Origin of the sequence: Leifsonia tongyongensis, from assembly GCF_010686705.1 — a bacterium.
GTDB lineage: Bacteria > Actinomycetota > Actinomycetes > Actinomycetales > Microbacteriaceae > Diaminobutyricibacter > Diaminobutyricibacter tongyongensis.
Window position 1 is genome coordinate 113,546 of the sequence record NZ_JAAGWY010000005.1, and the last position, 111,754, is coordinate 225,299.

120 protein-coding genes (2 of these 120 cut by a window edge) are annotated in these 111,754 nt (G+C 61.7%); 67 read left to right on the plus strand and 53 right to left on the minus strand.

All coding sequences use genetic code 11. The annotated features are described in order from the left end of the window. From G3T36_RS17925 to G3T36_RS17940, 4 genes are all read right to left on the minus strand, one after another. Window positions 1–81, minus strand: partial view of a hypothetical protein gene (locus G3T36_RS17925; RefSeq protein ID WP_163291229.1) — the 5' end (the start) only. The gene continues 219 nt to the left of window position 1, outside the view; 81 of the gene's 300 nt are visible here — the first part of the coding sequence; it begins with the start codon at window positions 79–81; the stop codon falls past the left edge of the window. Between the two features lie 90 nt (window positions 82–171). Then, window positions 172–531 carry a YciI family protein gene (locus G3T36_RS17930; RefSeq protein WP_163291230.1) on the minus strand — a complete coding sequence of 120 codons (360 nt, stop codon included), beginning with the start codon at window positions 529–531 and terminating at the stop codon, window positions 172–174. A 198-nt stretch (window positions 532–729) separates the two neighbouring features. Then, a complete protein-coding gene (locus tag G3T36_RS17935; RefSeq protein ID WP_163291231.1) occupies window positions 730–1,653 on the minus strand; it encodes an aldose 1-epimerase family protein in 924 nt (307 codons plus the stop codon). Window positions 1,654–1,792: 139 nt separating this feature from the next. Further along, the gene (locus tag G3T36_RS17940) at window positions 1,793–3,328 is read right to left on the minus strand and encodes a PucR family transcriptional regulator (RefSeq protein WP_163291232.1); all 1,536 of its coding nucleotides are present in this window, start codon (window positions 3,326–3,328) and stop codon (window positions 1,793–1,795) included. A gap of 167 nt (window positions 3,329–3,495) precedes the next feature. Here G3T36_RS17940 and gabT point away from each other — a divergent pair, with 167 nt between their 5' ends. From gabT to G3T36_RS17955, 3 genes are read left to right on the plus strand one after another with little or no spacing between them, the layout of a single operon-like run. Continuing rightward, complete coding sequence (gene gabT / locus G3T36_RS17945) at window positions 3,496–4,872, plus strand: 4-aminobutyrate--2-oxoglutarate transaminase (protein WP_163291233.1); 1,377 nt, start codon at window positions 3,496–3,498, stop codon at window positions 4,870–4,872. Then, window positions 4,869–6,377 carry an NAD-dependent succinate-semialdehyde dehydrogenase gene (locus G3T36_RS17950; RefSeq protein WP_163291234.1) on the plus strand — a complete coding sequence of 503 codons (1,509 nt, stop codon included), beginning with the start codon at window positions 4,869–4,871 and terminating at the stop codon, window positions 6,375–6,377. Before gabT ends, G3T36_RS17950 begins: the two co-directional genes overlap by 4 nt. Window positions 6,378–6,406: 29 nt before the next feature. Further along, the gene (locus tag G3T36_RS17955) at window positions 6,407–7,765 is read left to right on the plus strand and encodes a flavin monoamine oxidase family protein (RefSeq protein ID WP_163291235.1); all 1,359 of its coding nucleotides are present in this window, start codon (window positions 6,407–6,409) and stop codon (window positions 7,763–7,765) included. 130 nt (window positions 7,766–7,895) lie between these two features. Here G3T36_RS17955 and G3T36_RS17960 read toward each other — a convergent pair whose 3' ends face one another. From G3T36_RS17960 to G3T36_RS17975, 4 genes are all read right to left on the minus strand, one after another. Beyond that, the gene (locus G3T36_RS17960) at window positions 7,896–8,801 is read right to left on the minus strand and encodes a Vgb family protein (protein ID WP_163291236.1); all 906 of its coding nucleotides are present in this window, start codon (window positions 8,799–8,801) and stop codon (window positions 7,896–7,898) included. Further along, on the minus strand, window positions 8,798–9,493 hold the full coding sequence (locus tag G3T36_RS17965; RefSeq protein WP_163291237.1) for a PhzF family phenazine biosynthesis protein: 696 nt from the start codon (window positions 9,491–9,493) through the stop codon (window positions 8,798–8,800). Before G3T36_RS17965 ends, G3T36_RS17960 begins: the two co-directional genes overlap by 4 nt. Window positions 9,494–9,554: 61 nt before the next feature. Continuing rightward, a complete protein-coding gene (locus G3T36_RS17970; protein WP_163291238.1) occupies window positions 9,555–9,764 on the minus strand; it encodes a virulence RhuM family protein in 210 nt (69 codons plus the stop codon). 40 nt (window positions 9,765–9,804) lie between these two features. Next, window positions 9,805–10,521 (minus strand): TetR/AcrR family transcriptional regulator, encoded by a 717-nt coding sequence (locus tag G3T36_RS17975; protein WP_163291239.1) that lies wholly within the window; start codon window positions 10,519–10,521, stop codon window positions 9,805–9,807. A gap of 142 nt (window positions 10,522–10,663) precedes the next feature. Between G3T36_RS17975 and G3T36_RS17980 the strand changes: the two genes are divergently transcribed. The 3 genes from G3T36_RS17980 (at window position 10,664) to G3T36_RS17990 (ending at window position 13,737) form a co-directional block, all read left to right on the plus strand. Next, window positions 10,664–11,641 carry an NAD(P)-dependent alcohol dehydrogenase gene (locus tag G3T36_RS17980; protein WP_163291240.1) on the plus strand — a complete coding sequence of 326 codons (978 nt, stop codon included), beginning with the start codon at window positions 10,664–10,666 and terminating at the stop codon, window positions 11,639–11,641. A gap of 612 nt (window positions 11,642–12,253) precedes the next feature. Further along, a complete protein-coding gene (locus G3T36_RS17985; protein ID WP_163291241.1) occupies window positions 12,254–12,772 on the plus strand; it encodes a SurA N-terminal domain-containing protein in 519 nt (172 codons plus the stop codon). A 104-nt stretch (window positions 12,773–12,876) separates the two neighbouring features. Further along, window positions 12,877–13,737 (plus strand): hypothetical protein, encoded by an 861-nt coding sequence (locus tag G3T36_RS17990; protein ID WP_163291242.1) that lies wholly within the window; start codon window positions 12,877–12,879, stop codon window positions 13,735–13,737. Window positions 13,738–14,122: 385 nt separating this feature from the next. Here the strand turns inward: G3T36_RS17990 and G3T36_RS17995 are convergent, their stop codons facing one another. Beyond that, window positions 14,123–14,719 carry a hypothetical protein gene (locus tag G3T36_RS17995; protein WP_163291243.1) on the minus strand — a complete coding sequence of 199 codons (597 nt, stop codon included), beginning with the start codon at window positions 14,717–14,719 and terminating at the stop codon, window positions 14,123–14,125. Between the two features lie 764 nt (window positions 14,720–15,483). Here G3T36_RS17995 and G3T36_RS18000 point away from each other — a divergent pair. Next, window positions 15,484–16,128 (plus strand): hypothetical protein, encoded by a 645-nt coding sequence (locus G3T36_RS18000; protein ID WP_163291244.1) that lies wholly within the window; start codon window positions 15,484–15,486, stop codon window positions 16,126–16,128. A 219-nt stretch (window positions 16,129–16,347) separates the two neighbouring features. Here the strand turns inward: G3T36_RS18000 and G3T36_RS20260 are convergent, their stop codons facing one another. The 6 genes from G3T36_RS20260 to G3T36_RS18025 all read right to left on the minus strand — a co-directional run bounded on the left by G3T36_RS20260 (window position 16,348) and on the right by G3T36_RS18025 (window position 23,550). Further along, window positions 16,348–16,521 carry a 4-fold beta flower protein gene (locus G3T36_RS20260; RefSeq protein WP_420811057.1) on the minus strand — a complete coding sequence of 58 codons (174 nt, stop codon included), beginning with the start codon at window positions 16,519–16,521 and terminating at the stop codon, window positions 16,348–16,350. Window positions 16,522–16,718: 197 nt separating this feature from the next. After that, entirely contained in the window at window positions 16,719–18,689 is a 1,971-nt protein-coding gene (locus G3T36_RS18005) for a zinc-ribbon domain-containing protein (RefSeq protein ID WP_163291245.1), read from the minus strand. A gap of 4 nt (window positions 18,690–18,693) precedes the next feature. Further along, a complete protein-coding gene (locus G3T36_RS18010) occupies window positions 18,694–19,788 on the minus strand; it encodes a TniB family NTP-binding protein (protein ID WP_163291246.1) in 1,095 nt (364 codons plus the stop codon). Then, window positions 19,785–21,794 carry a Mu transposase C-terminal domain-containing protein gene (locus G3T36_RS18015; RefSeq protein ID WP_163291247.1) on the minus strand — a complete coding sequence of 670 codons (2,010 nt, stop codon included), beginning with the start codon at window positions 21,792–21,794 and terminating at the stop codon, window positions 19,785–19,787. The genes G3T36_RS18010 and G3T36_RS18015 overlap by 4 nt, the downstream gene beginning before the upstream one ends. Before the next feature lie 10 nt (window positions 21,795–21,804). Then, window positions 21,805–22,377: a TnsA-like heteromeric transposase endonuclease subunit gene (locus tag G3T36_RS18020; protein WP_163291248.1), complete on the minus strand. Its 573-nt coding sequence runs from the start codon at window positions 22,375–22,377 to the stop codon at window positions 21,805–21,807. A gap of 828 nt (window positions 22,378–23,205) precedes the next feature. Further along, entirely contained in the window at window positions 23,206–23,550 is a 345-nt protein-coding gene (locus tag G3T36_RS18025) for a hypothetical protein (protein ID WP_163291249.1), read from the minus strand. A 372-nt stretch (window positions 23,551–23,922) separates the two neighbouring features. Between G3T36_RS18025 and G3T36_RS18030 the strand changes: the two genes are divergently transcribed. The 3 genes from G3T36_RS18030 to G3T36_RS18040 all read left to right on the plus strand — a co-directional run bounded on the left by G3T36_RS18030 (window position 23,923) and on the right by G3T36_RS18040 (window position 27,202). Beyond that, window positions 23,923–24,300, plus strand: coding sequence for a hypothetical protein (locus G3T36_RS18030; protein ID WP_163291250.1), 378 nt, complete (start codon window positions 23,923–23,925; stop codon window positions 24,298–24,300). Between the two features lie 900 nt (window positions 24,301–25,200). Continuing rightward, complete coding sequence (locus tag G3T36_RS18035; protein ID WP_240148644.1) at window positions 25,201–25,923, plus strand: hypothetical protein; 723 nt, start codon at window positions 25,201–25,203, stop codon at window positions 25,921–25,923. Window positions 25,924–26,104: 181 nt separating this feature from the next. After that, the gene (locus G3T36_RS18040) at window positions 26,105–27,202 is read left to right on the plus strand and encodes a hypothetical protein (protein ID WP_163291252.1); all 1,098 of its coding nucleotides are present in this window, start codon (window positions 26,105–26,107) and stop codon (window positions 27,200–27,202) included. Window positions 27,203–27,637: 435 nt separating this feature from the next. Here the strand turns inward: G3T36_RS18040 and G3T36_RS18045 are convergent, their stop codons facing one another. Further along, window positions 27,638–29,089, minus strand: coding sequence for a recombinase family protein (locus G3T36_RS18045; protein WP_163291253.1), 1,452 nt, complete (start codon window positions 29,087–29,089; stop codon window positions 27,638–27,640). 1,388 nt (window positions 29,090–30,477) lie between these two features. Between G3T36_RS18045 and G3T36_RS18050 the strand changes: the two genes are divergently transcribed. After that, on the plus strand, window positions 30,478–31,077 hold the full coding sequence (locus tag G3T36_RS18050; RefSeq protein ID WP_163291254.1) for a hypothetical protein: 600 nt from the start codon (window positions 30,478–30,480) through the stop codon (window positions 31,075–31,077). A 569-nt stretch (window positions 31,078–31,646) separates the two neighbouring features. Here the strand turns inward: G3T36_RS18050 and G3T36_RS18055 are convergent. The 3 genes from G3T36_RS18055 to G3T36_RS18065 all read right to left on the minus strand — a co-directional run bounded on the left by G3T36_RS18055 (window position 31,647) and on the right by G3T36_RS18065 (window position 34,633). After that, window positions 31,647–32,351, minus strand: coding sequence for a GntR family transcriptional regulator (locus G3T36_RS18055; protein WP_338031628.1), 705 nt, complete (start codon window positions 32,349–32,351; stop codon window positions 31,647–31,649). A 472-nt stretch (window positions 32,352–32,823) separates the two neighbouring features. Next, complete coding sequence (locus tag G3T36_RS18060) at window positions 32,824–33,741, minus strand: NADP-dependent oxidoreductase (protein ID WP_163291256.1); 918 nt, start codon at window positions 33,739–33,741, stop codon at window positions 32,824–32,826. A gap of 313 nt (window positions 33,742–34,054) precedes the next feature. Further along, window positions 34,055–34,633, minus strand: coding sequence for a uracil-DNA glycosylase family protein (locus G3T36_RS18065; RefSeq protein ID WP_338031629.1), 579 nt, complete (start codon window positions 34,631–34,633; stop codon window positions 34,055–34,057). Between the two features lie 708 nt (window positions 34,634–35,341). On the opposite strand from G3T36_RS18065, the gene G3T36_RS18070 reads away from it, so the two are divergent. After that, the gene (locus G3T36_RS18070; RefSeq protein ID WP_163291443.1) at window positions 35,342–35,968 is read left to right on the plus strand and encodes a TetR/AcrR family transcriptional regulator; all 627 of its coding nucleotides are present in this window, start codon (window positions 35,342–35,344) and stop codon (window positions 35,966–35,968) included. Between the two features lie 311 nt (window positions 35,969–36,279). Next, the gene (locus G3T36_RS18075) at window positions 36,280–36,669 is read left to right on the plus strand and encodes a GNAT family N-acetyltransferase (RefSeq protein ID WP_163291258.1); all 390 of its coding nucleotides are present in this window, start codon (window positions 36,280–36,282) and stop codon (window positions 36,667–36,669) included. Between the two features lie 357 nt (window positions 36,670–37,026). Here G3T36_RS18075 and G3T36_RS18080 read toward each other — a convergent pair whose 3' ends face one another. Together G3T36_RS18080 and G3T36_RS18085 are read right to left on the minus strand one after the other, a co-directional pair. Then, on the minus strand, window positions 37,027–37,455 hold the full coding sequence (locus tag G3T36_RS18080) for a GNAT family N-acetyltransferase (RefSeq protein WP_163291259.1): 429 nt from the start codon (window positions 37,453–37,455) through the stop codon (window positions 37,027–37,029). A gap of 44 nt (window positions 37,456–37,499) precedes the next feature. Continuing rightward, complete coding sequence (locus G3T36_RS18085) at window positions 37,500–37,925, minus strand: GNAT family N-acetyltransferase (RefSeq protein ID WP_163291260.1); 426 nt, start codon at window positions 37,923–37,925, stop codon at window positions 37,500–37,502. A gap of 625 nt (window positions 37,926–38,550) precedes the next feature. Between G3T36_RS18085 and G3T36_RS20280 the strand changes: the two genes are divergently transcribed. Beyond that, a complete protein-coding gene (locus G3T36_RS20280; protein WP_338031630.1) occupies window positions 38,551–38,730 on the plus strand; it encodes a peptide-methionine (R)-S-oxide reductase in 180 nt (59 codons plus the stop codon). A gap of 83 nt (window positions 38,731–38,813) precedes the next feature. Continuing rightward, window positions 38,814–38,978, plus strand: coding sequence for a peptide-methionine (R)-S-oxide reductase (locus G3T36_RS20285; RefSeq protein WP_338031647.1), 165 nt, complete (start codon window positions 38,814–38,816; stop codon window positions 38,976–38,978). A 53-nt stretch (window positions 38,979–39,031) separates the two neighbouring features. On the opposite strand, the gene G3T36_RS18095 is transcribed toward G3T36_RS20285, so the two are convergent. From G3T36_RS18095 to G3T36_RS18105, 3 genes are all read right to left on the minus strand, one after another. Continuing rightward, on the minus strand, window positions 39,032–39,325 hold the full coding sequence (locus G3T36_RS18095) for a hypothetical protein (RefSeq protein ID WP_163291261.1): 294 nt from the start codon (window positions 39,323–39,325) through the stop codon (window positions 39,032–39,034). A gap of 77 nt (window positions 39,326–39,402) precedes the next feature. Beyond that, a complete protein-coding gene (locus tag G3T36_RS18100) occupies window positions 39,403–41,190 on the minus strand; it encodes an ABC1 kinase family protein (RefSeq protein WP_163291262.1) in 1,788 nt (595 codons plus the stop codon). A 65-nt stretch (window positions 41,191–41,255) separates the two neighbouring features. Further along, entirely contained in the window at window positions 41,256–41,588 is a 333-nt protein-coding gene (locus tag G3T36_RS18105) for a hypothetical protein (RefSeq protein WP_163291263.1), read from the minus strand. A gap of 126 nt (window positions 41,589–41,714) precedes the next feature. On the opposite strand from G3T36_RS18105, the gene G3T36_RS18110 reads away from it, so the two are divergent. Continuing rightward, on the plus strand, window positions 41,715–41,981 hold the full coding sequence (locus G3T36_RS18110) for a hypothetical protein (protein ID WP_163291264.1): 267 nt from the start codon (window positions 41,715–41,717) through the stop codon (window positions 41,979–41,981). 79 nt (window positions 41,982–42,060) lie between these two features. On the opposite strand, the gene G3T36_RS18115 is transcribed toward G3T36_RS18110, so the two are convergent. Both G3T36_RS18115 and G3T36_RS18120 read right to left on the minus strand, forming a co-directional pair. Continuing rightward, entirely contained in the window at window positions 42,061–44,016 is a 1,956-nt protein-coding gene (locus G3T36_RS18115) for a Na+/H+ antiporter NhaA (RefSeq protein WP_205245087.1), read from the minus strand. Between the two features lie 44 nt (window positions 44,017–44,060). Then, on the minus strand, window positions 44,061–44,681 hold the full coding sequence (locus tag G3T36_RS18120; protein ID WP_163291266.1) for a TetR/AcrR family transcriptional regulator: 621 nt from the start codon (window positions 44,679–44,681) through the stop codon (window positions 44,061–44,063). A gap of 87 nt (window positions 44,682–44,768) precedes the next feature. Here G3T36_RS18120 and G3T36_RS18125 point away from each other — a divergent pair, with 87 nt between their 5' ends. The 11 genes from G3T36_RS18125 to G3T36_RS18170 all read left to right on the plus strand — a co-directional run bounded on the left by G3T36_RS18125 (window position 44,769) and on the right by G3T36_RS18170 (window position 53,505). Next, the gene (locus G3T36_RS18125) at window positions 44,769–45,107 is read left to right on the plus strand and encodes an SDR family NAD(P)-dependent oxidoreductase (protein WP_163291267.1); all 339 of its coding nucleotides are present in this window, start codon (window positions 44,769–44,771) and stop codon (window positions 45,105–45,107) included. Next, on the plus strand, window positions 45,104–46,804 hold the full coding sequence (gene ctaD / locus G3T36_RS18130) for an aa3-type cytochrome oxidase subunit I (protein WP_163291268.1): 1,701 nt from the start codon (window positions 45,104–45,106) through the stop codon (window positions 46,802–46,804). Before G3T36_RS18125 ends, ctaD begins: the two co-directional genes overlap by 4 nt. 130 nt (window positions 46,805–46,934) lie before the next feature. Continuing rightward, window positions 46,935–47,840 (plus strand): ferritin-like domain-containing protein, encoded by a 906-nt coding sequence (locus G3T36_RS18135; protein ID WP_163291269.1) that lies wholly within the window; start codon window positions 46,935–46,937, stop codon window positions 47,838–47,840. A gap of 94 nt (window positions 47,841–47,934) precedes the next feature. Then, window positions 47,935–48,396 (plus strand): peptide-methionine (R)-S-oxide reductase MsrB, encoded by a 462-nt coding sequence (msrB, locus tag G3T36_RS18140; protein WP_163291270.1) that lies wholly within the window; start codon window positions 47,935–47,937, stop codon window positions 48,394–48,396. After that, the gene (gene msrA / locus G3T36_RS18145) at window positions 48,393–48,905 is read left to right on the plus strand and encodes a peptide-methionine (S)-S-oxide reductase MsrA (RefSeq protein WP_163291271.1); all 513 of its coding nucleotides are present in this window, start codon (window positions 48,393–48,395) and stop codon (window positions 48,903–48,905) included. Before msrB ends, msrA begins: the two co-directional genes overlap by 4 nt. A gap of 33 nt (window positions 48,906–48,938) precedes the next feature. Continuing rightward, on the plus strand, window positions 48,939–49,532 hold the full coding sequence (locus G3T36_RS18150) for a molybdopterin-dependent oxidoreductase (protein ID WP_163291272.1): 594 nt from the start codon (window positions 48,939–48,941) through the stop codon (window positions 49,530–49,532). Then, window positions 49,529–50,251: an FAD-binding oxidoreductase gene (locus G3T36_RS18155; protein WP_338031631.1), complete on the plus strand. Its 723-nt coding sequence runs from the start codon at window positions 49,529–49,531 to the stop codon at window positions 50,249–50,251. Before G3T36_RS18150 ends, G3T36_RS18155 begins: the two co-directional genes overlap by 4 nt. Further along, window positions 50,248–50,508: a DUF6510 family protein gene (locus tag G3T36_RS19890; RefSeq protein WP_240148645.1), complete on the plus strand. Its 261-nt coding sequence runs from the start codon at window positions 50,248–50,250 to the stop codon at window positions 50,506–50,508. The genes G3T36_RS18155 and G3T36_RS19890 overlap by 4 nt, the downstream gene beginning before the upstream one ends. Before the next feature lie 68 nt (window positions 50,509–50,576). Continuing rightward, window positions 50,577–52,469 (plus strand): transketolase, encoded by a 1,893-nt coding sequence (locus tag G3T36_RS18160; protein ID WP_163291274.1) that lies wholly within the window; start codon window positions 50,577–50,579, stop codon window positions 52,467–52,469. A 95-nt stretch (window positions 52,470–52,564) separates the two neighbouring features. Continuing rightward, a complete protein-coding gene (locus G3T36_RS18165; RefSeq protein ID WP_163291275.1) occupies window positions 52,565–52,921 on the plus strand; it encodes a hypothetical protein in 357 nt (118 codons plus the stop codon). A 161-nt stretch (window positions 52,922–53,082) separates the two neighbouring features. Then, a complete protein-coding gene (locus G3T36_RS18170) occupies window positions 53,083–53,505 on the plus strand; it encodes a RidA family protein (protein ID WP_163291276.1) in 423 nt (140 codons plus the stop codon). 338 nt (window positions 53,506–53,843) lie between these two features. On the opposite strand, the gene G3T36_RS18175 is transcribed toward G3T36_RS18170, so the two are convergent. Both G3T36_RS18175 and G3T36_RS18180 read right to left on the minus strand, forming a co-directional pair. Beyond that, window positions 53,844–54,296: a GNAT family N-acetyltransferase gene (locus tag G3T36_RS18175; protein ID WP_163291277.1), complete on the minus strand. Its 453-nt coding sequence runs from the start codon at window positions 54,294–54,296 to the stop codon at window positions 53,844–53,846. Between the two features lie 358 nt (window positions 54,297–54,654). Then, complete coding sequence (locus G3T36_RS18180) at window positions 54,655–55,260, minus strand: sigma-70 family RNA polymerase sigma factor (RefSeq protein ID WP_205245088.1); 606 nt, start codon at window positions 55,258–55,260, stop codon at window positions 54,655–54,657. Between the two features lie 736 nt (window positions 55,261–55,996). Between G3T36_RS18180 and G3T36_RS18185 the strand changes: the two genes are divergently transcribed. Then, complete coding sequence (locus G3T36_RS18185) at window positions 55,997–56,641, plus strand: TetR/AcrR family transcriptional regulator (protein ID WP_338031632.1); 645 nt, start codon at window positions 55,997–55,999, stop codon at window positions 56,639–56,641. Window positions 56,642–56,723: 82 nt separating this feature from the next. Here the strand turns inward: G3T36_RS18185 and G3T36_RS18190 are convergent, their stop codons facing one another. Further along, complete coding sequence (locus tag G3T36_RS18190) at window positions 56,724–57,029, minus strand: thioredoxin domain-containing protein (protein ID WP_338031648.1); 306 nt, start codon at window positions 57,027–57,029, stop codon at window positions 56,724–56,726. Continuing rightward, entirely contained in the window at window positions 56,968–57,177 is a 210-nt protein-coding gene (locus G3T36_RS20195) for a thioredoxin family protein (RefSeq protein ID WP_338031649.1), read from the minus strand. Before G3T36_RS20195 ends, G3T36_RS18190 begins: the two co-directional genes overlap by 62 nt. A 280-nt stretch (window positions 57,178–57,457) precedes the next feature. On the opposite strand from G3T36_RS20195, the gene G3T36_RS18195 reads away from it, so the two are divergent. From G3T36_RS18195 to sigJ, 4 genes are all read left to right on the plus strand, one after another. Further along, complete coding sequence (locus tag G3T36_RS18195) at window positions 57,458–57,973, plus strand: hypothetical protein (protein WP_163291278.1); 516 nt, start codon at window positions 57,458–57,460, stop codon at window positions 57,971–57,973. Window positions 57,974–58,218: 245 nt separating this feature from the next. Next, the gene (locus G3T36_RS18200) at window positions 58,219–58,599 is read left to right on the plus strand and encodes a nuclear transport factor 2 family protein (RefSeq protein ID WP_163291279.1); all 381 of its coding nucleotides are present in this window, start codon (window positions 58,219–58,221) and stop codon (window positions 58,597–58,599) included. Next, window positions 58,499–59,854, plus strand: a complete 1,356-nt coding sequence (locus G3T36_RS18205) for an MFS transporter (protein WP_163291280.1) — start codon at window positions 58,499–58,501, stop codon at window positions 59,852–59,854. Before G3T36_RS18200 ends, G3T36_RS18205 begins: the two co-directional genes overlap by 101 nt. Before the next feature lie 54 nt (window positions 59,855–59,908). Further along, window positions 59,909–60,847: an RNA polymerase sigma factor SigJ gene (gene sigJ, locus G3T36_RS18210; protein ID WP_338031633.1), complete on the plus strand. Its 939-nt coding sequence runs from the start codon at window positions 59,909–59,911 to the stop codon at window positions 60,845–60,847. A gap of 17 nt (window positions 60,848–60,864) precedes the next feature. Here sigJ and tal (G3T36_RS18215) read toward each other — a convergent pair whose 3' ends face one another. The 3 genes from tal (G3T36_RS18215) to G3T36_RS18225 all read right to left on the minus strand — a co-directional run bounded on the left by tal (G3T36_RS18215) (window position 60,865) and on the right by G3T36_RS18225 (window position 63,562). Further along, complete coding sequence (gene tal, locus G3T36_RS18215) at window positions 60,865–62,034, minus strand: transaldolase (protein ID WP_163291281.1); 1,170 nt, start codon at window positions 62,032–62,034, stop codon at window positions 60,865–60,867. A 182-nt stretch (window positions 62,035–62,216) separates the two neighbouring features. Continuing rightward, the gene (locus tag G3T36_RS18220; protein WP_163291282.1) at window positions 62,217–62,612 is read right to left on the minus strand and encodes a thioredoxin family protein; all 396 of its coding nucleotides are present in this window, start codon (window positions 62,610–62,612) and stop codon (window positions 62,217–62,219) included. A 140-nt stretch (window positions 62,613–62,752) separates the two neighbouring features. Then, window positions 62,753–63,562: an SDR family NAD(P)-dependent oxidoreductase gene (locus G3T36_RS18225; protein WP_338031634.1), complete on the minus strand. Its 810-nt coding sequence runs from the start codon at window positions 63,560–63,562 to the stop codon at window positions 62,753–62,755. A gap of 558 nt (window positions 63,563–64,120) precedes the next feature. Between G3T36_RS18225 and G3T36_RS18230 the strand changes: the two genes are divergently transcribed. From G3T36_RS18230 to G3T36_RS18250, 5 genes are all read left to right on the plus strand, one after another. Next, window positions 64,121–65,065, plus strand: coding sequence for an alcohol dehydrogenase catalytic domain-containing protein (locus G3T36_RS18230; protein WP_163291283.1), 945 nt, complete (start codon window positions 64,121–64,123; stop codon window positions 65,063–65,065). Between the two features lie 196 nt (window positions 65,066–65,261). After that, window positions 65,262–66,041, plus strand: coding sequence for an SDR family NAD(P)-dependent oxidoreductase (locus G3T36_RS18235; RefSeq protein WP_163291284.1), 780 nt, complete (start codon window positions 65,262–65,264; stop codon window positions 66,039–66,041). A 41-nt stretch (window positions 66,042–66,082) separates the two neighbouring features. Further along, window positions 66,083–67,189: a transaldolase gene (gene tal, locus G3T36_RS18240; protein WP_163291285.1), complete on the plus strand. Its 1,107-nt coding sequence runs from the start codon at window positions 66,083–66,085 to the stop codon at window positions 67,187–67,189. Between the two features lie 24 nt (window positions 67,190–67,213). Continuing rightward, window positions 67,214–67,720 carry a carboxymuconolactone decarboxylase family protein gene (locus G3T36_RS18245; RefSeq protein ID WP_163291286.1) on the plus strand — a complete coding sequence of 169 codons (507 nt, stop codon included), beginning with the start codon at window positions 67,214–67,216 and terminating at the stop codon, window positions 67,718–67,720. Then, window positions 67,717–68,379 carry an RraA family protein gene (locus G3T36_RS18250; RefSeq protein WP_163291287.1) on the plus strand — a complete coding sequence of 221 codons (663 nt, stop codon included), beginning with the start codon at window positions 67,717–67,719 and terminating at the stop codon, window positions 68,377–68,379. The genes G3T36_RS18245 and G3T36_RS18250 overlap by 4 nt, the downstream gene beginning before the upstream one ends. Window positions 68,380–68,523: 144 nt before the next feature. On the opposite strand, the gene G3T36_RS18255 is transcribed toward G3T36_RS18250, so the two are convergent. Genes G3T36_RS18255 through G3T36_RS18265 form a run of 3 tightly spaced genes read right to left on the minus strand, consistent with a single transcriptional unit; the run spans window position 68,524 to window position 70,138 of the window. Then, window positions 68,524–68,877 carry a hypothetical protein gene (locus tag G3T36_RS18255; RefSeq protein ID WP_163291288.1) on the minus strand — a complete coding sequence of 118 codons (354 nt, stop codon included), beginning with the start codon at window positions 68,875–68,877 and terminating at the stop codon, window positions 68,524–68,526. Window positions 68,878–68,904: 27 nt separating this feature from the next. Then, the gene (locus tag G3T36_RS18260; protein WP_338031635.1) at window positions 68,905–69,567 is read right to left on the minus strand and encodes a LysE family translocator; all 663 of its coding nucleotides are present in this window, start codon (window positions 69,565–69,567) and stop codon (window positions 68,905–68,907) included. A gap of 55 nt (window positions 69,568–69,622) precedes the next feature. Further along, window positions 69,623–70,138 carry a GNAT family N-acetyltransferase gene (locus G3T36_RS18265; RefSeq protein WP_163291289.1) on the minus strand — a complete coding sequence of 172 codons (516 nt, stop codon included), beginning with the start codon at window positions 70,136–70,138 and terminating at the stop codon, window positions 69,623–69,625. Between the two features lie 117 nt (window positions 70,139–70,255). On the opposite strand from G3T36_RS18265, the gene G3T36_RS18270 reads away from it, so the two are divergent. Further along, window positions 70,256–70,801: a CGNR zinc finger domain-containing protein gene (locus tag G3T36_RS18270; RefSeq protein ID WP_163291290.1), complete on the plus strand. Its 546-nt coding sequence runs from the start codon at window positions 70,256–70,258 to the stop codon at window positions 70,799–70,801. A gap of 242 nt (window positions 70,802–71,043) precedes the next feature. Here the strand turns inward: G3T36_RS18270 and G3T36_RS18275 are convergent, their stop codons facing one another. From G3T36_RS18275 to G3T36_RS18300, 7 genes are all read right to left on the minus strand, one after another. After that, the gene (locus tag G3T36_RS18275) at window positions 71,044–71,250 is read right to left on the minus strand and encodes a hypothetical protein (RefSeq protein WP_163291291.1); all 207 of its coding nucleotides are present in this window, start codon (window positions 71,248–71,250) and stop codon (window positions 71,044–71,046) included. A gap of 52 nt (window positions 71,251–71,302) precedes the next feature. Further along, window positions 71,303–71,515: a hypothetical protein gene (locus G3T36_RS18280; protein WP_163291292.1), complete on the minus strand. Its 213-nt coding sequence runs from the start codon at window positions 71,513–71,515 to the stop codon at window positions 71,303–71,305. A 40-nt stretch (window positions 71,516–71,555) separates the two neighbouring features. Then, a complete protein-coding gene (locus G3T36_RS20050) occupies window positions 71,556–71,678 on the minus strand; it encodes a hypothetical protein (RefSeq protein WP_275690031.1) in 123 nt (40 codons plus the stop codon). A gap of 166 nt (window positions 71,679–71,844) precedes the next feature. Further along, window positions 71,845–72,285, minus strand: coding sequence for a hypothetical protein (locus G3T36_RS18285; RefSeq protein WP_163291293.1), 441 nt, complete (start codon window positions 72,283–72,285; stop codon window positions 71,845–71,847). Window positions 72,286–72,530: 245 nt separating this feature from the next. After that, a complete protein-coding gene (locus G3T36_RS18290) occupies window positions 72,531–73,559 on the minus strand; it encodes a CU044_5270 family protein (RefSeq protein ID WP_163291294.1) in 1,029 nt (342 codons plus the stop codon). Then, window positions 73,556–74,134, minus strand: coding sequence for an RNA polymerase sigma factor (locus tag G3T36_RS18295; RefSeq protein ID WP_163291295.1), 579 nt, complete (start codon window positions 74,132–74,134; stop codon window positions 73,556–73,558). Before G3T36_RS18295 ends, G3T36_RS18290 begins: the two co-directional genes overlap by 4 nt. A gap of 289 nt (window positions 74,135–74,423) precedes the next feature. Further along, window positions 74,424–74,906, minus strand: coding sequence for a hypothetical protein (locus G3T36_RS18300; RefSeq protein ID WP_163291296.1), 483 nt, complete (start codon window positions 74,904–74,906; stop codon window positions 74,424–74,426). Window positions 74,907–75,151: 245 nt separating this feature from the next. Here G3T36_RS18300 and G3T36_RS18305 point away from each other — a divergent pair, with 245 nt between their 5' ends. Together G3T36_RS18305 and G3T36_RS18310 are read left to right on the plus strand one after the other, a co-directional pair. Beyond that, entirely contained in the window at window positions 75,152–75,763 is a 612-nt protein-coding gene (locus tag G3T36_RS18305) for a hypothetical protein (RefSeq protein WP_163291297.1), read from the plus strand. Continuing rightward, entirely contained in the window at window positions 75,763–76,017 is a 255-nt protein-coding gene (locus tag G3T36_RS18310) for a helix-turn-helix domain-containing protein (protein WP_163291298.1), read from the plus strand. The genes G3T36_RS18305 and G3T36_RS18310 overlap by 1 nt, the downstream gene beginning before the upstream one ends. 134 nt (window positions 76,018–76,151) lie before the next feature. Here the strand turns inward: G3T36_RS18310 and G3T36_RS18315 are convergent, their stop codons facing one another. The 3 genes from G3T36_RS18315 to G3T36_RS18325 all read right to left on the minus strand — a co-directional run bounded on the left by G3T36_RS18315 (window position 76,152) and on the right by G3T36_RS18325 (window position 77,460). Beyond that, complete coding sequence (locus tag G3T36_RS18315) at window positions 76,152–76,628, minus strand: SHOCT domain-containing protein (RefSeq protein ID WP_163291299.1); 477 nt, start codon at window positions 76,626–76,628, stop codon at window positions 76,152–76,154. 4 nt (window positions 76,629–76,632) lie between these two features. Continuing rightward, window positions 76,633–76,920 (minus strand): hypothetical protein, encoded by a 288-nt coding sequence (locus G3T36_RS18320; protein ID WP_163291300.1) that lies wholly within the window; start codon window positions 76,918–76,920, stop codon window positions 76,633–76,635. Window positions 76,921–77,133: 213 nt separating this feature from the next. Next, window positions 77,134–77,460 (minus strand): hypothetical protein, encoded by a 327-nt coding sequence (locus G3T36_RS18325; protein WP_163291301.1) that lies wholly within the window; start codon window positions 77,458–77,460, stop codon window positions 77,134–77,136. Between the two features lie 609 nt (window positions 77,461–78,069). Here G3T36_RS18325 and G3T36_RS18330 point away from each other — a divergent pair. The 12 genes from G3T36_RS18330 to G3T36_RS18385 all read left to right on the plus strand — a co-directional run bounded on the left by G3T36_RS18330 (window position 78,070) and on the right by G3T36_RS18385 (window position 90,335). After that, on the plus strand, window positions 78,070–78,252 hold the full coding sequence (locus tag G3T36_RS18330) for a hypothetical protein (RefSeq protein WP_163291302.1): 183 nt from the start codon (window positions 78,070–78,072) through the stop codon (window positions 78,250–78,252). 381 nt (window positions 78,253–78,633) lie between these two features. After that, window positions 78,634–79,242, plus strand: coding sequence for a helix-turn-helix domain-containing protein (locus G3T36_RS18335; RefSeq protein WP_163291303.1), 609 nt, complete (start codon window positions 78,634–78,636; stop codon window positions 79,240–79,242). Between the two features lie 9 nt (window positions 79,243–79,251). After that, window positions 79,252–80,430 carry a CaiB/BaiF CoA transferase family protein gene (locus G3T36_RS18340; protein ID WP_163291304.1) on the plus strand — a complete coding sequence of 393 codons (1,179 nt, stop codon included), beginning with the start codon at window positions 79,252–79,254 and terminating at the stop codon, window positions 80,428–80,430. 232 nt (window positions 80,431–80,662) lie between these two features. Further along, complete coding sequence (locus G3T36_RS18345; protein WP_240148646.1) at window positions 80,663–81,961, plus strand: MFS transporter; 1,299 nt, start codon at window positions 80,663–80,665, stop codon at window positions 81,959–81,961. Between the two features lie 6 nt (window positions 81,962–81,967). After that, the gene (locus G3T36_RS18350; RefSeq protein ID WP_163291306.1) at window positions 81,968–83,338 is read left to right on the plus strand and encodes an FAD-dependent oxidoreductase; all 1,371 of its coding nucleotides are present in this window, start codon (window positions 81,968–81,970) and stop codon (window positions 83,336–83,338) included. Then, window positions 83,335–84,552, plus strand: a complete 1,218-nt coding sequence (locus tag G3T36_RS18355; RefSeq protein WP_163291307.1) for a CaiB/BaiF CoA transferase family protein — start codon at window positions 83,335–83,337, stop codon at window positions 84,550–84,552. Before G3T36_RS18350 ends, G3T36_RS18355 begins: the two co-directional genes overlap by 4 nt. Continuing rightward, entirely contained in the window at window positions 84,549–85,337 is a 789-nt protein-coding gene (locus tag G3T36_RS18360; RefSeq protein WP_163291308.1) for an enoyl-CoA hydratase-related protein, read from the plus strand. The genes G3T36_RS18355 and G3T36_RS18360 overlap by 4 nt, the downstream gene beginning before the upstream one ends. Continuing rightward, complete coding sequence (locus G3T36_RS18365; RefSeq protein ID WP_163291309.1) at window positions 85,334–86,269, plus strand: dihydrodipicolinate synthase family protein; 936 nt, start codon at window positions 85,334–85,336, stop codon at window positions 86,267–86,269. The genes G3T36_RS18360 and G3T36_RS18365 overlap by 4 nt, the downstream gene beginning before the upstream one ends. Continuing rightward, window positions 86,270–87,043, plus strand: a complete 774-nt coding sequence (locus G3T36_RS18370; RefSeq protein ID WP_163291310.1) for an SDR family oxidoreductase — start codon at window positions 86,270–86,272, stop codon at window positions 87,041–87,043. A 21-nt stretch (window positions 87,044–87,064) separates the two neighbouring features. After that, entirely contained in the window at window positions 87,065–88,501 is a 1,437-nt protein-coding gene (locus G3T36_RS18375) for an aldehyde dehydrogenase family protein (RefSeq protein WP_163291311.1), read from the plus strand. A gap of 364 nt (window positions 88,502–88,865) precedes the next feature. Further along, entirely contained in the window at window positions 88,866–89,741 is an 876-nt protein-coding gene (locus G3T36_RS18380) for an NADP-dependent oxidoreductase (RefSeq protein WP_240148647.1), read from the plus strand. A 114-nt stretch (window positions 89,742–89,855) separates the two neighbouring features. Next, window positions 89,856–90,335, plus strand: coding sequence for a nucleoside/nucleotide kinase family protein (locus tag G3T36_RS18385; protein WP_163291313.1), 480 nt, complete (start codon window positions 89,856–89,858; stop codon window positions 90,333–90,335). Between the two features lie 187 nt (window positions 90,336–90,522). Here G3T36_RS18385 and G3T36_RS18390 read toward each other — a convergent pair whose 3' ends face one another. Continuing rightward, window positions 90,523–91,908 (minus strand): dihydrolipoyl dehydrogenase family protein, encoded by a 1,386-nt coding sequence (locus G3T36_RS18390; protein WP_163291314.1) that lies wholly within the window; start codon window positions 91,906–91,908, stop codon window positions 90,523–90,525. 73 nt (window positions 91,909–91,981) lie between these two features. Between G3T36_RS18390 and G3T36_RS18395 the strand changes: the two genes are divergently transcribed. Beyond that, window positions 91,982–92,941: an AraC family transcriptional regulator gene (locus G3T36_RS18395; RefSeq protein WP_163291315.1), complete on the plus strand. Its 960-nt coding sequence runs from the start codon at window positions 91,982–91,984 to the stop codon at window positions 92,939–92,941. Window positions 92,942–93,043: 102 nt separating this feature from the next. On the opposite strand, the gene G3T36_RS18400 is transcribed toward G3T36_RS18395, so the two are convergent. Then, on the minus strand, window positions 93,044–93,682 hold the full coding sequence (locus tag G3T36_RS18400; RefSeq protein WP_163291449.1) for a TetR/AcrR family transcriptional regulator: 639 nt from the start codon (window positions 93,680–93,682) through the stop codon (window positions 93,044–93,046). 117 nt (window positions 93,683–93,799) lie between these two features. Here G3T36_RS18400 and G3T36_RS18405 point away from each other — a divergent pair, with 117 nt between their 5' ends. From G3T36_RS18405 to G3T36_RS18445, 9 genes are all read left to right on the plus strand, one after another. Beyond that, a complete protein-coding gene (locus G3T36_RS18405; RefSeq protein ID WP_163291316.1) occupies window positions 93,800–94,342 on the plus strand; it encodes a carboxymuconolactone decarboxylase family protein in 543 nt (180 codons plus the stop codon). A gap of 1 nt (window position 94,343) precedes the next feature. Continuing rightward, complete coding sequence (locus G3T36_RS18410) at window positions 94,344–95,168, plus strand: isocitrate lyase/PEP mutase family protein (protein WP_163291317.1); 825 nt, start codon at window positions 94,344–94,346, stop codon at window positions 95,166–95,168. A gap of 73 nt (window positions 95,169–95,241) precedes the next feature. Continuing rightward, complete coding sequence (locus G3T36_RS18415) at window positions 95,242–95,889, plus strand: nitroreductase family protein (protein ID WP_163291318.1); 648 nt, start codon at window positions 95,242–95,244, stop codon at window positions 95,887–95,889. 116 nt (window positions 95,890–96,005) lie between these two features. Beyond that, the gene (locus G3T36_RS18420; RefSeq protein ID WP_163291319.1) at window positions 96,006–96,389 is read left to right on the plus strand and encodes an MmcQ/YjbR family DNA-binding protein; all 384 of its coding nucleotides are present in this window, start codon (window positions 96,006–96,008) and stop codon (window positions 96,387–96,389) included. A 329-nt stretch (window positions 96,390–96,718) separates the two neighbouring features. Further along, window positions 96,719–99,154 (plus strand): phosphoketolase family protein, encoded by a 2,436-nt coding sequence (locus G3T36_RS18425; RefSeq protein WP_163291320.1) that lies wholly within the window; start codon window positions 96,719–96,721, stop codon window positions 99,152–99,154. A gap of 150 nt (window positions 99,155–99,304) precedes the next feature. Beyond that, window positions 99,305–100,615, plus strand: coding sequence for an ABC transporter substrate-binding protein (locus G3T36_RS18430; protein ID WP_163291321.1), 1,311 nt, complete (start codon window positions 99,305–99,307; stop codon window positions 100,613–100,615). Window positions 100,616–100,619: 4 nt separating this feature from the next. Next, window positions 100,620–101,603: an ABC transporter permease subunit gene (locus G3T36_RS18435; RefSeq protein ID WP_163291322.1), complete on the plus strand. Its 984-nt coding sequence runs from the start codon at window positions 100,620–100,622 to the stop codon at window positions 101,601–101,603. Next, window positions 101,603–102,541 carry a carbohydrate ABC transporter permease gene (locus G3T36_RS18440; RefSeq protein WP_163291323.1) on the plus strand — a complete coding sequence of 313 codons (939 nt, stop codon included), beginning with the start codon at window positions 101,603–101,605 and terminating at the stop codon, window positions 102,539–102,541. Before G3T36_RS18435 ends, G3T36_RS18440 begins: the two co-directional genes overlap by 1 nt. Window positions 102,542–102,815: 274 nt before the next feature. Next, a complete protein-coding gene (locus G3T36_RS18445; protein ID WP_163291324.1) occupies window positions 102,816–103,748 on the plus strand; it encodes an alcohol dehydrogenase catalytic domain-containing protein in 933 nt (310 codons plus the stop codon). 182 nt (window positions 103,749–103,930) lie between these two features. Here the strand turns inward: G3T36_RS18445 and G3T36_RS18450 are convergent, their stop codons facing one another. Genes G3T36_RS18450 through G3T36_RS18460 form a run of 3 tightly spaced genes read right to left on the minus strand, consistent with a single transcriptional unit; the run spans window position 103,931 to window position 105,547 of the window. Continuing rightward, window positions 103,931–104,254 carry a hypothetical protein gene (locus G3T36_RS18450; RefSeq protein ID WP_163291325.1) on the minus strand — a complete coding sequence of 108 codons (324 nt, stop codon included), beginning with the start codon at window positions 104,252–104,254 and terminating at the stop codon, window positions 103,931–103,933. Further along, window positions 104,247–104,789, minus strand: coding sequence for a hypothetical protein (locus tag G3T36_RS18455; protein WP_163291326.1), 543 nt, complete (start codon window positions 104,787–104,789; stop codon window positions 104,247–104,249). The genes G3T36_RS18450 and G3T36_RS18455 overlap by 8 nt, the downstream gene beginning before the upstream one ends. Further along, window positions 104,789–105,547, minus strand: a complete 759-nt coding sequence (locus tag G3T36_RS18460) for a hypothetical protein (protein WP_163291327.1) — start codon at window positions 105,545–105,547, stop codon at window positions 104,789–104,791. The genes G3T36_RS18455 and G3T36_RS18460 overlap by 1 nt, the downstream gene beginning before the upstream one ends. 70 nt (window positions 105,548–105,617) lie before the next feature. On the opposite strand from G3T36_RS18460, the gene G3T36_RS18465 reads away from it, so the two are divergent. The 3 genes from G3T36_RS18465 to G3T36_RS18475 all read left to right on the plus strand — a co-directional run bounded on the left by G3T36_RS18465 (window position 105,618) and on the right by G3T36_RS18475 (window position 108,444). After that, window positions 105,618–106,736: a metallophosphoesterase family protein gene (locus G3T36_RS18465; protein WP_163291328.1), complete on the plus strand. Its 1,119-nt coding sequence runs from the start codon at window positions 105,618–105,620 to the stop codon at window positions 106,734–106,736. Next, window positions 106,733–107,113 (plus strand): hypothetical protein, encoded by a 381-nt coding sequence (locus G3T36_RS18470; protein ID WP_163291329.1) that lies wholly within the window; start codon window positions 106,733–106,735, stop codon window positions 107,111–107,113. Before G3T36_RS18465 ends, G3T36_RS18470 begins: the two co-directional genes overlap by 4 nt. A 281-nt stretch (window positions 107,114–107,394) precedes the next feature. Continuing rightward, complete coding sequence (locus G3T36_RS18475) at window positions 107,395–108,444, plus strand: hypothetical protein (protein ID WP_163291330.1); 1,050 nt, start codon at window positions 107,395–107,397, stop codon at window positions 108,442–108,444. Window positions 108,445–108,621: 177 nt separating this feature from the next. Here the strand turns inward: G3T36_RS18475 and G3T36_RS20270 are convergent, their stop codons facing one another. Beyond that, window positions 108,622–108,975 carry a 4-fold beta flower protein gene (locus G3T36_RS20270; protein ID WP_420811058.1) on the minus strand — a complete coding sequence of 118 codons (354 nt, stop codon included), beginning with the start codon at window positions 108,973–108,975 and terminating at the stop codon, window positions 108,622–108,624. A 502-nt stretch (window positions 108,976–109,477) separates the two neighbouring features. On the opposite strand from G3T36_RS20270, the gene G3T36_RS18480 reads away from it, so the two are divergent. Continuing rightward, window positions 109,478–109,936: a GNAT family N-acetyltransferase gene (locus G3T36_RS18480; protein WP_163291331.1), complete on the plus strand. Its 459-nt coding sequence runs from the start codon at window positions 109,478–109,480 to the stop codon at window positions 109,934–109,936. 918 nt (window positions 109,937–110,854) lie between these two features. Here the strand turns inward: G3T36_RS18480 and G3T36_RS18485 are convergent. Next, a complete protein-coding gene (locus G3T36_RS18485) occupies window positions 110,855–111,463 on the minus strand; it encodes a hypothetical protein (protein ID WP_163291332.1) in 609 nt (202 codons plus the stop codon). Between the two features lie 284 nt (window positions 111,464–111,747). Between G3T36_RS18485 and G3T36_RS18490 the strand changes: the two genes are divergently transcribed. Next, on the plus strand, window positions 111,748–111,754 hold the beginning of the coding sequence (locus G3T36_RS18490; RefSeq protein WP_163291333.1) for a DUF3892 domain-containing protein. Its footprint extends 254 nt past the window's final position; 7 of the gene's 261 nt are visible here — the first part of the coding sequence; its start codon is at window positions 111,748–111,750; its stop codon lies off the right edge, out of view.

Here is a 111,754-nt window from a genome sequence, read left to right on the forward strand (position 1 = left end):
GAAGCGAGCGTCGCACGCCCGCCAGGCACCCGGATGCACGGGAACCAGGTCTATGGGCACGGGTTCTGTTCTCTGCTCCATCGCTGACCTCCAGCAACTCGCGTGCCGGGGTCCGGGGCAGGTCACACCACGCTACGACCGCCGCACGCCCGTGTCAACGGGTCGCGCTGCTCACCTGGGGTCGTACTCCAGCTGCCGCACCTCAACCGGCGAAAAGCGCGCCTCCACGAAGCGGCCTGCGATCTCGACGGCCCGGTCGATGCTCACGCAATCGACGAGATAGAAGCCCCCGACCCATTCCTTCGACTCGACGAACGGGCCGTCGGTCGTGTGCACGCGATGGGGCGCCTGGCGGTCAGCGCGCACGACCACTGCAGCCTCCATGCTGAGCACGTTCGTCTCGATCAGCTCACCGGATTCCTGCAGTTCGTGGATGAGTGTGCCGTGTGCGTTCTCGAACTCGTCCTTCAGGTCTCCGGTGATCGCGGCTTCGCATTCGGCATTGTTGTAGATCAGAATCTCGTAGCGCATGAACTTCTCCTGTCTTCGGTGGGTGACACGAGAACGTCGAACGATCATGGCCCTGATCGACATTCCTCCACAAACTACTCCGTATGTGGATACATCATCGGGGCGTTATCGAAAACGTCTACCATGAGAACGCGGCGGCGGTGGGGTGCCCGCCCGCTTTCCCCACCGCCGCCCTCATAGGCTCATGGAACGCTCGGCTCAAACAGCGTAAATGGTCCAGCCGGCGGTCGCCGACGCGCCGGGAGCGAGCACGATCAGGTCGGTGCCCGAGTTGAACGCGTCGGGCGGGCAGGTCATCGGTTCGACAGCGAGGCCCAGGCGGCTGGCGGCGGGATTCGGCTGATCGGCCGTGTGCACCTGCACCCATGGGCAGTCGTTCGCCCACGTCATCCCGACGCCGTTTCCGTCGGCTGCGACGACCGTGACCTCGGTCATCCCATCTTTGTCGCGTTCCAGGTCGGTGAACGCGTGATCGATGAACGTGCTGCCGATGAGGCGCGGCTCGCGGAAGTCGTAGGAGCCGTCCTCCTCGGTCGCGACGTCTGCGAGGCCGATCGGCGCCAGCCGGTCATCCGTGACCCTGAGCACCGACGCGGCCGGGAGTGACAGGGTCCACTCGTCGACCCGGCCCGAGCCCGGCGTGAGATAGGGATGAGGGCCGGTACCCCACGGGGCCTGGTCATGCCCGGTGTTGAGTCCTGACACGGTCGAATGCAGTCCGCTCTCGTCGAGGGTGTACGTGACGGTCACCTCGACGCGGTGCGGGTAGCCGGCCTGCGCCTGGATGGTCCCAACCAGCACGACGTGGCTCGCCGAGCCCTCGATGGCATCGAAATCCAGCCACACGGCGAGACCGTGCAGGGCGTTTCCGCGGTTCGGTTCCGTCAGGGGCAGCTGCTCTTCGACGCCGTCGAACCGGTAACGCCCGTCGATCACCCGGTTCGGCCATGGCGCCAGCGTCGCTCCGCGGTAGGCCGGGCGGATCTCGTCTGCCGCGAACGGGACGACGAGGTCGCGTCCGTTGTGCTGCAACATGCGCAGGCTGGCCCCGACGGATGCGATCGTCGCGCTGTAGTCGCCCGCGGTCAGCCCATAGTGCGTCCCGGAAAGAGGAGTGATCATGGCCTCATTCTGCCCGGTCTGTGGATTCGCCGGTACATTCGGCTCGCTGATCCCGCGGGCGAGCGTCATCGCTGCGGCCGAGAGTCGCCGGCAGAGCAGTGACGGTCGGCGGGGAGGGTGATTCTCGGCGGCTGTAGGGTTACGCGCGCGTCGCGAGGAGTGCGGCCCAGAGGTCGGCACGCGCGTGGAACGAGGACAGGTCGCGGCCGAGCAGCCGCTCCGCCTCGGCGACCCGTGCGCGGAGCGTATGGCGGTGGATGCCCAGCTCGCGCGCCGCCGAATCGAACGTTCCGTTGTGCTCCAGCCACGTCCGCAGCGAGAGCACGAGCACGCTCCCGTTCGCTTCGTCGGCGGTGATCAGGGGTGCGAGCGTGGTTCGTGCCACTTCGCGCGCGTCGGTGCGGGCGAGGAACGCGAGCACGCCCTGCCGCGAGATCGTGTCGAAGGACACCACACCTTCGTCGCCTTCGCGGGCGCGATCGAGGGCTTGCGTCGCCTGGTCGTGGGCGCGGGCGAGGTCGGCGTAACCCACCGCATCCGACACCCCAGCCTTCAAGCCGAATCCGGCTGTGAGGTCTACGACCAGGGTCGGAGCCGCGGAGCTGAAGCAGAGCACGATGCGACCGTCGTCGGCGGCGTAGAACAGCGCACCCGGATGCTCGGCCACGCGCAACTCCAGCCATTCGCTGAGCGCGTCGACGCCGTCGATGGGGGAGTCGACGAGGGCGACCCGCACGGGTTCCGCGGGCATCGCTCCCCACATCTGCACGGCGATGTCGGATGCGAGCTGCGTGTCACCGGAGACCAGCACGTGCCAGAGCCCTGAGCGCAGGTGGCCGACCGCCCGGTCGAGTGCGGTGTTCTGTTCGAGTGCGAGCCCCGCCAGGGCGATGACGCTGGTGACGACCTGCTGGCCGGCCTGGTCGAGTTCGCCGGCGCCGCCGAGGGCGAGCACGCCCCGCAACTGCCCGCTGGTGCCGAGCGTCTGGAGGGTGAGGGTCTCGCCGCCGGTGACGATGGTGCCGCTCGAGCGGCGACGGGTGCGCAGCAGCCTGGTGGCTTCGGCGCTGACAGCGGCGAGAGTGGATGCGCCGAGCGCGTCGGGCGGGAACACGCGGTCGACCGACCCGGTCGCGTCGAACAGGGCGACCCAGTGGTCGAGTTGGCGTGACAACTCGGCGAGGGTGGCCGTCAGGCCGTCCGGGCGGAGGGCCGCCAGCGAGATCGCGCGCTGCGCTTTGAGCGCCCACGTGTTGCGGGCGAAGAGTTCCTCGGCGGTGAGGTCGGCGACGTAGCGCGAGACCGCGATGAACGGGATGCGGTAGGGCACCTCGAAGAGCGGAAGACCGGCCTCGAGACAGGCGGCAACCAGCCCGTCGGGCGTCCCGTCGCGGATCACCTCCGTGCCGAAACCGAGCCCGGCCAGGCCTCGGGCGCGCAGCCGTTCGACATACGGGAGGAAGTCGGCGGCCGTGGTGGCCGCTGGGGCGAACTGTGTGCCGGTGATGAGCAGGACCTGCCCGTCGGAGAGGAACGGCGTGGGGTCGGCGAGGTCGGAGCTGTGCACCCACTGCACGACCTGGTCGAGGGCCTGCGCGGGCAGGGCGCTCTCGGACGTCAGCAGGCGGAGGTCGAGTTCGGGGTTCGAGAGGAGCCGGCGCAGTGTGGGCGGCATCCGCACCTTCTTTCCTGCGTCGACGCATCCTCGTTGTACGCCGTGGTCATCAGGCGCCGTCCAATTGTACAAGCGGGCGATGTTGCGGCGTCCCCGGGCGTGCCTAGCATGAGCGCCAGAGCGCCGTCGCAACCCGCCCAGGCGCATCGTTCGCCACAGGAGTGACCATGACCATCGTCGACACCGCATCCGCCACGCTGACCGGAGGCCCTAGCCTTCCTCAGGAGCGCCGCCTCGTCACCGCGATCCCCGGCCCCGAGTCGCGCCGGCGCATGGAGCGCAAGACGCAGGCCGTCGCCGCGGGTGTCGGAACCACCATCCCCGTGTTCGCGGCCGCCGCCGGCGGCGGGGTCCTCGTCGACGTCGACGGCAACTCGCTGATCGACTTCGGTTCCGGAATCGCCGTGACAGGCGTGGGCAACGCGGCTCCCCGCGTGGTCGAGGCGGTTCAGGCCCAGGTCGCCCAGTTCACCCACACCTGCTTCACCGTCGCGCCGTACGACTCGTACGTCGAAGTGGCCGAGGCGCTCAACCGCCTGACGCCAGGAGACCACGCCAAGCGCAGCGCCCTGTTCAATTCGGGCGCCGAGGCTGTGGAGAATGCGGTCAAGATCGCCCGCCACTACACCGGCAAACAGGCCGTCGTCGCGTTCGACCACGCATACCACGGCCGCACCAACCTGACCATGGCCCTGACCGCGAAGAACCAGCCGTACAAGAGCGGATTCGGTCCGTTCGCGTCCGAGATCTACCGCGCTCCTCTCTCATACCCGCTCCGCGACGGCGGACTCAGCGGTGCCGAGGCCGCGCGCCGCGCCATCCTGCACATCGAGAAGCAGGTCGGTGCCGAGAACCTGGCGGCGATCATCATCGAGCCCATCCAGGGCGAGGGCGGCTTCATCGTTCCTGCCGACGGCTTCCTGCCGGCGCTCGCCGACTGGGCAGCCGCCAACGGCGTCGTCTTCATCGCCGATGAGGTGCAGACCGGATTCGCGCGCACCGGCGCCATGTTCGCCAGCGAGCACTTCGGTATCGTCCCCGACCTGGTGGTGACCGCCAAGGGCATCGCGGGCGGCCTGCCGCTCTCCGCCGTCACCGGTCGGGCCGAGATCATGGATGCGCCCCAGGTGGGCGGACTCGGCGGCACCTACGGCGGCAACCCGCTCGCCTGTGTCGCGGCTCTCGCGACGATCGAGACCTACGAGCAGGAGGGCCTCGTCGAGCGCGCCCGGCAGATCGGTCGCATCCTCTTCGAGAAGCTGGGCGCCCTCCGCGACGCCGACGCGCGCGTCGCCGAGGTGCGCGGTTTCGGAGCGATGGTCGCGATCGAGCTCGTGCACCCGGTCACGGGCGAGCCGGATGCGGCACTCACCTCCCGTGTGGCGGCTGCGGCCCACGCTGCCGGCGTCGTGCTGCTGACCTGTGGGACCTACGGCAACGTCATCCGCTTCCTGCCTCCACTCAGCATGCCGGACCACCTGCTCGTCGAGGGCCTCGACATCGTCGCGGACGCTCTTGCGTCGATCGGTACGGTGACCGCATGAGCCTCGTCGCCGACATCACCCCCGGAGTCGCATTCTCCAGCGGCGCATCCGCTCGCGAAGCCGAGCTGCTGGCGCGGGTTCCCGCCGGCCTGTACATCGGCGGCGTCTGGCAGGCCGGGAGCGCCGACCCCATCGAGGTCGCCGATCCCGCGACCGGCCGCGTGATCAAGCGGATAGCGAATGCTGGGCCTGAGGACGGCATCCGTGCGCTCGATGCGGCCGTCGAAGCCGCGGATGCATGGGCCGCCACCGCGCCGCGTGCACGTGGCGAGATCCTCCGTCGTGCCTTCGACCTTCTGCAGGATCGCCGTGAGGACTTCGCCCTGCTGATGACGCTCGAGATGGGCAAGCCGCTGGCGGAGGCCAACGGTGAGGTCACCTACGGTGGCGAGTTCCTGCGCTGGTTCAGTGAGGAGGCCGTGCGCATCGCCGGGCGGTACGGAACGAACCCCGAGGGCACCGGTACGACGGTCGTCTCGCAGCGGCCGGTCGGGCCGTGCTTCCTGATCACGCCGTGGAACTTCCCGCTGGCGATGGCAACCCGCAAGATCGCGCCCGCGCTCGCCGCGGGCTGCACCGTCGTGATCAAGCCGGCCGAGCTCACCCCGCTGACGACGCTGCTACTCGTGCAGCTGCTCGAAGATGCCGGCCTTCCCGCCGGGGTCGTCAACGTGATCACGACCTCGTCCTCACGCGATGTCTCGGCCCCGATCATCGCCGACCCGCGCCTCCGCAAGCTGAGCTTCACCGGCTCGACGCCCGTGGGCCGGACCCTGATCGAGCAGTCGGCGCAGAACGTGCTTCGCACCTCGATGGAGCTGGGCGGCAACGCCCCGTTCATTGTGTTCGACGACGCCGACCTCGACAAGGCGGTCACCGGTGCGATGCTCGCGAAGTTCCGCAACACGGGCCAGGCCTGCACCGCGGCCAACCGGTTCATCGTGCAGGACACCGTCGCGGACGAGTTCGCCCGCCGGGTCACCGAGCGGGTCGACGCGTTCGTCGTCGGCCGCGGCGCGGAGGACGGCGTGACGATCGGCCCTCTCATCAACGAAGCGGCCGTCGCGAACATGGAGTCCCTGGTCGCGGATGCGGTTTCACGGGGCGCGCGCGTCCTCACGGGAGGCACGCGACCAGAGGGAGCAGGTTCCTTCTACGCGCCGACGGTGCTCGTCGATGTCGCTCCCGGCAGCGACATCGTGCGCGAAGAGATCTTCGGGCCGGTCCTTGCCATCTCGACGTTCCGCGACGAAGCTGAGGCCGTGGCGCTCGCGAACGGAACCGAGTACGGTCTCGTCGGCTACGTCTTCACCGAAGACCTCGGCCGGGCGCAGCGGATGATCGACCAGATCGACACCGGCATGATGGGCGTCAACACGGGCCTCGTCTCGAACGCTGCGGCCCCGTTCGGCGGGGTGAAGCAGTCGGGTCTCGGACGTGAAGGCGGGCTCGAGGGCATCCACGAATACCTGTCGACGAAGTACACACTGATCCCGGCGTCCTGAGCGACCCCGGCACAGAAAGAAGCGAAGAAATGAGCGCGATCGAACGCGACGTCGTCATCATCGGTGCGGGCGCATCCGGCCTCACCGTGGCGACCGAGCTGAAGAAGGCCGGATTGACGGTCGCGGTGCTGGAAGCCCGCGATCGGGTCGGCGGCCGGCTGTGGACCGACGACGTCGACGGCGCCATGCTCGAAATCGGCGGCCAGTGGGTCTCGCCCGACCAGGATGCACTGAAGAGCACCCTCGCCGAGCTGGGACTCGAGACCTACCCGAGGTACCGCGAAGGCGAGAACATCTACCTGAACGCCGACGGCGAGTTGTCGCGCTTCGAGGGCGAGATCTTTCCGGTGCCGCCGAAGACCGAGGCCGAGATCGTCACGCTGATCGAGAAGCTGGATGCGCTGGTCGCCGAGATCGACCCCGATCGCCCGTGGGCGCATCCGCTCGCCAAGGACCTCGACGAGATCTCGTTCAGCCGCTGGCTCGAGACGCAGACCGACGACCAGGAGGCGCGCGACAACATCGGCATGTTCATCGCCGGTGCGATGCTGACCAAGCCCGCCCACGCGTTCTCAGCTCTGCAGGCGCTGCTGATGGCTGCGAGCGCGGGGAGCTTCAGCAACCTGGTCGACGCCGACTTCATCCTCGACGAGCGGGTCGTCGGTGGTCTCCAGCAGGTTCCGCTGATGCTCGCCGAGCGGCTCGACGGTGACGTGCGCCTCGGCCAGCCGGTGCGCAGGCTCCGTTGGCACGAGGGTGGTGTCACAGCCGCCACGGACTCGATCGAGGTGAAGGCGCGATTCGCGGTGCTCGCTGTGCCACCCATCCTGATCAGCCGCATCAGCTACGAGCCGCCGCTGCCCCGGCGCCAGCAGCAGCTGCACCAGCATCTCTCGATGGGTTTCGTCATCAAAGTGCACGCCGTCTACGAGACGCCGTTCTGGCGGGAGTCGGGGCTCTCGGGCACCGCGTTCAGTCCGTATGAACTGGTGCACGAGGCGTACGACAACACGAACTTCGGTGATTCGCGGGGCACGCTGGTTGGCTTCGTCGCAGACGAGGCCGCCGACGGCGTGTTCGCCCTGAGCGCGGAGGAGCGCAAGCGGCGCATCCTGACCTCCCTGTCGCACTATTACGGCGAGAAGGCCCTCGAGCCGGTCGTGTACTACGAGAGCGACTGGGGGTCGGAGGAGTGGACGCGGGGCGCCTATGCGGCCAGCTTCGACATGGGCGGCCTGGCGCGATACGGCGCCGACCTGCGCACTCCCGTCGGGCCGATCTGGTTCTCGTGCAGCGACATGGCGGGTAAGGGCTACCAGCACGTCGACGGGGCGATCCGCGTGGGCCGCGAGACCGCCGCCGCGATCATCGCTGCTGCGCGCGCGTAGGTCTTCCGCCGAGAGTCGCCGCTGCGCGCGTAGGCGTTCTCGCCGAGAGTCGCCGCTGGCGCCGAGGATCACCCGCACAACGAGTCAACTCGGCGCCGGCGGTGACTCTCGCGGGCGTGGGTGCGACGGGTCAGGCTGGCGGCGTGAGCTCGGCCAGCATGCCGCGCTCGAGGGCGACCCAGACGTGGCCGTCAGGGGCGACGGCGATGCCGTGCGGCTCGCTCGCCGCGGTCGGCAGGTCGTGCAGGGTGAGCTCGCCGGTGTCGGTTACGAAGCCCACCTGGTTCGATCCCCACAGGGTGAACCAGCATCCGCCGGTCGGCGCAGCCGTGATGGCATGCGGCTTCGAGTCCCGGTCAGGCAGAGGGAACTCGGTGACCACGCCGTCGCGGCCGATCCGCCCGAGCGCACCACCGAGCACCTCGGCGAACCACACCGCGCCGTCCTCGGCGACGGTGATCCCGACCGGCCCCGATGCCGCACGCGGCAGTTCGTAATACTGGATGGCCGCATCGCCGCCCCGCACGTGGCCCACGGCGTTTCCCTGGTTGAGGGTGAACCACACACTCTCGCCCGACCCCGCGATCATCGACACCATGGTGTCGGTGCGCCCGACCGGGAACTCGGTGACGCGACCCATGATGTCGACGCGTCCCAGGGCATCCGCTGCCAGCTCGGTGAACCACACGGTGCCGTCGTAGAGACTCGTGATCCCGAACGGGCTGGCCTCCATGGTGGGAACGGCGACCTCGTTGAGGATGCGGATGGCGTCGCCGTCGTCAGGCGACCGCCCGATGTGCAGGATGCGGTTGCCGGTCGTGTCCGTCACCCACACGGACTCATCGGTCGCGCGGGTGATCAACGAGGGCTGTGCGCTGTCGCCGAGGTCGGCGAACAGGAGGCTGCCGTCGGGGTCGCGGCGACCGACGCGCCCTGAGTGGACGAGCGTGAACCAGACCGCGCCGTCCTCCGTGACAGCGATGCCGTACGGACCGGCGCCGACCTCGGTGACCGGATGCTCGACGATGCGTCTCACTGCAGTTCGAGCCGGACGCGCCGGTCGTACACCGTGTGGCCGCCGACCCGCACCAGGTCGTGGCTGACGAGATTGGTGAACAGCACCGACCCTTCGCCCTGGAGGATCGTCAGATGGCGCTTCAGGTACGAGGTGATGCTGGCGGCAGCGGCCCCCGTCGCCTGGTCTTCGGCGATTCCCATCTCGGGAGCGAACATCCTGGCGCGCAGCCAGCCGGCGCCCTCGTCGATCCAGGCGTAGGCGAAGTGCTGGCCTTCCGTGAAATCGGCGGGGTCGAGCGCATCCACCTCGCCGGGGGAGTCGAGCGGGATCCAGTGGAAGTCCGGGCCCCACTCGGATCGTGCCGTGATCCAGGTGATGTCGCCTTCGAAGTCGACCATCACCTCACCGGCCTTCTCGCGCAGCGCCCAGAGCTGGATGCCCTGGCGGGCGATGAGCCAGGCGGTGCCGACGCTGGGATGCCCGGCGAAGGGCAGCTCCTTCAGGGGGGTGAAGATGCGGATGCGCGCCGTGAAGAGTTCGTCGTCGATTCCGTCGACGAACACCGTCTCGCTGAATCCGAGCGTGTTCGCGATCTCCTGCTCACGGCCCAAACTTGAGCCGGTGCTCTCGATGACACCGAGTTCGTTCCCGAAATCACCGGTCTCGTCGGTGAACACGCGGACGACGTCGACGTCGATGGTTTCGCTCATCCCTCAAGCGTCCCACGAATGCCGCGAAAGGTGCGAGAAGCGGACGGCGGCGAAGCACGCGTCAGCGCTCGATCAATGCATATTCCGCAACAACTGGTATTCCTGCAAGTTCCTCTCTGCAAGCGTTGGTGATGTGACGCGAGATTGTGGATTTCTCTCGGGCGAACAACTCGACCATTTGCGCCTGGGTGAGCCAGACGGTCTTGCCGTCGGTCTTCACATCGAGCGTGACGGTGCCGTCATCGGACTGATAGATCTCAACATCGCTCACGCTCCCATTCTGGTCGACAGCCGGAGCGATGGTCGCCGCCCTATGAGGCGGTTCGTGGGAACGATTCGCCGTCGGAGCGGGCGAGGCGTTCGAGTCCGTCGAGGATGAGGTCCAGGCCGAACTCGAATTCGAACTGGTCGTCGCACCAGCCGAGGGTGGACGACGGGTCGTCGTGGCGGACGACTGCGAGCATGCCGACCAGGTGCGGCAGAGTTTCGGCCAGCTGCTCGGGAATGTCGCCGTCGCCGTCATCGTCGTCGGACACGAGCTCCTGCGAGAAGCCGAACATCCTGCTGCCGAGCGCGTGCATGGCGTGGTGGATCAGGTCGTACGAGAGGCCACCCGAGCGGAGGGTCCCGATCACGGAGTCGACGTACCGCGCGCGGAGGAGCCCGAGCTGGGTGCGGCCTTCCAGGATGCCCGGCACCCACGGGTGCTCGAGCATGACCTCGCGGGCGCCGAGGATGCGTTCGCGCAGGCTCGTCTTCCATCCGGCATCCGTCTCCGGTACCTCGAAGCCGCCGACGCGCTGGTCGATCTCGGCGAAGACGGATTCGACGACGCCATCGAAGATCGCCTCCTTGTTCGGGAGGTGGTAGTAGAGCGACATGACCTCGACGTCGAGCCGCTCTGCGAGGCGCCGCATCGTGAAAGCGTCGATGCCGCTCGCGTCGGCCAGCTCGATCGCTGTGCGCAGGACGCGCTCGCGCGTCAGCGGAGTGCGTCGCCCTGAGCTTCGTTCGGCTGTGGAAGTCATCCGTCGCCTCCTTCACGTCAACCGTACAACGTCAGGTTCACCGGTTGACTCTTTACACACGGGCCTTTACACACGGGCGGAACAGCGCTACCTTACAGTGTAAGGCGTACAGCGTAAGGTACGGAGAGATCCCGGAGGAATCATGAGAGCAGCGGTCTATCGCCGGTTCGGCGGTCCCGAAGTCGTGCACGTCGAAGAGGTAGCGAAGCCTTCGCCCGGTCCGGACGACGTCCTCATCCGGGTCTACGCGAGCACAGTGAGCATCGCCGACTACCGGTCGCGCAGTCGCGACCTTCCGAAGGGACTCTGGTTCTACGGGCCGCTTGTGCTCGGCGTCTTCCGGCCGCGCATCCGGATACTCGGAATGGACGCTGCCGGCGTGGTGGAGGCCGTGGGCGCGAACGTCACCCGCTACGCACCGGGAGACGAGGTGATCGCGATGACCGGCTCGAAATTCGGTGGTCACGCAGAGTCCGTCCGCGTTCCGGAAAGCGGTGTGATCGCAGCAAAACCGGCGAACTTGAGCTTCGCTGACGCCGCCTCCGTCGTGTTCGGCGGGTACACGGCCCTCGCATTCCTGGACCGTGCCAACGTGGGACCGGGAACGGAGGTTCTCGTGAACGGCGCGTCGGGTGCCGTCGGTTCGGCCGCCGTCCAGCTGGCCCGGCATCGGGGCGCCACCGTGACCGCCGTCTGCAGTGGCGCCAATGCGGAACTGGTCAGATCGCTCGGCGCAGATCAGGTCATCGACTACACGAAGGACGACTTCACTCGCAGCGGACTGACGTACGACGTGATCGTCGAATGCGTCGGCAATGCGCCTTTCGAGCGGGTGGAACGGTCGATCAGGCCGGGCGGGGCCTACCTTCCGGTGATCAGCGATCTTCGGGGGATGCTTCGGGCGCGCGGGAATGCCCGCCGCAGTGGCAAGACCGTGGTCTCGAGCAGCGTGCCCGCCTCGGCGGAAACACTTGCACGCGTCGCCGAGCTCGCGGGTGCCGGCGCACTGAAGCCGGTGATCGACAGTACCTACGACCTCGACGACATCGCCGACGCTCATCGGCGTGTCGCGACCGGCCACAAACGGGGAAGTGTCGTCCTCCGGATCCGGCCGGAATGACCCCGGATCCCCGTGCCTTTCCAGGCCGAAATGTCTGACGGCTCTCTCGCCGCCTGACATCAATCACGCATTTGGCACCACGAAAGCACTGGGTTGTCCAGAGCAGTGCGGCCCTGACGCCCTCAGAAAAGATGACACCAGTCTGTCCTCGTCGTCGGCGGTCGCCCTCTCGCTGACCGGTCGAATGCTCTCGCAGCGATCACCCCACAATTTGCGGTCAGCCGTGCGCTTGAGACGCTGCATGGCGGCACTCATTAATCTAGCTACCATCTTATTTACCCCTCCCACGAGACGGGGAACAGATCCTGAGTCCAGAGTCGAGCCGAAGGTCGGGACGGTGGGCTGCGGGCGTGCGGCAGCATCCTCTTACGCTGGAGATACGCCCGCGACGGACTGTCTTTCGAGCGGGACTAGTCGAGGCTGTCCCGAACGCCATCAGGCGCTATTCGGGCGGTTAAGGTGAGCGTTCAACGCCCGTCCAGACCTCGCCGGCGAGCGGACATTGCAGATGAAGGCGGTAGCGGTCTCCGGGGACAGTAGTGGCCGTCGGCGGTCCTCCGTAAGCTGGCGACGCAGCCTCACGCGCGGGTGGGGCCGAGGGAAGGGACCCGAATGAGCTCCATTGACTGGGATGAGACCGTGCGGCGAGTGAACAACGTCTTGCGTCGGGACTCGGCGAGCGGTTGGCCAGTTGTACAGAATGAGGAGGTCGCCTGGTACGGACCCTTCGTCTCATCCCTGGCGCTGGCGGTCGGGGGCTCGGAGATCGTCTATGGCGACGGTCAACTTATCGCGAACGAGGACGGATCGTTTATCGCTGACGCAGTCTTCTTCACCGCGAAGGCCGTAGTGGTCGCGCGAGTGACCGGCGAACGGATTAGCGCTCGAGAGGTTGCCCGGGAAGTGCGCCTGTACAGTCGACGCGAGCTTCAGTTTGTGGGGGTTAACGCGGCTGGCGACGCCTTCAGTCAGGACATGTTCCGCAACTGGCCCGGTCGAGTCGAACTCGAGGTGAGATACGCACCGGATGTCGTAATTGAGCTTCCGTTGCGTCCGAGACTATCCACGCCCGAGCAGCGTCAGGAGTTACTGGTGTTGTTAGACGCGCTTCGTGGCGAAATCGGTGACTAATTGCACGCTCCGCTTCGTGGGGTTGTCAGAAGCCCGCCACCTGATTCACGCAATCAGGACAGCGGAAGAAGAATCTCCGGTCACGTCGCCACTATGTTGAGACCGTGAGTGTGTGGCGACCGTGGGACGCGGATGACGACGAGCACGCGGAACGGCTTGTAATACGTGACTTGATTCCCGATTCGATGCGCGCAGCTGTCCGTGCCTGGCTTCGAAATGAGCTCGACTCTGGATACAACACCGACGAGCGGCTAGTCACGATGATTCAATCCGCACTGCGTGTGAATTTCGGCTTCCCGCCCGGTCGCGTAGAAACCGGAGCGCTCGTTGGTCGCATTGAAGAGTCGGGCGACAAATTCGTGGTCCGCGTCCTCGACCTGTTTCTGAGCGAGTATTCACCGGTTCCGTGGGACGGGTCGACGCCTGAGCCAGTTGCAGACATCGAGTGGCACTTCGATCAGAACATGTCGGCAGCATGTGTTCGGCTGGAATCGGGCGTGTATCGGATCGCCCGTCGCCTGCCGCAAGGCGTCGAAGAGGCGGCTCACGAAGCAGTGGCAACGGCGAACGAAATCGCTGGTCGGCACCTATTGAAAGCGTGGACCGAAGCGCGGTCGCTCACGCCGGACACCAGTGCGGTTATGACCGAAGGAATTAGGGCGGTTGAAGCTGCAGCTGGCTCGGTGCTTACTCCTAAAGACAGGAAGCCAAGCCTAGGGAAGATCGTGGGCGCTTTGCGCGATCAGCCTGAGTGGACGCTCGTGCTCGCGACGCGCGATGATGGCCATCCGGATCACCGCCTAATCCTCATCGGGATGTTGGAAACGCTGGCTTTCGCGGAACAACATCGCCATTCTGGCAAGGACCCGAGTGAGACAGAATGTCTGACCCACGTCCAATTGGCCTCAACTCTTGTTGCGTGGTTTTCGGCCGGCTCAGTGGTGCAGAAGCCAATGTCCGTTTAGTCGCTTCGGGCTAGGGCTTGGCTACTGACGTTTGACGAACCCATCCGGGCGAAGCCGCGCGCATAGTCGGTGCTGCTGGCATGTTTCATTGAATCCCCCTTTTCTGGAGTCAACTCGTGCTCAGGGGCCATTGACGCCACGCATCGCGGCGCCGGGCAACTAAAGCTATGCCAGGGCGCTCAGAGCCGGCGCAAAGCGTGTGCCGTCAGGAAGCTGTTCCGTTCGGACCTGTAGGTAGTCCCTGCGCATCGATCGGTTCAAGCGTCAACCTTCGGAATGGCGCGATCGGACCCGTCCCGTCTCCGAAGTTGGAACCGGCTAGTAATCCGCAACGGAAGCCGCGGAGTCGTCAAACCCTTCTAAGAAACCGTGGGCTTAGTGGTGGTCACACATTGCGAGCTGAAGGGAGGTCCACGAAGTATTGGACACCGCTGGCATTCGCCTCGTTCGCTACCAGCGGCTGAGGCCAAGGACGCAGGAGCGCCCCACGGTTCGGCCGCATGTTCCGCTCGAAATCGGTGAACTCATCACGGCTAACCTTGTTGAAACGGAGCTGAAAGGCCGACAGCAGATTCTGTATCGCCTTTGCTTTTACCGCGTGCTTCTCGGGACTTCCTGCTACGAGGTCAAGGGCATTCTGCATAGCCACGATTCGCCCCGTCGCTTCGTAGGCGAACGCGTGGAGTCGCTCAATTTGCTTTGCTGTTGAACTTTGGCCGGCGGCCTCAAGCTGTCCCTGTTTGAGTTCCAAGAAATTGCTGTACTCGTAGCCCAATCGGCAGCATTCGGGGATGCCTTCCACGTAAACCGGAAGAAAGTCCCTTCCGAGCGTCAGCCGCGCAGATCGCACCTCGCGAACTGTGTCCACAAAGAACTTGTAACGCTCAAAGATGATCGTCGCGTAGAGGCTGATGACCGCACCGACAATGACGAAGACGATCGGTGACACTACCGCGGTCCACCAATCTTGCGAGCTGGTCATAGGGCACAAGCTAGCCGATAAGTTATCGCACCGATAGGGAATCGGGCCGGGTCTTGGGCACATTGAAGAACGCGGGCCGGCGTGTCATTGTCGGCCCCGCTCGCGCTGTCCACACAACTGGGCTCGCCGATGAGCGAAATGCTTCGGGCCGAGCAATTACGGTCGAGTCAAAGGGGGAATGTGCGCCGGAAACGTACGACGAAGAGCTCATTGGCGGCGGCGTCGCTGCTGTGGGAGACGGGCCAGCGCGTGGGCGACGAACGTCCGGCTGAGGAGAGTCGCGCAAACGCTAGCGGTCCCGGGATGATGGCGTTCGCGGTCCTCGTCGCAACGTCAATGACCAGGCTGATTGTTGGGGCGAGCCAAGCGGCGGTTGGGACGAAAGGGTTCGAAACGCAGGTGTTGTTCGCCCTTGGGGGCGTCCAGCTGGCGGCAGCTAACCCTAAGCGACGCCACGCCACTGTTTCGCAAAGTCGTCGCATGTGGCTAGAGGAGAACGGTCAGTAGGAACACAATTCTGGTTTCGCCAGGGCCAGACTTGCCCTCTCAACCAAACTCTGGGACCTCGTTGGTTGGAAGCGATAACCCGTGTCGGCGCGCAGCGCGAAGTGGTCGTCAAATACTGCATGGGGACGTCGCTGCTTCCACGTTTCTCGAGTCCAGGCGCGACGCAATCTGCGGATTGGTCCAGGTAGATCGAGCTGCACTCGAGGCGACCGGTTGAGACAACACACGTCCAGCAAGCTCGCATGAGATCATAAGCCATGAAGTTCCTGGCGGATCATCGATGGGCGGGGATCAGTGGTATCACGGCCATCGTCGGAATCGCGGTGGTCATAATCATCGCGATAGTTCAAGCCCCGCATGATGCGGGGCTAAGCGGGGCTTCACAAGTTAGCTCGCAGGCAATCACGCCCAGCGCTGGAGCGGAGAGTCCCACGCCCGACGCTCCGCCCTCGTTTCAGGCGTCCACCAGCCCGGCAATCTTCTACCTCAAGGACCTCACTGACGACATGGTCGTCCGGCGACCGCACTGGGTCTGGGACAACGAAGGTCTCGCGTCCATCGCCGGAACGCCGTATCCGAACAGCCTCAGCTACGAGTTTCAGAACTGCAGCGCCTGCGACGAATCACTCGAGTTCATCGTCCCGCCGGGCTACACGCGCTTGACCGGGACCTTCGGACTCAGTGACAAGTCCCGCCACGACAACCTGATCAACGGTGTGGTGTATTTCACCGTTTACGATGCCGCAGGTAAACAACTGGTTCCGCCGACCCGGGTCGAATATCCGCACTCGGTGCCAGTCGACATTCCCCTCAACGGTCAACCTCGAATCCGAATCGAGATGTCCGACGGCGACAACTACGAGGAGTTTGTCCTCGGTGATGCGGCACTTGCCCGGTCGTAGCAGTCCGTTTGACTGGCGCGCGGGTGGCGGCGACCGTTCGAGTTGACAGAGCTCGTCCTTATGTTGAACTGAACGGTGGGCAGAACTTCGGCGCAGGAGGCACCTCGTTTTCGTCCCTGGCGTGAGAACAGTTTGACAACACTCGGGCAAAAACCAGAGAGCATCGAGAAGTGCCTGGTTAGGTTAATGATCGCCGAATGTCGCAGGTTCTGATTGGCTCTAGCCATGTTCGACGCGAAAAAATCCATCTGAAAAGTGACCAAGCGTGTGTCCACGTCGGGAGAAGAAATGGGTGCCGTGAACCCATCCAATCGTCTGTCCACGCAGATCGAGCACGCGATCCGAAGCTATCCATCCGCAAACTCGTCCGCGACGATCGAACACTGGCGTCATCGTAATCCTTTCCTCAGCGAGGGCTTCCACGGCGTATCGTCATGCTCGGGTTGGATAGGCCGAAATCCTTCGAAGGTCTCACCAGATACGCGCGAGTTAGGAGTTGATAGTTCCGCCGCATGCAAGCGGCTCCAGGTGAAATGGTCGAATAGCTGCCGCCGATCTGGGGCCCAATCGACCTAAGAGGGAAACAACCTTCAAAAAGTGCCCTTCTCCAGCCCGTAGGCGATCCGATCTTCCTTCGGACATTCGGGGCATCCCCGGGTCACTCGTCGCGTCCAGATGGTTGCGAAGCGAATGTGGCTTGCCTTCTTACATCGCCACCAATGCTTTTCCTTAAGATCGATATGGTCCGATGGCGTCTGCGGGTTGCGAGTTTCGTCCCACTCGCTGACGATGAGCGGATAGTTGTCAGCGACTGATTTACCTGACCGAAGCCGACCCCTGCAGCGCTTGCAGCCTTTGAAAACTCGCTTATGGGGAGTCTTCTCCGAGATGTGACCGTTGCGGCACCGCCACTTGTAGACGACATTGACGGTGCGGCGAACCTCTTCGAAGAGCAGGCCGTCATTGAGTTCCGGGTCCCATTCCGCTTTCAGGTCTGGTCGACTTTCGTATAGAAGCGGCTTTCGAGACTCGGCCCGTCCCTTTTTTGGGCATTGTGTGCACCCCAATCCCCCTAGACGTCGATACGCAGTCGATTCGTAGTCATGACCGTTCTCACATTGGAACCAAAACAGTTCCTTTGTGTTCTTTGCGTAGACCTGGTTGGGCTTGCATCGATTCTTTGTCGGATGCCATTCGCTGGCTGCGGCTGGGGCGCCAGCAGCCAGCGAGGACTCCTCGGCTTCGAACCGCAACTCTTCGCATTTCGGGCAAGCGACCTCGACTCTCATTTGAGCAGAGACTTGACGAGGGAAAGGATGACCGCTAGGGCAGCGCCAGTTAATGCGTCGCCCGCTGCCTGCGACGAGGTCGGTGGCTTTGACCCCGGGGTTCGCGGTTTCGTCGAAATAAGTCGCCCTGTACGGGTGTGTTGAGGTGATGTCGTTGTCGCCGGCGACAGCCACCCGACCGATGCAACAGTTGCAAACGAAGTTGGAACGCTCGCCTACCTTCACGTAGGCGTAGAGATGGATGCGGTGACCGTTCATACAAATGCCGGAGAGCTTTCCGTTCGGGCGTTGTCGGACGAACTTAGTCGAGTGCCCAGCTGATCGATGAGTGACGACTTCCCTCCAGTTCAGTGGGGTGATCTCTGATACGCCACTCGCTGCGAGGTACCGGTTGAAAGGTTCGAGCGGTCTCATCGGCCTAGTCCAGGCGGCGGTAATGCTCGGACTGATGTAGAAGTCGTGTTCCCAGTGGATTGCGAACTCTCCGCCCGACAATAGCCACTCGCGAACGGCCAGCGCGGTTGGCCGAAGGTAATGCCAGACGCGCTTGCACATTTCGTCGTCAACCCAAGGGAGAACTGCGAGGGCCGAGCGTAGAAAACCGAGCGCTTCCGCGTATGTTGAGTTCGGGTCGAAGAACTTCCGTTGGAAGGCATCGTCAGCGAGATGGGACCAGAGGGCCATGGCTTTCGGAAATGGTCTCGACGGCATCAGATGATGCTCGGCTTCGTCGACGAGGCTCGGATCGACGATGTGGATGATTTCCCAAAGGGTCGCGGCGTCGGCCCGTCCAAGCCGGCGAAGTTTCTGGAATGCCTGCTCAGCGTCGATGAATTCGTTCTCGACGACGAACTGATTTTCGAGCTGTGTACCTGAACCAATCCAGATTCGGTGTTCTAAACAAACAAGTCGCTCAAGGTGAGGTTGCAATTCGATCGCCTCTCCATGCGAACATTCGCGACACATCCATTGGTCGCCGGTTCCGGTCCTGCAGCCTTGGCACGTCGTGCCGTCGTGGTGGCGAAGCTCTGCTGGTGGCCCACCTTCGAAGCGTTCGCGGGCAACACCTGTCTTAGCCAGAAGCAGCTCTTTCCATTGCCTTGGTCGCCGCATGCCAGGAAAGAAGGGAGCGGCAGCGTTGGTGAGAACTGTCTTGTGACGTTCTTGTTCGAAGTTCTCGGCGAGCACCCGTCGGGAGAAGGACTCGAAAGTCTCGAGCTCGTAAGGAGCCACTGGGAAGGGATACGGACGGGTGATCTCCGCCCACGTCAACGGGTCAGGCTGCATTCTTGTTCGCCTCGGTTGCCTTGCTCTTTCCTGAACGGGTGCGGCGTTTCGTTTCTGCCGCTGCTACCTCACCGCGTTCCGAACTGATGTCGAGGCGCTGCTTCATGAGCAGCTCGGCGGTGAGACGCTCGTTCTTAGCGTCGTCAGCCCAAATCAGATCAACCGTCGTCCTTGTGAGTAGTTTGGCCAGCGCACCTAGATTGCCGTGTGTCCGCTGCATCAGCAGAGTGCTGAACTGAAGAATTGAATTGCGCTCCTGCGCCAACAACGGCAGTTCAGCCTCGAAACCCAGCAGGAGCTGCTTCCACCGCTGCGCCTCAATGTCATTCGCTTTTGAATACGGAGTCAGCGTCTGTTCCGTGAATCTGCTCCGCAGTTGCCGCCCGCGCGGCGTGTCGGCGATTACCTCGCTTCTGAGCACATCAATGCCAGCGATGACGAAGGTCGCTCCGACCTCGTTGTGAAGTCGTTTTAGGTAGTCGACAGACTCACCGTTGCCGGCATTCTTGGCGGCGATGTTCTGAAACTCGTCGAGGACGACGAGATGCGTGTTTGCACGAGTCATCAAGTTGATCGTCCTCTCTAGCAGCTCGTCGGTCGTCTCTCTCCGGTGGACGGTTCCGCCGAAGAACTTGACGAACGCTTTCATGAGGGCACGTCCGGAAGACCGGGGGTCAGCCTCCACATAGACGACCGGAACATGTCCCAGCGAGATCGCGCCCGGGAATTCCGTGAGGTAGTTTTCCATCGTCCATTGCATGAGATGGGTCGCCAAGGTGGTCTTTCCCATGTGGCCGTCCGCGTCGATGACGAGACCGGTGCAGTTCGGTGCGTCCACATTTGCGCGCAGCATGTTGCGTAGGAGCTTCAGTGTCGCATCACCTGTGTCGGTTCGGAGCCGGATTCCGCCGGACGTGTATCGAGCCCGCTCGGCGTTGTACGCCAGTCTCTTCGAGTCGCTGAGCGCCGCGTAGGCCCTTGGCGTCAGCACTTTGGGTCGGGTGTATTCAGTTGCGAGGATCCGGGTGAGGCCTTCGACGGTAGTCCGTCGTAGTTTCTCCTCGGTGCGGAAGAGCGCGCTCATATTTCTTCTCCTTTGTAGGGCCGCAACTCGTCGTCGATTTCGTCGAGGACGGCGTTGCCGTTCGGCTGTGTCGGAAACGAGGTTTCCAGGGTGGTGAGCTCTGCGGTTGGAATCGGTGTCCCGCCGATGGCCGCCATCTTCTGAGCGGCCTTCTGCTGGGCGCGGATCTTGGAAATGGTGACCGTGGAAATGCCGGCCGACTCAATGATGTCGAGCGTCATCAGACGCTTCTCGAGTGGGCTGAACCGATTCGGGTTCGCCGCCACAATACGGTTGGCCTCGTTCCACAAACGCGTCTGATGAGGCTGGTCTATTGCGGCGCGGTGTCGCCAAGGAACTTCGAGCCAGTCGTTCTCGGGCGTGAGTACCCAGATCGCTCGAGGGTCGTACGGGTTCGCTCGGAGCTCCCACGAGTTGATTGGATTGCCTGTCGAGTCCATTCGAGGCGCGTGATTCCGCAGCGCCTGAAGGGCAAGCGAGTCGTAGAACCGGTTCTCGAACTGGATGCCCTGGGCCTGGATCTGTCGGCGGCTAGCAGGGAGCAACGCAATGTAGTCGATGGTGTCCATCGGTACGGGTTGAGAGGGGCTCAGGTCCCAGGTCGCCGCGTACATCTCGTTCGGTGTGAGAGTTACAGATGGGCGGAACGGATCGAAGAGCCCGTCATGTGGACTGTTCTGGTAGACGCGCGTCACCCATTCGTCAAACAGTTGATCGAGGGTGACGAGGTCCAGTAGTGGCTCGTCTTCGATGCTTCCACGGTGGCCGGGAGACCCACCGGTGAACGTTGCGAGGTGCTCGACGAAGCCTCGCTTAATCGTGTCGAATGTGCGCTCGACATGGTTCTTGTCAGTTGGGGTCCCAGGCGCCGCGTAGAGAAGACTGACCTCGTAGAGGTCGCATGCAGCCTCGAATGTCGTTCCGGTGTAGTCGGTGCCGTGGTCGACCGTGATGCTGTCCGGGGCGATAAAAGGTCGCGTGTTGTCGAGTGAGTCGCGTTCTTCCTCGCTGACAAGCTCGACCCACGGGAATCGCTGCAGAACGGCTCGCCACTGTTGGTCCGAGTTGGGTCGCAGTCGGCGTGGTGTGAGAGCCTGCGCGAGAAGAAAGGCGTGGTCCACCGCTTTGGCGGCGACGATCCTGAAGCTATGAGCCACGATTGTGCGCGTGCACACGTCGACCATGATGGTGAGAATTGGACGGCCGACGTTGCCGTCCTCGTCATAGACAAACGCGTCGAGTGGCGTTGAGTCGATTTCCACGTATTGGCCCGGGAAGTACTTGCGGGTGTCGCCGAACGAGCGCTTCGGAACCGAGTTCAGTGAACTCCGGTTCGCAAACGTGTCGCTCAGCCGCTTTCCGCTGGCGAGGTAGTTGTACCAGCGGTACAGAGTAGCCTGCGAGGGGATTTCGATACCGGGATGGCGGTCCTTCACGAGCTTCACAGCTTCCGCGATGTGTCCAAGCTTGGTTTTCGTCGACTTCTTGATTGCCCCGTTGATGGTCTCCCGGAATGCTTCGATGATCCGCGAGTCGGCGTTGTCGACCGGTGTCTCCGTGCGGACTTCCCGGCCGTCGATCAGTGCCGTGATCCCACCCTCCTTGAACTTCTTCCGTTTGCGCATGAGCGTTGACCGGGAGGTGGGGTGTCCAAGAAACGTAAGCTCCTTCACTTTCGCTTCCACCCGTTGGTTTACGCCGACAGTGTCGGGATCGTAGGCGGGGTTGAATGGTGAGGTCGGCGATTTGCGGCCGGTATCCAGTTCACGCAGGTGGTCTACCCAGAAGTTCAGGTCGTCGCGCTCCGCCGTTGATACGGTTTCAAGCTGCCGCGGGTTCGCAACGAGGCGAGTAGGGGGTTCGGCCAGACGAGCTGGAAGCTCGTGTGAGGTGAGGACCGTGTAAGCACCGGTGGCTGAGTTCCGCATTCGGTAGAAGTTGCCCTGGATTTCGACGACGAAATACTTCCCGTCGATGAGTTTGAGCTCACTATCGATGTCGAACATGCGTCGCATTTCAGCTACTCCAGAGAATTGTGTGGTCATTGAATGGGCGGGTCAGGTCGGCGGTAAGGTCGCCAGACCAGACAAGGTGATAGATGCGGCAAGTCGTAAGTGCGAAGGGAACCGAACGATCAACCCCAACCGCTTCGGCGAACGGGAGACCGTCCACGGCGTCGATGAGGCCGAGGCGGACGTCCTCCGTGGGCGCGTATCGGCTATGCCGGTACATGCTGAGAAGTTCCAGGTTTCGTAGAACGACGGGGTTCACGCTGCGGAACATGCCGTACGACCATCCGATACGTTCGCAAGCGCTCTTCGTGTTTTGGAACCTTCTTACTGAGCGCGGCGAGTTGAACGCTTCGAAGTGCACATCGACAATTCCGCGTTTTCCGTCGTTGTAGACAACGAAGTAGTCGGGGTAGTGGTAGGCGCCGTCTTCGAACTGCATCAGGCAGGGCTGCGCGCTGATTGCCGCTATGTCAGCGGAGAAGTCGAGGAACATCAGCGCCCAGCGTTCCAACATCGATTCGTGCCAGACCTGATAATGCAACTGAGAGAACCAATACTTGCCGTGCCGGTTCTTCATGCCCTTGTAGGGTTTCGGTATCCGCGCACGGCTCGCCAGGTGTAAGGGCTCACCAACCACCCCGGGGCCGATTGGCTCACGGTGAATGATTCCGGAGCTGTCTTCCCAAAGGATGAGGTTTCGCGTCCGCGGCTCGACCGGCCGGAGGGCCTTGTAACTGGTTGACGTTCTTCCTGGCATTTCGATTCTTCCCTTGCTTGTCGCTTGCAAGAGGATCTATGCGGCGGAGACGGTGGCGGCTGTGCTCTACGCCTCGATCACCGGCAGAAGGCTATGCGGGAGGAGGCGGAGTCGAGTCGCTGCCCGGCGAAATCGTTGGGCGTGAGCAACGCGGTTATTCTAATAACCTTTCGGGCAAGATCGGAAGCCCTGAGCGAAAGAATGACGGTGACAGTCGTCGCCCGTGTGGGCACACTAAGGCCCGTTTCCGCTTGCCCGTCTGGTGACGACTGGTCACGACGGCCGGGCAGCAAAGTGACGCCGTTCCCGACGATCTCACGGCACCAGCCTGAGCGTCAGCCATCGGATAACCGCCGCAAACGCGGCGAAATCGGAAACGGCGCCTCAAACAAACTACGTTCACGTGACATACCGAATCAAATTGAGGACTGCCCCCAAAACAGGTTGCGCCTACTACTAAACGCACGATTGACCCCCGCACGCGCGGGGAAGGGTGGTCACCGTCTTGCGAAGGTTGACGACTTGGATTGGATAACCCCCGCACGCGCGGGGAAAGGTGGCCACCGTCTTGCGATGATTCACGGCTTGGGTTGGAATACCCCCGCACGCGCGGGAAGCCGAGTAGGCCCGGCGAGCCTGAGTTTGGCTTCACCGGAAGGTGTCAAACCAGTGGGGTCGGTTGTTCCACATCCATTTCGGATGGACGTGTGGCTGCCAGCCGCGGGTTTGGACCCTCTCGCGGATTTCTTCGATGGTGCCGAGGTAGGTGCGGTCAGACTGCCCAGTCTCGTTCCACCACGCGACGATGGCGTCCTCCAGTTCGTCGACCGGGTAGAGAAAGGCACGCTCCATCTCATCGATGGTGGGTTCCTCGAACGCCGAATCATCGTCCCGGTCGTCCGCGTCCGCGCTCAGGCAGTATCGGATTCGGCGCGCCAGCTCGAGGCACTCCTCAACGAACGCGTCGATTTCTTCTTGGGTGGGTTTTGTCATCTGTACTCCCTTCACCCCGCCGGGACATCCGGCGCGGGTTCGTGGCCTTTCGAATCCTCTATGCGACCGCGATTTCGCCGGCTGGGCTCTACGTCCCGTCGGCTCGGCGAACGCAGGCTTCAGGAAGTGATCGGCGCGCGGAAGGCGCCAACATGCCCCTTGGTGGCGGCCGGCTTCGAAGCCGGCGGTTACCAGGCGAGCGGTCGCGCGGACACTTCTCGTCGTCGTTGCCGGGGTCTTCCGCGAGGCGTTACGGCCGCGGCTTGTCCGATCGCTGAAAGTCTGAATCATGATCACGACAGGATTGATGCGGCGAAGGCGCACGAGATTGGCTCTGTTATGCCTTTGGCATACATCAGTTAGTATTCTCAGATGCCGCCACGCTTCCGCCCCCGATTCGAACTTGAGGTCCCGCGTTCCTTCGGGATCGATCCGCAAGCGACATGGAAGTCTCTGGGGCCGACGCCATCGGCGGCACAACGCGAACAGCGTGGGGCGGCACGAATCCAACACGCGGTCGCGTGTTGGGTGCGTGCCGCCGCGATTGAGCGCTTCGGCTCGGTGGCGGCCTACGCGAAACACTTCGAGCTCGACTACCAGCGCGAGGGTGGTCTGCTGCGTGGCGATGTCGTCATGCGGTTGGAAGACGTCGCCGGGGCCCGGTTGAGGCTGGGCTTGCCGATCAGGATTGGATCGCAGCCTGGAGAGAAGGCCGGTGGTGTGGCGCTGGCCGAGCCCACGTCTACCTGATCGGGTCTGTCTGGTGGCGACAGGGTTGTCTGGTGGACCCCCAGACAGCTGCTTCCCAGTGTTTTCTAGGGCTTGGAGGCAGTTTGGAGCGTTTGTCCGAGGAATTTCGCCGGAAGGACATACTTAAGAGCTAAAGGGATATATATATATATCCTTCTGCCGAGATATACCCTTCTTCTTCTTTCTTTACGAGTACTTAAAATAGAAAGTTAAGTACAGTAGGGGTTTTGGCCTTTGGATCCCAGTGTTTTCAAGGGGTCCAGTTGTCTTTTTTGTCACCAGACAATCGCTGATCGTTCTGACAAAAACGCCGTTTTTGATCAGATCGGGCGTTTGTGCCTCACCGTTTAAGCGATCCTGAGTGTTAGCTGTGACCCTTTCGAGGTCGAATTGCCTCAAGCTGGTGTGGCGGAAGGGCCACAAAGAGACGTTTTCCGTTCGCGGAACGAATGGAGTGGGCTCCTGAGTACAAACGAATGTACTTGTGAGTACGTTTGAATGTACCGAGAAGTACAAATGAATGGACTTTGCGGCACAAAGAGATGTACTCACATCTGGATGAAGGGGCCCTTTGGGCGCAAAATAGTCTGCGCGAGGCTCTGTTCGACCGCCCGATGGGTTGCAAATGGATCACCATCGACGCGTAGGGGGCTGGAGGGACGCCACCGTTGAGCTCCGCGACCACGTAAAATGGGTTGCTCGCACGCCCGTGCGCCAGGATCCCACCGCATCGGAGCGACCATTTCCACTCGCAGAAAACAGGTAGCGCCCGTCGTCGACAGTGTTTACGACGAGGTCGCCAGCGACATCGCCGTAGGGAAACTGAAGGCAGATTACCCTCTCCCCAAGGCAGAGGACTTCGCCGACGTCTACGAAATCTCGCGGGGGAGTGCCCTGGCCGTGATCAAGAAGCTTGAAGACGCCGGGCTCGTTCACCGCAACCACAGCGTGTTCGTCTCGAGGCAGAGCAATACGGAATTGGTCACCCGGATCGATGCCTTGCTCAAATGGGCGCATCAAAACAAGATCAGTTTCGACACCGTGATGCACGCAGTTCGAGGCCGCACACGCCCGGAAGAGTCGAGGTTGCTGGAAACGCCGACCGCCGGCCAGCCGTCCCAACCTGCAGGCGAGAGCGCGTCCGAGTCGGATACTGCGCGCGAGAGGTTCACCCACGCGGAAGCGAAGAAGCAACAGCTCGAGACTAATCCTCATGCTCAGACCGAAAACAGGGCAGCCATGATCGAGGAACCATCGTTCACCCAGGGAACTGATCGACCTCTGGCCGAACGCGCCTCGTCGCAGACCGACAATGCACCATCGAACGTCGGCGAGCCAGTCGTATCATCGGAACCGGTTCCGGTCGTCGTCGACCCCCCGTTACGGATCGGGGACGGGTCGGCTCGCGTCGACGGCGACGCGCTACCGGTCGTGGACGTTGCGGCTGGGGTTGACGCCAGTGAGCGCTCCCCACGTGCCGTCAACGGTGTTTCGGTGACGGGCGAAACGCCCAAATATGAGGGCGGGGTTCGTCAGGCCTCGGCCGAGAGTCAGTGGGTCGATAACAGCGAGCCTGAGGAGTGGGAGGCGGACCTGTTACGCCAGGAGCCCTGGCGGAACTAAGGCACCTAGGCCATTCGCTTGGTTTCTGAAGGCGTCGTTTATCAGAGTGGGGCCGCTCAATACTTTGACGGGTCCTCTGCCTCGCGGATGAAACTCCTCAATACACTGTCGTCAGGTATTCCGCGAGCGCTCAAAAGGGGAACAGCCGGCGCCGCTCGAGATCGTCAGAATAGTTCGGCGTATGCACGCCGGGAGGTTGAGGTTACTTGAATGCAGCGCGGCTGGGCTCGCGGCCCAAGTGTTCACCGCTCGAGATGCGATCGCAAAGGACTCCATAGAGGACCTTCGAGTCGCGTACATCCTCCTGGACAGCGCAATAGAGACGCTCATGGTGCGTCGCGTCTCAGCAAGGCTGATTCACGGAGACCTCGACCCGGAGCCGAGGTCTTGGTTCTACAGGGAGCGAGACCGGATTGCCATCGACCTCCACGATCCTTCACAGAGGTCTCGCATGGAGGGTTCGGACGAGAGGGACGACTTCGACGTCACGGAATTCGTTTACTGGCGACTGTCAAAAACACAGCTGAGCGACATCGAACGTGATTTCACCTCGAAACTGCAGTTTCTTGCATGGCTTGGGGATCTTGATGAGGATCTCGTTTCCGTCGTTTCGCGACTTCACGAATACCGCAACGAGATGTATCACCGCGAAAAGACCAGACCGGAGGCATTGCGCGCGTTGGTGCATCTTTATGCCTGGCTGACAGCGGAATTCATGGAGCGGCTTCGTCCGGCATGGATGGGCTACGGATCGGATGCGGACGAAGTACGCAGGGGTATCTATCGGCGAATCGGCATTCAAGAACCTCCTGAACGACCGACTGGCTTCTTCGATGAAGACCTTCAAGGGATGATGGCTTCGGAACTTCGCCGGTCGTTGGACCTTGAAGATGCAGCAGAGGTCTTCGCCGCGTACGTCACTTCGCGCGTCACTTCATTCCACGACGCGTTGGAGTTCGTCGGCGATTACCTCGCGACGATTGACCGCTCAGTTGAGCGAATCTCGGAAATGGACGTCGTTCGCAGGATATTTTCGAAAGAGTTCATGGGTAACTTGAAGGATCTTCGCCGAGAACGCGTCTCGCTTACGCGATCGATGATCAGTCGATGGGACGGTTGGTCGCTTGAGATTACTTCACAAGTGGACGCTCTGCGCGCCTTCGCCGCGCTTGCGGAATTTGAACGCGAGTTCGAGCCATTTGAGACGGAAGTTCAGGAGTCGGCGGCTGAAGTCGATCGAGAGATCCAACTCCAGATCGACATTGCCCGCGGGAAGTAGTCGCATTCAACCGCGGCCATTGAGGCTCGATGGCCGCTCTTGAATTGGTCATCGGCCCGCGCAGGTCAGGCTGACAAGCGCGACGGCCCCTTTTGGGACTCCTTCCAGCCCGAGGATCATGCAATCTTTGTCGGATCTCTGTGCTGGCGTTCAGTACATCAAAGATAGGAATGCAGCCGGATATGAGCAAGGGTTCCGCTGTCGTCGATTTGGAGATTACTGGCATCTTTCCCACTAAGCAGGACCGGGTCGTCGAACTGGTAATCGTCCTCATATCGCCAGACGGGGAAATTGGCGTCGGGCTACAGTCGAGCTCCTTCCCTCGGATCCACTGCGATTCCTCGGCCGACACCCAGCCAAGATCGCTTGTGGCCGTGATCTCGCGATAGCGGGGTTCGTCCTTCGATGATCGCAAACTCTCTGAGTTCGGGATTGTTAGTACATGATGCGGATTCGTTGAGGCGCCATTTCATCCCAAAAGTCGCTCTCCAGCCTCTCCCACGTTTCGCGAGTCATATGGGGCGTGTGGGGTGGACTTTTCCGCCCGACCGGAAGCGGGTCGATTTCGATTCGATCCACGGTGAACCGAAGAAAGTGTGCTCGCCGGGGAATACTCCAACTGCGCCAGTCCACTCCGCCAGCGAAGATCTCGTTGAACTGAACACGGTCCAGCACGTCGGTGAGCGCCCGCTTGGCCTCGCGTCTCTCCACCAGAAGATGGCGGGTTTCGGCCGTTGCCCGACCTGTCCCCTTCACTTCCCAGTGCGGCTGCTCTGCCTCCAGACCGAGGACGATGAGGTCTAAGCGTTCGATCTCATTCAGGGTTTCTGATCTGCGCGAGCGTGCCGACATAGCGTGCACCGGGAGCATGTTGAGGACAGCGTCGAAGGCGTATGCCTCCAGTCGGTCCGCTTTCATCATTGTCTTGCCACACGAAAGCCCGCTCGGGTCTGCGCGCGGGTCGCTGCCGTCGCGAGGATGCGCCCTCCGTCCAGCGACGCAGATCATCACGCTGTTCGCACCGCTGGTAGAACGGATTAGCCGGGCACCGCACCGGCCGCAATGGGTGAGACCGCCACCTAACGATGAGCGCTCGTAAGGCACATCGTGGCGACCGCGTTCGCTGAGAACGTCGACCACGGTTGTGAAGGTCGCCAGATCGACTATCGGATCCCAACTTGGCACCCCAGCTTTGTTCAATCCGATCAATGCCGGATTGCACACAGCTTGTCGGAGGACCATCGCGGACCAGCGCTTTACGCGACGCGTGGGTACGCGCTTGGCGTTCCAATCCTTCACGATGGCATAGGTAGAGTCACCGGCGATAATACGAGCGATGGCCGAACGGATCAGCTTCGCCTCGGCCGGTGCCACCACGAGGGTCTTGTTCCGAACGCGGAACCCCAAAGGAGCCGGGCCGCCATGAAACCTGCCGGACGCCGCACGTTGATCGGCTGCGGCCTTGACTCGTTCACTCAGCCGATCGGATTCTGCGGCATCCCACGCGGCGATGGTGCGTGCGACAGCACGACCATCCGCAGTGTTCAAATCGAACTCACCCGAGGCAACCGTGCTAATCCGCACTTGGTGCTTCACAGCCGCATCGATGAGTTCATTGAACTCTTGAGGGCGCCGCGTCAAACGAGAGTTCGAGTAGGCCACGATCACCCCGAATTCATTGAGACGAGCACGACGCAACATCGCGGCGTACTCGGGCCGGGCCTTGTTTGATCTGGAACTCGCGGAGACATCATTGTCAACAAAGACCGCCGCGACAACAAGTCCAAGGCGGGCAGCGAGAGCTCGACACATGTCTTCCTGGCGCTGAACTCCAAGCGCGAAACCTTCAGGGTCCGACGAGATCCGGCAGTAGATTGCGGCCTGCATGTCCGCATGGTTTCACAACGCGTCCCTCTTAAGGGCTGGATGGGCGAAAGACAGGTAGTTCAAAAAACATGGCCCAACGACTCAACCGGCTTGTCCATGTCGATTCGTCTCCACGTCAATTCCTGTTGCCCAAGGCTTCACCGACACCGGATTAGCTCGACATCCCCTCAGTATCCCTGGCCAGTTCTGCCAGATCGGCCCCTAGCATCGCGGTGTACCTCTGCCCAACGCGGTTCTGGGCTGACTCGCGGTCTCCGCATTCGACGGCGCCCGCTGCATGGTTGCACAGGCAGTACTCGCCAGTGGCTTCGTCGATTTCTAAGCAGCCTCGAGAGTCGTGACCGCCCTCGTGATGACAATTGCAGTCCACGTCAGTGGCGAAGTGGCGCGGCGATCGAACCGAAGCGCAGCTTTTGAGGAAGGCATCGATAGGTGCCCGAGCCAAGACTGGGCCTAGGTCCATTCCCGGAGCAACCATCTGAACGGCGACTTGGGTGAGCATCTCAGGCTCACGAGCCGGCCAAACGTCACCTCCTCGGTCGTCGCATGGAATCCGAGCGGACCCGTCTCGATTTCGTAGGACGCATCGGCAAGCGCACCAAGTATGGGATTCGACACACTTGGTATCTCCTCAAGCTAAGCTGGTCAATGAAATAACCACTTCTATCGCGCGCGATAGATCGCACCGGCGAGGGGTCCGAATGCTTCGATCGCGCTCACCTAAGCTCGGATCATGCCGAGATCGGACCGTCCCGCCCCGCGTGAACTCACGCCGGACTGGCCGACCGTGACGGCTGAGAACCCGATCGGTGAAGTCGCCCGACAGTTCGCTAACAACCTGCGAGAAGCTATCGGTGACCGGCCGGTGCGGGAGGTAGCCAGGGAACTCGGGATGAACCACACGGTGTTGCGATCAATCCTGGTCGGGGATGTGTGGCCGGACTTGTACACGATTGCCCGGTTGGAGCAGGGGCTGGGGAAGGATCTGTGGCCGGGGCGGTTGCAGAGAGGTTGAATTTCCACTGACCATGTGGCTGGCGGCCCGCATCGCCTACGCATTGCCTGCAACACGGACGGCTCAATCCATCTTGTCGGTGTGATTCACGGATCAGGGGAACCCTCATCGGCCGGCAGGGGTTCGAGGCCGACGTGACATGTTGAATTATCGATGTCGTTTGACTCTCACGCATGTGCCGGCGCCGGTCCGATATTCATGTCGGGCGCGGTTATCCGCGCGTGCACTAACGAATCTGGGGAATTTGCCGATGGTGAAATGGATGACGAACAGACGTGCACGCGTTTCGGACGCGTTCCGAGTGTCATGGATCTCTGCGCGAGCGTTCGCGGGACGACCCGGTGCTCCATTGCTGCCGTCGATAGTAAAAGCGGTGCTGCTTAGCCCAGTTTCGTTTGGCGTTACACTCGTTCGAATCGTCGCCGGTGAGCAATGGGTCAGCTCGAATGGTGCCGTCGTGGTAGTTGCGGGTCCGCTGACCGCTGGACGTATCGCAACGAACAGCGCCATTGTTGTCATCGAATGCGCAGCCGTCGCCTTCGTGCTTGCTGCGCTTTGCTTAGAGCCTTCTAATGTGGTGCTCCTTGGCTGGCTCATCGCTTTGGGGTGGTCCATTCTTTCGGCCTACGCGGCCGGCGTCTACACGGTGTCGCGGCAGGTGAAGAGCGAAATGAAGCGTGTTCGTGCTCAAGTCGGTCCGGGATTCACCGTGAGCGGGCTCGCAGCGAAGCCGACCGGGTTTGGCGGCGCGTTCGAGCTGGCAGTAGTCGCAATCAACTCGATTCCGGAAGGTTCCGTAGCGTATCTTGCCGCCGTCGATGACCGCATGGCGTATTTGTACCGACGGCGGGGTTTGCAATCGTGGGGAACCTCCGGTCGAGTCTTTCTCTACCGTCGTCGGTCCTCAAACGAACCAGATGGCGATACTTGCCAGGACGGCGATGGCCGCGCCCGCAAGTCGATGACGACGTAAAAAGCCGGCCGACGACAGTAGGGCGACACCTGTGGTGATCAGTGCGCCTAATGCCCAGAGGGGAACGATCGTCGGCCGGTCGAACCCGTTCACCATCAGATCGGTCGCCCGAACGACCAGGTTCCCGAGAAGAACAACAATGAACATGAGATGCGCACGCTCACTCTTGGTGGCGCGTGCCGCGTTCGCGATTCCCTTCCGCACGTTCACTGGCTGATGGACCGCGAGGGCGGATGAGGGGCTGAGGGCGACTGCGACTGCTTCGCGCCTCGACGTTGATGATTTCTTGACGTGGGCCGATTCAAGCCACCACGACGAGGGATGGCCGCTCGGCGTAACGGCGTTGTTCTCATACCTCGATCCGCGAGATGTGTTCTCGTTGAGAGTGTTGGCAGGGAGACCTTCAAGTAGTTTCACGACAAGGTAGATGCGGCAGATTCAGACCTAGCTCGACGAGTCGGCAAATATTCGAGTCGCATCAGATCGTGTCAAGATCGGACTATCCGACCAAGTACCGGGTCCGCTGAGATGACAAGGGGTAGGAACCGGACGCTGTGGATCCGTTCGCCTCAGGCGTGGTCTCCGGTGGAGTGGCCTGCTGAGGGGTGGAGGGGGACACGGCTGCCCAAGGTTCCGTGTAGTCCAAAGACCTGCCGAGTTACGGCAGCGATTGTTTCCGGGTCTGCCGCACGCCATGCCGCGATGAGCTCTTCGTGCTGTGTTGTTATTTCGCTCCACGGGACATCCGATTCGCGCAAGACCACGGACACGCAGTATTCCAAAGCCACCATTGCTTGGCCGCTGAGCTTGGCAAGGATCGGGTTGGGGTTGATCGCGTTGAGTTCTTCGAAGTATCGGCCTAGCGCGCGGACAAACGATGTCTTGTCTTGCTGTTGCGCTGCCTCGTTGACTGTCTGCAAGATCTCCGCTAGATGAGTGCGCTGTATGTCAGTGGCGCTCTCGGCGACCAGATCGGTGACCCCCGTTACCAGGACGCCGGTGGCCTGGATGTAGTGAATCGAGTTCTCGCGGCGCGGTAATACCACCCGAGTGTGCGCCTGCGGTGCCATGTCGATTAACCCCTTTATGCTGAGTGCATATAACGCCTGACGTATCGGTGTTCTTGAGATCCCCAACCACGCCTGCAGCTCGGCATCGTCAAGAACCTCACCGGGCTGAAAGGTGCCATCGAGAATGGCTGCCTGGATCGCGTCGTATGCGCGATCACGAATCAGCTTCCGGGACTTATCGGGGTCAGCAGGGCTCTTCGGCACAATCGCTCCAGGTTCGGGTAGTGAATGCATTCGTGCACATTCAGTGTCCCACGGCCCATCGCTGCGATACGACTGCGTCTCAAATGTAAAATTGTTGGTCTAATTCATGTAGGTTGTTTATGCGGGAATCGGATCGGTTCGACACCCGTGCCGCTGCAATTCACCTGCGGCTGGCGGGGGCCCGGCATTCGGGTTGCCAGGCCCCCAAATCACTTTCGCCGACCAAGGACTCCCGGCACATGATCTGCCCACACTGCAAAGCGAGCATGTATCGCAGCACTAACCCCTACTTCGGAGTTGGCCTATCTGTGCACGAGTACCTCGCGAATTGCCCTGAGTGTGAGTATTTCGAGTACATCCCAAATCCGCGAACCCCAGTACCAGAACCGAACGTGCAGCCGTCCAAACGCTCAGCATTTCGAAGGCTTATGGGAGGCATGCGATAAGCGGACCGCAGGAGCTCCGGTTGGACTTATGAGCGCATCGTAATGATGGTCTTACCGTTGCGCCGTTCGATCGGGTTGAGGGCGGCAACCGCGTTCTCGAGCGTTGCAATGTTGCCGATGTTGGTCTGGAGCCGGCCATCGCGGACCCGTTGGACGATCTCGACCAGCTGCGCGGGAATGGACTCGACGACGAAGTCGACCGCGAGTCCCTCTTTGGGTCGTACGTCGGCGAGGCCGGTAACGGTCACCAGGGTCCCTCCAGCGCGGATCAGGCCAGCGGACCGTTCCTGGATGGTCCCACCAATGACGTCGAAGACCAGGTCGACTGCGCCGAGGTCTTCGAGGCTGTCGTTGTCCAGGTCGAGGAACTCGTGCGCGCCGAAGTCGAGTGCTTTCTGACGATCGCCAGCGCGTCCGGTGCCGATGACATAGGCGCCAGTCTCCCGCGCAAGCTGCGTGACCATCGTGCCGACCGCACCGGCCGCGCCGTGCGCGAGGACGGTCTGCCCTGACTTCAGGTGCCCGTGATCGAAAAGGCCCTGCCACGCGGTGAGACCGGAGATCGGCAAGCTCGCGCCGACCGTGAAGTCAACATCGCCGGGAAGCGGCGCAAGGTTGCGTGACTCAACCGCCACATACTCGGCAAGGGTCCCATTTCGATGCCAGTCCGAGATTCCAAACACGCGTTGCCCAACCGAGAGCCCCGTCGTCCCGTAGCCGAGTGCGCTGACCACACCGGCGAATTCATGCCCCAGGATTGACGGCGCGCGGTCCTGACCGGCGCGATCCTTCCAGGTCGAGGGCCAGTCGATCTCGGTCGGGACGTATCCCGCCGCGTATACCTCAACAAGGACATCGTTGATAGCAGGCCGCGGCTCGGGACGCTCAACCAACTCCATCCCAGCAGCGCCCGCTGTCTGATCCTTTACCACAATTGCCTTCATGAGGTACCTCCTAATAATCAATTCTTCGCCCACGCCGCGACCACAGTCCAGCCTGGATTGGTTGGTCTTGTGGTGTGGCCGTCATCTCGAATTTCGGTAGCGAGACGTCGCTTGCAGTCTAACCGCAAAACTGGACGCAATCGTCCAAAAACGGTGGGTGGATGACTTCTCGCGCTGTGCGTCGCCGCGCGCGAAGGTACGAGGTTGCATGCGAGGACGCGCGCCGCCGGCCTCGTGAGCGATGAAGATGTGCCCATTGCCGATGGGTAGCAACGATGTCGTGAACATGAAAAGCGTCCGATCACGACTTCGCTTAAGAGAGCGCCGCGGCGACGTACTCCTGGAGCACGGGGAGGAGGTCGACGACAAACCACGGATTATGGGCCTGCCACCGAAAGTTCAGCGGGGACGGATGAACTAGCGGGATGGTGGCTGGCAGGTACTCCTCGAAGGCATGAACCGTTTCCGTGAGGTTCCGTTTGGCGCGGCCCGCGAGATAGTGCTGTTGGGCATACTGGCCGATAAGGATAGTCAGCCGGATCTCGGGCATGAGTTCGAGAAGCTGTGGGTGCCATCGAGCGGCGAAGTCCTTTCGGGGCGGCAAGTCGCCGCCAGTACCTTTGCCGGGGTAATAGAAGTCCATGGGAAGGAGGGCGAAAAGCTCTGGATTGCGGAACTGGGTCTCAGACACTCCAAGCCACTGGAGGAGTTTGATGCCACTGGCGTCATTCCACGCAATACCGCTCTCCTGAGCCTTTCGGCCGGGCGCTTGACCAATCACCGCGATCCTTGCGCAAGCCCCGGCCGCGTATAGCGGCGCGTAGCCAAGGTCCTTTGCCCAGGAGTTAGCGGGATCGCTGACAATGCGCTCATGAATGGTTCCCAAGCTCACGGCAACTCCTTCGGATGTTGGCCCGTTAATAGTGTGGTTCGGCGGCGGCATGAGGTTGACCTCTCTGCGGTTCCGTGCAGCTCGCGCTCAGCGAGTAGGGACCTTTTAGTCTGCGGCCGGCGTCGAACACGCCTGCTCTTCCCTCGGTGGCTATCGTAGGCCAATCTCTATTATGGGACTATCTAGTCCCGAATTATGCGACAATATTGATCAGGGGCGACGCGGCTGGGAGGGCTCAATGAGGACGGATTTCGCGGAAGTCTTGGCTCGTGAAAGTGCGTGTCTGGGAGTGGTTACTAACGGAGCGATGTTGGCTAGTTGGAAACGTCGTGTCGTTGAAGAGCTCATGACCCCGCGGTCGCCATACGCGTTGGCGTTGCATCAAGTGGGTGACGCGCACGACCGTGCCGACTTCCTGGACCAGTGGCGGGAGCTCATCGCAAACACCGTGCACCGACTGCTGAAAACCGGTGCCACCCAGCGGGATCCCGAGGGTACCGCGGTAGCTTCGAGGGCTAACATGGATGCCCAGAAGATGGCGGTTCTGATACTTGCGGCCCTTCATGGGGGAAACCGGCTGAGTCAAGTTGCAAGAGACCCTCGACCGCTTCACGACGCGCTCGACCTCGCACTCGTAACTTTGGTCTCCGCGGGCAACGGCTCGCCAGAACGAGGAACCAGTTGCCCAGTCACTAGCATTGACCTGTGATGACAACCGTTGCCTTGCCCAATGGCAGACGCCTGACGGCGCGCGGTGCTAAGACGCGTGCACGGATCGTGGCCGCGGCAGCGGATCTCATGTATTTCCGGGGAGTCGGGGGCACCACTCTTGACGATGTGTTGGCGGCGACAGGGGTCAGCAAGTCCCAGCTCTATCATCACTTCGACGGCAAGGACGCGCTCGTTCGGGCTGTCGTTGACCACGTAGGCGAACGCGTTTTGGAGCGTGAGCGCGACGCTCTTGACCATGTGTCAACGCTCCCAGGCTTGCGACGTTGGCGGGACTCGTTGATACAGAACAACGCCTTGCGGCACGGCGCGTACGGCTGCGCGCTTGGCACGCTGGCCTCGGAAGTATCCGATAGTGACGATCGCGCACGTCAGGCCGTGTCTCGGCTTTTTGTCGACTGGCAGGGACTCCTGGCGGGCGTTTTGAGCAGACTGCAAGACGGTGGTGTGCTTTCCCGCGAAGCCTCCGTCGATCAGCTGGCAACCGGGCTTATGGGGGCGCTTCAAGGCGGATACATGCTTGCCCAGACTGCGCGCGATGTCACGCCTTTAGCAACATCCATTGACATGGCCCTGGCACATATCGAGAGCCTGTCCGGCAGTTGAGCTCGACCCAACTGAAACTCGTCGACGCCGGACTAGTCAATTCCTGATGTTCCCCGTGTCGTAGACCAGCGTTTCGTTTGCCGGCGTCTCGAAGAGGCTGGCCATCGCACTATTGAGATGATTCCGCGGCTGTTGTGTTCCATGTCCCACTTTTGGCGATGCTCCGACCAGAGCGGACCGGCCAACATTCGGTAGCCCGCGTCCAACCTGACCCGCTCCGATTCTCGATTGCGATCGCGTTGCGTCATACTTGGACTAAATCGTCCGAAATGCGGGTGTATCCCGCCAACTCCACTTAAGGGTGTGAACCGATGAGCACTGAGCCGCACGTCCGAACTCAGGAGACGCTGGTCGAGAACACCGATCGCGGCCGCTTCGAACTTTATCGCGACGGCGAACTAGTCGGCTGGCTGTTCCGCACTCACCTAATACCTAACCGGTATGCGCTTCTTCATACCGAGGTGGAGGCGAGTCATCAAGGTCAGGGTGTGGCGGGCGCGATGGTGCGGCGGGTTCTCGACGAGATTCGCGGCCGTGAGGGCACCATTACGGTTATCTGCCCTTTTCTGGCGAACTACCTCTCCCGAGCCACCGAATACTCCGACCTGATCGACCCGCGGCGTCCCGGCTACTCGGATCGTGCGTCCGCAGAATTAGCGCACACGAAGGGCGCCGGTCACGAGATCGTGGGCCACGCTTAGCGACCCGTCAACAAGCGCTGTTCCAGCGACGCGGCTCGTGGCGCGATCGCTTAGTTTGCGCTGCCTGACGGCCCGACAAGTTGGTTCCCAGAAGGACCACCGAATGTGGGCGCGTAAACGCCCGACCAACGACCGAGCGCGTCTTCAATTCCGAAGATGTCGGCGATGGTACCGATAACAGGAGCTCAGTTCGCGTAAGACGCGAGCCGCCCACACCGGCGAACCATCTGCGCGGGTCTCGATGGACTGAAAGTCGACGCGGCCGTATCTGCAGTGTAGGTAGAGCCGGCCCGGCCGGGACGCGCGAACACTGCTGGGAAGTTCAGGATCGCCGGCACTCGGAGACGTGCCCTTCGGTCAGCTGGGCGGCTGGCGCTTGGGATACGCACCTGAACCCGGATGTATCTTGTCGATGAGATCGAGGTACTCCGGGTTGTGAGCGATGAATTCGCCAACGACCGGGCAGAGTACCGTGATCTTCTTCCCGCTCTCACGTATCTCATTCAGGACACGAGACACGAGTTCTGTGGCTACCCGATTGTTGCGGTAGGCGTGGTTGACCCATGTTGCGAGCAAGACCACACGCCCGCCCACGATCCGGTAAGGGAGCACACCGATCGCGTCGGCACCGAGGGTGGCGATCCAGCGGCCGTGTTCTTCGTCTTTGAGGACGTCAAACTCCCAGGTGGAGGCCACGTCGCTGGCATCGGGCGTGTCGAACGTGGCGATGAGTGCCAAATTGTTTTCTTCTCGGGCGACCGCGTCGTCCTCGATGTTGATCCGCATTGGCTCGCTCCCTTTGGCCGGAATTAGCATGTCGTCGTCAGGACTCACGCGACTGTTTTAGTAACGCCCGGGTGATCGGCGTTGATTAGGTCGGCGTATTCGGGGTTTTGTTCGATGAAGGTGCGAACGATCGGGCACAGGATTGTTATGCGGTTGCCTCGTGTGCGCACGTCGTCCAGGACGCGTCGGATCAGTTCGGGATACACGGAGACAGCCAGCAACACGAGGCGGCCATCCCTGGTGACGTTGTAGGTTAGCCCAGCGATCTCGGAGTCGCCGACGATCGCACTGTAGAGGCCGGCCTTCTCGTCGTTGACTAGGTGGAAGTTGATTGCGGACGCATGGGGGCCATCGACTACTTCGTCGATCAGGACGGTCTGATCCTGACTGAGGGTGCCTTTCCCGTCCGGGTACCCGGCCTCGTCTGGGTACTCGAAGGCGTATCGGGTTGCCTCGGCGGGGGTAGTCATGGGTGCTTCCTTTCGGTTGTCGGATCGAAGAGTATGCGTGCAGCTCTGCACTAATGGCCCGGGGCGACAGGACGCTAACGGTGCACTTCTCAGTTCGTATCGGTCGTGCTTGCGCCTCAGCGTGCTCGCCCTCGAGTGGCGCCTGGGCAAGGGCCGCCTTACGTTCCGTCAATCTGGCCATCGCACGAAAACAGAACTGATAGGTCCAGATTAGGATGCCGTTAGGTCATTCGGCAAGCCGCCTGAACATCGCCCGGACTAGTTCCCAGTCTAGTGACAAGCTCCATTAAACCGTGGCCGTACCGCGGGCCAGGGTCATTTGCAGCGCCCGGCGGCCGACGGCGGTACGCCGCCTTAGAGCGGCACTTTTGATTGGCCCTGTCGGACTCTAGCGTCCTTTTGTGGTAGATATGAACGGGCTTTTGGCAGCTAATCCGGTTTGACGCGGTCTGGATGTTGTAGGTCCGTGTCATGACCGAACTGCGCAAGGAGTGAGGAAGTCTGTAACCGCGTCACGACGGCCATCGAAGCCCGAGCAGGAACCCGGGGGCGTTCGTAAGCATTGTTCGTCGCGAACATTGGCGCCGACATTGGATCTTCGGCCGCCGCTCAATGAGGAGATTCAGTGACTATCAGCTATCGAAAGACGGCCGCGGCAATTGCGCGGCTGACCTCCGAACAGTTCGAGGTAACCCAGTGGGCGGCGACGGAACCGCCCTTCCGGAACAAGTATTGGAATAATCACACGGCGGGCCTGTACGTGGACATCGTGTCCGGTGAACCGCTATTCGCATCGATTGATTAATTTGATAGCGGTACCGGATGGCCTAGTTTCATGGTGCCGATTTCATCGGAGTTCATCGTCCTGAGGGAAGCCCCTGCGAGGGTATCGAGGTCCGCTCTGCGCACGGCGATAGTCACCTTGGTCATCTATTTGGCGACGGCCCGGGCGGGGGCTTCCGGTTTTGTATCAACTCTGCGGCCTTGCATTTCGTCCCTGTTGCTGAGCTTCTATCCCTGGGCTACGCCGCATACCGTCAGTTTTTCAGCTGATAGGACGCGTTATCGTTGTGTTGCCGGTGCTGCTGTCGCTGTTCACCTGGGTTTTAGATGACCTCACCGTTGATGTCTTCCTTGTCCAAGTACTCGTTGATCGCGTACTCGATTATGGAAAACCAGTCGCTGCCGGTTGTTGGGGTGTCTTCCTTGATTCCAGGCAGAGCGAGACTGAATATCGGGTCGCCTTCGGGCCCGGCCTTTACTATGCAACGCAGAGTGCCAACGGGTTCGCCACCTGGGCTTGATATCGCCCATTCATAGGTTTCGCACCTTCTCACATGCCATTTCCGTTCCTTGAAAGTGAGAACAGCACTGTCAGTGTCGAAAATTGTTTGCGGCATGTGACCTCCTGGGCACTCGGTTCTTGTTTGAAATGGTCGAAATGAGTTGGGTAGTGGGCGCGTAGTCGTGCAGGGGTTCAGCCTCGCCGCCTGGTGATCAGCGAGTCGATCGCGGAAGCGGCAAGAAGCACGACGGCGGCGATCGAGAGAATAAGTCCGATCGCCGCTGTGCTTAACACCGCATTTTCGACGGGTTTCATCGCAAAGAACACGAGGGCGATCACAGCAGTTGCGGCGCCGATCACGGTTTGCGTGGCCTGACGGATGACGCCGAGGAGTAATCGGCGGTCGCGACGGTCGGCGAGAAGTCGCACGTTCACGTTGAGTGTGCCGGTCGCTAAGGCACTGGCTATCCGGTCGATCTGGCGCGGAACGCGCCGCACCACTGGTAGCAACGACATTGCTTCGCGCGTGACCAGTTGGCGCACGTTCGCCGGGGTCAGCTGGTCGCCGACCTGCTGCAGTGCGAGCGTCCGAGCTTCTTCGAGGACATCGAACTCCGGTGTCAGTGTGCGGAGGGTGCCTTCGAGGACGGCGAACGCACGGCCCGCGGCGATGAATTCTGGCGGAACAGCCATGCCGTGCTTGGTGAAAATCGCGACCGCTGTATCCACCGTGCTGATGCCGATGCGGGCGCCTGGGCCAAGTTGGTACGTGACGAAGTTCGCCATATCGCGGCGGAAGGCTTGTTCATCGGCGTCGTCGGGCAGCGGCGCGAGCGTGAGCATGCCGTCGGCAATACCCCGGGTGTCGGATTGCAGGTAGGCGATCAGTAAGTCTTGGACTGTCTGACGTAAACCCGAGTCGATGCGACCGACGGAGCCGAAATCGACCAGTGCCGGGCGTCCATCTGCCAACAGCATGATGTTTCCCGGGTGAAGGTCGGCGTGATAGGTGCCGTCGAAGACGGTTTGGCGGATGAATGCTATAAGTACTGCACGCATTGCCGGGTCGAGGTCCGCATGTTCAGCGCGTCCTGCATTGACCGCGGAGAGGGAGTCGCCCTCGAGGAACTCCATGACAATCACACGGCTCGTCGAAAGTGCGCCGTAAAGACGGGGCAGGCGGAGCTCAGCGGCGCGCGGGCTGCGCGCTTGGCCTGCACGAAGGCCGGCGAGGTTGACCGCCTCGATGCTGAAGTCCAGTTGACGGATGAGATCGGCCGCGTACTGCTCGGCAACCTGTTCGATCCCGAGTTGCCGAACCTGCGCGGAAGCTCTTGAGACGAGTTTGGCGATACGGAGGGCGATGTCAACGTCTCGGCGCATCTCGCCCGCGATACCCGGGCGTTGGATCTTGACGGCGACGGTCTCGCCGGTGTGGAGGACGGCACGGTGCACCTGCGCGATGGAGGCGGCCGCCACAGGTGTGCGTTCAAACGACGCAAACACTTCGTCGAGTGGGGCGCCCAGCTCGGTCACGAGCAACTGTTCGACTGCGTCCGGATGAGCGGGAGCGACGTTCTTTTGCAGGCGCGAGAGCGCAAGCTGCCACTCGTGGGGGATGAGGTCGTCCCGCGTCGAGAGCAGTTGACCCATCTTGACGAAAGCGCCGCCGGCGTCCTCCAATGCCAGTCTCAGGCTGTCAGCCTGGCGGGTACGCAAGTCAGATGTTGCAGGATCGCGGGTGAAATCGAGTTGGCCGATTGGAAGGAGTCCGTGGGCCCTGGCAATCCGGACGAGCTCGGAGAATCGCCGCCCGCGCGACCGAAGCGTGCTGCGGTCGTCGGAGCCCGATCGCCCTGTTAGACCACCAAGACTGAGAATTCGCTTTCCGCCAGCAGGCATCATCGCGAGGTTCTCATTCGCGGCGAGCTCGGACGCGGCGTGAGCCAGCGGGCAATCGAACGCGTTGGCGTTGGCCAAGTTGTCCTTATGGTGAGACTAGGAATTGCAACCAACCCGCGTTGTCATATCGGCTTGCATCAGAGTTACTGCTTGTAGCGTCCGGTCGAGACCGAACCGGTGTTTGCGTCTCGGAAAAGTACGCCAATGAACTTGCCAGCCTCAACCACCCACTCGAGGTCGTAGCTCGCACGGTAGCTCGGTGGCCAAAACGACCAGAACTTGCCTTGGTCGTCCACGTACCACTCGCCATCGGTGGGTCGGCCGCGCTCCACGTAGGTCGTCCGACCGTCTGGCAGAAACACCTGGGTGGAGCCGTCTTCGTAGACCAGTTCGCCGACGGTGATGGCGCGTTCGATATCCTCGGCACCAATCGGGCCGCCGCTCTCAGGACTTGAGTTTTTCGTGTGATCGCTCATCGTTGCTCCAATCGGGAAGTTGGGCTAAAGGGAACTATATCGTCCACTATTGGTTTCGCGCAAGCGTGGTGGCGATCCGCCGGGCCGCATTGTCTAGAAGGGGTTTCCTGGCGCTACGGTATGCAGATGACTGACACATTGACACATGAGCCCGAGTACATCGTCGAACACGTAGATGGTCCTCTTGCAGGGACCAGTGACCGACGAATCCTGCTCGACGGAAAAATTGACCCGCGCATCGCGTCGATAGCTGCGGTTCGCGGGCTGGAATCGGTGTTCTGGTACGTCGCCGGCGAAGAACGCGATGTCAACGGCGAGATGTACGTGAGGTACTACTTCGACGCGCCTGATAGCGACCCGGTGGAGACGGTCCGCGACACGGAGTCCAATTGAGGCCAACGAACCAAGCTTGAGGAGCCGCTGAGGTCCGGGCGTGAAGATGATTGCGTTCTCAGCGCGGAATGCTCAGCCCTCAGCGCGGAGTGTCCGTGGTGGTGGCTCGCCGTGTGGCCGCTTCGGAGGCGTCTCGAGCGAGCATTACAGCCGATCGCAGGCTTTCGACGTCATAGGCGCCGTAATGGCGACGGCCGTTGATGAAGAATGTCGGAGTGCCCGCCGCGCCGCTTAGGTCCGCCCCGAGGAGATCTTCCTCCACCCGGTTCTGGAAGGTCCGTCCCGCAAGTTCCTTCCCGAACCGGTCCAAATCCAGCTCCAAGATGGATGCGTAGTTCAGTAGGTCGTCATCGTCGAGGTGATTCTGATTGTGCAAGAGCAAATCATGCATGGCCCAGAATGCACCCTGCGAGCCAGCCGCTTCCGCCGCTTCCGCGGCGGCTTGCGCTCGCGGGTGAACGTCGGCGATCGGGAGATTTCGCCAAACGAAGCGGACATCCTCATCGGAGAGTAGCTGCCGGACCTCCCGCTCAGCTCGGCCGCAGTACGGACATTGAAAGTCGCCGTACTCGACCACGGTAACCGCGGCATTACCGTTCCCGCGGATGTGATCCCTGTTCGGGTCAACCGGGACCACCAAATCCGGCCTCTCGGGCGCATCGCCAAGCAACGCACGAGAACGTCGATCGGGTCCCAACAAGGCTGCCAGCCGAAACACCGCCCAGGTCAGTGCCGTGGCGACAATCGCGGCAACAAGCACTCCCAGTTTTGCCTCCGCAAGCGCCCGACCGGTGAAAGCAATCCCCGCCACCAGCACAGCGACGGTGAACCCGACACCTGCGATCGTGCCGCTTCCAGCCACAGCAACCCAGCCAACCGGCGGTCGGAGCTTCCCCCGACTCAGCCAAGAGATCAACGCAGGAACTCCCAGTACGGCCACGGGTTTACCTACCAGATAGGCGACGATGACACCGAGAGCGACCGGAGACATCAGAGCACCAAGGAGGAAGGAAGGCTCGAGCGAGATCCCGGCGTTCGCCAGCGCAAACAAGGGAACGATCACATAGCTTGTCCACGGCAGGAAAGCTGTTTGCAGCCGCTCGTTCACAGAGAGTGCGCCCTTCAATCCAAGTGTGGCGAGTCGTGCCGACTGAGGCGTCGGCTGCTCGCGAAACCGTCGGAAAGATCCGGCTGCATCGTCGAGGGTGCGCCGGGTCGGCACGCGTGCTGGAGCCGTCAGCCCAGCTATCAATCCCAGCACTATCGGGTCAACTCCACTGAAAAACAGGGCGATCCAGGCGCCGATTGCGGCCGGAACGGCCAGCCAGCTCACGCGGGCCAGCCGATGCGACAGAAGCATGACAGCGAATGCGAAGACCGCGATCATGAGCGGCACAATTTCGACGTGGCCGGTGTAAGCGAACGTGATCACTGCGAGGGCAACGAGGTCGTCAACGATGAAGACTGTGAGAATGAACGCGCGGATTTGGGCAGGGAGAGCCTTCCCGACGAAAGTGATCAAACCCAGAGCGAGGGCAGTGTCGGTCGACATCGCCACCGCCCAACCGTGCTCATTCGCCGTCCCGGCGTTGAACGATAGGAAGATCAAGACTGGCAGCGCCATCCCTGCAAGCCCAGCGGCGATCGGAACGAGTAGGCGCCGATGGTCGCGCAACGCTCCCAAGTCGAGTTCGCGACGGGCTTCCAGCCCGATGACGAGGAAGAAGAACGTCATCAGTCCGGAACTGACGAACTCGGTCAACGTCATGCTCACCTCAGCTGGGCCTAGTCGTGCGGAAACCCGAGTGTTCCAGAATTCCTGATAGCTGTCGCCACCGAGGTTGGACCAGATCAGCGCCGCAGTAATCGCGATGATCAGCAGAACCGAGCTCGCAGCCTCGGTCCGGACAAAGCGGGCAACCCCGAAACCGATGCTGCGTATCCATACGGTGCCACCATCGACACCAGGAGGCGGCCTTCTTCCGCCGATGACGCGGTCACGCCACTTTGAGAAACGATGTCGGCGCGATTCCACAAACGTGGAGGGTCGCGAAAACTTCTGTGCTCGCTGTCCTCGCGTCATTCGGATTCGGCGAAGGTTCGAAGATACGCAATCGCTCCGGCGAGGGATGTTTCCAGGGGGGAGACATCCTTGCAGGTTTGGCAGAGGAGCAGCCCTCCTTGGAGTGCTGCTAGAAGGGTTGTCGCCAGAAGCGCCGCATCTGTGTCCTGGCGCACCAGCCCCAAGTCCTTCATCTGCTGTACGCCCTCAAGGAACGCTCGCTCCCACCGCTGGAAGCTCCTGACGAGCACCATACGAGTGAGGTCGTCACCGTCGGTCAATTCACTCGCCAATGAGCCCAGCGGACATCCGCCGGCGCACCCACTCTTTCTTTGAATGTCGACGACGAAATCGCGCCAAGCATCCCAACTCTCCCAACCGCGAATATTGGTCAAGTGCGGTTCTTGGCCGTTAAGGACCAGTTCGGCTTGCAGTTCTATCACCGCACGAACTAGCTCATTTTTGTCGTCGAAGTAGTGATAGATCTGCGATTTGCCCACCCCGGCTGTTTCGCAGACGCCTTCGATCGTTGTTCCTGCGACCCCGTCGAGAAGCATCAATGATGCGGCAGTGTCGACAATCTTTGATCGGGTCCGTTCGCCTTTCGAGGTAAAAGAACGTGTTGGTGCAGTTTGCATTACGAATCCTCCGGGTTTGGACTCGATATTACATTCCGTTCTCGCTAAAAATGGACTAAAGCGTCCATATAGGTGAAAGGAAGCAACGTGACTCAACATTCACTATCCGGGTGCGTTGCGGTTGTTACCGGGGCTTCTCGCGGGATCGGGCGGGCAACCGCGCTCCAACGAGGAGAGGCCGGCGCGCACCTTGTGCTTGTCGTGCGAACGCAAACGGCCTGGGTCCGATCACAAGAATTGTTGGAGATCGGATCAGAGTTGCACTCGCGGTTCCAGTGGTCGGATGAGTCCGGTTCGCTCGACACTCCGGAGCAGTCCGCGTCGAGTCTTATCCCACGGCGACTGACAACAGGCAGCGGCCAGATTTGGACGGCGGATAGCTCCGGTGCTGCAGCGCAACGCGTGGATTGGTGCCGGAACCAATGACCGACGTTCTGGTCAGCGTGAGTGACGTGGACGAGCAAACGCCCCAAACGAGCAGTCGCAGTTCCGTTCTGCAGTGGCTCACGACGACGGACCACAAGAAGATCGGCTACCTGTACCTGGTCACATCGTTCTTATATTTCCTCTTCGGAGGTGTCCTCGCCCTCGCGATCCGCACCCAGCTCTTCGCGCCGGGGCTTCAGATTGTGCAAACCAAGGAACAGTACAACCAGCTGTTCACAATGCACGGCACCGTCATGCTTTTCATGTTCGCGACCCCGTTGTTCGCTGGATTTACGAACGTCATCATGCCTCTTCAGATCGGCGCTCCCGATGTCGCGTTCCCACGTCTGAACGCGTTCTCCTACTGGCTTTACAGTTTTGGCAGTCTCATCGTGATCGGGGGATACCTCACACCGCAAGGTCCCGCGGACTTCGGGTGGGTGGCCTACCAGCCGCTGGCTAGTCAAACGTTCATGCCGGGACTGGGTGGGAATCTGTGGTTGGCCGGGCTCGCCCTTTCCGGCTTCGGGACCATTCTCGGGGCCGTCAACTTCATCACGACAATCATCACCCTTCGCGCCCCGGGCATGACCATGTTCAGGTTGCCGATCTTCACGTGGAATGCCCTCGTGACGTCGATCCTCGCCCTCATGGTGTTCCCCGTATTCGCGGCAGCAGTCTTTGCAGCGTTCGCCGACCGGGTTTTCGGCGCGCACCTCTTCGACGCAGCAAACGGCGGGGCCCTGCTGTGGCAACACCTGTTCTGGTTCTTCGGTCACCCGGAGGTGTACATCATTGCCATCCCGTTCTTCGGGATCATCTCTGAAGTGCTTCCGGTGTTCAGTCGGAAACCAATTTTCGGCTACAAGTCGCTCGTGTACGCGACAATCGCAATTGCCGCCTTGGCGGTCACCGTCTGGGCGCACCACATGTACGTGACCGGATCCGTCCTGCTGCCCTTTTTCTCTCTCATGACGATGCTCATTGCGGTACCGACCGGCGTGAAGATCTTCAACTGGATTGCAACGATGTGGCGCGGATCGTTGACCTTCGAGACACCCATGCTCTTCAGCATCGGGTTCCTTGTCACTTTCACGTTCGGCGGGCTGACCGGTGTCATTCTCGCCTCACCGCCGCTGGATTTCCACCTGTCGGACTCGTATTTTGTCGTCGCTCACATCCACTATGTCGTCTTCGGGACGGTCGTATTTGCCATGTTCGCCGGCTTCTACTTCTGGTGGCCGAAATGGACCGGGCGCATGCTCAACGAGCGGTTAGGCCATTGGCATTTTTGGTTGCTTTTTGTTGGCTTCCACACGACCTTCCTCATCCAGCATTGGCTCGGCGTGATTGGCATGCCGCGACGGTACGCTACCTACCTTCCCGGAGACGGCTTCACCTGGTTGAACCAGGTGTCCTCCCTCGGGGCGGCCCTCCTGGCGACATCAATGTTGCCGTTCTTCCTCAACGTGTACCTCACCACCCGCAGATCTCCGCGAGTCACCGTGAATGATCCGTGGGGAACGGGCCGCTCACTCGAATGGGCGACAAGTTGTCCTCCGCCGCGCCACAACTTCACGACCATCCCCCGAATCCGTTCTGAGTCGCCGGCATTCGACCTAAACCACCCAGAACAAGTCTCGGGGTTTGATCCCTTGCCCGACAGATCACAACAAACGGCGGGAACGACAAGATGAGCTGCACTGGACTGACGCGACCGCGCATGTTCCACCCGGGCTGCGGACGACCACACGATGCCTGCGCTCGGGAGCGTGCTCCGACATCAAGTTCCACCTTTTAACCAACCATCCACAAGAAAGGTCAGACATGTCAGATAACAATTTCCTCGGCAACGCAGTCAACCGCAGCGCCGAAACCAAAGCAGACCGCGACGGACTGAACGCCATGGTCGCAGCCGCAGAACAGGGCAACGACGTCGCCGAGGCCCCCGAGATCAGCGACAGCACGATCCTCAATTTCGCACTCAACCTCGAATATCTCGAAGCGGAGTTCTACCTCCGAGCCGGCGGCCAGACCCTGCCCGACGACATGACCACGGGTACAGGCACACGCGGCGAGGTCATTGGGGGACGACCGGTCATGTTCCAGAACCCGGTGATCCGCAAATTCGCGGCTGAGATCGCAGCCGACGAGCGGGCACACGTGGCATTCCTCCGCAACGCGCTCGGAAGTGCAGCGGTCTCGCGGCCAGCCATCTCCTTGGACCAGAGTTTCACTGCAGCTGCGCTTGCCGCAGGTCTCATCAAGCCAGGAGAAACGTTCGACGCCTACGCAAACGACCTCAACTTCCTCTTCGCCGCGTTCCTCTTCGAAGACGTCGGCGTCACGGCATTCAAAGGTGCCGCACCATTCATCTCCAACAAGACCTACCTTGACGCCGCCGCTGGCCTGCTTGCCACCGAGGCGTATCACGCTGGAATCGTACGCACCTCGCTGTACAACGAAGGCATGATCAACGACGCCGTCTTCGACGCCGTCCAGAAGATCTCCAACGTGCGAGGCGCCGTCGACGGCGTCGGCGGAGACGACCAGGGTATCGGGACCAAGGCTGAGCTCAACCTCGTACCGACAGATCCCGAAGGACGCGCATTCGGCCGTTCACCCGAACACATCCTCAACATCGTCTACCTCACAGCCGATCGGGCGAGCTCCGGAGGCTTCTACCCGAACGGGCTCAACGGTGATCTCCGAGAAAGCGCCCAGGCTCACTAAACCGTGACACGGGCTGATGCCCGCTCACAGCAAAACCATCGGCGCACCCGTGCCGCCAGCGCCGCACGAAATTGATCAAACTAAGGAGCAAGACATGCCCCCCGAATACAGCAAGACACCAGAAGCCGTGGCCAAGCTCACACCTGAACAGTACGAGGTCACCCAGGAGGCTGCGACTGAGCCAGCCTTCCGAAATGAATACTGGAACAACCATGACGAGGGACTCTACGTGGACATCGTCTCTGGCGAACCCCTCTTCGCCTCCGTCAACAAATTCGACAGCAGCTCCGGATGGCCGAGCTTCACGGTGCCGGTTGCGCCGGAGAACATCGTTGTGAAAGAGGACTCTACTTACGGGATGCGTCGAACCGAAGTCAGATCGAAGCACGGCAATAGCCACCTTGGTCATGTCTTCGACGACGGCCCGTTCGATGAGGGGGGTCTCCGTTATTGCATCAACTCCGCCGCCCTTCGGTTCATCCCCGTCGACCAGCTTGAAGAAGATGGTTTCGCGGAGTTCCGGACACTGTTCTCGACGAAAGAAGCCGAAAAGTGAGTACCGAAGACGCCATCCTCGCGAGCGGATGCTTCTGGGGTGCCCAGGAGCTCTTGCGGTCTAAGCCTGGAGTCATCACCACCCGAACCGGGTATTCCGGCGGTGACACGCCCAACGCGACGTACCGAAACCACGGCGACCACGCCGAAAGCGTTGAGATCCTCTTCAACAATGACGTGATCAGTTTCCGTGAACTGCTCGAGTTCTTCTTCCAGATCCACGACCCTTCCACACCGAACAGCCAGGGAAACGACGTCGGCCGCAGCTATCGCTCCGCCATCTTCTACACCTCCGAGGAACAAAAGCGGGTCGCCCTCGAAACGATTGACGACGTGAACGCATCGGGTCTCTGGCCCGGCAAGGTCGTAACCGAGGTTGTCCCCGCGGGTGACTTTTGGGAGGCCGAACCTGAACACCAGGACTACCTCCAGAACAACCCCTCCGGATACACCTGTCACTATGTGCGGCCCGACTGGAAGCTTCCGGAACGCGACCGGCAACCAGCCTGACGACGCTCACTCAGCACATAAGAGAGGTAACTCATGGCAGTCTTCAGCCGAGGCTTCACAGGCCATCGTCCAGAACCAGACGACAGCCTGCCGCCAGGACAGCATTTGACCCAGAATTTCCCTGTTCTCTCGGCCGGGCCGACCCCTTCAATTGGCACTGACGAATGGGAATTCTTCATCCGCACCGAGAGCGGGAAAACCCACACCTGGAACTGGGCGGAGCTGCGCGCGCTCCCAGCCGAAGAAATAAGCACCGACATCCATTGCGTCACCAGCTGGTCAAAGATCGGAACCCACTGGCGCGGGGTGTCTCTTGACACCCTCTTCGAGGGAGTGGAAACAGACTACAAATACGTGATGGCGCACTCGTATGGCGGGTACACGACAAACCTCGTCTTGAACGAGATCCGTGGCGGGAAAGCGTGGGTCGCTTTCGAATACGACGGCGACGACCTCACGCCCGAACACGGGGGCCCGGCCCGTCTGCTCGTACCCCACCTGTATTTCTGGAAGAGCGCCAAATGGGTACGCGGACTTGTTATGCAAGCGGACGACGAACCCGGATTCTGGGAACAGTACGGCTACAACCTTCACGGCGATCCGTGGCGCGAGGAAAGGTACTCGTGAGCGGTCTGACACCGTGGCATGTTGGAACGCTGATCGACGCCGTTCCGCTGAACCCCAAAGCACGAAGCATCACTTTTGAGGTACCCGACTGGCGAGGCAACCTAGCCGGTCAACACCTTGACGTCCGGCTGACCGCCCCTGACGGATATCAAGCGGTGCGTTCCTACTCGATCGCGTCGTCCGGCCCCGGGACACGCGTCGAGCTGGCCATCGACAAACTTCCCGACGGGGAAGTCTCGCCCTTTCTCGTCGACGGCCTGGAGATAGGAGATTCGGTAGAACTCCGGGGCCCGCTCGGCGGATGGTTCGTATGGACGGAAGAGTTGCATGTTCCTATCCAGCTGATTGCCGGCGGTTCCGGCGTGGTCCCCTTTATCGCAATGGCCCGCCGACACAAGCTGACAGGCAGCACAATCCCGATGCACCTCTTGTATTCGCTCCGAGGCCCAAACGACGCGTTCTACCGCGAGGAACTGGCACTCCTCAACGAGGATGTCGACGTCACCTGGCACTACACACGCGTCGCGCCACAGGGATGGGGTGCGGAGCCCAGGCGACTCACGCACTCTGACCTAAAAGCAGCGCTGCTGCCCCCGGAGGGCGACACGCGTGTCTACATCTGCGGGCCTACCGAGTTCGTCGAAACCGTCGCGGAGGCTCTCGGAGACCTCGGGTATCCGTCGGAGTCTATTCGCACAGAAAGGTTCGGTGGAACATGAGCGGCGATCATCTCGACGGAAATGTCTTAGCGGGTCCATTGTGCGATGTGTTCGAGCTCGATGTCACAACCATGAACGGTCAATGCGCGAACTGTGATGACGTCGCAGTTCTGGCCCAAGCGATGGTCTACGGGTCACCGATGGGCTTCGTCGTAAGGTGCAGAACCTGCGGGGAAGTGCTCGCCGTCCTCGTTGAGCGGTCGCCGCGACGTCGTCTTGCCTTGCAAGGACTTCGCTGGATCGATGTCGGCAACTAACGCACAACGTCCCGGACAAACGACCTCATCTAGCCCTAACTGTTCGAAGAACGACACTCGAAAGAACCATGAAGACCGAAAACCCCCCACTTCTCATTCCTGACCTCCAGACCATCGCCGACTTGGCTGCCCAGCTTCGCGTGGATTCGATCCGGTCCACGACGAGTGCGGGCTCAGGCGACCCTTTGCCGAGCATGTCGGCCGCGGACCTACTCGCCATTCTGATCAGCCGCCACTTCCGTTACGACTGGGATCGCGCGACCCGTACGCCAGACAACGATCACTTGATATTCTCCAAACCCGGGGCGTCACCGCTCCTATACGCCATGTACAAGGCGGTCGGGGTCATCTCTGACAACGAACTGGTTCAGGACTATCGCCGCTTCGGGAGCCGGCTCCAAGCGCATCCGATGCCAATTCTTCCCTGGGTGGACTTCGCCACTGGCTCGCCCGGCCAGGGACTCCCTGAAGCCGTCGGAATAGCGCTCGCCGGCAAACATCTGGAGAACCTCGCATACCGTGTCTGGGTCCTCTGTGGTGAGAGCGAACTGACCGAGGGATCCGTCTGGGAAGCAATGGAAACGGCCTCGCGGTATCAGCTTTCGAATCTCATCACCATCGTTGACGCGAGTCAGGCGAGCCAGCGCGACTCCAAGGGCCTTGACTTCGACCTTGAAACCTACGCGAAGCGTTTTGAGGCGTTCGGCGCGCACGTCATCCGCGTAAACGGCCACGACCTTGAAGAAGTCGACGCGGCACTCGCTCGCGCCTGCGGAGGCTTTGAGAGTAAGCCGATCGTGATCCTCGCGCAGACAATCAAAGGCCGCGGGTCGTCTCTCTTAGAACTAGACGACTCGCAGGGCAATCCCCTCCCACCGGGCACCTCCCGCCAGGCGATTCGTGAGCTCGGCGGGGAGAGGCACTTAATGGTCCGTGGGCCCAAACCCACGCAGCGTGCCGCCTCTGTCATCCAAGACACCGAACTTGACGACGACGCTCCGGCTCTCACCTATACATCCGACGCACAGATTTCCACGCAATCGGCGTACCAAGACGCGCTGTTAGATCTCGCTGGACGCCGAGCCAACGTCGTCCTTCTTGACGCCGAGGTCGCCCATCCGACTTTCGACCACAAGTTCGCCGCGACATTTTCAAAACGCTCCTTTGAGCTGGGTTTCGCCGAGCAACAACTCGTGGCGACCGCGACGGGTCTGAGCGTCCGCAACTTCATCCCGTTTGCATCCACTTCCGCTGCCTTCCTCACCCGCGCTTACGACGTCATCAGGATGGCCGGAATTTCTGGCGCGAGCATTCGGCTTGTCGGCTCACACGCTGGCGTCGAGGTCGGCGCCGACGGCCCCTCACAGATGGCGCTCGAGGACATTGCCATGATGCGATCAATCAACGACGCAACGGTTCTCTACCCGAGCGACGCGGTCAGCACCCAAGCGTTAGTGGAACAAATGGCCAACCGTACAGGGGTGTCTTACCTACGGACCACACTGGGCGGATATCCGGTGCTGTATGAGCAGGGGACGGCATTTCCAATAGGCGGCTCGAAGGTCCCTTTATCAAGCAGCAACGACCACGTAACTCTTGTCGGCGCCGGCGTCACTCTTCACGAATGTCTCGCCGCATCGAAGTTGCTCGCCGAGATGGGTATTCGGGCAATGGTGATCGACGCCTACTCGATCCGACCGTTTGATGGGTCCACCATCCGCAAGGCAGTGGATTCGACCTATGGCCGGATCGTAGTTGCGGAGGACCACCACCCAGAAGGGGGCCTCGGCGAGGCCGTTTTAACAGCGCTCACCGAAGGCACAAAGTCAAAGGTGCGAATCGAACACCTGGCCGTGCGCGACATCCCCAGCTCCGGCACCACGAGGCAGCTGCTGTCCGCAACTGGCATCGACCGCGAAGCGATCAGCCAGGCGGCGCAGCGACTAGTAGACGGGCATTGAGTGGCTCAAACAGATCCCACCGGGGCGAGGATAAGAGTATCGAGAGGTGAGCTGCATGTCGGGAAAAGAATCAGCGTCGCCAAAGGAGGAACACAATGAAAGACAAGAAGCCAAAGCCAGTACAGCACTTTCCCGTGATGGACGGGGCGGGCCCCGCACCAAGAGCGGACCAGATCGCCGGCATCGTCCAACGCGTATGGGCAGAGTCGAGGGTGTACCACGAAGATGTCGAGACGCTTCTCCGAGAGTGGCTCGGAGTCGAGGGATGTATCGTGCGCGACGAAGAGTTTGCGTTACTGCTCGACAAAGCACGGACCGAATTCACAAGACTCGCGGCCCATTCTGAAGCGGATGAGGCACCGCATTGCGCCGCCCACGACCTCGTCGAGTGTCTCTACTGGGATGTACAACGCCTCGAGCGAATCCAACCCGGAGCCCCCGAGACAGCCTGACCCGTTTGCAGTGGAAACACTCAGGCGCGGTTGAAGCCCCACAACCGCTGTACTCGAGATTTTTTGATCCCGGTAGGAGCGATTAAGAACCTCAATATAGGGCAGGAAATGCTCCATTCATGCATCCCGCCTCAGGCACTACATCCGTCCAGCAATCAACCATGAAGTTGCAATTACGAGAGAAGAAGATGAATCTGCAAACAATTGACCAGGGAATAGTTAGTAAGGTCGGCCCTTACGCGGACGCGATCGTGATCCCCGCCGACTACGAGCAGATTCTCGTTTCGGGCACGCCAGGCATCGATCAGGATGGCGAATTGCCCGCTGACATCACCGGGCAGTCCGAACAAGCCTGGGAAAACGTCGTCAGGATTCTGGAAGCGGCAGACGCCACAGTGGGCAACATCGTGTTCATCCGCCAGTGGCTGACCAACGAGTCAGACGTCGACGGTTACTTGGCTGTCCGCTCCCGGTACCTGAACCACCGGCCGGGGATGATGCTCGGCGTTGTTAAGGCGCTACTGCGCCCGGAGTTTCTCCTTGTGCTCGAGGTCGTAGCCGCACGACCCATTCGCGAGCCATGAACTTGATGACCGTCTCCCTGCCGTACAAGTCGAAATTGCATTCGGCGGTCTGTAACCCGGTGCCCATTGGCGCGAGCAGAAGGGTCACCGGGTTGCGGTCCTGTTTGTGTAGCCGTGATACAGCTCAGCTACGCACCACCGCGACGGTCTCCTGAACGATCGGGAGCACGTCTGCGGTGAACGACGGATTCCACGAAAGCTGGTTGTTTGCAGCTCCCGACGGAGGTTGCATTCTGGGGAGTCTGCTCAAGAAGTAGTTGTTCTATCGAGTGTGCACTGATCGTGAACTTGAACGGGGGCGCAAGGCTGCTCCGCGGCTCGAGACTGCCAGATGAGGTTTACTGCTTCTCTACGTGCTTCACCCCGGGGTGAGCGACGTCAACAAGGTCTTCATACTGAGGGTGGCTGTCGATGAAGGTCCTGACGATCGGGCAGATGATCGTCACGGTTCTGTTCTGCGACCGAATGATTTCGAGAATACGGCGGATCATTTCGGTTGCAACACCCTGATGACGGTACTCCGGGTACACGGACGCGGCCAGGAGAACAACTCGGGTTCCGAGCAATGAATATGTGATCCCGCCGATCTCCGTATCGCCGACGAATGCCACGTAGACGCCATGCTCTACATCGTCGACAAGCCCGAAGTCGAACTCTGGCTTGACGTCCATATCGAGGACTTCGTCAATCAGGATCTTCTGGTCCTGGCTCAGTGCACCTGTCCCGTCTGGGTAGCCGGCTGTATCGGGGTACTCGAATTCGTAGCGAGCGGGTACGAAAGCTGCGGTCATGGTGGGGTGTCCTTTCGGTTGGGGTTTTGAGGGGGAGTTCTCGTTCGGGGGCCGGGTCATCCTCCCGCGATCGTAGGCTTTCAAGATCGATCGCGGGTTGTCAGTTTGCGCTTACACGCTGGAGTGATCCGGCAAATCGGTGCCCTTCGTGTTCTGTCGACGATGGGCGGTTTTGCTGGGAGCCCGCTCAAGCAAAGAGGTTGTGGGCACCGCAGGATGAGTTGTGCCGCGGCTTGTAGCGCAGTGGACCACCCAGCTCGAACTGAGCGTCGTCCACAAACGTTCACCCTGCGCAGGGCTTCGAGATCGCGATTCGACGCGGCCCTTAGCGCTCTTGTGGGAGCGGGCACAGGTGTCCCTAACCCTCTAGGTAGCCGTTAACGGTCAAGAAAGCCCGGATCTTTCGGCGGGCGTCAAACACCGTCTTGTAGATGGCATTGCGGTTCGATCCTGACTCGGAAACCACCGTGTCTAGCGGGGTGCCGTGGACAACGATCGCGACGAAGACGCGGCGCTGATGCTCGGTTAGCGTTTCGTCAACTGCTCGCCGGACGGCCGAGATTAGCTCTCGTTGGATTGCCTGACTTAGCGGGTCGATAGCTCGGTCTGCTGGGAGGCGGTCCCATTCCTCAGTATCTAGAGCATCTAATCGCGATCGCCAGACGTTGCGGCCGATCTTGTTTTTCACCTCCAGCACGACGAAACGGTATGCCCAGCTGGTGAACCGGCTTTCCCCCCGGAAAGTAGCGAGCTTTGAGAGCAACGCGACCATCGCATCGTCGGCGGCTTGAACGGCGATATCGTCGAGTTCCGGTCCGCTGATCCGAACAACTGGTCCACGTTGATATGCCTCATACCTGGCCACCCTCAACAGCATCTCGTGCAATCGGGCCAGCGCCACATATCGCCTAACTCCAGTGTCGCCAAGCGGATTGAGCCACGACGCGGATTCCGCATCAACCACGACTATGCCTGATTCGAAGACTTTTTCAGCCCCTCGCCGTCGCATATCCAATTCGCGTGCCGATTCACAGTGCGATGGTCGACCGCGCATAGCAGAACGTCATTCTCGTCTCTTGCATGTGAATACAGCGCGGGATCACTCGGGTTCGACAACCTGAAACGGTCATGAGTGGCGACTTTCGAGGCGCAGGACAGCGGTCATCGGAAGTCCGGATAAGCGCGTCCTCGCTGTCACCCCGCAATTTCCACCAACCGGACGGTCATGAGGGGAAACCAATTCGCGATCTGGTCCCTCGCAGGATGCACCCGAGTTCCGCATGCCTGTCGTAAGGCTCTGTGTGCGTCGAATCGCCTGGTTGCATAGTTGTTTCGCTCCCATGTGGGGTTTCTGTCGGAGACACTTTTGGCGTCGCGCGCTCAAAGCGTTCATCGACCTACGCAGTGAGATAACGGGACTATATAGTCCAGAATAGAGGGCTTGGCCGCGTTCGACAACCGGACAATCGACCAAGCGACTCCGATGACATGTGCAGAGATCATAGGGTCAGGCGTGGGGGAGGCGCACCGGATGCGTAGGATGACCTGTAAGCGCTAATTGAAAAGTGGACTACCCAGTCCGAACGGCACAGTGGGGAAGGCTGTCCTCGCCGCCGCACAGATGCTCGAGCTCACCAACCGTGGTCACGGGTCTGGGACACTTCCGTCCTTATGGCCAATCTCGGTCGTACGATAGCAGTGTGGAGGAAAGCTCGACGAAAGAAGCCAAGAGGCGCTTGACGGCGCGCGGCGCAAAGACGCGATCAAAGATTGTTGAGGCCGCCGCCGACTTGATTCGCGTCCAAGGAGTTGGAGGCACGACTCTGGACGACGTCGTCTTGGCGAGCAATGTCAGTAAGTCACAGCTATATCGGCACTTCGAAGATAAGTCGGCCCTAGTGCGAGCCGTGATCGAGTATGTGGGTGACCGAAAGATCGCTGGCGAGCGAGATCGCCTTGAGAAAGTGCGAACCTTCGCCGGTTTGCAACGTTGGCGAGATGCGATCATCGAGAATAACGCGCTGCACGAGGGTCGGTATGGATGTTCTTTGGGGTCTCTTGCGAACGAAGTCTCTGATCAAGACGCGATTGCAAGACTTAAACTCCAGGACCTGTTCACCGCTTGGCAGCAGCTCTTCGAGGGCGTGCTCCGAAGATTTCAGCAGGAAGGCCTCATCCCGCAGGATGCTGACATCATGCAGCTCGCGACGGGGTTCGTAGCGGCAGTCCAAGGCGGATACCTCTTGGCGCAAACGGCGCGTGACGTGACGCTGATGGCATCCTCAATCGATATGGCGATTTCATATCTTCGGCTGTTGTCGCGCGAACAAGTTGAAGCAGTGTAAGCATCAGTTCAACGCCGGAAATGTAGGCGGATGCAATGTCATCTGACCATGGGGCCCGGCCAGGCAAGACATTCGATTTGGATCAGTTCTGCGTCGCCATCTGATCGGTGTGCTCCGCCGCATGCTTCCGAATCTGCTCGATGTCGACGTTCCTGACCTTCTCAATTACCTCAGCGAGAGCTGTAGCAGGGAGGGCTCCGGCCTGGTTGAGAACGAGCACGCCGTCGCGGAATGCCATCAGAGTCGGAATCGCCGTGATGCCTGCAGCGGTCGCCACGCGGTAATCCGCTTCGGTATCGAGCTTGCCGTGGACAATATCGGGGTTGTCATAAGCGGACTGCTCGAAGATTGGCGCGAACTGAGGGCCGGCACCACGTAGCCCAGAAATCGACGAGGACGATGTCGTTTTCCTTGATGGTGCTCTGAAAGTTGTCGTCGGTGAGCTCGATCGTTCCCATAATGCTTCCCTTCTCAGACGCGTGGATATTTCCAGCGTGATGTGCGGCGATCAGCGCGGAAGATAGAAATGGAACCATAGGATTCGCCGCACGGCTGATCTGAACTCGCACTCATCAGCGTCAACGATTCGGGATGTCTTACCGACAAAGTCGATCTTCTCGATGGCTGGAACGCTTCGGCAGGGAGCTGACCCCGACCGCCCGGAGGAGGACACGATTTCGCAGGAGACAGGCGGATCCAATTGACGCAGCAGGACCTCACCAGCATGCTGGGTTGGCTTGGATGTTCTACACCGAATAGTTCAAGCTAGCCTTTCGTGAGCTTTACCGACCGCCAGCGAATTGATCGAGGCAAGCGATGCTAAGCGATGAATATGGTGTCCTCGATGCCGTGCGCTCCCGTGTGAAGCAGCAGTTGCCCGGTGCCGAATTTGTGATTGTTCGCAGCGCCGAACCGCCGTGGGAGTGGTCGCTTCAGGTTGCTCTACCGGGTGGTCACCCAAGGCATTTGTATTGGCGGTCGAACCAATGGCACTCGACGATGCGCTACGTGGGTGAGGATTCCGAGGTGGTCTATGTCCTTGAGTCAATTGCGTCGGCGGTGGACGAGATCGGAGCCGTTGACCGTGGTCAAGTTATTGCGTTGGCGGCCGCCGGAAGTGTTGCACTCGATGTGATTGCGGACGGGCACACAGACGAAACCCCGATCGGAGCCGCGGAGGTACAAGCGGCGCTCGCAGTCTTCGGTGCCGTTGTCATGACCCTCGAGGAGAGTCAGCGACCCGAAACGTGGGGTGACCCTGAAACGCGGGCATTGGCGTCTACGTTGCGTTCAGAGTGGCTGATCGGCAGGCTGGACGACCTACAGGGATAACGTCATTCGGTGAAGTGGCTTTGGCGGGAGCCGAACTTCCAGGGGCGGGGCCGCCGTGGCCGGGTGTCGGATTATCACTGACAACGTCTTGGCGAAACGAGTCGCCGATGATCCGACCCCGGAAGCGTTCCCCCATCTGCCGCTATCGATCTGTTCGTCGTACCAGCGCGCTTGGGAGTCCGCAGGTTACGTTCCGGTACCGTGCTAAAATGGACGAAATAGTCCATATAATGCGAAGGCAGGAAATGAACGACACGAATCAGTCGGCAGAGGATTTGGCAATCCTCGAGCAGCTCAACCTCGACTACAACGAGGCCGACCAGCACAGCGACGCTGCGCGCTTCCGCGAACTCCTCGCCGATGATTTCGTCGTGCAGACTCCGGGCGTCACCCGTAATCGCGACGAGTATCTGGAGTACATCGCGCAGCCGCGCCCGTTCAAGGACCTCGCTCTAGTCGAGTCCAGGATCCGCCTATTCGATGACATCGCACTTATCCACGGCCGCGCACGCTACACGTTGATCGATGGCGGATCGTCGCAGGAAGCCTTGTACACCGACGCGTATCAAAAGCGTGAGGGCAAGTGGGTCTGCATCTCGGCATGCGCGATTGCACCGGGGGCCTGACCTGTCGTCACTCAGCGCAACATCCGACACCGCGTTAGCGGTCGATGAGCCGGGCCAGCCTCGTAGGATTCGCTTTGCCTTCGTATCCGCCGTAATTGCGTTGGTCGCTGCGTTCGCGGCGGTCGGATCGACGGTCCCGCTCTTCAACGTGTACCGAGCCGAGGACGGGTTTACCAACGCAGGAATCTCGGTCGCTGTTGTCGTCTACTCCGCGGCGACGCTCACAACGCTGCTTGTGCTCGGACGACTGTCAAACCATTTAGGTCGCCGTCCGGTCTCGATTGCCAGCCTCACCCTCCTTTTGTCTGGATGCGTGCTGCTGCTGAACGTGCACGAGATCGGTACGCTCGTCGCCGGCCGGCTTCTGTTGGGGGTGGGCGCCGGATTGGCAAGCAGTAGTCTCACCTCCTACATCGTTGACGCTGCACCCGCCAGGCCAGCGTGGCTTGCTTCGGTCGCGTCCAGCCAGACGGTCATGTTCGGGCTCGCGGTGGGTGCCGTCTCGTCCGGCGCTCTGATTCAGCTCGCACCCTGGCCGCGTCAGCTCGCCTACCTCGTCGTAATCGGCCTCCTCCTCACAGCTGTCGTGCTGATCGCATTCAGCCCAGAGACTGTGGCGCGACGGAGGGGGGCGCGGCGATCAATGCGTCCCAGCATCCACGTACCGGTCAGAGTCAGACACCTCATTCCTGTAGCGGCAGCTGTCCTCCTCGCTACGTGGTCCATCGGTGCGTTCTACCAAGCGTTCGTGCCCGCGCTCGTTGAGAATCAGCTTCACACTGCCAGCCCGCTCATCCTCGGGCTTGTGTTCGCCGCGTACATGGGCCCGAGCGCTATCGCGGCTCCGTTCGGCAGTCGCTTCACACCCGCAACCGCGCAACGGGTAGGAATGGGCGCCTTCCTGGTTGGCGCGGCAGGCATCATTACTGCGGTCGCCACAGGCACGCTGCTCCTATTTGTAGTCTCAACCATCGTCGCCGGCGCCGCCCAAGGAATCGCCATCAGCGCCGCAACGCGCGGCCTGCTCTACGGCAGCACAGTCACCGACCGGGCTGCAACGTTCAGCGTGATCTACCTCATCAGCTACAGCGGCGCAACAATCCCAGCGTTCATTGCCGGCCAACTCACCAACGTCTTCTCGCTCCCGCAGATCGTCCTCGGCTATGGCGTGTTCGCTCTCCTTGCGACCATCTATACCCTCTTCGGAGCGCGCAACCCGCACACTGTTACTGAGACCGTCAGTCAGAGCGACTGAGGATATGGACCTCCACCCCGACGACCCGTATATAGAAGGGAGTAGTGACCTCGAGTGTCAAAACTGGTCGAACACGACGCTCCTGAACGGTTTGACCGGATCGCGGATGAGGCGCGTGCTCAATACATGGCCGTCGCATTTCGCATGCTGGGCACCGTCGACGCTGCCGAGGACGCGGTGCAGGAGGCGTTTCTCCGCTGGTACCGCATGGACGCTGAGCGGCGTCAGCGTGTTCGAAATCCCGCCGGATGGCTGATGACGACCCTGTCGCGAATCTGTTTGGATATCCTCGGTTCCGCCCGAGTCCGTCGTGAGACCTATATCGGCCCCTGGCTCCCAGAACCATTGCCGGAGAACAGCTCAGTCGTTGGCAGCACCGACCCCGAGCTCAGCGCATCCATCGCAGAATCGGTCAGTACCGCGATGCTCATCGTCCTTGAGAGGATGACACCCGCCGAGCGTGTCGCGTTCGTATTGCACGATGTCTTCGACTTTTCATTTCACGAGGTTGCCGAGATGACGGGCAGGAGTCAGGTTGCCGCGCGTCAGCTCGCAGCTACGGGGCGTCGGCGAGTCGAAGGCTACCGTCGGAACGAAGTTTCCTCGCAGGAACATGACCGGGTCGTCCGGGCGTTTCGTACGGCGGCTGAAGGCGGTGACGTGAACGAACTCATGACCCTTCTAGCCCCAGAGGCAGCGCTCCTCTCCGACGGCGGCGGAGTCGTCCGCGCAGCGCTCAAACCGATCCACGGAGCCCGAAATGTTGCGAGATTCTTCCTCGGCGTGATGCGGCGCCGTCCCGATGTCAAACTCACGCTGAGCCAGTCCGGGAACCGTACGGTTATCCTCCTCGTCGACGGCAACGGTGTCGGAGGTGTTCTAAACCTTGGGGTGGAAGTCGGCTCAGTGGCCCACGTGTGGATTCAATGGAACCCCAACAAACTGACGACCTGGCAGTCCGCCGACAATGAGATCAAGCCTCGGAGTGTTTGACAGGTTCGATCGAGCGGTCAGCTGTCTTCTGGCGACTGACGGAGTGCTTCGGAGACCACATTGTTGAGTCGCCGCCATGACGCCTCGGACCTTTTGACTCCTTCAGATAGGAGCTTGTCGGTCACCTTTTCGTACGAAATACCAGCTGCGTGCAAACGCTCGAAGGTATCGACCGCTTCGTCGTAATGGTCGGAAAGCGCGTTCCTGGACACAACACCGTGATCGGCGAACGCCTCCAAAGTTGTGGGCTGCATGGAGATGACGACTCCAGGGGCGATGAGCTCGCCCACATAGAACGTGTCCGGCACGTCTGGGCTCTGGACTCCGGTGGACGTCCAAAGCAGACGCTGGACGCGAGCACCACGTGTGAGAAGGCTCTGCGCGCGAGGGCTCGAAAACTCTTCCTGGAAAACGCGGTACGCCAGGCGCGCGTTAGCGGTGCCAACCGTGCCGCGCAGCTCAGCTGCGTCAGGCGCGTCCGTGTCCCCGAGCCGACCATCGATTTCGGTATCGACGAGAGAAACAGAGAAGGAAGCCACCGAGTGAATGGTCGTCAAGTCGTGCCCAGCCAGCTGCGCACGCGCGAGGCCGGACAGATACGCCCGAATCACCAGACGATAAATGTCGATACTGAACAGAAGGGTGACGTTGACACTGATCCCCGAAGCGGTCGCATCCGCGATCGCCTCGATACCTTCCGCTGTAGCCGGAATCTCGATCATGACGTTCGGTCGGTTCAAGGTCGTCCACAGATAGCTGGCCCGTTCAAGAGTCAGATGCGCTTGGTTCGCAAAGGTTGGGTCAACTCCGATTGATACTCGGCCGTCAAGTCCCTGCGTTCTCTGAAAAATCGGTTCTAACGCCGCTGCCGCGTTGACGACATCGCTTGAAATAAGCGAGTCGATGGCTTCCGCCACTGTTGACCCGTGATCGGACAGGGTTCGCAATTGCGTTTCGTATGAGGTTCTCCCCGCGACCGCCGAGGCGAACGTCGACAAATTCGTCGTGACACCCACAACCCCGCGTGTGGCGATCAGAGTGTGAAGTGTTCCAGATGCGAGTTGTTCGCGAGAGATCCCATCCAGCCATACACTCACCCCCGCTTGGCTCAGCAAAGCTGTGGTTGACGGGCTCGACGCGTGAACCTTTTCACCTGCGTGTTTCAGCAGGTGCTCTGACTGGTCCATGCTTTACCACCTCTCAGTTCTTGTCTGTAACTGAGGCCGCCACGCTTCACGACGTGCCTCTAGAGGCCGAGTGCTCGCGCTCCTCATTCACGCCCAGCCCGGTTCCCGGCGACGCACCTGTCCGAGGACTGTCAAAGAGAAGCCACAACGAATGGATGGTCGCCGGTAGGGAGAGCGCAGGCTCACGTGTTGTCGGAACCCGATGAGTGGGCAGCGTGATCGGGGTGAGCGGACATTTCCGCTTTCACCTTCTCCATGTCGAGCGCTCGAACTTTCTCGATCACTTGATCGAGCGCGGGTTTGGGCAGTGCTCCTGCTTGCGCGAAGACCAAGGTTCCGTCGCGGAACGCCATCAGAGTGGGGATAGCGCTAATTCCGGCAGCTTCTGCAAGTCCGGGTGCTGCCTCGGTATCCACCTTCCCAAAAATGATGTCCGGATTCATCTCCGATGCGGACTCGTAAATGGGAGCAAAGGATGTACACGGCCCGCACCACGTTGCCCAGAAATCGAGAAGAAGTATCCCTCCTTTATCGATTTGTTCCTGGAGATTGGATTCGGTGACTTCGATCGTTGCCATTGGTTAACCTTTCGTGGGTAGCCCAAGGTCGCAGCGGGGCTAGCGGCCGTGGGATGGTTTGTTCACTTCGTTGCGAGCAGAATGCGGTCGCGCGAACGGCGGTGTCAATGCCGAACGTTGGCTTCCTTGGAGCGACTCGATCAGTTGCGGCCGGCCATGACACCGCCGTCGATGTTGAAGATGGCGCCGGTGGTCCAACTCGACGCACGAGAGAGGAGGAAAGTGATCGCGGCGGCCACGTCCTGTGGGGTGCCGACTCGGCCCAGCGGGTGCAGGCCGGCCATCTGCTGTAGCACTGCCTCACGCTGTTCGACGGGGATCCAGTCGAAATGGGGTGTGTTGGTGACGGCAGGCGCCACCGCGTTCACGCGGATGCCCTCGTGGGCGAGCTCGATCGCAAGATTGTGCGTGAGGGCGTGCAGGCCGGCCTTGGCCATCGAGAATGCCGACGAAGGCGTCGCGGCGAGTGCTTGATACGCCCACATCGCGCCAACATTGACGATGGCGCCACCCTTCCCGCCCGCGACCATACCCTTGACGACCGTCTGAGTAAGGAAGAAAGTCGCCCTGTTGAGGTCATGATACGAGTCGTAGTCCGTCACCTCGTGGTCGAGGAAGGGCTTGAGCCGTACCAGCCCCGCCGAGTTGACGAGGAGGGTGGCATCGGAATGACTCTGTGCCAACTCCTTCTGCGCCTCGAGGACCTGGTCCCAGTCGGTCAGGTCAGCCGAGATCGGCCACACGCTGCCCGAGCGCGACAGGCTCGCCACGGCGTCATCGAGTTTCTGTCCCGGGCGGCCAATGATCACGGCACTGCCGCCCGCCGCAACAACGTCCGTCGCGGTCTGAAACCCGATTCCACTAGTGCCCCCGAGTACCACCATCTTCTTGCCTTCAAAGCCTGTTGCCATGCAAATCACCTTCCGTCTGACTGCGAACGCTTGCCGCACAGCATTCCTATCGCCCTCAAAATGTAATATCGAGTACAGAGCGAGAAACCGTCAACGAAGCTGTTCGGTCGCCGCCGTGAGACATCGAGTCGCTGTTCTGGTGTCGCGTGAGAGAAGCGCGAGGTCAGCGGGGAGAAGTATTCGCGTCGCCGAGGTTGACGAGGATTCGCTGTTTGCTGACAGCCCGGTGATCATCGACTTCATCGAAGTTCTCGAGGAGCATAGCGGATCCCTCGTCGGCCACGACTTCGTCCGCGGCGATCCTCGACCCGAAGCTAACGGGTACGTGACAGCGGCCACCGTGTGGGGTAAGCATCGACGGCTTGCGAGTCAATCCGGCACGACGAGCCTGGCAGCGAATTGGCCGCCGAGCTGATACGCACCAGGTGCTTCTGCAACTTTAGGGCTAAAGAATGACACAAATCGGGCTATTCGTCGCACGTCGTTCGAGGAACACTTGTTCTATGACAGTAAGCACGCGGAGTCGAGAAGGCTCCCGCGGGTGGAAGAAGTGAGGGCAGCCGCCCCAGCGTTGTGTCGAAGAATAGGAGAAACATCATGATCGGGATCGGAGCCCAAACGGTAGACGGGGCAGTCGAGGTCCTCGACCTACCCACACCTCGGCAGCCGGAGACCGGTGAGCTTTTGCTCGAGACGATCACTGCCGGCATCGGTCCGTGGGACGCGTTGCTACACATCACCGACGGCTGGGATGTCGAGCTGAAGCCGCCGGCTGCGCTCGGTGTCGAAGGCGTCGGCCGCATCATCGCGATCGGTGCGGGGGTCGAAGGGTTCAATGTGGGTGACGTGGTCGTCGTGCACGACACTCCGCTGCCCGGAGGAAGTGGTTTCTGGGCCGAGCAGGTCCTCGTTCATGCCTCGAGCGCAGCCCTGCTGCCGCCGGGCTTGAGCCCTGAAATCGCTGCTGCCCTGCCGGTTGCGGCTCTAACTGCGAGTCAGTCGCTCAAAGAGCTTCAGGTCGGTGCGGGGACGCGCCTGCTTGTTGTCGGTTCCGGCCCCACCGCCGTAATGGCGATCCGGCTCGGCGTCCTTGCCAGCGCTGAGGTGGTCGCCGCGGCGAGCCCCCGTCACAGCGATCGTCTCCGGAAGCTGGGCGCTGTCGACCTTATCGACTCTCACGCCGAGAACTGGGCGCAGTCGACCAGCCGTCGCTTCGACGCGGTGCTTATCGCCGCTGACGGCGTTTCTGAGGAGGCAATGAAACTCATCGATGACGGAGGGCGACTGACCTCCCTGACGTCCGACGCGCCGGAGCCGACTCGCGGGATCACCGCCAACAACCTCTACATCGTCCCTGACGGCGCCGATCTGGAGCGGCTTGCGAAGCTCGCCGCCGCAGGAGAGCTCAGCCTCGATGTAGCCACGGTAACTGCCGACCAGGGGCCGGCAACCGAAGCGATCGTTGCGACCGGGGGCTCACGAGGCGTCAAGTACGTCATCAATTTCGGCACACCCACCGAATCGAAGCGTACTGCGGTGTAGAGCCGCAACCAGTGGTCTGAACCTCACCCGTATTCGACCTGCCGAGAGTGCCTGCGAAACGCGGGCGCTCCCGGCCCACTGGTACTCAGCGCCCCTATCGGCTGGCCACTGGTCCTCCTGGATTGGACTCGACATTACATTCACTAGTCGATAGGAATGTGTCATGCCTTGCAGCGAAACCGGGAAGGAGGGCGAAGTGACTGACAGTCCGCTCTCTGGTCGAACCGCTCTCGTCACAGGCGCGGGTCGTGGGATCGGGCGTGCGATTGCGATGGGTCTGGCCGAGGCAGGAGCCGACCTCGTCCTGCTTGGCCGCACCCAGGAGCAGCTCGACGATGTGACCGAGGCGATCCGGGCACACGATGGGCGAGCCACGAGCGTCGCCGCCGACCTATCCCTCCCCGCTTCGCTTCCGAGCTTGCTGGAGGAGCTGGATTACCGGTTCGGGCAGATCGACGTTCTGATCAACAACGCGGGCTCCGTCGCCCCGCTCGGAATCAGCGGCAGCATCGGCTTGGGTGCGTTTCGCGAGAACCTTGATCTCAACGTGATCGCACCCGTCGCTTTCGACCTGCACTTTGCGCCCGCCATGCGCAAGCGGGAGTGGGGGCGCATCGTGAACATTTCAAGCGGTATCGCAGCTCGACCGGCGTCGATGATCGGGGGCAACGCCTACGCGACGTCGAAGGCGGCACTCGAAGCGCACACGCTCAATCTCGCTGCGGAGTTCGCGGACAGCGGCGTCGCGATCAACGCGTTCCGCCCCGGCTCGGTCGATACCGCTATGCAAGCTTGGATCCGCTCCCAGAACCCCGCGAAGTTGGGCAGCGACCTTCCAACTCGCTTCCGACGGTCATACGAGTCCGGTACCTTGCTCACCGCCGAACAGTCAGCGGCGGCCCTCATCCCGAAACTCTTCACCGACCAGAACGGTCAAATCTGGACCGTCGATGGAAAGGTCGGTGCCGCCCAGTGAGTGTTGGCTACGATTCGACGTCAGGCGAAGTGGCCCCTTCAGTGCCGCTGTCACCTACCCGGCTCCTCAGTGAGAGGGGAGTGAGCATCTGGTTGGACTACCTCTCCCGTGATGCGATCAGGGATGGTCGCCTCAAGCAACTCATCCACCACAAGCACGTCGTCGGGGTGACCACGAATCCGACGATCTTCGAATCCGCATTCGCGAGCACGGCCTACGAATCCCAGCTCAAGCAGCTTGCCGCGCGCAGGTTCGACGTACTTGAGGTGATTACCGAGCTGACCGTGACCGATGTGGCGGACGCCGCGACCATCCTGGGCCCGGTGTTCGAAAGGACGCATGGTGTTGATGGGCGGGTGTCGATCGAAGTACGACCTCAATTGGCTCATGACGCAACAGCGACCATCGCTGAGGCAAAACACCTCTGGGCCAGGGTCAACCGGCCCAACGCGATGATCAAGATCCCGGCGACCGAATCCGGACTGGATGCGATCACAGCGACCATCGCCGATGGTATCTGCGTCAACGTCACACTGCTGTTCGGCCTCGACCGCTACCGGGACGTGATCCGGGCCTACCTTAAAGGACTGGAACTGGCCGAGACCGCCGGCCACGACATCTCCCGAATCCACTCCGTCGCCTCGTTCTTCGTCTCTCGGGTAGACACCGAGGTCGACCGGCGACTCAGGAACGTGGGAACGCCCGAAGCGCTGGCCCTGCTCCACAAGACGGGAATCGCCAACGCACGCCTGGCATACCAACTCCACCGGGACGAGTTTGCCTCGACGCGTGCCCAACGCCTCCTGGCCCTGGGTGCGCACGCGCAACGTCCACTGTGGGCGTCGACGGGGACGAAAGACGCAGCACTGTCGGACACGGCGTATGTGACCGAACTGATCGCGCCCGGCGTTGTGAACACTATGCCCCCGGCCACTCTCGACGCGGTCGAGGATCACGGAATCATCGCGAGCGACACGATTAGTGGGCACTTGGATGCTGCCATGGCGACCGTCGGCGCCCTGGCCGACGTCGGGGTGTCCTATCGGGAAGTCACGGCGCGACTGGAAGAAGACGGCCTCCAGAAGTTCACGGCGTCCTGGCAAGGGATGGAAGCCGTCGTGGCGGAACAGCTCGACGGGCGCCGCTAACGGCCCCAACACGAAAGAGTCGGTATGAACGAGCCATTTATCCCGAGCGACGTGACGTTCATCAACACCCGGTTCGATCCTGACGTGACGCCATTCCACGGCATTGCCGAACAGATGGCGGCGGCTTTCGGCTACACAGCCGTGCTTTCGATCGACGATCAGCTCGCACAGCTGGTCCGCCTGCGAGTCGCGCACCTGACCCCGTGCTCCTATTGCCTGATCCTGCACACGCGCAGCGCTCTCGAGAAAGGAGTGCTGCCTGAGAAAGTCGCTCACCTGGCGAGCTGGCGGGAAAGCCTCATGTTCACCGACCCGGAGAAAGCCGCTCTCGAGTATTGCGAGGCACTCACGAACTATGACCTGGCAGGGTTCCCGGAAACGCATCGCCAGTTGGCCTGCCACTTCGACGAACGACAGATCGCGGAACTCGCAGCCGTCGTGATCAACATGAACCTCTGGACGCGGCTGAAGCTCGCGCAAGGCGCCACTCCGCGCAGCTCCTCGAGCGGCTCTGAAGAGAGATCCGGATGAGCATCCTGAACAACGGCCGCCTCCGCTCCGTCTCCGCGGCGTCGCTGACCGACGCCCTCGGACGCTTGGTCGACCATCGGGCGCACGTCCTCGACCTCGTCTCGCCGACTCCGGGGAGGGTCCTGTTCGGTCAGGCCGTCACGATCCGGTTCGTCCCATTTCGCTCGGATCTGTTCGATGAAAGCCGTCACAGCTTCGCCCGGCATTTCTACGACGCTGTCCCTGCCCAGCCCTCCCGGACGGTATTGGTGCTGGACAGCTCTGGTCACCCGGACGTGTCGGTCGGCGGCGGCACGAAGTTCTCACGATTGCAGAATCTCGGACTGGCCGGGCTCGTCACCGACGCCCGTCTTCGGGACTTCGACGAGCTGATGCACTACGAGCCGGTCTTCTACTGCAGAGGCGAGACGGTACGAGCCGGCACCGAGGCACTCATGCCGATCGCTGCGAACGTTCCCGTCTCCCTCGATGGGACGACCGTCGTGCCCGGTGACTACATTTACGCCGACCATTCCGGGACGGTTGTCATCCCTGCAGGGCTGCTCGATCAGGTGCTGGACGTCGCGGCGGGGATCGAGACGCAGGACCGCGCCTTCCTCGCAGAAATCCGACATGAGGATCCAGAGCAGGTCCGGTCGACCGGTAGTCGCGAGGGGTGATCGCCGAGCCCACCCCTCCCTGGGTGCTCGACAGCGAGTTTGTGGGTGCCGTGGCATCGACCTTGGCTCTGAACACTCTGAAAGACTCTGACGTCACCGACACCGAGTCCAAGGTCAACAAATTGTCTTGACCTCGAACGCCAGTTACTCGGACGAGCCGGGCTCTGCCCCGATCTCGGTTTCGAGTTCGTCGATGGACAGCTTCTCGCCGATCTGCGGTTTCCGGATCGGAAGGTTGCGATTCAACGTGCGCGATTCGAAGGGGGCCTCGGAATCGTCCGTGCCTTCAAGAATGTCGGGTCCCTCCAGGGGTCCATCGTGAAGATCGGCATCGCCTTTGACCCGTTTCGCAGCTGGGAAGGCCCGCGGCAGCAACGGATCGGACGAAGACGGGACGAGAGGTCCAGGCATACCCCCAGAATGGCACCACGATGGGAAGCCGACATGAACGAATCGCGCGGCGATGCGCGACCGACTGTCCATCTGGACCTCACGCACGCTGCATTTATGCCGCTCGGGAAGCCCCTAGGGTCGCGCGGCTTGTGGCACTTCCCTGGCGAGCAGGATCGCTACCGCGCCGAGGAGGGTGCCGGTGATGCGACGTTGCCATTTCGTCCAAGCTGGCCGGGCCGCGAGGAATCCCGCGATCGACCCGGCGGCGAGCACGATCAGTGCGTTGACGATCATGCTGACACTGATCTGGATGGCGCCGAGGGTGAACCCCTGTGCCGTGGTGCTGCCCCGGGTGGGGTCGATGAACTGCGGGATAAGGGCCAGGTACATCACGGCGGCCTTCGGGTTCAGCAGGTTGGTGACCAGGCCCATCCGGAACAGTTTCCGGCGCGAATCGTGCACGAGCGTGCGTGCTTCGAAGAGTCCTACTCCTCCCGGGCGGAATGCCTTCCACGCGAGCCAGGCAAGGTAGAGCACGCCGGCAGCCTTCAGGCCGATGTAGAGCCACGGAACCACCACGAAGACAACCGCCAGACCCAGATTCGTCATCGTCATGTAGACGACGAACCCGACGCCCGTCCCGATCAGCGAGACCAGCCCGGCGGCCCGACCCTGAGCGACGCTGCGCGAGACGAGGTAGATCATGTTCGGCCCCGGAGTGAGCACCATCACCAGCGCAGCCAGCGCCATCCCACCTGCGGCCGCCAAGCCGACCCCGCTGCCAAATATCGTCACGATCTGTTCCCTTCTTTGATGGTCCACCTCAAGGCGAAATTCACGTCGGCGACTGTCATCCCGGCTGGACCTCGAGCTTGAATCCGATGTGAGTACCGACGAAACCGAGCCGCTCATAAAAGCGATGGGCGTCCGCGCGCGCTGCATCCGAGGTCAATTGCACGAGGTCGGCGCCGAGTGCGGGCGCCGCAGTGTCGACGACCCATCGCATCATCGCCCCGCCGATCCCAGCCGAGCGTCGGTCGGCCGCGACCCACACCGCTTCGACAAGAAGTCTCGTCGCCCCCCGTCGTGGCATGCCCGGGATGAGGGTCAGCTGAAGAGTCGCCACGATACGGTCGTCCTCAACAGCGACGATCAGGTCGTTCGCGGAGTCGTCGATGATTCGAGCGAGCGCGTTCGCGTAGACCGGCAGGTCAGAATCGTCGGCAACGTCGCCTCTGGACGCATTGATCGGATCATCGGCGAGCAGACGGACGAGTGCGGCGAGATCCTCGGAACTCGCCCCCCGCAATTCGACCCGCGAGGGGTGCGCTATGAGTTCGAAAGGGAGCGTCAGTTCTTCAAGCACGATTTACTCCCCATTCCGTCGTCCCGCCGGCTACACCCGAGCCGACCCAGTTGCCCGAAACCGTCACGATTCGTTCCTTTCGTCGAAGTTCTCCATCCAGCGTGATGTAATAGCCTTATGCATATCAACCCTTACGGTGAATACGCCGTCCTGCTCGCCGCATCGTTGGCCAACGAGTGGCCTGACAACCGTGAGGACATCTCCGATCGGGCGCAGGCCTTCGGCATGCAGACACCATTCGCGAATGCGAAACCGGACGACTATGCCGCCGTCCGAACCGTAATCGACCAGTGGCTGGCCATCGTCGATGAACCGCTGCCTGAACGGCGCGCCGAGCTGCTCAACCAACACCTCGCCGCGGCCGCCGCCTACCCGCGACTGACCAACCACGACGACGAGGGCTGGCACCTGCACTTCCGCGACGCGGACCAGACCCTTCCCCATGTGCTGGAAGCCGTCATCAGCGTGGGCACCGCATTGCACCTGACCACACGAGGCATGCACAGACTCCACCGATGCGACGCCGGCAACGACCCAGGCGACACATGCCGCAACGTCGTGGTCGACATCACCCGAAACGGCCGCCAACGATATTGCAGCGTCCGCTGCGCCAACCGCGCCACAGTACGTCGACACCGAGCCCGCCTCGCGGGAACACAGTGAGCTAGGTGCTGTCTCTGCTATCCCGACTCTCGCGGAGTTTCGCCAGCGCGTTTCTCCCTCTGGCAACCGCTGCGAAGCCGATCCCGATCAAGGGAATGGGCGTGAGGCAGAGGGCCACGATGTTGTACGGGGAATCGGCAAAGATCGCCACGGCGAACAGCCCGATCAGACCGAGAAGGCAGCCGGAGGCGAAGCCCAGCTGAAACGACGTCGAACCCCTATTGATCACCTCGCCCTCCCATTCAATGACTGTTGTACAGCAGGTTGCCGCCGATGATCATTGCGATCGCTGCGACCAGGACGATCCAGATCGGAATCGGGGACCGCGGCTTGCCCGCTGCCTCGCGCTCATCCCCAACGCGTCGGTCGTGGCGAATCGCCATCGGCCAGACGATTCCGCAGGCGATGAGCCCCACCACGGCAATCGCGGGGATCCAGAGGTTTGTCATAGAGCTCCTGCTTCCTCATGCCACGCCGAACTGCTCATGATCGAGTCCCCGGTCACTGACCCGGCCAGTTGTAGATCACGAGGCCGAGCACGATCATGCCGCAGGCCGCGACGTAGAGCACCCACTTAGGAAACGGAGTACGCGACTTTCCGGCCGCTTCTCTCCGGTCGGCGATACGTCGGTCGACGCGTCTCCCCCAGGGCACCAGCAGGGAAACCCCAAAACCGAGCGCCAAGAACAAGTAGCCGAGCCAGGGCGGAGGCATTACGTCTCCCACCCGGCGCGGAGCTGTGCTGCGTGTGCGGTCACAGCTCGTCCTCGTGATTCTTGTAGTCGAACACCGGGTCAGAGCGGTACCAGAGCCCGATACCTGCCATCACGCATGAGGCCGCGATCCAGTTCACGACGAACTGGACCAGACCCGGCATCGCCGGCCAGAACATATGAGCGACTACGCCTACGACGCCAATTACGGGTCCCGCAACCCAGCAGGCTATCGCGAGACGTCGCATGCGTCGGGTGCGCTTCGGAAGGGCCCGGCGGCCGGTCACACCCAAGGTGTGATCCCGCTCGGCTTGTGGAAGGAAGCGCCGGTCATCGCGCCTCCTTTTCCTTCTTCACCGCGGTGGGGGTTCCCCAATAGGTTCTGTGCTTTCCGTCCGGGCTGATGTAGATCGCGTCGACTCCCCAGATGCCGAGGTTGGCCGACTCGTACTTGCCGCCGCAGTCGACTTTGCCCTTCGGGTTAGGACTCGGCCGCGGGGTGCACGTGCTTGAGCCACTCATAGCGCCGTACGAGGGTGCGGTCATAATGTACCCGTCGGGGAACAGGATCTGTTGCCCTCCGATGTCGCAGGTCGGGATTTCGCGGAGTTTCTCGACGGGCACCGGTGCGGGGCTCGACACGACGGCGCAAGGTGGCAACGATGCCTGAGGATAGGCGATTCCCGACCCAAGGTGGAAGTTGGCGCCGCAACCGGCGAGGCAGACGCCGAGGACGGCAACCAGTGCAGCAATGGCGATCTCGCGACGCATCCGTCTCCCTTGAAGAGCAAGCCGCTGGCCGCAATAGCACTCGCGCGGTGCGCCTGTGAAGCCGAGGCTATCGGTCACGGAACAACCGGGTCGCCCCCAGTGCGAGGGATGCATCCGGTCGGAGGCCCCTGTCGAGAATTAGCACTGGCGATTGAGTGCTTGGTCGACAAGGTAGGTGATGTCAACCCAATAGGTAGGACGGCCATTCGGATCGAGGCCATATGCGACCCAGCTGATGTCTTTCATCATCCGGCTTGCGGCATCGCGGAGTATGGCCCGGCGGGGAGTTTGTCGACGACGGAGGCCTCGACGGCGGTCCAGTCGACGATCGAACCAGCGGGGACGGGACCCCATTGTTGCGTAGAGAGCTCGCGAACACCGATCAGTAACCCGGTCCCTGGGTCGATGATGATCTGTTGGGCAAATGGCCGTGAGGACTCTTTGCGGCTGATTGCGACGCCCCTCTTACCATCCAGGTTCGCTTGACCATCGGCGAGGTACACTCCCGGAATTTCTGCTAGCGCGTCATACATTGCGCTGCGGAGATCTGCGGGGACGAGCCCGGTCGTCAGCAGATTCTGGACGTGTGTGAATGCTGCTTCGTCCTTTGATGCAGAGCCCTCCGCGTGTTGGTACAGATAGGTGAGAAGTGGGCCGCTCTCGCGGGGCATGGTCGCGATCTCCGTGCTGTAGTTGGGCGATTTTCCGCCGAAGTCGCCTCCTGCGGCCTGGTAAAGGTGCAGGTCGCCGTGGTGCGGATCTTTCCAGACCTGGTCGATGAAGTCCTTGGCGTTCCCATAGGCCTTGCCCGGCGCAAGCCACTGGTGGCCACGTACCCACCTGTCGTTCTTGTCGCTAGGCATATAGACGGTGATCGCCTGCGGTTGCTCGTAGGCGGCTTCCTGACCCGAGAAACTCAGTGCAACTTCCGTGGTCGAGATCTTGAGAAACTGACCGGTTCCAACAGTCAGGTCCACGGATTTGATGGTTGCCGAAGCAGCGCGGTGAAGTACTTCTGCGGCCTCCGCAGATGCGGCGTGCGGCCCAACAACATTGGTCGCAATCACCGTGACGCCAAGAGCTACCGCCGCCACGACGGTGATAGATACCCAGACCTTACGTCGTCGCGCCGGCGTCCTGCGCCTTGTCACTGGCACCAGGTGTGGGGTGCGCAGACGCTCCGTGTCCTCGATCCGTTCGAACAATTGAGACTTCATGCGATCGAAATCGCTGTCACCTGGCAGGAGCTCGCTTTCAATAGTTAAGGGATTCATGAGTACTGTCCTTCCGGATCGAGTTCCGTTCGTAGTTGCTTCTTGGCGCGGGACAGCCGGTTGCGGACAGCCCCGCGAGTGATGCCTAAATCCTTTGCGGCGCGCTCATAGCCCAAGCTTTCGACCAGGCAGAGCTGGACGATTTGCTGATCGAGCGGGCTGAGCTTGCGAATAAGTGCCTCAACTTGTTGAGCCAGAAGCCGAAGCTCCGCCGCGTGTTCGGCAGATGGCGACGCCCCCGAGTCGATTTCTTCGCTCAGGGCGACCGAGAATCGGGTAGCCCGTCGCCTGTTCATTGCCAGATATCGGACCGTGGTGATCAGCCACGGCAGAAGCGAATCACCAGCGAGTTCGATGCTCGCCCGCTTTCGCCACAGCAGAAAGAACGCGTCAGAAAGCAATTCCTCGGCGTCCGGTCGCCTTTGAACGATCGCCAGAGCAGCCGCAAAAACCACTCGACTGTGTCGGTCGAAGAGTAATCCGAATGCGTGTCGGTCGCCGGCCTCACTGGCGAGCAGGAGCTCGGTGTCGGATCTTGACTTGGTCAGGTCATCCACCTCTGGGGCAGGTCGCATGTTCGTTGACCCTTCCTCCCTGAGGCATTCGCCTCCTCACCCAACAAATGTCAAGAGAAGCCAAATCGTCTCAAAAGATCACGGCGTATCTCAGCTCGACGCGCTCTCGCCTCTCACGATGCAGATCGGTACATCGCCTGCTCTTAGTCAGCTCTCGGAACTCAGGGCTTGCACACCGTTCATCGCCGAGCCGCCGTTGAAGGCGGACTGGCAAGTCAGGCGCACGTATGACGTCCCGTAAGACCTTCTGGGTGTCCTCATGGGGACGCTCACCTGAAACAAGCGGGGCCTATTTGAGAGCCTTTTCCTTTTTCACGGCCGTCGGTGTTCCCCAGTAGTTCATGCGCTTTCCATTGGCGCTCTTGATCCAGGCGACGGCACCCCACGCGCCGAGGTTTCCGGCGTAGTACGTCCCGACGCATACGGTCTGGCCCTTTGGATTCGGAGTTTCTTTCGCGTGACAGATTTCCTGTGACGTGAGTGCACCCGGCGGCGGTGCAGCAAGAGTATGACCGTCCGGAAAGACAAGGTTCGCACCTGTTAGATCGCACGTTTGGTGACTCAAGTCTTCGACGTGCGTGGCCGGAGCGGGGCTGGTTGGGCAGGGCGGCAACGTCCCTTTCGGGAGCGTGATGCCTTCGTCGATGCAGCCGGTCAAACCGAGAAGGGCTGCCAGTGCCAGCGCCGCGACGAAACCACCCCGCAACATGCCGCCGCAGTATGTCATGCTCTGTACGGACGCAAGTGCGGCCCTCGCGATCTCGCGATGCATCTGTCTCCTCTGAAGAGCTGGCCCCCGGCCACAATTTCACTCGCGCGGTGCGCCCGTGAAGCCGAGGCTATCGGTCGAGGAAACGCCGAGTCGCCCCCAGTGGGGGGATGCATCCGGGCGGACGCGATTGTGCAGAACCAGCACTATTGCTCCGAGCCCAGGACGGGCGTGCCCCGATAGGGGACTGGCGGTGATGTTATCGATTGTCGTTGTATACGTTTATCGATAACCAGAGTTGGAGTCACATGAACACTCAACGCCGCACCAGCCTCGGCCGAATCATCCTGTACGTTCTCAGTCTCGGCACCCTCGTCTACGCACTTGGCATCGTCGTGTTCGGTGTCGTCGCACTCGCTACGCAGCTCGCAGCGGGCACCATTCGCCCCACGATGTACTGGTCCGAAGGTCAGATGCAGTTCACGGACACTGGAGATGGAACGAGCGGCATCCTCATCGCGGGCCAGGGGGGTGCTGTCGTGTCGTCAATCACCGGCGTCTCTTCCAGTACAGTCGCGCTCTACGTCACGGCCACGCTGGTCACCCTGCTCGCCCAACTGGCACTTGGGGTGCTCGCGCTTCTGCTGCTGAAGCGCCTGCGCTCGGATCGACCGTTCGCCGACTCCACTTGGAGAATCGTCGCCGGGTCGAGCGTCGCCGTCCTGACGTTCGGCATCGTCGGTCAGTTGCTTGCGTGGTGGACCCGGGTTGCGGTGATCTCGGAATCCGGGGGCAGCAACTTTTCGACTTCGTTCGTATTCGAGCCACTCACAGTAGCGATCACGCTCTCCCTGGCTCTCGTTGCCGTCGCGTTCCGGGCGGCCGAGCGGCTCCAGTACGACAGCGACGGACTCGTCTAATGGCACCCGCTGATTCCGACGAGAATGCCGCACAAATTCATTGCCGGTTGGACGTGCTGCTCGCAGAACGGGAGATGACACTGACCAAGCTCAGCGAGCTGGTCGGCGTCAGCCTCGTCAACCTATCGGTTCTGAAGAACGGTCGTGCACGTGCCATCCGCTTCTCGACTCTGACGGCGATCTGCAAAGCACTCGACTGCGAGGTCGGTGACCTGCTCGTTCTGGCCGAGTGGAAGGCCGGGACTGCTGTGTAGTTTGCGATGCGGGAACACGTACCGCGCAGCAATACTGGCAAGTGACCGGGTCGGTGTGATGTCACGCAGGCAGATTCTCTCGGCCCTGACTCCTGGTCCCTGTTCGAGCGAGCCAGCGCAACTCCAGAAAGCTTCTACGACGTCGTCCCGAGCGTCTTCGCTTTTGCGGCCTCGAACTCGGCGTCCGAAAGGACACCCTTGGCATGCAGATCAGCCAGGTTGGCGAGCTCTTCGGACATAGACGCGGCGCGCGTATGAGCGGGGCCCTCCTCGTGTTCGCGTTCACGCATCCGCTGCTTCAGCATCGGCCGCTCTGGGACAGCCCCCTGCGCGCGGCTTGTGCCTGCGCGAACGGCAATGAAGATGATGAGCGTTAGCACCCCGGCTAAGGCGATGCCGATGCCGACCCACATCCAAACGGTGTCCGTGACCGCTTGCGCATCATCGTAGAAGCCTCCAGAAAGGGTTGCCCCAAGGTCGGCGACGTTCTGGTCGAACACACGCCGGCTGTTCATCGCGATCGCGAGGATGCCTCCACCGACGATTGCGGCAAGACTGAACCAGACAAGAGACGCCCTGCCGATGCTCGATTCGCTGCGTGATTCGCTCATGGCGTCAGTACCCGGCGACGGGTGCCGCAGCTGCGACACCAATCACCACTGCGGCGATGAAATTCGCGACGACGGCAACCGCCACGATCCCTGTAAACCAGGCGATCGTCTTGAGGTACAACTCGACCTTCTGCTCGTGAGTCCTGACAGGTGCCATACGTGCCCGTACCTCGGCGACTTCTTCGGCCGTCATCGGTGGGGGGCCGTCGCCGGCGACAGCGGCGCGCCAATCTGCGGGTGATAGCGGATTGGACGCCGATCGCTTGGCACCTTCGTCGATGGAGTCTGACATTTTCGCTTCCTTCTGCCGTGGCGGTACTTCCGCCCTAGCTCCCGAGTGAGATCCCGAGCGGTTCCTTCAGTTCGGAGCGTGTGAACAGCAGCGCCCCACGGTGTGACCTCGACCTTTAGAACTTCAGCCGGCAGCTGTTGCCCCGTCGTGTGCGCAACTTCGCGCGCTGCGATTCCGAGGACTGCCACCCAAACGGATCTGAGACGCTGAGGCTCAATGCCACCCAATCTGGGAGCCGTTCATAGAGAAACCTCCGCGCGGATCCGGTGACGGCTGCGGCTCGTCGAAGTGCGGGTTCGCCGCACCCGGCAGGCTCTGTGGCACCACCCGGAGACGCACCGCCGCGACGATCGCGAAGACCGTCACTGCGAGCAACACGACACCAGTAGCGAGGAGTGCCCAGCCGGCGGCGTTCCCCATCGAGACCATGATCACTCCGATGGGTCCGCTGAGCCATGTCCCGACGCCGGCCACACAACCAAGCGCCACCAGCCACGCGACCCGCCGACGACGGCGCTGCAACTGCTCAAACTCGTTCATCAGTGCGCTCATCAGAGCCACCCCCTTGTCCAAAACATAGTGGATTCGCGGTGCGCTCCGCCGGATTCGTTTGGCGCAGCGTACGGTGACTTAGGTGCGAACCAGGAGCTGGCTCATCCTCACCGTTGTTACGCTTGCGAGCCTTCCGCTGGCGGGATGTTCCGTGACCTGCGCAGAGGCCAACCAGACGCCCCCACACGTCAACCTCGATGCCTCGGCGTGGTTCGACGCTCATCCCAAGACGAGGCTCGAGGTCTGCCTCGACGGGTCGTGCCAGATGGTTTCGAAGCCGTACCCCGTTGTGGAGCTTGGTCTCCCGGCAGCTGATCAAGCAAGTCCGGCTGAGGCTCGCGCTCTTACTGTGATACCTGAACCTGCGGGCAGTGCCTTATCCGAGCACTCGACCCACGTTGCGCTGCGTTCGACGTCCATATTGTCGCCGTGCGGGACACAGGTTCTTTGGAGCGCCGACGTGACTGTCTCGAGTAACGGGAACCTCACCGTAGCTTGGTAGTGAGACTGGACCCAGACAGCCCGTGCGGCATTCCATCGCCGAGGCGCTTCACCGGCACTCGACTTGATTCGTGGCCGAGCCTGGTCCTCAGGAATATGCCCGGCGTTCGGACCCATGAGGAGCTCGGACGCATCGAGTATCGCCTCACCTACATGCGCCGGGTGGATCTTGAAGATGATCCCGTCCTCGGCCCCCGTCGATCGCTCTCGTGGCGGAACACCAGCCGGGAGGACTACCTCCGTGCATCGATCAACGCCTTCCGCGATGGGCATGACTAGGCGTTCCAGTCGGTGATTCGCCAGGCAATGCCGCCCACCGATCGACGGGCTGTCACCGCTCGACGCACTGGGATATGACGTCACTGAGCCCACGGTGTCCGCTTCAGCCTCGGACCCCGCCACAGCGGCGTGCAGGCGAAGACCCCCCGAGGCTTTCGGCGGGCCTGGCAGGCACCGACCCACAAGTTGGAACGAGCTCTGACGGGCGCTGTGGATGACTTCGAATTGGTTCGATGACTGACCTCGCAGAGTGTCGGGAAACTCCGCCACTCAGCGAGACGTAACTGAACGGCGCAGACGTCTGCAGTTAGGTCCGAAGAGATCGCTAGGCGTCATCGAGGTTAACGAGTTTAGGATAATGAAGAAGGAAAGGGGGCGTGAATGTCGAAAACCGAGTCCGACTCCCGCCCGGGCGCTTCGTTGGAAGTGATCCTCGAGGGCATCGGGGATACCGTGCGCGCACGGCGGAAAGCGCAAGGATTGACCCTCAGCGCGATGACCCAGCGAACGGGGCTCAGCACGGCGATCATCAGCCAGGTCGAGCGCGGGCTCGCGAATCCGTCCTTCTCGACGCTGGCGCAGATCGCTCACGGGCTGGACATACCGGTCGGCGAACTCTTCGCACAGCAGCCCGTCGCCCGATCACCTGTTGTGAGGAAGTCGGATCGACGCGATCTCCTCTCTACTGTGGCCGAGGCGCGGGGCCGCACCGTGTTCGAGCTGCTCTCGCCCGACCTGCACGGGACATTGGAAGCGCTGTGGGTTGAGACCCCGCCTGGGCACGACTCGAGCGATACTCCGTTCACGCACCGAGGCGAGGAATTCGGGATCGTTATCTCGGGGAAGAAAGAAGTCTTCATCGATGGCGAGAAGTACCTGCTCGAACAGGGGGACTCGATTACCTTCAACTCGACGATTCCGCACTGGTACAAGAACACCTCCGATGAGGTGTGCACCGCGATCTGGGTCATCTCCCCACCGAGCTGGTAACGGCGCCGTATGACATTGCCATTGGAGGGCCTGCGGGTCATCGACCTCACGCAGGTGATGCTGGGGCCGTCGTGCACACAGACCCTCGGCGACTTCGGCGCGGACATCGTCAAGGTCGAGCGTCCTGGTGCCGGCGACCTGTCACGCGTCGGGGTGTTCGCCGCTGCAGGAAACGAGAACCCCGTCTTCTCGGCCCTGAACCGGAACAAGCGCAGCATCGTCATCGACCTTTCCTCCGCGGAGGGCAGAGTCGTCATCCGTGATCTCATTCGCGACGCGGATGTGATCGTCAGCAACTTCAGGCCGGGAGTCATGGAAAGGCTGGAGCTCGGCTATGACGACCTATCCGCGATCAACCCGCGAATCATCTGGGCTGCGGGCTCGGGCTTCGGCCGAAGTGGGCCGTACGCACACAAGGGTGGGCAGGACATCCTCGGCCAGGCGTACTCCGGCGTCATGAAACGTCGCGCGGACCCGGGTCATCCGATCGCCATCTACGCGACTCCGATCGCCGATTACACCGCAGGTCAGCATCTCGTGCAAGGCATCCTTCTCGCTGTGCTGCAGCGCGAGCGCACCGGCGTCGGTCAGGTGGTCGACGTCAGTCTGCTCAACTCGATGCTGGCTCTGCAGATGCAGGAGGCAACTGCCCGATTGACGATCGATGAGGAGCTCAACTGGGCCCTCATGCCACTCACCGGCTGCTTCCCGACCCTCGACGCGGAGATCGTCGTCATCGGCGCTTTCAAGCCCAACCCTCTTGCCGATATCTGCGCCGCGCTCGGATTGCCCGACCTTTCACTCGACGAGCGGTTCAGCACCTTGGCGAGCTTGCGCGAGAACCGGACCGAGATCCGTGAAATCCTCGCACGCCGGTTCGCCCAGCAGACGACGCAGCACTGGCTGACTGCACTCGAAACCGAAGACGTGCTGTGCGGGCCGGTGCTGGATCTCGCGCAGGCGCTTCAGAACGTTCAGACCATCCACAACGGCATGATCCTCGAGTTCGTCGACAACGATGGTCGGAGCGTGCGAACCATCGCGCCACCGATCACGCTCTCGGCCGTCGCCCCGTCCGTCCGCCATGCTCCCCCGAGGCTCGGAGAGCACACGACGGAAGTACTACACGAACTCGGCTACACCTCCTCAGCCATCGCCGGGTTGAGGGCGCGAAACGTCGTGAACTAATTTCTTTACTATTGTTAACGCGTTAGATATAGTCAACAAATAGTTACCCGAGGATGCGCATCCTCGAAAAATCCATGACCGCTGTGCCGGCGACGTGCGTAGGCCGGATCGTTCTGCTGGACCGTCCGCACGAGACGCGTCCGCCTCGTGCGCCGACATTCGACGTACGCCGTGCCGCCCCAGTTGGGGTGACTCGCATGTGATGATTCACGCTCTCGAAGAGGAGAAGACATTGATTGACAATGAAGTCATTACCCGGCCGAGCAGTCGCGTTCGGCTCGCGCCAGAGACTCGCCGAGGCCTGATCGCTCTCGGACTCGGGGGGACCCTGGAATGGTACGACTGGATGCTGTTCGGCCTGGTGGCCTCCTATCTCGGCCCGAAGTTCTTTCCCGCCAGCAGCCCCGTGGCCGCCACCCTGAGCGCCCTCGCGGTGTTCGCTGTCGGGTTCTTCTTCCGCCCGATCGGAGGCATCATCCTCGGAACGTTCGCTGACCGCATCGGGCGGCGAAAGATCATGATCTTCAGCGTCGGCATGATGGCAATCACCACTCTCGTCATCGCCATCTGCCCGACCTACGCACAGATCGGCGCGTGGGCCGGCGTGATCCTGCTGCTCACTCGAATCGTCCAGGGCATCTCCACCGGGGTGGAAGGGCCGCTCGCGACCGCTCAGGGCCTCGAGCTCGTCCCCGAGGGCCGCGAGGGTACGGTCGCTGGCGTCATGAGCGCGTTCGTCAACTTCGGCATCCTCGCCGCCTCCCTCGTCACTTTCCTGACCGTGCTTGTGCTCGGTCCGACCGCCATGTCGGATTGGGGTTGGCGCATTCCCTTCGGCGTTGCTGTGGTCGGGAGTCTCATCGTCGTGTACCTGCGACGGCGCCTGCCTGAAACGATGACCCAAGAGGAACTCGAAGAGTCGTCGACCGGCGCGATCTGGAGCAGTGTCGGACGCAACTGGTTGAGCGTACTGGCCATCGTCTTCGTCGTCGGTGCGGTTCAGGTATACAACTATGCCTGGACCACCGGACTGCCTAACACGGCACGAACCGTCATGAACGAATCCCCCGCCGCGGTGTTCGGCATCACGACACTCCTGTCGGTCGTCATGGTCGTCGGATCCCTCATCGTGGGAAAGCTCGTCGACGGCAAGGCGCTGTCGAAGTGGTACATCTGGACCCGAGCCCTCGCCATCCCGTCGATGTTCCTGATCCTGCTGTACGTGCGGCCCGGGATCGGGGCATTCGCCGGCGTCGTTCTGGGAGGTTCCATCGTCATGGTGCTGAACATGACCCTCTACAACGTTGTGACGTCGACCTTGATGCCCAAGGCGTCGCGCGGGGCAGGAACCGCCCTGGGCTATGGCATCGGCGTCGCGGTCTTCGGCGGCACGGCCGCGTACCTGGTGGTCTGGTGCGCCTCGATCCACCAGCTCTGGCTGTTCTCTATGTACGGGGCGGTTCTGATGGTCCTCAGCATCGTCCTCTATGTCCTGGCGCGCCGCATCAATGGCATCCACATCGGAAGGTAACAACGAATGTCTTCGCAACACCTGCTCATCAGCTCAGATGAGGTCTCTGCACCGGTCGTCTCCCGGTCCGACGTTCTCGTCGTCGGCGGTGGTCCGGCAGGGGTGGCGGCAGCAGTGACGGCGGCGCGCAGCGGCATGTCCGTCACTCTCATCGAGCGATACTCCTACCTCGGCGGCCTGGCCTCCGGCGGGATGGTCCTTGTGCTAGACGACATGATCAACGGTCAGGAGATCACGGTCACGGGTATCGTCTCGGAGTACATCGAGCGACTGCAGAAACTGGGTCTGGCTGTTGTTCCTCCTCCCGAAGACCGTGCGATGTCGCAGGAACTGTGGAACAAGTGGGGACGGTTCGGCACCTTCGACTTCCACAGTCATACCCATCCGAAGCCGATCTGCTATGCAGCCGCCTTCGATCCGGACGGCTGGAAGCGTGTCTCCAACGACCTGGTCCGGGAATCGGGAGTCAATCTCGTCCTGCATTCCTTCTTCTCGCGACCGATCGTCGACGACGGTGTCATGAAGGGCGTCGTCGTCGAGACGAAGGCTGGGCCGGAGGCACACCTCGGCACGGTCGTGATCGACACGACCGGCGACATCGACGTAGCATCCCGTGCCGGTGCCGACTTCATCCAGGGCGCCTACATCACGACACTCGTCTTCCGTCTGGGCGGGGTGAACACGCGACTGGCTGAGGAGTACGAGCAGCAGAATCCGAAGGAGGCGCGGGCCATCAATAGGCAGGTCAAGCGGATCCTCGGCGGGGCATGGGACCTGTGGTGGCTGAAGACCCCGCTTCCCGGGGTGGTCTGGTGCAACGCCCCGCATATGACCGGGTTCGATGGCACCGATCCCCGATCACTGACCGAGGCGGACTTCGCCGGCCGTGACCGCATCGGTGAGGCCGTCGCGTACGTGCGAGAGTTCCTGCCAGGGTTCGAGGACTCCTATGTGCTCGACACCGCCCCGCAGATCGGCGTGCGTCAGACCAGGCTTCTGCAGGGCGAGTACGTCATGACGAAGGAGGACGTCGTGCGCCGTCGTCACTTCACGGACACCGTCGCTCGCGGCCGCGACTACTACTACCCGTACCGTTCCCTGCTGCCGAAGAATGTCGACCAGTTGCTCGTCGCGGGCCGCCACTTCTCGGCGACCTCCGACGCCCAGAAGTCGTCGCGCGAGATCCCCCCGTGCATGGCGATGGGACAGGCGACCGCCGTGGCGGCTTCCCTGGCGGTCCAGCAGGGGATTCGGGTGCGCAACGTGGATGCGACTGAGATCCAGCGCGGAATGCGCGCCCACAACGCAGACCCAGGTGACCGGCCCGCCGCCAACGCCCTCATCGAGGATGACAACACGGTGGCGGTCGCCTCATGACCCCGCGGCCACAGGAATCCGTTGCCGCCGCGTCGGCACTCCCTCTGGCGGGGATCACCGTCGTTGACTTCACGCAGGTCTTCATGGGGCCGAGCTGCACGCAGATGCTGGGCGACTTCGGCGCCGACGTCATCAAGGTCGAGCGGCCAGGGGCCGGCGACACCTCACGCAACTCGCTGCCAGACAGGGACGGGAAGGACAACCCGATCTTCCTCGCGATCAATCGCAACAAACGCGGCATCACCATAGACACCAAGCAGGAGGAGGGTCGCGCCGCGCTTCGGGAACTCATCGCGAGGGCCGATGTCGTGGTCAGCAACTTCCGGGCCGGGGTGATGGAGCGGATGGGGTTCGATTATGAGGAACTGCGCACTGTCAATCCTCGGCTCGTCTGGGCTTCCGGAACAGGGTTCGGGCCAACCGGACCGCATGCCGATCTCGGAGGCCAGGACGTCATCAACCAGGCCTACTCGGGCGTGATGCGGCGGCGCAGCTCCGACGATCTGCCGCTCTCGGTCTACCCGACCACTTTGTGCGATTACACGACGGGCATGCACCTGTTCCAGGGCATCCTCCTCGCACTGCGCACCCGCGACGCCACTGGTGTCGGGCAGCGGGTGGATGTGAGCATGTACGACTCGATGCTGCACATGCAGATGCAGGAGGCGTGCATGCAACTCAACCGGGGCTTCGAGGTCAACTGGGGGGCGATGCCCCTGACAGGAGTCTTCGCGACCACCGACTCGGCCGTGTGCCTCGTCGGGGGCTTCTCCACCGACCCGCTCAAACGGATCAGCGCCGCCCTGGAGTTCGGGGAGGATCTCACGGAACGCCCGGAATTCTCCACGTTCGAGAAACAGGTGGAGAACCGCGCAGAACTGCAGAAGCTGCTGGCGCAGCGATGCGCGACCGGCACGACAGCCCATTGGACGGCCCGTCTCGAAGCAGAAGGGGTTCTCAACGCCCCCGTCCTCACCCTCGCCGAGACGCTCGCCGACCCTCAGACAGTCGCAAACGGGATGATCGTCGAAGGAGACCATCCGGTGGCCGGCCGCTTCAGCATGCTGAACGCGCCGATCCACCTCTCCGAGACACCCGCCACCGTGCGCCGCGTCGCGCCCCGTCTGGGTGAGCACAACGTGGAGGTGCTGCGTGAACACGGGTTCGACGAACAGACGATCGGACGGCTGCAAGAACTGGGAGTGCTCGGATGACCGACGAAGTACGCTACGAGCTCGACTCCCGCGGGGTCGCGACGGTCACCATCGATCGTCCGCACGTGCTCAACGCAGTCGACCGGAGGACACACGACCGGTTGAACGAGATCTGGGCCGCGATCGAGGCCGACGCCGGAGTGCGGGCAGTCGTCATCACCGGAGCAGGCGAGAAGGCGTTCTGCACCGGGGCGGACATGTCCGCGGGGAGCGTCGGCAAGACCGGCCTCGAGTACTGGGCGGAGCTGGACCCGAACGGATTCGGCGGTGTGAGCCTGCGGAGCACCCTCGATATCCCGGTGATCGCCCAGGTGAACGGCTACGCCCTCGGCGGCGGCATGGAGATCGTCCTCGGCGCCGACATCGTCATCGCGAGCGAGAACGCACGCTTCGGCCTGACCGAGCCCCGAGTCGGGCGGCTCGCTCTGGACGGCGGCATCCACCTCCTGGTACGACGCGTTCCTTACACGCAGGCGATGGGGATGCTGCTTACTGGGAGGCGGGCATCGGCAGCCGAGATGGCGGCGATGGGACTCGTGAATGAAGTGGTCGCCGCCGACGAGCTCCACGATGCCACCGAGCGCTGGATCGCAGACATCCTCGCCTGTGCGCCCACCTCGGTGCGCGCGGTCAAGCAGATGGTCACTCGCACGGCGCAGCTCACGGCCTCGGAAGCGCGTGGGATGCGCCTTCCGGCGCTGATGGCCGCCTTGGACAGTGAGGATGCCATCGAAGGCATCGCCGCCTTCCAGGAGAAGCGCCGGCCCGAATGGAAGGGTCGATGACGACGGCAGCGAACACCGTCGGCGAGCGGAACGCCGCACCTCTGGAGCCGGGCGTATGGGGAGTTCTGGCCACGCCGTTCGCTGGGCCGAACCGAGACCTCGACCTCCCGAGCCTCACTCGGCTGGTCCAGTTTTACGAGAAGTGCGGCGCAACCGGCCTCACAGTGCTCGGGGTGTTCGGGGAGGCCTCTTCGCTCAGCGGCGAGGAACGCACGGCCATCCTGCGCACTGTCGCCACCAGCACAGAACTGCCGATGGTGGTCGGCGTGAGCGCGCTCGCGACGGCGCCTTCCATCGCGGAGGTCACCTCAGCGCGCAGTGCAGCCGGCGACCGTGTGCGCGCGGTCATGGTGCAGATCAACAGCGGCTCTCCCCAGGTCGTCATCGAACACCTCCACGCCATCCACGCGGAGACGAACACTCCGATCGTGTTGCAGGACTACCCGGTGGCGAGCCACGTCACCGTTTCCACCGACAGGGTGATCGAGATCGTCGAAGCGTGCCCGTTCGTCTGCGCGGTGAAGGCCGAGGCGCCGCCAACAGCTGCGGCCATCGCACGAATAGTGGATCGCGTCAGCGTCTCCGTGTTCGGGGGGCTGGGCGGACAGAGCCTGCTCGACGAGCTCGCTGCGGGCGCCGCGGGGGCGATGACCGGATTCTCCTTTCCCGAGGCACTCGTCGGATGCGTGAGCGCTTGGCACGCCGGCGACAGTGACAGCGCACGAGAGGCATTCATCCGTTACCTCCCCCTCGTCAATTACGAACAGCAGCCCCGGGTGGCACTCGCTCTGCGCAAGGATCTGCTGGCACGCCGGGGCCTCATCGGCGATGGAGCCGTCCGGCCGCCCGCCGCGGCGTTCCCCGAGCAATTGCGCGAGATCGCCGCGGACCAGCTCCGCCGTGCCGAACTCATCGAAGAAAGGGGGCGTTAGATGGACCTCGGATTACACGGACGCACCGCCCTCGTCGCCGCATCCACCGGCGGTCTGGGACGTGCCATCGCGGAATCCCTCGGACACGAAGGCGCACACGTCGTCATCACCGGACGCCGGCTTGCCGTGGCTCAGGAGATCGCGGAATCGCTTCCCTCCGCGATCGGTGTCGAACTGGACGTCACGGACCCATCCTCCCGCGCAGCGGCGATCGCCGCGACCGAGGCGTGGTTCGGCGCGGTCGACATCCTCGTCGTCAACGGCCCGGGCCCGCGCCCGTCGACCACCGCCGACCTGAGCACGGCCGACCTGACGGCGGCATTCGACCAGCTCGTCTCACCCGGACACGATTTCATCATGCGTACCCTGCCAGGCATGCGCGCTCGAGGCTGGGGACGGATCCTCGCGGTGGGATCCAGCGGGGTCGTAGCGCCACTTCCGAACCTGGCCGCCTCCAACCTCGGCAGATCAGCATTGGCCGGATACTTGAAGACCCTCGCGAACGAGGTCGCAGGCGAGGGCGTCACTGTGAACCTGTTGCTCCCCGGGCGGATCGCCACCGACCGGGTCGCCCGACTCGACGCAGCGCAAGCAGCACGGGAGGGGATCGATGCGGCGGAAGTGACAAGGAGCTCGCAATCCACCATCCCCGTCGGACGCTACGGCACCCCGGAGGAATTCGGGGATGCCGCCGCGTTCCTCTGCAGCGTACGTGCCAGCTACATCACCGGCGTGGCGCTGCGCTGCGACGGCGGCCTCGTTCGCACTCACTAATCTCATCGGAAGGACCAGCAGATGTCATCGACAGCGATAGCACAGCACCTCATCAACGGGGAATTCACGGGCGACGCGGTGATGGAACGCCGCAACCCCGCGCGACCTGACCAGGTGGCCGTCATTGCCGCATTAGGCACCCGCGCAGACGCCGACACCGCGATCGCCGCTGCCACGGCAGCCCAGCGCGAGTGGGCGGCCGTTCCGGCTCCAGCGCGGGGCGCCGTCCTGATGCGTGCCTCGGAACTCCTCCGCACGCGTGCCGGACAGGTCGCGGCCGACCTGGTCCGAGAGGAGGGGAAGACTATCGCGGAGGCATCCGGTGAGGTCGCCCGTGCCGTGGGCGTGCTGCAATTCTTCGGGTCACTCGGGTGGGCGTCGACAGGAGCGACGTACGAGAGCGCGCTGCCCGGAACGACCATCTCGACGCGACGCCAGCCACTCGGCGTCGTCGGACTCATCACCCCCTGGAACTTCCCCATCGCTATTCCGGCCTGGAAGACGGCACCTGCCCTCCTCGCCGGCAACGCCGTGGTACTCAAGCCGTCGGACCTCACACCGATGTCGGCAAGTCATCTCGCGGCCGCACTTCACGACGCAGGGCTGCCGGCCGGTGTTCTCAATGTGGTCCACGGCAGCGGCAGCACCGTGGGCGAGGTACTAACGCACGACGACCGCATCACGGCGGTCTCCTTCACGGGTTCGACCAGGGTCGGACGGCAGCTCGAGCGCGTCTTGAACGAGCGCGGTGCCCGCAGCCAGCTGGAGATGGGCGGCAAGAACGGGGTCCTCGTCGTGGATGACGCCGACCCGCGCCGGGCAGCGCAGATCGTGGCCTCCGGCGGCTTCGGACTCACCGGACAAGCATGCACCGCCACCTCGCGCGTGTACGTGACACCCGGCATTCGATCCGCATTTCTCGCGGAACTTGCCGCCCTCGCAGCGACCTACGCACCGGGCGACGGCATGCAGCCGGACACGGCCATGGGGGTGGTGGCGAGCGACGCGCAGCTGGAACGGGATCTCACGGCCGTCCAGATAGCTGTCGACAACGGCGCAACACTGCTGCACGGCCGTCCGGAAAGCGATGGGCTGCGCTTCGAGCCTGTCATAGCCATCGACGTCGAACACACCTCACCGCTCGCCGCAGAAGAGATCTTCGGACCAATCATCGCCGTGATGGACGTGCCCGATTACGAAGCAGGACTCGCCGCGATAAACGATTCCGCGTACGGACTGACGGCGGGAATCTGCACCACGAACCTCTCCCACGCGTCGGACTTCGCCGAGCGCGCTCACGCCGGAGTAATCAAGGTGAACCGGGCCACCGCCGGGCTCGATCTGCACGTACCCTTTGGCGGAGTCAAGGACTCCTCATCCGGTACCTTCCGCGAGCAGGGACACACCGCAACACACTTCTACACCTGGGAAAAGACCGTCTACCTCGGCGTCGATTGACTTAGACCCACGATCCAGCACCTCCTCGAACTCAGCGCTCACCCCTTCACGCCGAAGGACACCGCGCTTCGCGGTCCACGCGACTGCCTCAAGATGCGCCATACGCAAACGCTAGCGGCCGCGATCATCAAGATGAGCGACTCCCCTTGGGCGCTTCCGCATCTCTAAATTTAAGGTGCGCTCAGGGGCTAGCTGCTCCGCGGCGTGCCATCCGTCGACTGCGATGAGGCGCAACTTTACCCGCGACGCCGGAACCTCACGTTTCGGGTACCTACATCGTCAGTTGTTTAGGAGACCGATTTCTACGAGAGAGCTCAAGATGAAAGCAATTACCGTAACTGACCGTGCTGCTGGACCTGCAGGAATGACCATTCAGGACCGGCCGTACCCGCATGCGGCCGAGAACGATGTCATTGTTCGCGTACACGCAGCCGGTTTCACACCCGGCGAACTTGAATGGCCGGCGACGTGGACAGACCGTGCCGGTCGCGATCGAACGCCCACGATTCCGGGACATGAGGTGGCCGGTGTCGTCACCGAACTGGGCTACGGCACAACTGGCCTAACAATCGGCCAGCGCGTATTCGGTGTAGCCGATTGGGCCCGCGATGGCACCCTGGCAGAGTACGTCGCCGTGGAAACACGCAACCTTGCGCCTCTGCCCGCTGATGTTGACTTTGTCACCGCGGCAAGCCTCCCCATTTCCGGGCTAACCGCATGGCAGGGGCTGTTCCAGCACGCAGCCCTACTCCCTGGGCAGACTGTGCTTGTAGCAGGGGCCGCCGGCGGCGTCGGAACGCTCGTAAGTCAACTTGCCCGCGATACTGGCGCCTTCGTAATCGGGGCGGGGCGACAGGCGCATCGTGAACGTATCGCCGAAGCTGGCGCCCACCGCTTCCTCGATCTGGAACACGACAGCATTGAGGAAGGGCCTGAGGTGGATCTCCTCTTCGACGCTCTCGGCGGTGACGTAGCTACGCGCTTGACTGCTCGTGTGCGTCGTGGCGGAACAGTGATCTCAATAGCGAATCTGCCGGAGATCGCACGGACCGACATAAACGCGCACTTCTTTGTGGTCGAGACGAACCGCTCACAGCTCATGGAGCTGGTTGAACGAGTGCGGTCAGGTCGCATCCGCACCTTTGTCGGGGACGTGGTCTCCCTTGATCAGGCGCCAGCGGCATTTTCGAGTAAAACGTCCAACCTGGGAAAGATCGTCGTCCAAGTAGACGCTGACTAAACAGTCGGGGAGTCGAAAAGAGCATCCCGATGTGCGCAATGGTTCCCGCTAATCGTGATGCATGCGGTTCAGGGTCTACAGCGCTCAATCAGGTGGAAACGGATTGGAGAAGAAGTGACAGACAGCAAGGAAGTACTAACGCAGGCGCGCGGGTTCTACGCGGGGGTGGCCGCCGAGTTCCTGGGGATCTACAAGCAAGGGCCGCGGTTTGTGGCCGTCACGGGAGTCCCACGCAGCAACACGGCAGGAGCGGCCGAGATGTTCGCGGAGGCGCTACGCGAAGCAGGCCAGGATGTGCAGCGAGTGAGCGCCGGAGATACTGGAGCGGACCGGTTTCGCATGGAGACCATTGCTCCGTTCCGTTCGCGCGATAGCGTACTGGTGGTGGATGGCCCCGGGCTCCTCGACGCGGATTTCCGCGGGTTGTGGAACTTCTCGCTCTGGGTTGAGCACGACACGGAGGGGAGCGTCGACCCTTCGGTTGGAACCACCGAAGCGACGTATTCGCTCGGCGACCCTCGTGAGGTGGCATCCGTCCTGTTCGACGACACGGACCCTGAGCGGCCGCGCCGGCTGTGGGCCGACTCCTGCTGAAAGACCCGTACCGGGTTAGACCTCTGGTACCGGTCGAGTTCATAGGAAGAGACGAGGCGGCCGTCCCGGCGATGTGCTGAACGTGTTGGGGCGGCAACCGAACCAATCGCCGCAGGACGACAAACGCGGACTGCGTGCGCGGATGCGCCCGGCGAACAGAGTCCGCCGGGCGTATCCGCATGAGAGTTCAGGCGATGATCTTGGTGAACACCTCGTTGAATGCTTCCGAGGTGCTCGGATGCGTGTAGATCGCATCTTGCAATGTCGCGGCCGTGACTCCCTGCCTCATGGCTAGTGCGATGGTGTTGATGACTTCCTGGGCGTCGATGCTAAGGATCGCGGCGCCAAGGATCAGGTCGGTTTCTGCATCGAGGATGAACTTCATCACGCCTCGGGTCTCCTCGACGGTGTACGCCCGGCGGAAGGCGACGATGTTTGCGACGTTCTCGCGGGCGATTTTGATGTTCAATCCCCGCCCGCGTGCTTCTCGCTCCGTCAGCCCGACGGTGGCCAGTGGCGGTGTGATGAACATAGTCTGGGGAACCGCGACCCGGTCCGCTGTGCTGCGGGTACCGTAACCGAGAAGCCGATCGAGAACAATTCGCGAGTCGTCCAGCGAAATATAGGTGAACTGAGGTCCGCCATTGACGTCGCCGAGCGCGAAGATATGCGGCTGGCTTGTCCTGAGAAACTCATCGACAATCACTGCACCACGCGGGGTGGTCTCCACTCCCGCCGCGGCGAGGTTCAGCCCGGCAGTGGCCGGTTTCCGACCCGTTGCAGGTAGGACAGCATCGGCACGGATCGTGTAGGTTTTCCCATCTATCGTGTAGCTGACCAGAGCTCCACCCTCGGTGTCGACAACTCGAGTGACGGTCGAGCCGGTGACGATCGTGATCCCGTCGCCGGCGAGGATGTCGGCTGCGACGGACGCGATGTCGTCGTCTTCTTTGGGAAGAAGGTGGTCAGCGGCCTCGAGGACGGTGACATCCGAACCGAAGTGTCGGTATATGGACGCGAACTCAAGGCCAAGGTAACCGCCGCCGATGATGACCAGATGCTCGGGCAACCTCTCCAGCCGGGTGAGATCGCTGCTGCTGACCAGGTGTGCGCTATCAGCGATCCCCTCGATGTCTGGAACGATCGGTTCGGACCCGGTGTTGATCAGGATCGTCGAAGCGGTAACGGTGATCTCGTCGTGACCTTCGCCTACCGCGACTGTGTGAGGGTCCGTGAAGCGGGCCGAGCCGGTGATTACCGTGGCTGTGTCTTTACGGTCGATTGCGTTGAAGTTGGCGGCGCGGCCAGCCGTGGTGAGCGCCCGGACTCGCTCGATGGAATTGGCGAAGAACTCCTGTGCCGCGTCTTCCAAACGTTTCGCGTTCGAATAGTGCACGAGCATCTTTGTCGGAATACAGCCAACATTGGGGCACGTTCCCCCGTACATTCCCTCCGCCTGTTCGATCAACACGACCTGCTTTCCAGCATCTGCCAAAGCGGCCGCTGCCGTCTTTCCGCCTTTACCGAATCCAAGAACGATAACGTCGGCGGTGATAGCTGTTGTGGTGTCCATAAATAGAGTGTGCTCTACCATGTGTGCTACAAATAGCCCGTTTAGTTTCAACATTTCGCTCGAAAGTATCAATATGGATGAGATCAGTCAGCTGTTGCGGATGGCCCGGCTGGAGGCCACTCTGGACACACGGTGCCTACTCGGAGGATCAACGAGTCTGGAACCGCTTTCCCGAGCGCTTCGGGAAATCCCTTTTCATGTCCTACTCGAAGGAGAATGCGTCCTCGAAGTAGGGGGGTCACGGTACCCAATGACTGCGGGCGATGTGGTGATAATCACCACGGGCGCCCCGCATCGAATCCTCACAGCTGGCGTTGGGCCAATTCGATCGACGATCAAACGTCACGGGAATACGTTCTCTGTCACCACGAGTGACGACGACAGCGAGCCGGTCATCGACTTGTTCTGCGGCCATTACACAATTGGGGCTGGGGCCGGCGCGATTCTGTTCGGCTCCCTTCCTGCGCCCACTCACGTCTCGTTATTCGGGTCTGCGGGCGGTCACGCCACTCTTACCAGGCTGAGTGAACTGTTGCGGTCCGAAGCCGAGCTCGACGGGGCCGGCACTGCCGCGATCATGTCTGCGCTCTGCACAGTTCTCATCGCCTTGGTTCTTCGAACAAGCGGTACATCCGGTGCCCATTCGCGTCTGTGGACTGCCGTTTCCGACCCGCGACTTAGCCGGATCATTCAGGAGATCCTCGCCCGACCCGGGGACCGCTGGTCAATTGAGCCGCTGAGCGCGGACGTTGCGATGTCTCGAGCGACGTTCATCCGGCGTTTCCAGGCAGCAACCGGCCTGACATTCGGACAGTTCCTGACTCGGTCACGGCTAATGGCTGCCGCCGATTTGTTGACCAACTCCGACCAAAATATCGCGGCGATTGCTGCTCAAATCGGCTACAAATCCGAGTCGGCATTCACTCGAGCATTTCGCGCGGCAACGGGTGAACCACCATCTCGGTTCCGAAAAACCCAGCAGGACGGCGTTTCAACCGCTACTGACCCGACAACAGCTGAGGAACTGCTTTAGTGCAGATCGGCGACAGTGCCGGCCCGCGAAACGGCGCTCAACATCAAAGTTGGTGAACCTGCTTTCGTGGCCAATCCCGGTGGCGATGTGTGTCGGCCGCGGTCAAGGAGAGACGGAGTCGTCGGGCGTGGTCACAAACGTCCGGAGGTGGTCCACAGCGGCGTACAGCGAGTGCTGTAGTGGGCTGATGTCGCGAGCGATCTGAGCGAGCAACATGCCACCCTGGTAGGCGGCAAGGAACATGTGGGCTAGCTGTGCCGGGTCGGCGGACGCGTTGATGCGACCCAGCTGTTGCATTCGCTCGAGTCCCTCGCGGAAGATGTCATGCCATTGCTTGAAGACCCGCGCCAGCTCGTCGTGAATGTCGAGATCTGTTTTGACGATCTCGCTTGCTAGGGAGCCGAGGCTGCAGCCATCCTCGAATCGGCGACCGGAAAGGATGTAGAAGTCCGCCCAGTCCTGAAAGGCTTCGACGCTGTCGAAGGCTTTGAATCGCTCGCTGCGGTGGAATTCGAGAATGTCGTCGGCCTGCCAATCGATGACCGCGAGGACGAGGCTTTCTTTGGTTGGGAAGTAGTGGGTGAGCTGCGATCCGCTGATTCCGGCGGCGTTGCGAATGAACTCGTTGTTTGTCGCGCGCAGGCCGTGCGTGTGGATCAGCTCCGCCGAGTGGCGAACGATGCGGGCGCGTGTCGCCCGGCCCTTGTCCGTGAGCTTCCACGGTCCAGGAGGCCGCTCCATGCTTTTCACGTTGGCACCTTACCAGAAAAATGGGTTTGACAACCCACTTTGACATGGTGTTCACTACAGGAATGGACGAAATAGTCCAGCAACTCATTCCTCGGAGGATCACCTGCCATGTCTCGATTGACCGTTCCCACCCGTGCTGACGTTCCCAACGGGACGCAGGGCATCCTCGACGGAATCCAAAAGCAACTCGGCTTCGCGCCGAGCATGTTCAGCACGATCGCGGCGAACCCCGCCGTGCTTGAGATCGTGATGGGCTTGCAGGGAAGCATTAGTCGACTTCTCGACGCGAAGACACGCCACACCATCGCGTTGGCCGTCTCTGAGTCCAACGGTTGCGGCTACTGCCTGGCCATGCACTCCTACGTGTCGTCGGAGCTCGGCAGCATGTCATCCGACGACATTGAGCTGGCACGCGCCGGAAGCTCCACCGACCCTCGTCGCGCAGCCGTCGCTCGCTTCGTGCAGAAAGTAGTCGACAACCGCGGACAGGTTGCCGATTCGGACATCGCCGCAGTGCGTGGGGCCGGATACAGCGACGCCGAAATCCTCGCGATCGTCACAATCGCGGTAGTTTTCCTCCTCACCAACTACATCAACAACGTCAACCAGACAGTCGTCGACGTGCCCGCCACCACCGGACAGGCGGCCTGAGATGTCCAGCTCTGAGACCTACGAGAAGTTCCTCGCCCTCCACACCCGCGAGGGCGGGCTTGTCATGCCGAATGCGTGGGACGGCCTCTCGGCACAACTCCTCGCCGCTTCCGGATTCGAGGCGATCGCGACGTCCTCGTATGCGCTCGCTGCCTCGCTCGGCCGGCAAGATGGACGACACCAAGTCACCCGTGACGAACATCTCGCTCACGCGGGGCTGCTTGCCCGCGTGACCGGCCTGCCCGTCAACGGCGACTTCGAAGACGGCTACGGAGAAACGCCCGAGGACGTCGCCGCGACAGTAAATGCTGCAATCGAGCAGGGACTGGCCGGTATCGGCATCGAGGACACCTCAGGCGATCCTGACCGGCCCATCCGTGACTTCGATGAGGCTGTCGCTCGCGTGCGCGCGGCGACGGCAGCGGGTAAGGGGCGCATAGTAGTCACAGGGCGCACGGATAACTACCTTCAGGGGCGGCCCGACCTGGACGACACGATCCGCCGTCTCACCGCCTTCGCCGAAGTTGGCGCCGACGTTGTCTACGCGCCGTACCCGTCCGACCTCGATTCGCTGCGCGCGATCATCACCGCGGTCGCGCCAACCCCGGTCAACGTCCTCATCTCGCCGGCGGATGCGGTGCTGACCGTCGCCGAGCTCCGCGCGGTAGGGGTCAAGCGGATCAGCGTCGGCCCTGCGCTCTATGCCCACGCGATGGGAGCCGTCGAAGAGGCGGTCAGCGCGCTTACGCGCGGTGACCTTGCGACGGCTACGACAGGCATGGACTTCGGGCGTATGGACACGCTCCTCGGACGCGGCAAGCCCTGAGCCTTACCACGCTGACCTCGCCGCCCATTTCTCACTACTAACGACCATTTATCAAGAAGGAAGAAGACCAATCATGGATCTCGACAAGCTGATGAGCAAACATCTCACACGCTACTTCGACGGCAGCAAAACAATTCCGGAAGAGACGCTGCAGCAGCTGCTTCGATTCCTGCGTTCGGCTCCGTCGTCGGTAAACGTGCAGCCGAACCACTTCTACGTTCTCTCCACCGAAGCCGGGAAAAGGAAGCTTGCGACCAACCTAGGCGAGCGATTCCAGGACAACGCCGAGAAGGTGATGAACGCGTCGCACGCGATGATCCTCACCACGCGGACAGAGGTCCCGGAGGAGCACATGGACGCGGTCTTCGCCAAGGAGCGCGAGGACGGCCGATTCCCCGACCCCGCAACGCAGGTGCTGTGGGAGTCGATGACCCGCGACTTCCTGAACATTCGTAACACCAAATACCAGGATCTAAATCACTGGATGGAAAAACAGACCTACATGGCATTGGGAATGACGATGATGGCGGCCGCCGAGCTCGGTATCGATGCAACACCGCTGGAAGGCTTCGATCGAGACACCGTCGATGAGGCGTTCGGTATCCGCGAAACCGGATACACCACCACCGTGCTGATGGCACTCGGCTACCCCGACCCGGCCAAGGTGTATGGCACGCCGATCTCGCGGTTCCACCCCGACCGCCTGTTCACCTTCCTCTGAGCCTTGGGCCCGGCGACCTCTGGGCGCCGGGCCATCCAGATGGCTTATGCGTGTCTGTACGGCACCGCGTTGCCGGTGGCGGGTTATCTGTCTACACGAACAGCCAGGAGGGCTAAATGCACCACGACGTGACGCTGAAGACGCGTTCGGCTACACGCGCTGCGGAGCTTCCGGGGACTGAGCGAACTCATCAGTCCACGGGTGACTGGGAGGTTTGGAAAGTCGGTGGCAAAGTGTTCATGCTTCAAACCACGATGCCCGGGGAACCTGTCGTAATCCTCAAGGCAGATCCTGCAGATGCCCTGTCGTTGCGCGAAGCCCACACGGACATCACTGCCGGCTACCACATGAACAAGACGCACTGGATAACGTTGCACCCGGGAGGCAACATCGACGCCGGGCTTGTCAATGACTTGGTGACCGATTCGTACCTGCTTGTCGTCGAGGGGCTCCCGAAAACGCTACGGCCAGTAGATCCTGCGACGTTTCAACGGCATTAGCCCCGAAGCTGAACCGATTCGGCATCTTCCCAGGAGTACCCGCAGCATCTGATGTGACTGCCGAAGCTGAGCCGCTCGCCTCGAAGCCGAAGTCCTTTCCGGGCCGTGGTTGATATTCGGTTTCGACAACACTGATCTGGCGATTGAATCGCCCGCGAATCGGCGCTGAATGACGTATCGGTTGACTCTGGTTCGCCAAAATCGCGAGATGGCGGACGCGGCAATGAAGCACCCAAAACGTCGATCTCAACGCGCCCACTATGGGTGATCGCCAGCGCACGAGCATCCAAGAGTGGACGAAATAGTCCTAATTGCTGTCATAATGAACTATGCCCGAAACGACGACACCGCAAGTGCTGACCGACGAGACACTGGACCGACTGGATGCCTGGTGGCGCGCCGCCAACTACCTTTCGGTTGGTCAGATCTATCTGCTTGACAATCCACTGCTGCGGGAACCGCTATCGCCCGAGCACATCAAGCCACGGCTGCTAGGGCATTGGGGCACAACCCCGGGACTCAACTTCATCTACGCCCACCTCAACCGTGTGATTCAAGAGCGCGACCTCCACACGATCTTCGTCGCCGGTCCAGGCCACGGCGGCCCAGGCGTGGTGGCGAGCGCGTACCTGGACGGGACGTATAGCGAGACATACAGCGCTATCGACCAAAGCGTCGACGGGCTCCGCCGGTTATTCCGTCAGTTCTCGTTCCCCGGAGGCATCCCAAGCCATGCGGCTCCCGAAACGCCCGGATCGATCCATGAGGGAGGCGAGCTAGGCTACGCGCTCTCACACGCATATGGCGCTGCGTTCGACAACCCCGGGTTGCTGGTCGCTACCGTCATTGGCGACGGCGAGGCAGAGACTGGACCGCTCGCGACGGCCTGGCACTCCAACAAGTTCCTCGACCCCGTGAGAGACGGTGTCGTGCTGCCGATTCTGCACCTCAACGGCTACAAGATCGCTAACCCGACAGTGCTCGCACGGATCCCGGAAAGCGAGCTGTTCGACTTGATGCGCGGATACGGGCACACGCCGTACCTCGTCTCGGGCGGGTTCGACGGCGAGGACCCGCGGCGTGTGCACGCCCGGATGGCGCGGGTGATGGACCGCATCCTCGACCAGATCGCCAGCATCAAGAAGGCGGCGGCGGCCGGTGAGTTGGGTGAGCGGCCCTCATGGCCGATGCTCATCCTGCGCACGCCGAAAGGCTGGAGCTGCCCGAAGGAGATCGACGGGCACCCGGCGGAGAACAACTGGCGTTCGCATCAGGTTCCGCTCGTCGACGCCCGTGATACCGAAGCCCACACCAGGCTGCTCGAGAGTTGGCTTGCGTCGTATCGGCCGGAGGAGCTGTTCGATGAGTCCGGCGCCCCAGTGGAACTGGTGACATCTCTCGCACCAAAGGGGGACCGCCGGATGAGCGCCAATCCGGTCGCCAACGGCGGCATTCTGCGCCGCGACATGCGGCTGCCCGACTTCCGAGAGTATGCGGTCGAGGTGCCATCGCCTGGCGAGACATTCGCGGAGGCCACGAAGGTGCTCGGCGAATGGTTCAGGGATGTCATGGAGGCGAATCCCCGTGACTTCCGTCTCTTCGGTCCGGATGAGACCGCATCCAACCGGTTGCACGCCGTGTACGAGGTAACGGGCAAGCAATGGAACGCCGAGTACTTGCCGATCGACTCGGACAACCATCTCGTAAGGTCCGGCCGCGTGATGGAGATGCTGAGCGAGCACCAGTGCCAAGGCTGGCTCGAAGGGTATCTGCTCACCGGCAGGCACGGCGTCATCAACTCGTACGAGGCGTTCATCCACATCGTCGATTCGATGTTCAACCAGCATGCGAAGTGGTTGAAGTCGTCCAGGCAGATCGCCTGGCGACGCCCGATCTCTTCTCTCAACTACCTCCTCAGCTCCCATGTCTGGCGCCAGGACCACAACGGTGCATCCCATCAGGATCCCGGCTTCATCGACCACGTCGTCAACAAGAAGGCCGACGTGGTGCGTGTGTACCTGCCGTTCGACGCGAACACGCTGCTGTCCACCTACGACCATTGCCTGCGCTCCGTCGGCTACGTGAATGTTGTCGTCGCCGGTAAGCAACCAGCACCGAACTGGCTCGCGATGGACGAAGCAATCGTGCACTGCACGCGCGGCATCGGCATCTTCGACTGGGCCGGAACCGAGGTCGACGGGGAAGAGCCCGACGTCGTCCTCGGCTGCGCTGGCGACGTCCCAACCTTGGAGATGCTGGCTGCCGCATCGATCCTGCGGGCCCGCATCCCGTCGCTGAAAGTGCGGGTCGTGAACGTGGTCGACCTGATGCGGTTGCAGTCCGAGGGCGAACACCCGCACGGACTGAACGACCGCGAATACGACGCGATCTTCACCACGGACAAGCCGGTGATCTTCGCGTATCACGGCTACCCGTGGCTCATCCACCGCCTGACCTACCGTCGCGCCGGGCACCACAACCTGCACGTGCGCGGATACATGGAGGAGGGCACGACGACCACACCGTTCGACATGGTGATGCTCAACGACCTCGACCGCTACCACCTGGTCATCGACGTGATCGACCGCGTGCCCGGCCTCGCCGCGAGGGAGGGCACGCTGCGGCAGGAGATGCAGGATGCGCGAATCAGAGCGCGTGAATACACGAGGTCCCACGGAGAGGACATCCCCGAGGTTGCGGAGTGGACCTGGGCGGGTGGGACGCAAGCGATCCGGTTGGACACGACCGGTGGCGATAACGACTGACCACCTGCTGCCGTTCACCGGTGTCAGCACCACGAAGCCTTCACGGTGAGCGGCTGCGCGGCGCAGTAGGGCGGTCGTGTCCGGTTCGGCACTCCTCACCCCCTCAATTTGAATACGAACCGCACTCAGAGCACGAAGAGAGAACACATAATGCGTAAACCCACGACCCGCTTCCGCACGCTAGCGATGTCCATCCTTACGGCAGGCGTCGTTGCCAGTACCCTCGCCGGTTGCGTCACCACTGGCGGAGGTTTGGAAGCCGACGCGATCCGGTCTCACGGCCCGGTCACGATCTGGTATTCGAACAACGCCCAGGAGGTGCATTGGGGGAAGGCGATGGTGAGGGCCTGGAACTCCCTGCATCCGAAGGAGCCCATCACGGCCCAGGAGGTGCCGGCCGGTAAGAGCTCCGAAGAGGTCATCGGCGCGGCGATTACCGCAGGTACCACGCCATGTCTGGTGTTCAACAACCTTCCCGCAGCGACCGGCCAATGGCAGAAACAGGGCGGACTGGTCGATCTATCGAAGTTTCCTGATGGCGCCACCTACATCGAAGGCCGCAGCGGCAGGACAGCGGACCAGTACAAGTCGTCGGACGGCGATTACTACCAGATGCCGTGGAAGCAGAACCCGGTGATGGTCTTCTACAACAAGACGATTTTCCGAAAAGCCGGGATTGATCCCACCTCGCCGGACCTGTCGACCTACAGCAAGTTCATCGCTGCTGCCAAGAAGATCAAGGCTTCCGGCGCCGCGCCCTACGCCATTTACCCGGCGCCTACAAGCGAGTTCTTCCAGGCGAATTTCGATTACCTGCCACTGCTCGCTGCCCAGAACGGCGGCAACACCTTTATTCAGAACGGCATGGCGAACGTAGCCGGCGGCGACTCGTTGGCGGTCGCCAACTTCTGGAAGACGATCTACGCCGACCGGCTGGCTGGCAACGAGCAGTACCAGGGCGACGCGTTCGCCGACGGTAAGGCCGCGATGGCGATCGTCGGTCCCTGGGCGATCGCCTTCTACGGTGACAAAGTTCAATGGGGATCCGTGCCGGTGCCCACAAAGGACGGGGTCGCCGCCGACAAGACGTACACCTTCCCCGACGCTAAGAACATCGGAATGTACACGTCGTGCAAGAACCAAGGGACCGCGTGGGACGTCCTCAAGTTCGCTACCTCCAAAGACCAGGACGGCAAGCTTCTGAATATTAGCGGCCAGATGCCGATCCGAGACAACCTCGCCACTGTTTACGCCAGCTACTTCGCCGCTCACCCGGCATACAAAGAGTTCGGCTCACAGTCAGCACGCACGGTCGATGACCCCTCTGGTCCCAACACCGTCGCGGAGTTGCAGGCGCTTCGAGATGCATACACGAAGTCGGTGATCGCCGGGTCCGGCAGCGTCGAGGACGCCTTCCGCGCCGCGTCCAAGAAGATCGACAAGCTCCAGGCGGAGAAATAGAGACATGGCTAGACGCTTGAGCGCACCCAGTGCTGGCCGAAACTCAATCACCGAGAGCGGACCGAAGGACCTGATTCGTCGTAACCGTAAGCGGCCCGTGAAACCGCTGCGCGTCCGCATCTTCGGCAAGAACCCTCTCGGATGGCTGTTCGGCGCGCCGTACCTCGTGTTCGTGATCGTGATCTTCGCGTACCCGCTGATGTTCGCGATCTATATGTCGTTCTTCGACTACTTCTTTGCGGCTCCAGGCGCCAATGTCTCCCGCCCGTTCGTCGGGTTCGACAACTACGTGACAGCATTCACCGATCCTGCCGTGCTGAGGTCGTTCGCCAACGTCGGCATTTTCCTGATAATCAACGTGCCTTTGACAGTCATTCTCAGCCTCGTGCTGGCGAGCGGTCTCAACAGCATCAAACGGTTCCGCACGCTCCTACGGGTCAGCTATTACGTGCCATACGTCACGGCGAGTGTCGCGATCATTGGCGTCTGGCTTTTTCTGTTCAACCAGGACGGCCTTGTGAATCACATTCTTGGGCCGCTCGCTCCGGACCCAAGTTGGTTCGTGAACCCAACGCTCGCGATGCCCATGATCGCGATCTATGTCACCTGGAAGCAGCTCGGCTTCTACATCCTGCTTTACCTCGCTGCGCTCCAGAACGTGCCGACCGAGCTCTATGAGCAGGCGTCGACCGACGGGGCAGGCCGTCTCCAGCAGTTTTACTACGTCACGGTCCCAGGCGTCCGCACCGCGACCCTGCTTGTGCTGCTGCTGTCGACAGTCATCGGCGCGAACCTCTTCACGGAGCCGTACCTCCTCACCGGCGGCGGCGGACCGAACGGCGCATCCACGTCGCCCGTGCTGCTGATCTACCAGCAGGGTCTCCAGCAAGGGCATCCGGGGTATGCGGCTGCGATTGGCATCGGGCTTGTTGTGTTCGTCATGATCATCGCCTTCTTTCAGAACCGATTCGCGGGAGACAAAGACTAATGACAAGAACAACTGAGCCAAGCTCGAGCGGCTCTGCCTCAGCATCTAAGAGCAGTAGTGGGGGCCGCCGACGCCGAAGGCACTTCCTGGCATCCGCGCGACAACTCAGCCGAACACAAGCCGTTCTGCTCGGGGTTGTCCTCGCCATCGGCGCGATCGCGTTCCTCTTCCCGTTCTACTACATGGTGATCGGAGCACTACAGGCTGCTCCTGATACGACGGTCGCGGGTGCGCTCCCGCATCCGATGAACATCACCTTTGGCAATTTCATCAATATCAACGACCGCATCAATCTAGGAACAGGGCTCCTTAGCTCGGCCATCTTCACGGGCGGGGTCATCCTCTGCACGGTGGTGCTGGGGGTGCTCGCCGGGTATGCCCTCTCCATTCTGCAGTGGCGCGGTCGCGGAGTAACGTTCGCGCTTTCGTTGCTTGTCCAGGTCGTCCCGTTCCAGCTGCTGATGGTGCCGCTTTATGTACTGATTGCACGCAATTACGGTCTCGCGGACAACTATCTCGGCATGATCCTGCCGTTCGCGATCAACTCGACCGCGGTGCTTATTTTCCGGCAATACTTCCTGCAGATCCCGAAGGAGCTTTTCGATGCTGCGAGGGTCGACGGCGCCGGCGAATTTGCCATCCTGAGAATCATTGCGTTACCGCTTATCCGTCCTGCGTTCGTGACCGTGTTGCTCCTGACTTTCATCGGGCCGTGGAACGAATTCCTATGGCCGTTCCTCATTACCAAGGAGCAGACGATGCAGCCGCTTGCGGTGTCGTTGGCGAACTACATCAGCACCGTCGCCGCTTCGACAACGAACCCGTACGGGGCGATCCTCGCGGGCGCTGTCGTATTGGCCGCTCCGGTCGTCGTGCTGTTCATCGTGTTCCAGCGGTATTTCACGTCGACCGATATCGACTCGGGCGTCAAGGGGTAGCAAATCTCCGTCGTCGTCCCCTCGAATCGTTCGACGTTCAAGGGGCAATAAGTCAGTGACGTGTGAAAGCGAATTCGGTTCCACGGTCTCGCATGGCGACGGGTGCAACAGGGGGCTCGCCATGGACCCTTTGATACTCATGACCAGAGGAAGGAAACGATTTGGCCTTTCCGTAAAACATCTGCCGCTAGGAGTACGAAGCGGCGGCCGCCGGCGGCACCGCGAACATGGGTTCGCGCCCGCTATCAAATACACGTAAGAAAGAAGAGAACTGATGATTGCACTCGGAGTCCGAACAACCAATGGAGATATCGAGGTCCTCGATCTGCCTACCCCGCGGAAGCCAACGTCCGGCGAGCTCCTGCTCCAGATGACCGCCGCGGGAATCGGTCCGTGGGATGTGCTCCTGCACACCGGCGGTTGGGACGTGGGGCTGGAGCCGCCTGCAGCACTCGGCGTCGAAGGCGTCGGACGCGTCATCGCTGTCGGCCCTGGTGTGGAGATCTTCAAGATCGGCGATGTGGTCATCGTCCACGACACGCCGCTTGCGGCGGGAAGCGGTACTTGGGCTGAACAGGTGCTTGTCCACGCGTCAAGTGTGGCGATTTGCCCGCCGAACCTCAGCCACGATCTTGGGGCGGCGCTGCCTGTTGCCGCGTTGACGGCACGTCAGGCGCTGGATGAGCTTCGAACCGATTCCGCTACGCGGCTTCTCGTTGTCGGCTCGGGGCCGACAGCTGTACTGGCTGTCCAACTGGCTGTCCAAGCTGGCGCCAGCGTTGTTGCTGCGGCCAGCCCACGGCATGCCGACCGGCTTCGTCGACTTGGGGCCATCGATGTCATCGACTCTCACATGCAGGGGTGGGCTCAGACCACGGAACGTCGATTCGATGCGGTCCTGGTTGCTGCGGACGGCACAGCATCGGAGGCGATGAGCCTCCTGGAAGACGGTGGCCGTTTGTGCTCCATCACTTCTGATGCGCCAGAGCCGGCGCGCGGGATCACAAGCAACAATCTCTACATTCATCCGGATGGTGAGGAACTTGGGAAGCTCGCAGCCCTCGCGGCTGCGGGGAAGCTGAGCTTGGAAGTAAGTTCGGTCACGATCGAGCAGGGATCCGCCACCGCGGCCATTGTCGCAGCCGGCCGCTCGGGTGGAGTCAAGTTCGTCATTGACTTCACGGGCGTCGCACCCAGCAGAGACTAAAGCGCTCTCGTCGTCTCGTCCTCGTCGAGGTGGTCGCTAGCATCGTCGACGACCACGCAAGAGATGGCGGGGCATCGCAGGGAGGGTCCTAAACTCGGGACCCTCCCTGCCTCTGCCGCTGTGAATTGTCCGACGCGTCCGTGGAACAGGAACCGGCCGCTCGGAGCTGCGCGTGACGTCGCCTACTCGCCAGCGGCAAGCAATTTATCCCGATACCGGACTAGCCCCTCGATGATCCAGTCCACGTTCTCTTCCGACGAGAACGTCAATTCGAACTCAACCGCGGTCAGGCTGCGATCAACCCCGACCACGCTCGCGAGAAAGACAGCGACCTCTTCCGGTATCTGCCTCCCGACGAACAATGTCTCCACTGACAACTCGAACTGGCCAGGCGGCAGCCGCATCGTAACTTCGTTGACCACGGCTCGCGCCTGGACTGCGAGCTCCTCAGCTTCCTTCCGGGTGCGATAGGTGACCGGTTCGTTCCAGCCCTGCTGATTAGCCACGAGTGGCCCTATGGTCGGGTGACGCGGTGCGTGGGCTCTCTGCCGGGAGCACGGTTGTCCACCCTTCGAGTGCCGAGACGAGTCGAAGTGACGCCTCGCCACGGAGCGCTCCCATCAGGGTCGTCCCTTTTATCCAGCTCAACGAGTCGGATTCCGCCGCCGCCGGATCGTAGACGACCACGCGAATCCAATATGCGTTCGCTGATCGCATGAGGTGCCTGATCACGTTCGCAAGATAGCCGTCGGGAAAATCGACTCGGTCGGCTATGCGATGAGGTGTCCGAAGTTGATCAACCCACCACTCTGCCTGGTCAAGGACCCGCAGGTCGATAATCCCTGGTGGGGTCGCCTCGAAGACCGTGAACGGGTACGGGTCGTTTTCGCCCCGTTCCGCCCTGAGTCGAATCGCCCGATGGAACCCTTCGAGTACGGCTTCTGCGGATACTCCGCGCCGGTGCGCGGCCGCGGCGAGTTCGACCCCGTCGAGGCCTGCGAGCTCTGCGAACTCGTGGACCGTCGCCCAGTCGTTGTTCATCAGGCGCTCCAGGCGGCTGCGACAGCTCGGGCGTGGGCGATGACCGTGTCGACGTTGCCGTCGAGGAGGCTTTCGATGGGGGATTGGCCGTGCCGTTTCGCGGCCAGGTATTGCGCCCATGTCCAACTGTCGCCGATGGCTTTGCTGAGTATTTTGAGCACGTCGGCGAGGTGGGGGACGAGGGAGGGGCCGGGGCCGAATGCGAACATCGGGAACAGGTGCTGGTCGTACCCGGCGGTGATGCAGAGGATTTCGAGGCGGCTGACGTGGTCGAAGACGTCTTCGGGCGTCTTGTTGAGGGCTTCGCAGACTGAGGTGAGCGTGTACAGCGGGCCCAGGTTTTCGCTAAATGCGCCGGCGAAGGTCGCTGCTTCTGCGTCGGCGCCGGCGTGTTCTCGCAATGCCATGCACCCGTCGCATAGGACTGTGTATATCCCGCTGCCTCGCAGGACGCCTGGCCGGCCGCATCCGGTGCAGGTATACATGGCGAGGTGGCGGGCGACATCGATAGCTTTCTCAATTGAATCCCCAGTGTCGGCGTCGAGCGTTCGGCCCCCGTTGATGTCGACGTTCAACATGTTGACGCGTTGCCGCATTCGCACGGTCGCCCCCGGTTGTAAGGACCTGATCGTGTACGCGAGGTTGAACGCGATCGTCGCCCAACCGTCTCCGCCTTCGTAGGTCGCGCCGAGCGTTTTCAGGCCCTTGCGTCCGAGTTTGATTTCGGGAAGCTCCTCGAGGTGCGGGTATTCGGCCATTGACAGACCTCACTTTTCGGCGAATTGTTTAATACAATAACCACCTTGCGATAAGTGAGGAAGAGGTCACATGAAAAGCGAGCAGCCGTTCGCCCCCATCGAACTAGCGACCACAGTTGCCGCTATCGGCGACATCCACGGCGACCTTCCGGCGTTGTTCCGGATCCTCGACGTGCTCGCAGAGCGTGGCGTCCACTGCGTGATCGGCCTCGGCGACGTCGGAATCCTCTGGGGACGGAACTCGAAGCACGACATCGACAAGCTCGAAGCCCGTGTCACCGCCAACCAGCAGACGTTCTATTGGGTCGACGGGAACCACGAAAACCACGACCTGATCGCGAAATACCCGATCGACGACCGAGGCCAACGACCGATCTCTACCAACGTCATCCACCTCCCACGCGGGGACCGCATCACCCTGCCTACTGGGCGAACGCTCGCCGCGTTTGGTGGCGCCAACAGCGTCGACGTGGCGATGCGGTCGCGCACATCCTGGTGGCCCGCCGAGTCGATCACTGACGACAACCTGGCCACGCTCGGGACCGAGCATGCAGACATTCTCATCGGCCACGACGCCCCCGAAGACGTGCTCAGACTCGACAACTACCTGGCCCGGACCGCGTTCATGTGGCCCGAAACCGGTATCCGGTACTCCCAACAAGGCCGCGCGATGTTCCATCGTGGGTTCATGCAAATCCAACCGAAGTTGTCGCTCGGCGGTCACTACCATCTCCCGATCGACGAGACCGTCGGCTACGTCGTCGGCGACAAAGGGTTCAGCACCAGAGTCGTCGTCCTCGACACTCTCCAACACACAGGGACCGCCTCAGTCGCAATCCTCGACGTCGGCTCGTTGGCAATCCGGTTCCTCACCGCCGACGGTGAAGCACTCCCGACACGTGAACCGCTGAAAGAGCTGACCAACGCAGCCACCGGAGTTTGGGTGGTTCACACCAACGACAGCCGGCACCGATTCGACCTCGAAGCGCACACCGTCGAACAAATTCCAGAACCCGACACGCAAGCCAGTGCTTCACACGAAGTTCTGCGACTTCAGACGATCGAACGCTGCCGAATCGGGGAACGCGGAATGTGGACGACCGAAACACTCGAACCACATTCCGTCCAGCGCAGGCACCAGAGCACGATCATCCGTCACATCGTCCCCGACGGAAGGCCCAGCACATGACGGACGACGACAACCTGATCGAACCGGTGCCGGTCGTCCTCCTGCCGCCCAACTGGGACCGTCGGGGCGACGTCACGATCCCGCTTCGCGGTCGATACGTTGTCCAAACTGAGGCGAGCCGTTACCACCTCGACTTCGAGACGGGGTATTTGACTCGGTTTCGAGGCGAGCATGACTCGGAGGACCCGTTCGTGCCGCCGGCCAGTCACATGCGTTTCGACGGAGAATCGTTGAAAATCCTTCGAGTTCTGCTGCTGAAGATCGGATGGCCGATGGTCGTCGATGTTCAACGGTTGGGGGACCCAACTGTCGTTGCCTTCACCCGCAGGACCACGACTTTCGTGAGCGCGATTACGCCTTCTGTGGGGACTCTATGACGTGTGGAATGGAGCGTGACTCCGAAGCTCACCCTCCGCTTCGACGTGGTACGCGAGACGGCGTCTGGCATGTCAGCACGAAGTCCTCATCGCGACGTGGCAGGCTGGGCCCCCTATACGATTCTCGCTGTTACCGGCGCCTCTTCGGACCACGCGTGCGACTTGGGCGGCTGCTCGCGGCACCTGCGCCAAGGACTGATTGTCGCTCGAGTTCGCGACGGAATGCTGCAACGTACTAGCGGGCGGCGCGCTGACAAATCGCAATAGGGCAGACTCGGCGCATGGATTCAAACCTGAACTCCCGACGGCCGAGCGAGGCATTGGTTGACATTCTGGGAATATCGCTCTTCCTCGGGGTGATTCTCACTGTGACAATGAGCGCACTGGCTGGAGCCGATCTGGCGGCACTGTTTGCCCTTCTGAGTGCGGCCGGCGGTGAGCTCTATGGGCAGCTCGGGTGGGTGTTCGGGATTTTTTTCACCGCTCTCATAGCCTTCTACGTTGGGGTGATCGGCGATCAGATTTCTGACGAGCGTGGGCGTCTCCGGTTTGTTCTGGGTGCGATCGCTCAAACGATCGCTTCATTCATGCTCGTCGGACTTCTTGTCATCCTGTTTTCGTTCTTCAGCCATCCGGAGCGGTGGGCCACCCTACTTTTCATCGTCCCAGCTGCCGGTCTTGTATTGTTCCTGGCGACACAATTGGGAGCCTTCGTCATTCCAGACACGACAGTGAGGCTGCGTTTGGCCGCCGCCGATCGCGACCGGGCCAGAGCGACACTGCCCAGGCTGAAGCCTCGTTCGCGTCGCCCATGGCTTGCGGTATGGCTCGTCGATTCAACCCTCATCGGAGTGATCGCACTCATCGTCGGGCTCCCGGCAACAACCCCTCCCTCAGTACCTCTGCTCTTCGTATCCTTGGTTGCCGGATCTGCCCTGGTCAATCTGTGGTGTGGGCTCGCGCGCTATTTATGGATTCTGGACGTGTCCCGCGCTTCTCGGACGCTCGACGTGGCTCTCGGCTTGAGTCCGATCGTGATCTTCGCCGGTCTTGGAATCGCTTTCGTGTTCACGTCAAGCCTGTGGGCTGGGCTCTCAATTCTCGTCATGGTCACGCTGTGTGCAGGCGTGACGACAATGCCGCTGCGCTGGAACCAGGCTGTGCCTCCACAGTGGCTCGTTGACTGGACGGTTGGGGGAGTAGTGATCCGGATCGCCGCGCGCTCAAGCGTGAAGCGATACGTCCGCGCAGTGAGAACCGTTCGCGAACTGGAGCGGGCGCCCGAGCGGAAGATTGCCTTTCCCGCCTTCGCGCAATCCCCGGATTCGTGACGACGAAGCTGAACTCGTAGCCGGTGCGGCCAGCTGACCGCGGGTGGTGACTTGCCTAATGGGGGCACGCAACAAACCGCTCGAGCCTGGTCCGATGAGCTTGGACGTTGGCTATGAGACCCCGACAATTCTCGAACCAGTTAAAGCGATGACGGCTCTCAAGAGAAGCTGGGAGCGTCAGATTGTCGTGTACTGGCTCCAAGGAAGGTTGGACCATCCGAGGGAGGGCACAGCGGGGATTGGTGGAATTGGTGGAATCGGAGGGATGGGTGGGATTGCCGCGATGGGCGGAATTGGGGGTATCGCGGTAATAGGAAGCAACGGGCCGTTGTTCGCTCCTGAAACGAACGCCACGGCGCCGCCAGATCGATCGCGGAAGAATCCATCTGCAAGGTGTCCGAATGTGCGTCCGTGCCGGGAGAAGAAGTGGGTGCCCTGTACCCATCCAATGGTCTGGCCACGCAGGTCCAGCACACGATCCGAAGCCATCCATCCGCAAACGCGTCCCCGGCGATCAAACACTGGCGTCATTGCAATCCTTTCCTGGTGCGAAGTGCTTCCATAGGGTATTGCATGCTCAGCTAGGCGGCGCGGAATCAACCGACTCCCGCCGCGAATACTCGCCGGACATGAGTGAACTATTTCCGACCGCTGTCGGGAACCACCTATTGCGCGCGATCGTTTTGCACGGCGTGGAGGCCGACGCAGTCACCGACGGGGGCGCCTGGCGGGAGCACGCCCTCAGTGCAGCTTGGTAACAACGGGGGCGAGTGCGCACGACTGGGGTGCCTGTGTCCAAAGTGTACTATTTCGTCCAGTTTGCAGCATAGGATGTCTTCGGGGGGCTCGCCGGTCGGTCGAGGCCACCGTGGGCTCCCGTTCGTTCGGTTCAATTCGGACGGCGGGAGACCGCGGTGACAAAAGATAGAGGCTTGGCCCAAACCCGATCGCGTGACGTAACTGGAGATCGTCATCAGCAGCCGCTACTGACGACAGCCGATCGGATCAGAACCAGCAAAGGAATACCGAAACGATGACTAATGCGAGCGATTCGAGCAGCGGCGGCTTCGAGTACCGGGGCGGCTCCGGCAACCCGGACGGCGTTGGCAGCCTCACCCGGCACCAGGCGGTCCTCATCGATGAGGTGATCGCCGACGGCCACGCTCCTACGCTCAGCTTCTTCGTCAGGAACGACGACAAGACTCGGATCTACGAGGCCATCGCCGGCGACACCGTGATCGCCGGCCTGACCTATAACTTCGCCAGCGATAACAGACTCGTGCTGGTGGCCACGGCAGTGTTCCCCGCGTATCGCAAACAGGGGATCGCGTCCGAATTGATCCGCCGCGTCCTCAATGAGGTGCGCACCCAAGGCAAAACCGTCAGCATCATGTGCCCGATTGTCTGGGCATTCATCGAGCGCAACCCCGAGTACGCTGACCTCGTCGACCCGAAGCATCCCGGCATGCCCAGGGGCGCACACCGGTCGTAAGGCGCTGACTCAGCGGGGGAGACTAGCCACTCCTCGTCGTCCTCGCCGGAGCAACAGCCCTGCTCTACCTGCGAGGGGCCTGCGAACACAAATACCGACGCTACGGCTACGGTGCCGGACTAGGAGCGCTTCCCTTCGGGATAGTTTGCGCCGTGATCTCGATGTAATCGCCCCCGTTCGAGACCCCGATTCGGCAGGACATGCTGGCGGTGGGGGATGTCGGGGAGGGCCGGCACGTTATTCCTCAGAGAGTCAGCGTCCTCTGCGGGCAAAGACTGTGGCCGCGACAACGATTGCGACACTTACCAGCGCGACGATTCCCCAGAGCCACCATCCAGGCTCAAACGAGGTGCCGGTGTCGTTGCACCCTGCTGCGTTGGCGCATGAAGCGGCTATGTGAGTGAGTCGCAGTTTCGTTCATCCTTCTGTCCGCGCCGGTCGCTGTCGAGCGAGGCGATTCAGTGATCCGACTTGTGAGGACTCATCAAAGTGTTTCTACATGACGGGCAGGCCCTTTGGCGAGAGCGTCGTGTACTTCCGCGAAGTCAGCACTTCTGGCCGAACCCGTCGAGACCGCGGGGGTTATCGGCGTTGCCGCGGTTGTTGCGCTCGCCACTACCGCACTCGTGTCGCTCGTACGCGGCAATCGCTGACTAGCGCCTAGCCGTCTAGAGATCCGCGCCAAAAGAGGCGGGGGAGGCGGCGTCCAATTTCAGACTCAGTGGGGAACTGCGCGCCGGGACGGTCATCTGCTTGCGACGGACCCTTCACAGTCGAGCGCAGAGCACTCCGCAGCGCGAGCGCTCCCCCGTCGAACAGTATCGACTCGAGGGCGGCCCGATCTTATCGTCGCCGCAGCCATCGAAGACTGCGTGTCATGCCTCTTCAGTTCGGAGTTGGCTACGACGCCGTCCTGACTCAGTCATTGAGAAGTATGGACAGCGCCCGCTCGGCAGCGACAATAGCCTCCGCCAACTTCGGGTTCAGCACCTGAAAATCGGAACTCCGACTGTCAAGCCAGGAAGAGAGATCGTGCAACTCCTCGACCAGCATTGCCGGATCAAACGACCAAACGTTCCCGTCCGGCCCGACCACCAACGCGGCATCCTGCAGTTCTTCCATAAGAACAGGCAGAGGATAGGCGCCGACATGTCCGGCACACCATAAACGATGCTGGCCGTCCCGCACAGGCGGATCCTCACCACAAAACGACAACGCCGTCACCACCGGTCTGAAAGTAGTCCAGTCGTGAACGACTGCCCACTCCTCCGAGCTCAGACGCCCGGAAACACTGACCGTCGACTCGACGACACCGGGACGCCACTCATCGCCGACCAGACGTACCGCGTCGCGAACAACGCGAGCGATCTCAACCCAATCCAGGGCGCGATACGCCGGGTTGCCGCCACCGGTCGCCGCGTCGGGATCGACGCGCATCGGATTGCTGCTCGCATTAACCCAGAACCACGAGCCCGGGTAGGCGACACGAATGTCTTGCGCGACGGCTGTCGAATCCTTCTCTTTCAAGTGGGCTCCACTCCGGTCAATCAGCTGCTAGCTGGATAACGCTCTGAAGCTGGAAATGAACTACAACCATGTAGTTCGTCGGCATCACGCAGTAAAATCGACAGAGTAAGCAACGAAGCCTCGTTCAGTAAACAGTTTGCCGGACGAGGCAAACGGCCGAACGAGGCTCGAAGCGTTCTTCGAAGGGAACAGTTCGAGTATAAAACCGGATCGGACGTGGGGCGCTACTTGGCGTGGCCGCGAGCCGTGAAAGTGTCCGTGTTGCGGAAATGGAGAGAACCAACATGGCTA

Excerpts from the sequence above, each read along its gene's own strand:
- G3T36_RS18460 (WP_163291327.1), bottom strand. The coding sequence starts at position 105,547 with ATGGCCGAATACCCGCACCTCGAGGAGCTTCCCGAAATCAAACTCGGA.
- G3T36_RS18080 (WP_163291259.1), bottom strand. The coding sequence starts at position 37,455 with ATGCGGATCAACATCGAGGACGACGCGGTCGCCCGAGAAGAAAACAAT.
- msrB (WP_163291270.1), top strand. The coding sequence starts at position 47,935 with ATGCCCCCCGAATACAGCAAGACACCAGAAGCCGTGGCCAAGCTCACA.
- G3T36_RS18455 (WP_163291326.1), bottom strand. The coding sequence starts at position 104,789 with ATGAACAACGACTGGGCGACGGTCCACGAGTTCGCAGAGCTCGCAGGC.
- G3T36_RS18020 (WP_163291248.1), bottom strand. The coding sequence starts at position 22,377 with ATGAAGAACCGGCACGGCAAGTATTGGTTCTCTCAGTTGCATTATCAG.
- G3T36_RS18280 (WP_163291292.1), bottom strand. The coding sequence starts at position 71,515 with ATGCCTCCGCCCTGGCTCGGCTACTTGTTCTTGGCGCTCGGTTTTGGG.
- G3T36_RS18425 (WP_163291320.1), top strand. The coding sequence starts at position 96,719 with ATGCCCGAAACGACGACACCGCAAGTGCTGACCGACGAGACACTGGAC.
- G3T36_RS17930 (WP_163291230.1), bottom strand. The coding sequence starts at position 531 with ATGCGCTACGAGATTCTGATCTACAACAATGCCGAATGCGAAGCCGCG.
- G3T36_RS18295 (WP_163291295.1), bottom strand. The coding sequence starts at position 74,134 with ATGCGACCTGCCCCAGAGGTGGATGACCTGACCAAGTCAAGATCCGAC.
- G3T36_RS18335 (WP_163291303.1), top strand. The coding sequence starts at position 78,634 with ATGTCGAAAACCGAGTCCGACTCCCGCCCGGGCGCTTCGTTGGAAGTG.
- G3T36_RS17975 (WP_163291239.1), bottom strand. The coding sequence starts at position 10,521 with ATGACTTCCACAGCCGAACGAAGCTCAGGGCGACGCACTCCGCTGACG.
- G3T36_RS18160 (WP_163291274.1), top strand. The coding sequence starts at position 50,577 with ATGAAGACCGAAAACCCCCCACTTCTCATTCCTGACCTCCAGACCATC.
- G3T36_RS18430 (WP_163291321.1), top strand. The coding sequence starts at position 99,305 with ATGCGTAAACCCACGACCCGCTTCCGCACGCTAGCGATGTCCATCCTT.
- G3T36_RS18360 (WP_163291308.1), top strand. The coding sequence starts at position 84,549 with ATGACCGACGAAGTACGCTACGAGCTCGACTCCCGCGGGGTCGCGACG.
- G3T36_RS17940 (WP_163291232.1), bottom strand. The coding sequence starts at position 3,328 with ATGCCGCCCACACTGCGCCGGCTCCTCTCGAACCCCGAACTCGACCTC.
- G3T36_RS18290 (WP_163291294.1), bottom strand. The coding sequence starts at position 73,559 with ATGAATCCCTTAACTATTGAAAGCGAGCTCCTGCCAGGTGACAGCGAT.
- G3T36_RS18350 (WP_163291306.1), top strand. The coding sequence starts at position 81,968 with ATGTCTTCGCAACACCTGCTCATCAGCTCAGATGAGGTCTCTGCACCG.
- G3T36_RS18170 (WP_163291276.1), top strand. The coding sequence starts at position 53,083 with ATGAAGTTGCAATTACGAGAGAAGAAGATGAATCTGCAAACAATTGAC.
- G3T36_RS18415 (WP_163291318.1), top strand. The coding sequence starts at position 95,242 with ATGGATCTCGACAAGCTGATGAGCAAACATCTCACACGCTACTTCGAC.
- G3T36_RS18015 (WP_163291247.1), bottom strand. The coding sequence starts at position 21,794 with ATGTTCGACATCGATAGTGAGCTCAAACTCATCGACGGGAAGTATTTC.
- G3T36_RS20050 (WP_275690031.1), bottom strand. The coding sequence starts at position 71,678 with ATGCCGGGTCTGGTCCAGTTCGTCGTGAACTGGATCGCGGCCTCATGC.
- G3T36_RS18040 (WP_163291252.1), top strand. The coding sequence starts at position 26,105 with ATGCACGCCGGGAGGTTGAGGTTACTTGAATGCAGCGCGGCTGGGCTC.
- G3T36_RS18285 (WP_163291293.1), bottom strand. The coding sequence starts at position 72,285 with ATGCGTCGCGAGATCGCCATTGCTGCACTGGTTGCCGTCCTCGGCGTC.
- G3T36_RS18220 (WP_163291282.1), bottom strand. The coding sequence starts at position 62,612 with ATGGCAACGATCGAAGTCACCGAATCCAATCTCCAGGAACAAATCGAT.
- G3T36_RS18165 (WP_163291275.1), top strand. The coding sequence starts at position 52,565 with ATGAAAGACAAGAAGCCAAAGCCAGTACAGCACTTTCCCGTGATGGAC.
- G3T36_RS17955 (WP_163291235.1), top strand. The coding sequence starts at position 6,407 with ATGAGCGCGATCGAACGCGACGTCGTCATCATCGGTGCGGGCGCATCC.
- G3T36_RS18230 (WP_163291283.1), top strand. The coding sequence starts at position 64,121 with ATGATCGGGATCGGAGCCCAAACGGTAGACGGGGCAGTCGAGGTCCTC.
- G3T36_RS17980 (WP_163291240.1), top strand. The coding sequence starts at position 10,664 with ATGAGAGCAGCGGTCTATCGCCGGTTCGGCGGTCCCGAAGTCGTGCAC.
- G3T36_RS18305 (WP_163291297.1), top strand. The coding sequence starts at position 75,152 with ATGAACACTCAACGCCGCACCAGCCTCGGCCGAATCATCCTGTACGTT.
- G3T36_RS18365 (WP_163291309.1), top strand. The coding sequence starts at position 85,334 with ATGACGACGGCAGCGAACACCGTCGGCGAGCGGAACGCCGCACCTCTG.
- G3T36_RS18070 (WP_163291443.1), top strand. The coding sequence starts at position 35,342 with ATGACAACCGTTGCCTTGCCCAATGGCAGACGCCTGACGGCGCGCGGT.
- G3T36_RS18400 (WP_163291449.1), bottom strand. The coding sequence starts at position 93,682 with ATGGAGCGGCCTCCTGGACCGTGGAAGCTCACGGACAAGGGCCGGGCG.
- G3T36_RS18390 (WP_163291314.1), bottom strand. The coding sequence starts at position 91,908 with ATGGACACCACAACAGCTATCACCGCCGACGTTATCGTTCTTGGATTC.
- G3T36_RS17965 (WP_163291237.1), bottom strand. The coding sequence starts at position 9,493 with ATGAGCGAAACCATCGACGTCGACGTCGTCCGCGTGTTCACCGACGAG.
- G3T36_RS19890 (WP_240148645.1), top strand. The coding sequence starts at position 50,248 with ATGAGCGGCGATCATCTCGACGGAAATGTCTTAGCGGGTCCATTGTGC.
- G3T36_RS18200 (WP_163291279.1), top strand. The coding sequence starts at position 58,219 with ATGAACGACACGAATCAGTCGGCAGAGGATTTGGCAATCCTCGAGCAG.
- G3T36_RS18465 (WP_163291328.1), top strand. The coding sequence starts at position 105,618 with ATGAAAAGCGAGCAGCCGTTCGCCCCCATCGAACTAGCGACCACAGTT.
- G3T36_RS20260 (WP_420811057.1), bottom strand. The coding sequence starts at position 16,521 with ATGACGCCAGTGTTCGATCGTCGCGGACGAGTTTGCGGATGGATAGCT.
- G3T36_RS18355 (WP_163291307.1), top strand. The coding sequence starts at position 83,335 with ATGACCCCGCGGCCACAGGAATCCGTTGCCGCCGCGTCGGCACTCCCT.
- G3T36_RS18275 (WP_163291291.1), bottom strand. The coding sequence starts at position 71,250 with ATGACAAACCTCTGGATCCCCGCGATTGCCGTGGTGGGGCTCATCGCC.
- G3T36_RS18410 (WP_163291317.1), top strand. The coding sequence starts at position 94,344 with ATGTCCAGCTCTGAGACCTACGAGAAGTTCCTCGCCCTCCACACCCGC.
- G3T36_RS18085 (WP_163291260.1), bottom strand. The coding sequence starts at position 37,925 with ATGACTACCCCCGCCGAGGCAACCCGATACGCCTTCGAGTACCCAGAC.
- G3T36_RS18030 (WP_163291250.1), top strand. The coding sequence starts at position 23,923 with ATGCCGCCACGCTTCCGCCCCCGATTCGAACTTGAGGTCCCGCGTTCC.
- tal (WP_163291281.1), bottom strand. The coding sequence starts at position 62,034 with ATGGACCAGTCAGAGCACCTGCTGAAACACGCAGGTGAAAAGGTTCAC.
- G3T36_RS18435 (WP_163291322.1), top strand. The coding sequence starts at position 100,620 with ATGGCTAGACGCTTGAGCGCACCCAGTGCTGGCCGAAACTCAATCACC.
- G3T36_RS18325 (WP_163291301.1), bottom strand. The coding sequence starts at position 77,460 with ATGAACGAGTTTGAGCAGTTGCAGCGCCGTCGTCGGCGGGTCGCGTGG.
- G3T36_RS18475 (WP_163291330.1), top strand. The coding sequence starts at position 107,395 with ATGGATTCAAACCTGAACTCCCGACGGCCGAGCGAGGCATTGGTTGAC.
- G3T36_RS18010 (WP_163291246.1), bottom strand. The coding sequence starts at position 19,788 with ATGAGCGCGCTCTTCCGCACCGAGGAGAAACTACGACGGACTACCGTC.
- gabT (WP_163291233.1), top strand. The coding sequence starts at position 3,496 with ATGACCATCGTCGACACCGCATCCGCCACGCTGACCGGAGGCCCTAGC.
- G3T36_RS18205 (WP_163291280.1), top strand. The coding sequence starts at position 58,499 with ATGGCGGATCGTCGCAGGAAGCCTTGTACACCGACGCGTATCAAAAGC.
- G3T36_RS18110 (WP_163291264.1), top strand. The coding sequence starts at position 41,715 with ATGACTGACACATTGACACATGAGCCCGAGTACATCGTCGAACACGTA.
- G3T36_RS18315 (WP_163291299.1), bottom strand. The coding sequence starts at position 76,628 with ATGAGCGAATCACGCAGCGAATCGAGCATCGGCAGGGCGTCTCTTGTC.
- G3T36_RS18445 (WP_163291324.1), top strand. The coding sequence starts at position 102,816 with ATGATTGCACTCGGAGTCCGAACAACCAATGGAGATATCGAGGTCCTC.
- G3T36_RS17950 (WP_163291234.1), top strand. The coding sequence starts at position 4,869 with ATGAGCCTCGTCGCCGACATCACCCCCGGAGTCGCATTCTCCAGCGGC.
- G3T36_RS18370 (WP_163291310.1), top strand. The coding sequence starts at position 86,270 with ATGGACCTCGGATTACACGGACGCACCGCCCTCGTCGCCGCATCCACC.
- G3T36_RS18340 (WP_163291304.1), top strand. The coding sequence starts at position 79,252 with ATGACATTGCCATTGGAGGGCCTGCGGGTCATCGACCTCACGCAGGTG.
- G3T36_RS18310 (WP_163291298.1), top strand. The coding sequence starts at position 75,763 with ATGGCACCCGCTGATTCCGACGAGAATGCCGCACAAATTCATTGCCGG.
- G3T36_RS17935 (WP_163291231.1), bottom strand. The coding sequence starts at position 1,653 with ATGATCACTCCTCTTTCCGGGACGCACTATGGGCTGACCGCGGGCGAC.
- G3T36_RS18470 (WP_163291329.1), top strand. The coding sequence starts at position 106,733 with ATGACGGACGACGACAACCTGATCGAACCGGTGCCGGTCGTCCTCCTG.
- G3T36_RS18375 (WP_163291311.1), top strand. The coding sequence starts at position 87,065 with ATGTCATCGACAGCGATAGCACAGCACCTCATCAACGGGGAATTCACG.
- G3T36_RS18395 (WP_163291315.1), top strand. The coding sequence starts at position 91,982 with ATGGATGAGATCAGTCAGCTGTTGCGGATGGCCCGGCTGGAGGCCACT.
- G3T36_RS18045 (WP_163291253.1), bottom strand. The coding sequence starts at position 29,089 with ATGCAGGCCGCAATCTACTGCCGGATCTCGTCGGACCCTGAAGGTTTC.
- G3T36_RS18075 (WP_163291258.1), top strand. The coding sequence starts at position 36,280 with ATGAGCACTGAGCCGCACGTCCGAACTCAGGAGACGCTGGTCGAGAAC.
- G3T36_RS18405 (WP_163291316.1), top strand. The coding sequence starts at position 93,800 with ATGTCTCGATTGACCGTTCCCACCCGTGCTGACGTTCCCAACGGGACG.
- G3T36_RS18300 (WP_163291296.1), bottom strand. The coding sequence starts at position 74,906 with ATGCATCGCGAGATCGCGAGGGCCGCACTTGCGTCCGTACAGAGCATG.
- G3T36_RS18420 (WP_163291319.1), top strand. The coding sequence starts at position 96,006 with ATGCACCACGACGTGACGCTGAAGACGCGTTCGGCTACACGCGCTGCG.
- ctaD (WP_163291268.1), top strand. The coding sequence starts at position 45,104 with ATGACCGACGTTCTGGTCAGCGTGAGTGACGTGGACGAGCAAACGCCC.
- G3T36_RS18135 (WP_163291269.1), top strand. The coding sequence starts at position 46,935 with ATGTCAGATAACAATTTCCTCGGCAACGCAGTCAACCGCAGCGCCGAA.
- G3T36_RS18150 (WP_163291272.1), top strand. The coding sequence starts at position 48,939 with ATGGCAGTCTTCAGCCGAGGCTTCACAGGCCATCGTCCAGAACCAGAC.
- G3T36_RS17985 (WP_163291241.1), top strand. The coding sequence starts at position 12,254 with ATGAGCTCCATTGACTGGGATGAGACCGTGCGGCGAGTGAACAACGTC.
- G3T36_RS18175 (WP_163291277.1), bottom strand. The coding sequence starts at position 54,296 with ATGACCGCAGCTTTCGTACCCGCTCGCTACGAATTCGAGTACCCCGAT.
- G3T36_RS18000 (WP_163291244.1), top strand. The coding sequence starts at position 15,484 with ATGAAGTTCCTGGCGGATCATCGATGGGCGGGGATCAGTGGTATCACG.
- G3T36_RS18195 (WP_163291278.1), top strand. The coding sequence starts at position 57,458 with ATGCTAAGCGATGAATATGGTGTCCTCGATGCCGTGCGCTCCCGTGTG.
- G3T36_RS18095 (WP_163291261.1), bottom strand. The coding sequence starts at position 39,325 with ATGCCGCAAACAATTTTCGACACTGACAGTGCTGTTCTCACTTTCAAG.
- G3T36_RS20270 (WP_420811058.1), bottom strand. The coding sequence starts at position 108,975 with ATGACGCCAGTGTTTGATCGCCGGGGACGCGTTTGCGGATGGATGGCT.
- G3T36_RS18380 (WP_240148647.1), top strand. The coding sequence starts at position 88,866 with ATGACCATTCAGGACCGGCCGTACCCGCATGCGGCCGAGAACGATGTC.
- G3T36_RS20195 (WP_338031649.1), bottom strand. The coding sequence starts at position 57,177 with ATGGTTCCATTTCTATCTTCCGCGCTGATCGCCGCACATCACGCTGGA.
- G3T36_RS17995 (WP_163291243.1), bottom strand. The coding sequence starts at position 14,719 with ATGACCAGCTCGCAAGATTGGTGGACCGCGGTAGTGTCACCGATCGTC.
- G3T36_RS18480 (WP_163291331.1), top strand. The coding sequence starts at position 109,478 with ATGACTAATGCGAGCGATTCGAGCAGCGGCGGCTTCGAGTACCGGGGC.
- G3T36_RS18440 (WP_163291323.1), top strand. The coding sequence starts at position 101,603 with ATGACAAGAACAACTGAGCCAAGCTCGAGCGGCTCTGCCTCAGCATCT.
- G3T36_RS18320 (WP_163291300.1), bottom strand. The coding sequence starts at position 76,920 with ATGTCAGACTCCATCGACGAAGGTGCCAAGCGATCGGCGTCCAATCCG.
- G3T36_RS18250 (WP_163291287.1), top strand. The coding sequence starts at position 67,717 with ATGAGCATCCTGAACAACGGCCGCCTCCGCTCCGTCTCCGCGGCGTCG.
- G3T36_RS18120 (WP_163291266.1), bottom strand. The coding sequence starts at position 44,681 with ATGCAAACTGCACCAACACGTTCTTTTACCTCGAAAGGCGAACGGACC.
- G3T36_RS18330 (WP_163291302.1), top strand. The coding sequence starts at position 78,070 with ATGCCCGGCGTTCGGACCCATGAGGAGCTCGGACGCATCGAGTATCGC.
- G3T36_RS18270 (WP_163291290.1), top strand. The coding sequence starts at position 70,256 with ATGCATATCAACCCTTACGGTGAATACGCCGTCCTGCTCGCCGCATCG.
- G3T36_RS18105 (WP_163291263.1), bottom strand. The coding sequence starts at position 41,588 with ATGAGCGATCACACGAAAAACTCAAGTCCTGAGAGCGGCGGCCCGATT.
- G3T36_RS18245 (WP_163291286.1), top strand. The coding sequence starts at position 67,214 with ATGAACGAGCCATTTATCCCGAGCGACGTGACGTTCATCAACACCCGG.
- G3T36_RS18025 (WP_163291249.1), bottom strand. The coding sequence starts at position 23,550 with ATGACAAAACCCACCCAAGAAGAAATCGACGCGTTCGTTGAGGAGTGC.
- G3T36_RS18060 (WP_163291256.1), bottom strand. The coding sequence starts at position 33,741 with ATGAAGGCAATTGTGGTAAAGGATCAGACAGCGGGCGCTGCTGGGATG.